The organism is Anabaena sp. AL93 (assembly GCF_001672085.1).
In the GTDB taxonomy this organism is placed as follows: Bacteria; Cyanobacteriota; Cyanobacteriia; order Cyanobacteriales; family Nostocaceae; genus Dolichospermum; species Dolichospermum heterosporum.
The window spans coordinates 1-82328 of sequence record NZ_LJOU01000005.1 but is presented as its reverse complement, the minus strand read 5'-3'; the positions used below and the strand labels follow the sequence as shown (position 1 = coordinate 82328).

At 38.1% G+C, this 82328-nt stretch carries 64 protein-coding genes and 1 rRNA gene; 37 read left to right on the top strand and 28 right to left on the bottom strand.

The window, feature by feature from the left end; all coding sequences use genetic code 11:
* The 3 genes from AN486_RS02510 to AN486_RS02500 form a co-directional block, all read right to left on the bottom strand.
* Nucleotides 1-91, bottom strand: a 16S ribosomal RNA gene (locus AN486_RS02510); the annotation flags it as partial.
* A 280-nt stretch (nt 92-371) separates the two neighbouring features.
* The gene (gene tsaB / locus AN486_RS02505; protein ID WP_053537653.1) at nt 372-1031 is read right to left on the bottom strand and encodes a tRNA (adenosine(37)-N6)-threonylcarbamoyltransferase complex dimerization subunit type 1 TsaB; all 660 of its coding nucleotides are present in this window, start codon (nt 1029-1031) and stop codon (nt 372-374) included.
* A gap of 254 nt (nt 1032-1285) precedes the next feature.
* The gene (locus AN486_RS02500; protein WP_168635168.1) at nt 1286-1534 is read right to left on the bottom strand and encodes a Ycf34 family protein; all 249 of its coding nucleotides are present in this window, start codon (nt 1532-1534) and stop codon (nt 1286-1288) included.
* Between the two features lie 86 nt (nt 1535-1620).
* Here AN486_RS02500 and AN486_RS02495 point away from each other — a divergent pair, with 86 nt between their 5' ends.
* The 3 genes from AN486_RS02495 to AN486_RS02485 all read left to right on the top strand — a co-directional run bounded on the left by AN486_RS02495 (nt 1621) and on the right by AN486_RS02485 (nt 4739).
* Entirely contained in the window at nt 1621-2892 is a 1272-nt protein-coding gene (locus tag AN486_RS02495; protein WP_290599090.1) for a CCA tRNA nucleotidyltransferase, read from the top strand.
* 47 nt (nt 2893-2939) lie between these two features.
* A complete protein-coding gene (locus AN486_RS02490) occupies nt 2940-3743 on the top strand; it encodes a Tab2/Atab2 family RNA-binding protein (protein ID WP_053537655.1) in 804 nt (267 codons plus the stop codon).
* Between the two features lie 234 nt (nt 3744-3977).
* Nucleotides 3978-4739: a metallophosphoesterase family protein gene (locus AN486_RS02485; protein WP_053537656.1), complete on the top strand. Its 762-nt coding sequence runs from the start codon at nt 3978-3980 to the stop codon at nt 4737-4739.
* Here the strand turns inward: AN486_RS02485 and AN486_RS02480 are convergent, their stop codons facing one another.
* The gene (locus AN486_RS02480; RefSeq protein WP_290599078.1) at nt 4740-5603 is read right to left on the bottom strand and encodes a M48 family metallopeptidase; all 864 of its coding nucleotides are present in this window, start codon (nt 5601-5603) and stop codon (nt 4740-4742) included.
* 285 nt (nt 5604-5888) lie between these two features.
* Between AN486_RS02480 and AN486_RS02475 the strand changes: the two genes are divergently transcribed.
* Nucleotides 5889-6422 carry a DUF4330 domain-containing protein gene (locus AN486_RS02475; protein ID WP_290599088.1) on the top strand — a complete coding sequence of 178 codons (534 nt, stop codon included), beginning with the start codon at nt 5889-5891 and terminating at the stop codon, nt 6420-6422.
* A gap of 92 nt (nt 6423-6514) precedes the next feature.
* Nucleotides 6515-7270: an armadillo-type fold-containing protein gene (locus AN486_RS02470; RefSeq protein WP_290599076.1), complete on the top strand. Its 756-nt coding sequence runs from the start codon at nt 6515-6517 to the stop codon at nt 7268-7270.
* Between the two features lie 10 nt (nt 7271-7280).
* Here the strand turns inward: AN486_RS02470 and AN486_RS02465 are convergent, their stop codons facing one another.
* A complete protein-coding gene (locus tag AN486_RS02465; RefSeq protein ID WP_234413382.1) occupies nt 7281-7955 on the bottom strand; it encodes a glycoside hydrolase family protein in 675 nt (224 codons plus the stop codon).
* Between the two features lie 335 nt (nt 7956-8290).
* Between AN486_RS02465 and AN486_RS02460 the strand changes: the two genes are divergently transcribed.
* Entirely contained in the window at nt 8291-8905 is a 615-nt protein-coding gene (locus AN486_RS02460; protein ID WP_053537660.1) for a DUF1997 domain-containing protein, read from the top strand.
* A 484-nt stretch (nt 8906-9389) separates the two neighbouring features.
* On the opposite strand, the gene AN486_RS02455 is transcribed toward AN486_RS02460, so the two are convergent.
* The gene (locus AN486_RS02455; protein WP_256366901.1) at nt 9390-9515 is read right to left on the bottom strand and encodes a hypothetical protein; all 126 of its coding nucleotides are present in this window, start codon (nt 9513-9515) and stop codon (nt 9390-9392) included.
* 28 nt (nt 9516-9543) lie between these two features.
* Between AN486_RS02455 and AN486_RS02450 the strand changes: the two genes are divergently transcribed.
* Nucleotides 9544-10326, top strand: coding sequence for a Uma2 family endonuclease (locus AN486_RS02450; RefSeq protein ID WP_190383986.1), 783 nt, complete (start codon nt 9544-9546; stop codon nt 10324-10326).
* Between the two features lie 148 nt (nt 10327-10474).
* Complete coding sequence (locus tag AN486_RS02445; protein WP_053537662.1) at nt 10475-11290, top strand: Uma2 family endonuclease; 816 nt, start codon at nt 10475-10477, stop codon at nt 11288-11290.
* A gap of 418 nt (nt 11291-11708) precedes the next feature.
* On the opposite strand, the gene AN486_RS02440 is transcribed toward AN486_RS02445, so the two are convergent.
* A complete protein-coding gene (locus AN486_RS02440; RefSeq protein WP_053537663.1) occupies nt 11709-12179 on the bottom strand; it encodes a DUF4079 domain-containing protein in 471 nt (156 codons plus the stop codon).
* Nucleotides 12180-12314: 135 nt separating this feature from the next.
* Between AN486_RS02440 and AN486_RS02435 the strand changes: the two genes are divergently transcribed.
* A complete protein-coding gene (locus AN486_RS02435) occupies nt 12315-13598 on the top strand; it encodes an ankyrin repeat domain-containing protein (RefSeq protein WP_053537664.1) in 1284 nt (427 codons plus the stop codon).
* A 64-nt stretch (nt 13599-13662) separates the two neighbouring features.
* Here the strand turns inward: AN486_RS02435 and queD are convergent, their stop codons facing one another.
* Nucleotides 13663-14094 (bottom strand): 6-carboxytetrahydropterin synthase QueD, encoded by a 432-nt coding sequence (queD, locus tag AN486_RS02430; RefSeq protein WP_053537665.1) that lies wholly within the window; start codon nt 14092-14094, stop codon nt 13663-13665.
* Entirely contained in the window at nt 14091-14717 is a 627-nt protein-coding gene (locus AN486_RS02425; RefSeq protein WP_290599070.1) for a radical SAM protein, read from the bottom strand. Before AN486_RS02425 ends, queD begins: the two co-directional genes overlap by 4 nt.
* A gap of 789 nt (nt 14718-15506) precedes the next feature.
* On the opposite strand from AN486_RS02425, the gene AN486_RS02420 reads away from it, so the two are divergent.
* Both AN486_RS02420 and lysS read left to right on the top strand, forming a co-directional pair.
* Nucleotides 15507-15866, top strand: coding sequence for a VOC family protein (locus tag AN486_RS02420; RefSeq protein ID WP_290599068.1), 360 nt, complete (start codon nt 15507-15509; stop codon nt 15864-15866).
* Nucleotides 15867-15922: 56 nt separating this feature from the next.
* Nucleotides 15923-17509 (top strand): lysine--tRNA ligase, encoded by a 1587-nt coding sequence (gene lysS, locus AN486_RS02415; protein WP_290599066.1) that lies wholly within the window; start codon nt 15923-15925, stop codon nt 17507-17509.
* 148 nt (nt 17510-17657) lie between these two features.
* Here the strand turns inward: lysS and AN486_RS02410 are convergent, their stop codons facing one another.
* Nucleotides 17658-18233: a Uma2 family endonuclease gene (locus AN486_RS02410; protein ID WP_290599064.1), complete on the bottom strand. Its 576-nt coding sequence runs from the start codon at nt 18231-18233 to the stop codon at nt 17658-17660.
* 149 nt (nt 18234-18382) lie between these two features.
* Nucleotides 18383-19645 (bottom strand): FAD-dependent hydroxylase, encoded by a 1263-nt coding sequence (locus AN486_RS02405; protein ID WP_290599062.1) that lies wholly within the window; start codon nt 19643-19645, stop codon nt 18383-18385.
* A 213-nt stretch (nt 19646-19858) separates the two neighbouring features.
* On the opposite strand from AN486_RS02405, the gene AN486_RS02400 reads away from it, so the two are divergent.
* Nucleotides 19859-20497 carry a histidine phosphatase family protein gene (locus AN486_RS02400; RefSeq protein WP_053537671.1) on the top strand — a complete coding sequence of 213 codons (639 nt, stop codon included), beginning with the start codon at nt 19859-19861 and terminating at the stop codon, nt 20495-20497.
* Nucleotides 20498-20877: 380 nt separating this feature from the next.
* On the opposite strand, the gene mrdA is transcribed toward AN486_RS02400, so the two are convergent.
* Nucleotides 20878-22656, bottom strand: a complete 1779-nt coding sequence (gene mrdA / locus AN486_RS02395; protein ID WP_290599060.1) for a penicillin-binding protein 2 — start codon at nt 22654-22656, stop codon at nt 20878-20880.
* A gap of 88 nt (nt 22657-22744) precedes the next feature.
* Here mrdA and AN486_RS02390 point away from each other — a divergent pair, with 88 nt between their 5' ends.
* The 4 genes from AN486_RS02390 to AN486_RS02375 all read left to right on the top strand — a co-directional run bounded on the left by AN486_RS02390 (nt 22745) and on the right by AN486_RS02375 (nt 27630).
* Nucleotides 22745-23881, top strand: a complete 1137-nt coding sequence (locus AN486_RS02390; protein WP_053537673.1) for an ABC transporter ATP-binding protein — start codon at nt 22745-22747, stop codon at nt 23879-23881.
* Nucleotides 23882-24964 (top strand): spermidine/putrescine ABC transporter substrate-binding protein, encoded by a 1083-nt coding sequence (locus tag AN486_RS02385; protein ID WP_053537674.1) that lies wholly within the window; start codon nt 23882-23884, stop codon nt 24962-24964.
* A 426-nt stretch (nt 24965-25390) separates the two neighbouring features.
* Nucleotides 25391-27082: a YARHG domain-containing protein gene (locus AN486_RS02380; RefSeq protein ID WP_290599086.1), complete on the top strand. Its 1692-nt coding sequence runs from the start codon at nt 25391-25393 to the stop codon at nt 27080-27082.
* A gap of 122 nt (nt 27083-27204) precedes the next feature.
* Nucleotides 27205-27630: a hypothetical protein gene (locus tag AN486_RS02375; RefSeq protein WP_168635157.1), complete on the top strand. Its 426-nt coding sequence runs from the start codon at nt 27205-27207 to the stop codon at nt 27628-27630.
* Nucleotides 27631-27753: 123 nt separating this feature from the next.
* Here the strand turns inward: AN486_RS02375 and AN486_RS02370 are convergent, their stop codons facing one another.
* Nucleotides 27754-28221: a hypothetical protein gene (locus tag AN486_RS02370; RefSeq protein ID WP_168635156.1), complete on the bottom strand. Its 468-nt coding sequence runs from the start codon at nt 28219-28221 to the stop codon at nt 27754-27756.
* Between the two features lie 488 nt (nt 28222-28709).
* A complete protein-coding gene (locus tag AN486_RS02365) occupies nt 28710-29114 on the bottom strand; it encodes a hypothetical protein (protein WP_290599057.1) in 405 nt (134 codons plus the stop codon).
* A gap of 547 nt (nt 29115-29661) precedes the next feature.
* Between AN486_RS02365 and AN486_RS02360 the strand changes: the two genes are divergently transcribed.
* From AN486_RS02360 to AN486_RS02345, 4 genes are all read left to right on the top strand, one after another.
* On the top strand, nt 29662-30993 hold the full coding sequence (locus AN486_RS02360; RefSeq protein WP_168635154.1) for an efflux RND transporter periplasmic adaptor subunit: 1332 nt from the start codon (nt 29662-29664) through the stop codon (nt 30991-30993).
* A 118-nt stretch (nt 30994-31111) separates the two neighbouring features.
* Nucleotides 31112-34273 carry an efflux RND transporter permease subunit gene (locus tag AN486_RS02355; RefSeq protein WP_290599054.1) on the top strand — a complete coding sequence of 1054 codons (3162 nt, stop codon included), beginning with the start codon at nt 31112-31114 and terminating at the stop codon, nt 34271-34273.
* A 132-nt stretch (nt 34274-34405) separates the two neighbouring features.
* On the top strand, nt 34406-34561 hold the full coding sequence (locus AN486_RS02350) for a hypothetical protein (RefSeq protein ID WP_290599052.1): 156 nt from the start codon (nt 34406-34408) through the stop codon (nt 34559-34561).
* 304 nt (nt 34562-34865) lie between these two features.
* Nucleotides 34866-35681 (top strand): DUF1838 domain-containing protein, encoded by an 816-nt coding sequence (locus AN486_RS02345; RefSeq protein WP_290599050.1) that lies wholly within the window; start codon nt 34866-34868, stop codon nt 35679-35681.
* Between the two features lie 116 nt (nt 35682-35797).
* Here AN486_RS02345 and AN486_RS02340 read toward each other — a convergent pair whose 3' ends face one another.
* Entirely contained in the window at nt 35798-36166 is a 369-nt protein-coding gene (locus AN486_RS02340; RefSeq protein ID WP_053537681.1) for a pentapeptide repeat-containing protein, read from the bottom strand.
* A gap of 1342 nt (nt 36167-37508) precedes the next feature.
* On the opposite strand from AN486_RS02340, the gene AN486_RS02335 reads away from it, so the two are divergent.
* The 3 genes from AN486_RS02335 to AN486_RS02325 all read left to right on the top strand — a co-directional run bounded on the left by AN486_RS02335 (nt 37509) and on the right by AN486_RS02325 (nt 39194).
* Nucleotides 37509-37847 carry a hypothetical protein gene (locus tag AN486_RS02335; RefSeq protein ID WP_027403615.1) on the top strand — a complete coding sequence of 113 codons (339 nt, stop codon included), beginning with the start codon at nt 37509-37511 and terminating at the stop codon, nt 37845-37847.
* Nucleotides 37848-37922: 75 nt separating this feature from the next.
* Nucleotides 37923-38462, top strand: coding sequence for a hypothetical protein (locus AN486_RS02330; RefSeq protein ID WP_053537682.1), 540 nt, complete (start codon nt 37923-37925; stop codon nt 38460-38462).
* A 51-nt stretch (nt 38463-38513) separates the two neighbouring features.
* Nucleotides 38514-39194 (top strand): SDR family oxidoreductase, encoded by a 681-nt coding sequence (locus tag AN486_RS02325; RefSeq protein WP_168635151.1) that lies wholly within the window; start codon nt 38514-38516, stop codon nt 39192-39194.
* Between the two features lie 44 nt (nt 39195-39238).
* On the opposite strand, the gene AN486_RS02320 is transcribed toward AN486_RS02325, so the two are convergent.
* Nucleotides 39239-41077 carry a bifunctional serine/threonine-protein kinase/formylglycine-generating enzyme family protein gene (locus tag AN486_RS02320; protein ID WP_168635516.1) on the bottom strand — a complete coding sequence of 613 codons (1839 nt, stop codon included), beginning with the start codon at nt 41075-41077 and terminating at the stop codon, nt 39239-39241.
* 693 nt (nt 41078-41770) lie between these two features.
* Here AN486_RS02320 and AN486_RS02315 point away from each other — a divergent pair.
* Nucleotides 41771-42358, top strand: a complete 588-nt coding sequence (locus tag AN486_RS02315) for a hypothetical protein (protein ID WP_168635150.1) — start codon at nt 41771-41773, stop codon at nt 42356-42358.
* Between the two features lie 166 nt (nt 42359-42524).
* On the opposite strand, the gene AN486_RS02310 is transcribed toward AN486_RS02315, so the two are convergent.
* From AN486_RS02310 to AN486_RS02290, 5 genes are all read right to left on the bottom strand, one after another.
* Nucleotides 42525-44168, bottom strand: coding sequence for an acetolactate synthase large subunit (locus AN486_RS02310; protein ID WP_168635149.1), 1644 nt, complete (start codon nt 44166-44168; stop codon nt 42525-42527).
* Nucleotides 44169-44282: 114 nt separating this feature from the next.
* Entirely contained in the window at nt 44283-45650 is a 1368-nt protein-coding gene (locus tag AN486_RS02305; RefSeq protein WP_053541152.1) for an NAD-dependent succinate-semialdehyde dehydrogenase, read from the bottom strand.
* A gap of 259 nt (nt 45651-45909) precedes the next feature.
* Nucleotides 45910-47538, bottom strand: coding sequence for an adenylate/guanylate cyclase domain-containing protein (locus AN486_RS02300; RefSeq protein WP_053537686.1), 1629 nt, complete (start codon nt 47536-47538; stop codon nt 45910-45912).
* 314 nt (nt 47539-47852) lie between these two features.
* Complete coding sequence (gene ylqF / locus AN486_RS02295) at nt 47853-48734, bottom strand: ribosome biogenesis GTPase YlqF (RefSeq protein ID WP_039201498.1); 882 nt, start codon at nt 48732-48734, stop codon at nt 47853-47855.
* 24 nt (nt 48735-48758) lie between these two features.
* Nucleotides 48759-49154, bottom strand: coding sequence for a VOC family protein (locus tag AN486_RS02290; RefSeq protein WP_053537687.1), 396 nt, complete (start codon nt 49152-49154; stop codon nt 48759-48761).
* Between the two features lie 884 nt (nt 49155-50038).
* On the opposite strand from AN486_RS02290, the gene AN486_RS02285 reads away from it, so the two are divergent.
* The 3 genes from AN486_RS02285 to AN486_RS02275 all read left to right on the top strand — a co-directional run bounded on the left by AN486_RS02285 (nt 50039) and on the right by AN486_RS02275 (nt 53900).
* A complete protein-coding gene (locus AN486_RS02285) occupies nt 50039-50908 on the top strand; it encodes a lipid kinase (protein ID WP_053537688.1) in 870 nt (289 codons plus the stop codon).
* Nucleotides 50909-51118: 210 nt separating this feature from the next.
* Nucleotides 51119-51724 (top strand): exopolysaccharide biosynthesis protein, encoded by a 606-nt coding sequence (locus AN486_RS02280; protein WP_053537689.1) that lies wholly within the window; start codon nt 51119-51121, stop codon nt 51722-51724.
* 577 nt (nt 51725-52301) lie between these two features.
* Nucleotides 52302-53900 (top strand): Hsp70 family protein, encoded by a 1599-nt coding sequence (locus tag AN486_RS02275; protein ID WP_290599043.1) that lies wholly within the window; start codon nt 52302-52304, stop codon nt 53898-53900.
* A gap of 75 nt (nt 53901-53975) precedes the next feature.
* On the opposite strand, the gene AN486_RS02270 is transcribed toward AN486_RS02275, so the two are convergent.
* The 3 genes from AN486_RS02270 to AN486_RS02260 all read right to left on the bottom strand — a co-directional run bounded on the left by AN486_RS02270 (nt 53976) and on the right by AN486_RS02260 (nt 55783).
* Nucleotides 53976-54227: a hypothetical protein gene (locus AN486_RS02270; protein WP_027403629.1), complete on the bottom strand. Its 252-nt coding sequence runs from the start codon at nt 54225-54227 to the stop codon at nt 53976-53978.
* 150 nt (nt 54228-54377) lie between these two features.
* A complete protein-coding gene (locus AN486_RS02265) occupies nt 54378-54800 on the bottom strand; it encodes a M48 family metallopeptidase (RefSeq protein WP_027403630.1) in 423 nt (140 codons plus the stop codon).
* Nucleotides 54801-55426: 626 nt separating this feature from the next.
* Entirely contained in the window at nt 55427-55783 is a 357-nt protein-coding gene (locus AN486_RS02260; RefSeq protein WP_027403631.1) for an iron-sulfur cluster assembly accessory protein, read from the bottom strand.
* Nucleotides 55784-55849: 66 nt separating this feature from the next.
* On the opposite strand from AN486_RS02260, the gene AN486_RS02255 reads away from it, so the two are divergent.
* The 5 genes from AN486_RS02255 to AN486_RS02235 all read left to right on the top strand — a co-directional run bounded on the left by AN486_RS02255 (nt 55850) and on the right by AN486_RS02235 (nt 60731).
* Nucleotides 55850-56029, top strand: a complete 180-nt coding sequence (locus tag AN486_RS02255; protein ID WP_168466657.1) for a hypothetical protein — start codon at nt 55850-55852, stop codon at nt 56027-56029.
* Between the two features lie 51 nt (nt 56030-56080).
* Nucleotides 56081-57697, top strand: a complete 1617-nt coding sequence (locus tag AN486_RS02250) for a hypothetical protein (protein WP_053537691.1) — start codon at nt 56081-56083, stop codon at nt 57695-57697.
* 335 nt (nt 57698-58032) lie between these two features.
* A complete protein-coding gene (locus AN486_RS02245; protein ID WP_190384048.1) occupies nt 58033-58203 on the top strand; it encodes a CopG family transcriptional regulator in 171 nt (56 codons plus the stop codon).
* 195 nt (nt 58204-58398) lie between these two features.
* Nucleotides 58399-59853, top strand: a complete 1455-nt coding sequence (gene zds, locus AN486_RS02240) for a 9,9'-di-cis-zeta-carotene desaturase (RefSeq protein ID WP_290599036.1) — start codon at nt 58399-58401, stop codon at nt 59851-59853.
* 434 nt (nt 59854-60287) lie between these two features.
* Complete coding sequence (locus AN486_RS02235) at nt 60288-60731, top strand: SRPBCC family protein (RefSeq protein WP_039201249.1); 444 nt, start codon at nt 60288-60290, stop codon at nt 60729-60731.
* 36 nt (nt 60732-60767) lie between these two features.
* On the opposite strand, the gene pgmB is transcribed toward AN486_RS02235, so the two are convergent.
* The gene (pgmB, locus tag AN486_RS02230; RefSeq protein WP_053537694.1) at nt 60768-63659 is read right to left on the bottom strand and encodes a beta-phosphoglucomutase; all 2892 of its coding nucleotides are present in this window, start codon (nt 63657-63659) and stop codon (nt 60768-60770) included.
* Between the two features lie 240 nt (nt 63660-63899).
* Nucleotides 63900-66317: a sucrose synthase gene (locus AN486_RS02225; protein WP_290599032.1), complete on the bottom strand. Its 2418-nt coding sequence runs from the start codon at nt 66315-66317 to the stop codon at nt 63900-63902.
* Nucleotides 66318-67599: 1282 nt separating this feature from the next.
* Here AN486_RS02225 and AN486_RS02220 point away from each other — a divergent pair.
* From AN486_RS02220 to AN486_RS02205, 4 genes are all read left to right on the top strand, one after another.
* Nucleotides 67600-67836, top strand: coding sequence for a HetP family heterocyst commitment protein (locus AN486_RS02220; protein ID WP_039200363.1), 237 nt, complete (start codon nt 67600-67602; stop codon nt 67834-67836).
* Between the two features lie 704 nt (nt 67837-68540).
* Entirely contained in the window at nt 68541-72134 is a 3594-nt protein-coding gene (gene nifJ, locus AN486_RS02215) for a pyruvate:ferredoxin (flavodoxin) oxidoreductase (protein WP_290599083.1), read from the top strand.
* Between the two features lie 287 nt (nt 72135-72421).
* On the top strand, nt 72422-73441 hold the full coding sequence (locus AN486_RS02210) for a dihydroorotate dehydrogenase-like protein (RefSeq protein WP_290599029.1): 1020 nt from the start codon (nt 72422-72424) through the stop codon (nt 73439-73441).
* Between the two features lie 40 nt (nt 73442-73481).
* Nucleotides 73482-74543 (top strand): ATP-dependent 6-phosphofructokinase, encoded by a 1062-nt coding sequence (locus AN486_RS02205; RefSeq protein WP_053537697.1) that lies wholly within the window; start codon nt 73482-73484, stop codon nt 74541-74543.
* 94 nt (nt 74544-74637) lie between these two features.
* Here the strand turns inward: AN486_RS02205 and AN486_RS02200 are convergent, their stop codons facing one another.
* Nucleotides 74638-74841, bottom strand: coding sequence for a hypothetical protein (locus AN486_RS02200; protein WP_027403642.1), 204 nt, complete (start codon nt 74839-74841; stop codon nt 74638-74640).
* 174 nt (nt 74842-75015) lie between these two features.
* Complete coding sequence (locus AN486_RS02195) at nt 75016-78171, bottom strand: PAS domain S-box protein (protein WP_290599024.1); 3156 nt, start codon at nt 78169-78171, stop codon at nt 75016-75018.
* A 1173-nt stretch (nt 78172-79344) separates the two neighbouring features.
* Between AN486_RS02195 and AN486_RS02190 the strand changes: the two genes are divergently transcribed.
* Nucleotides 79345-81933, top strand: a complete 2589-nt coding sequence (locus AN486_RS02190; RefSeq protein ID WP_168635407.1) for a substrate-binding domain-containing protein — start codon at nt 79345-79347, stop codon at nt 81931-81933.
* Nucleotides 81934-82328: the final 395 nt, after the last annotated feature.

Sequence of the window (82328 nt, the reverse complement as noted above, 5' to 3'; positions counted from 1 at the left end):
TCCGCCACTATCTCCGAAAAGACCGTTCGACTTGCATGTGTTAAGCATACCGCCAGCGTTCATCCTGAGCCAGGATCAAACTCTCCATTTTGTTTCTTTCGAGTTTGTTGGCTCCGAAATTAGTTAAAATCTCGAATCCTCTTTCAATTATCTTGACGACGAGGATTGGTTTAATCTATTCTTTCAAAGTATTATTTTTTCTCGGTTCAGTTGTCCGGGAGTCGTTTCTTTCTCTCGGCACTTATTTAATATAGCAATCCTTCCTTTTTCTGTCAAGGGGTTTGAGAAATATTTTTTAGAGGTGGGTAAAACCAGAGGCTATTTCCAGCTAAGGGCTTTATATGGCAAGGGTTAAACGGATTTCGATAATTTCAAATATCTACTGGGTGTTGCCCATAATAAGGTAGAGCTTCTGACCAATGGGGATTTTTTCCTTGCTGCCAATCTAAATAGGCTAATTCCAAAATGCTGTTGACGGTGGCTGCTAAGTGAGATGTGGCTGATATTAACTGATTGGTATGCCAATTAGTTAGGGTTTCTTGCCATGCAGACGGCGTGAATAATGTATCTGATAATAGGGCTGTAATGCCCGAATTATCAGGGTTGGGTTGATAAATAGCACCAAAAATTTGTCCCCGTTGTGCTGGCATTTCTACGGCAATTATTGGATGTTGGCAATTTCTTTGTAATTTATATTCTTGCCAAGCTACTGCGGCTAGGGTGGAAACTGTAAATGCGGGAATTTTTAGCTGTTGTGCTAGTGTGCGCGCAGTGACAACTCCGATGCGAGTTCCTGTAAAACCACCAGGACCTTTGGCAACGGCGATAAATTCTAGGTCTGCCCAGGTTCGTGGTTTAATTACTTCAACTAGATATTGATGAATGTGACTGGATAGGTCACGTCCTAAGTTCCAAACTTGAGATTGGGGATAGTCGGCAAAGTTGCTAATTGCTAAACCGAGTTCTGGTGTGGTGGTGTGTAATGCTAAAGCGTATTTATTCAGCGGGAGTTGTTTGATTATGGTTGTCAAGGTAAATGCAAATGTATTTTTCTGCTAAATAATACAGCATAATTCAGAAGTTAAAGGTGAAATCACCTTAATTTTGGGCTTTTACTCTTTTTCCGCTGGAAAATACCAATTAAATGTGATTGAACCACGAAGAAGCGAAGGACACGAAGAAAGAAGGAAAGAAAGAGAATAATTGGAAGTTAATGGAGTTTGTAAGAATTTGTGTTGCTGATTTTGGCTGTAAATACTCAGCAACATCTCAGAATTTAGCCTAATTAGGTGGGGACTAATTCACCTGGACGCAATTTAGACCATTTACCTGTTTCTTGTTTGAAGCTGAGACAACCGACAATATCCCATTCCATTTCAATTATTTCGCCTTGTGTGCGAATATTGACGTTGATGGCAGGTTCGTTGGGGTCAAAATCTGGTGTTTCTGTCAGGTGAGGCTGTTGGTGCTGGGTTTCTACGGCGTTGTAGGTGACGCAGCGGTCTACATAGTGGCAATTCACGCAAATACACATAATAGAACCAACTTTGGGAAGCTTTATAGTTAATGTAGCTTAATGCAAAATAATCGGCATTAGTTACTAGGTTGATTTTTATGACAATGGATGAATTAGTTGTTTCTCGTCTCGCTGCCAAAAATTGGCCTTGTAGTCTGGAATATTTGCCACAACCTGTTTATATGGTGGGTGGTGCGGTGCGTGATGCGATTTTGGGTAGGGTTCGGGAATATGTGGATTTAGATTTTATTATCCCAGGGGATGCGGTGAAGGTAGCGAGAAAGATTGCTCAACGTTATCAAGCTGGTTTTGTGTTACTTGATGCTGAAAGAAAAATTGCCCGTGTGGTGTTTCCTCATGCTACGGCTGATTTTGCTCAACAGGAGGGGGAAAGTTTAATTACGGATTTGCATAGAAGGGATTTTACTATTAATGCGATCGCCTATAATCCCCATACTCAAGAAATTATTGATCCTTTGCAAGGCTGTAAGGATATAGAATCTGGACTGTTACGGATGATATCACCTATAAATCTACAAAATGATCCTTTGCGGTTAATGCGGGCTTATCGTCAAGCCGCCCAACTTGGGTTTACTATTGAACCAGCTACTCAAGAGACAATTCGCAGTTTAGCAAAAAGTATTAATCAAGTGGCAGCGGAACGAGTACGGGTAGAAATTGGTTATTTGTTGGCAAATTCTCAAGGGACATTTTGGCTAAATGCTGCTTGGAAAGATGGTGTTTTGACTAGTTTCTTTAAAAACGCGACTGAGGAAAGTTTTATTAAGTTAACTGCTGTTGATCAAGCTTATACTTTAATTAGTGAAAATTGGCAACAACTAGGAGAAGAATTAGCAAATTATGTACGGGAGACTGTGAAAACTTCTTGGTTAGCTACTGCTAAACTTGCTTGTCTGGTTGACTCAAAGCCAGAAATTGCCGAAATCGAATTACAGGAACTTACCTATAGTCGGGCAGAAATTCGGGCTGTGACAACGGGATTAAGACTATTTTCGGAAATAAAAGCGGTAAAGATGCCTTTGCGAAAACAGTATTTTCTGTTTCGGGAAATGGGAATTTTATTTCCGGCTGTGTTGGTATTAGCTTTAGCAAATGATATTGTAGCTAAGGGAATGTTTGAAGAAAGTATGTTTGTTACTTATGAACCTTTAATCAAGCGTTATCTTGACAAAAACGATGTAGTTGCTCATCCTATTCCTTTACTCAATGGTAAAGACATGATGATGGCGTTAAACATTCCCGCTTCACCATTGATAGGTGAATTATTAATGGAGGTTGGTGTTGCTCAAGCTGAGGGGAAAATTTCTACAGTAGAAGCAGCGATAGAATTTGCCAGGAATTTAGTTAAAAAGTAAACTTGCTAAATTTGGTTTTGAGTTATTTAATTTTTATGGAGTAGGGAATGAGTCTGATTTGGCAGGCTGATTTTTATCGTAGTCCGCTACAAAGTGTTGAAGGGCAGACGTTATGGGAACTATTAGTTTGTGATGCAACTCGCAGTTTTGAATTTACAGCCAGTTGTCCCCAATCCCAGGCTAATTCTACTTGGGTTGCCCAACAATTACAATTAGCTGGTCAGGAAAAGTTACCAGATGTAATTCAAGTATTTCGTCCTCAGTCTTTAAGTTTAATCACAACTGCGGGAAATAATTTAGGTATTAAGGTTGAAGCTACTCGGAGAACTTTGGCGTTAAAACAATGGTTAGCAGCAAAACAATATCCTGTAACTGTGGATAAACTACCTCCATTACCATTACCGGAAAATCTCTGGGGGGAAGAATGGCGGTTTGCGACGATTCCATCTGGTGATATTGTGGATGAGTTTACAGAACGACCAATTCCTTTTTTGCAAATACCAGATTTTCTCAAACCAATTAATCTGGGTTTAGCTTCAACAGTACCTATCCCTGGTGTAGTGATTTACGGTGGACGAAAATCTATGCGTTTAGCGCAGTGGTTAAAGGAAAATAATCCTGTATCATTAAACTATATCGCTGGTGCGCCTGATGGGTTGGTATTAGAAGCTGGTTTGGTAGATAGGTGGGTTTTGGCGACTTTTACAGATGAGGAAGTTACTGCTGCGGGGAAGTTATATCAAGAGCGAAAACAGCTAAGTCAGGGATTGCATTTTTTATTGGTGCAACCAGATGATTCGGGAATGACTTATAGTGGTTTATGGTTATTGCAAGATGAAAATAAATACTAATGCTTGTTATATTTTGTTACCGAGAACGAGCCTACTTAAGCATAAAAATTCATGTATGATAGGAGTCTTGGGTGTTAGTAATTATTTATATGGGAACTTGGCAAGTTAACCAAATGTCTACATAATTATTAAAGAAATCATAACTTAGTCAAGTTTTCTTGACCTTTTAAACGAAAATTAGACCAATCAAAGTTTAGTCGAAATATTCAGCTAATTCATTTAAGCTAGAAGCAAATGAGCGAAATTAGTCAACGCAGGGTTGTTATTGGTGATGTGCATGGACACTATGAATGTTTGATGTTGCTGTTGGCAAAAATAGCACCTACATCAGAGGATCAAGTATATTTTTTGGGAGACTTAATTGATCGTGGTCCAAAAAGCGCCCAAGTAGTTGAGTTTGTTAAAGAAAATGATTACCCTTGTTTGCTAGGTAATCATGAGCAGATGTTATTAAATATCATGACTGGTAAGAATACTTCGTCCACAAATATGCAAACGTGGTTATACAGTGGAGGACAGGCTACTATTGCTAGTTACCAATCTGCAACAATTCCTAAACAACATCTGGATTGGTTTGAGAGTTTGCCCACATATTTAGATTTGGGAGATTTTTGGTTAACTCATGCAGGTGTTGATCCAGAAAAGAGTGTCCAAGAACAGACGGCGGAAGAATTATGCTGGATTAGGGATGAGTTTCATCGGATAGAGAAACCATATTTTGCAGATAAGTTGATTATAGTTGGTCATACTATAACTTTTACTTTACCTGGTGTGGCTCCCGGTAATTTGGCACAGGGCCAGGGCTGGTTAGATATTGATACTGGCGCTTATCATCCCCGTAGTGGTTGGTTGACGGGGCTGGATATTACGAATAAGTTGGTTTATCAGGCCAATGTGTTCAGTAGGGTTGTGCGGACTGTGGCTTGGGAAGAGGTGATGACAATTGTTCAGCCACAGGAATTTGCAGGTAGCCGCCGTCATAGAAAACGAGCATAATTATGGCAAAAATGCTCTCATTTTGCTTTGATATACCGGATTATCTAAACCATGATTTTGACTACTTGGTTGACTTTTAATCTGATTTTGCAGGGAGATTACGCGATCGCTTGCCCCTGGATGTGTGCTTAAAAATGTAGGTACGGAGCTACTTCTTTGTAGCTTTTTCATGAAAGAAACCATTGCTGACTGAGCATAACCAGTGCGGGTGATGTTTGCTAATCCTCTTTTATCAGCATCAAATTCGTCCTGGCGACTACGGGGAAGATTCAGGGCGAGTTGCACACCAATTCCTACGGCTTTACTTCTATCTAAACCGGATACTGAAGCTACACCACTGGCTATAGCTCGTTGTCGCATTTGTTTAATTAAATGTTTGCCTTCGATATGTCCCATTTCATGAGCTAATACACTGGCGACTTCGGCTTCATTATCTGCTGTTTTTAACAAACCTGTATTCACATAAATAAAACCACCAGCGGTTGCAAAGGCATTAACAGCAGGATCTTCAACTACTTGAAAAGTATAAGCAATATTTGGACGAGTGCTATTAGCTGCTAAACGTCTACCTATTTGTTCAACATAGCTGTTTAGTTGTGAATTACGAGAAATTCTGACTTCTTGCTGTATTTCTTGATTTATTTGCTGCCCAAGATCAACTTCCTGGCGATCGGATATATTAGATAGGTTAAATATTTGGGTTACTTGTGGGAGTACACGGATCAGATCGCTAAAACCTATAGCTTTACTTGATAGTGGTGTAACTAAGCAAATAGTCACAGCAACGCTTACAGAAATGAACGGATACAAACAGCGCCGCTGCCACAAACGATAATTTGTCCAAATTCCTTGCGAGTTAATCATAATCGAGTTATATGAGATTGGTGTGAGAACTTAAAATTAGAGGACGAATTTTCAGTTTACTAAGTTGCATTTTCAACTCCAGATAGGGCAAATAGTCAATTCAAATAACTTACTGCTACTATGACACTGAATCTCCTGCAATCATGATAAACTGTCGCATAACCATAATGTCTAGTTTCTGTCAATTCTGATGCAGTGATCAAGATTGTGGATAACTGGAAAAAACTTGTCGGTACAATCAATTACTTAGCTGAAAACTTAACTGCAATTTATCCAAACCTGATTATGGCTATTTTAGATTCTAAAGGTCGCTTGTTCGGTAAAATTAACCTATTAGATTTAGGGGCTGCATTAGTAATTTTGCTAGTGATAGTGGGTATCTTTATTTTCCCTGGTACTTCTGGTTCTGTGGCTCAAGTGGGTGCGAAAACAGTACCCATTGAGGTAGATTTACTGGTACGTGGACTCAATGTTCGTAATCCTCAACAGTTAATTAAAGAAGGATTTACAAAAGGTGGTAAAACTAATGTGATTATCCGTAATCAACCTTATGGTCAGATTGGGATTAAATCGGTTGAGCAGTTAGAGAGAACACTGACAATTGGTCAACCAGATGGTTCTGTGAAAGAATTACCAGATCCTAGAAAAATTAACTTTAGTACAGATTTTCTCTTGACTTTAGAAGGACAAGCTACAGTCACTAAGGATGGGCCTGTTCTTGGTAATAGCAAAGTGAAAATTGGAATCCCTTTTGAATTAGAAGGTTTTAACTATAACTTTAATGCGTCTGTAGTTGATATTCGATTACAGGATAAATAGCATTTTGTTTAAGGATGAAATTATCCTGGTTTCATCCTTAAAATTAGTAAAAACTATCTATTTATAATTTTGTAATCAAGTAGGTAAATACTGTGGCACAGGCTTCGTCTTCTTGGCGACAATTGATGAATCAAGTTTCAGAAATTCAGATCAAGATTCCCAAACATCAGGTTTTTAAACATTTTTCTGAACCTGGTATTTTGCTGGGATTACTGACAATTATTGTAGCTATGCTGCTTTGGAGTTGGCAATTGCTGTTAGCTCTGGTGGTGGGTATTGGGATGATGGTATTTACTTACTCAGTGCAAAAATGGAATTGGCAATTGCGCTGGTTAGAAATACGTAAGTTGATGAGTAGCACTAATAGTAGGTTAGCTTATGCGATCGCCAGTGGTGGTATTGCGACTGTGATAACTTACATGGCTTCGGCAATTTGGGTTGATGCTCCTAGTCATTGGTTGGCTGCTGGTGCGATTGTGCAAGGAATGGGAACGCTATTAACTTTAATTTTGCTGGTGTGGCAAATATTCAGTTTTCAAGGAAATCGAGAAGAAGATTATATTGATCAATTGTTAAATAATTTAACGGAAAAGGATTCTTTAAAACGTTTACTTTCCATACGTCAACTCAATAAACTGATTACCCGTCAGCGAGTTGATACGGTAATACAACAAGATATCGGGGAATGTTTACAACTATTACTGAGTCAGGAACAAGAAGTCATGATTCGGGAAGCTGCTTTGGATTGTTTGCAAAATTTAACTGGGTTGCAAGTGCTAAAGCCTATTCAGGCAAAGGTATTTATGCCTATATCAGCCAAAGCGAAAAGCAAAATCCTTGTAGATTGATCTAATTTTCCTATTTTGTACTTTTGATTTCGGGATTTTGCTTTAATTCTTCCTTTAAGATTTGCTGATAAATTTTGGGTAAGGAACTACTAACAGAATTATTTTCTATCCCGTATCCTAAACTTGTCCATGTGGGGGAGAGTTTTCGGAGAACATCATTTAATTTTTCTTGCTGTAATAGCTTAGGAATATTTACACCCCAAACTTTTACATCATTTAACCAACGGTAAACGACGACATCTTGATACTCTGCTTCAAAACTATAATTAGTCCAAAGCATCATTTTGCTGGGTTTTGGATGATAACGAGGAGCAATTTGATCCCACGTAGTATTAATAATTTGATATCTACCTGCGGCTGTGGAACAGTTACCTGTATTCGGTCCTGTGACAATGGTGATACATTTTTGAGGATGATGACTGAGATCATTAACTTGTTCACCACCATACAAGAGAGAGTAGGGACGATTCCCACTGGCTTCACTGGCAGATATAGTTCGCATTAATGCCCGAATATAAGGATCTCCACCTTTCATGACTAGGGGAGGCTGTTTTCTGGTAAATATAGGTTCGGGAGATAATTGTATATCTCCAAAAATATACCACTGAAACAGGTACACAAAGCCCAAAAGTGAGGCTATGGGAGCGATGAGTTTTTCTACACCTTTCAGTTCAAAGTTTTTCAGAATTTAACTCCTTTTAGTTATTTCTTGGGACTAATAAGCAAAAATTAACTTTTTTTTATTTCCGAAGATTACTCGGCTCAGTAATATTGCTATGATGAAGTTATTTTGGTATTTAGCTACAATATCAATTATTGAATGACTGTGAATTGGTTACACCTGAATTTACCATTTTTCTCGTTGTTGACTGACTCTACATAATCAGTTCATGCTGTTTGTGTAAAGTTAATGACAATTTTTTGAAATTTTCGTGAAAATTGGATTTTGATGCGAAAAAACTTCCCTGAAGTGGGAATGATGAATATAGACAACTTTCCAGATATAGAAAAAACAAATTTATGGTTACAAACAATAGTAAATATCAATCATGGGAAGTAGCAGATGAGACTGTATTACAGGAGGCTCATCTAAGCGCAACTAAATTTTATGGTAATTATCAAGATGGGATGGAAATGTATGCTCCTGTGGAGCAGGTAGAGAAGTATTTCAATACTCACTCTTCCTGGTTTGGTCGTTGTGCAGAACCGATGAAGGTAAGCCGGATAGGTGAAAATAGTTATGCTTTGGCGGTAGGTAAATTTGGTGCTTTTGGTTACGATGTAGAACCGAAGATTGGTTTAGAGTTGTTAAAACCTGAAGATAATGAATTCCAAATCCGAACTATTCCTGTACCTGATTATCAGTCACCTGGTTATGAGGTGGATTATAAATCATCAACACGATTGATAGGTGATTTAGATGGGGTTACGCGGGTGGAGTGGGAGTTGGATTTGGTTGTTGAGTTGCAGTTTCCCAGATTTATTCAGCGATTACCCTATTCGTTAATTCAGTCTACTGGCGATCGCATCCTTAATCAAATAGTCCGTAAAGTTTCCCATCGTCTCACACACAAGGTACAAAAAGATTTTCATCAATCTCTAAATATACCTTTTTCGCAAAAGAAACACAAATAATAACGGTCTAAGGCATTGTTATCAGTACGCAACCTCAAATCTATTGCGGGTAATATTCCCGTTGATGTTGAAACAACAATACCATTGCCTTGAGAACCGATACCATAACCTAAATCTACTTGCCATTATTTCCGTAATAGGATGCTTTTCTAGTGGTAGGTAGTTTAAGTCCATTCTTGAATATTTCAGAGTTCCAGAATCCAGGGAATAAATTCCCTGTCTTATAGCTAAAGTCGGTTTAAACCGACTACTTTTATCTCGTTTATCTCGTTCCCAGTCTCTGACTGGGAATGTTATCACAGAGGCTCTGCCTCTGCTAGTATTGAAGGCAGAGCCAAGAACTGCCAGATTGCCATAAATGTTGTTGGTGCTAATAATTGTGTTGTTGGTGCGACCCAGTACCGTTTGGTTAACGTTATTCTCAATTAATTTGAGTACGTTTTAACGTACTTGAGCTATTAGCCCGGAAATTGATTTCCGGGCGCTAACAGATAACATATAGGACTCCTATATTTTCGGTTAAGTTGACACCTATGAGCATTGCTAAACCCCTCCAAAAACGTGGTGCTAAAGAAGAATCTGAGGCGATCGCTAAATGAGTTAATATCATAGAAGCGAAAGTAACAGGCCAAAAAGCTATGGTTACGACATCTTATGAATATCAAAATCTGCCCACAGCAGAAGACTTACCCGACAGCGACGAAACCCCAGTGGATAATGAACTCCAAAATGATATTCCCAATCTATTGTTAAATTTATTGAAATGGATTTGGGGCGATCGCCAAGATTGGTTCTGGGGAGTAGATATGTGCGTTTACTATGAACCAAACACAGAAGAACCGGCAAAATCTAAATCAATTGTTCCCGATGGGTTTTTAGCTTTAGGAGTGGAGAGACTCAAAAATGAAGGGGGTAGATTAAGTTATTTATTATGGGAAGAAAAAGTATTACCAATTTTGGTATTGGAAGTAGTTTCTCACAAATATAATGGCGAATATGATAGCAAGTTGTTAGAGTACCAAGATTTAGGGATTTTATATTATGTGATTTACAATCCCTTGAGTGGAAGAAGAGGATTATATAAAAAACATCAGTCTTTAGAAGTTTATAAATTAGTAGATAGCAAGTATGAATTAGTCCCATCGGTTGCTCTGTTACCAGGAAATGGTAAAGTGTTCTGGATGCCGGAGATAGAGCTAGGAATTGGTTGTGAGCAGGGCAATCAGGGCGGTTGGCAACGGGAGTGGGTTTATTGGTACGATCGCTCTGGGGTGAGGTATCCCACTGCTGAGGAACGGGCAGATCAGATGCGTGCTGCTAAAGAAGAAGCTGAAGCGATCGCTCTTCAAGAACGACAACAAAAGGAAAAACTGGCAGCGTACCTGAAAACCTTGGGTATTAATCCTGACGAAATCCCATAGATGTCTTGAAAAAAAGCGCTCTCTACTTATTCATAAGATGCGATCTACTTGCAGCAGTGCTTACGCGATCGCTTTTTGTCACATCGTATAAATCTGCATTGAGGATCATGTTAAACTAGGAAAAATTAACTAAGGCGATGAAGTTGCTATGGTATTAACAAAACCAATCATTGCACCACCAACTACATCTGAAGACGATCAAATCACACTCCCTGACCATACACAACTGCCAGATTCAGATGGAGAATTTGTGAAAAATTTTCAGGAACTACCCCAAAGTATCATTCTCACAACTTCTATAGAAGCAATTTTACAAAAACTACATCCCGACGGACGTTATTGTATTGGACAAGATAGCGGTATTTATTGGCGAATTACAGAACCACTAGTAAAAGGAGCAGAAGCACCAGATTGGTTTTATGTTCCCCATGTTGCCCCTTTATTAGCAGGAGTATATCGCCGTTCTTATGTCATGTGGAAGGAAATTGTTGCTCCATTAATTGCTATAGAATTTGTCTCTGGTGATGGTTCAGAAGAAAGAGATACTACCTCATTACATGATATTGATGACCAAACTGGAGAACCAAAGAAAGCGGGTAAATTCTGGGTATATGAACAAGCAATTAGGATTCCCTTTTATGCTATTTATGAGGTAGAAAAATCATCGGTTGAGGTCTATCATTTGGTAGATGGCAAGTATGAGAAAATGCCAGCTAATGAACGAGGGCATTTTCCGATTCCACCAATGGGGGTAGAGTTGGGGATTCAACAAGATACGGAAATACCCTGGTTACGTTGGTGGACTGGAGATGGTGAGATGTTGTTAACTGGTAATGAACGAGCAGACCAACAACAACAAAGGGCAGACGAGCAACAGCAAAGGGCAGACCAGGAACGCCAACAAAAAGAAAAATTAGCGGCTTATCTGAAATCTATCGGTGTTAATCCTGATGAAATTCTGTAAAACTATTTAGGGACTTTCAATTAAAGGCGTTGCTGAATTGGCGTATGATTTTTGGAGGTAGAGACGTTCCATGGAACGTCTCTACAAGAGTCTTGAACGTATGCAAAATTATTTTCATCCCTAAAATCAGCAACGCCGAAAAGTATTAGATGAAACCGATAATCTCCAAAAACCTAACCCCCCTGCCCCGCTGCCCTACGTTATACGTTAGCGCAGCGTGCCGAAGGCTGGGAAGGGGGGTTTCAAAGCCTCTCTCCGCTTCGGGGAGAGGTTTGGAGAGGGGTTTGTTTATACATTAAAAACTTTTCAAACATCCTCTTAGGGAATAACTGATGGATTATGGTGCGTCAGATAGAGGAAATCTGTTTTTTACCAAGTTATCGAGTCTGACGCACCCTACAAATTGAGAATTGACAATCTATGCTTTAGTGAGGATTCTTTGGATAATTTCGACACCAGAGAAGGCTTGCCATGCAAAAAGCCCTAAAATAGCAAAATTTAACAATATATGAGTTATCCGCGCCCAATTTGCGCCTTTTTGCATAAAAGGAGATAGAGATGCGGAAAAAGCTATTAAACCTGTCATCCCTAATCCGGCTAATAGATGGGGTCCGACAAATAACTTACCATTATTAATGTAGGTAACAGCCATACCACCAATTGAACCTGCCACCATCAGAGCTAACATAATAGAACCAATTTGGTGATGTTTGATGGTATAACGCCCTTTAACTAGTTCTTTCTTTTCTTCTCCCTGAGCATTTCTGGTACGCTGTACTTGTAATCCTAAATATGCAGCATACAAGGAAAGTGCTAATAGTACCCACATAGTAACTGGGTGAGCAAAGTTCAACCAGAATCTGATTGTTGGAGTTAGTTCAAAAGCCATATTTTTTACTTCCGATTATTAAATCTTCATAAAACTTAGCATACATTTATTTTTCTTACGTAGAAATTTTTCAATCTTGCCAAAGTGTAATCTGGAGTTGGAATCAGTCACATCTACCGAAACAGGATCTAACCAATGATAGAAAATCAAGATAATTCGTTGTTAAAGGCTGTGAAAACTGGGGATATACAGGAAGTATTTACGCTGCTGTCCGACGGTGCTAATGTGGATATTAGCGATATAAATGGAACTACAGCATTGATGTTTGCGGCGAATTTAGGTTATACAGAAATTGTGCGATCGCTCTTGGATGCCGGTGCTAACATTAACTTAACCAGAAAAACCTATAATTTAACAGCACTAATGCTGGCTGCTAGTGCTAATCAAATAGATGTTGTCAAATTATTAGTCTCTAACGAGGCAAATGTCAATGCTACCAACGATGATGGTAGTACCGCATTAATGATAGCAGCACTGAAAGGTCATCTTGAGATTGTACAAATTTTATTAGCCGCCGGTGCTGACATAAGCATTACCGACAAAGATGATGATACCGCGTTCAAACTAGCCATAAAACACAAACATCCAACAGTAGTTAAAGCATTATCACAAAATAACCATATTGTCAATAGTCAAGATCCAGAGGGTGATACAGGATTAATAATTGCCGCAGATTTAGGCTATTTAGAAATAGTCCAAGCATTGTTATCATCTGGTGCTGATGTTAACATCAAAAACGTTGATCATGGAACAGCATTATTAGCAGCCACAGCAACGGGAAATACTGCTATTATCACCGCTTTATTAGATGCAGGTGCGGAAATTAATCATCAAGATAAAGAAGGTGAAACAGCCTTACATCTTGCCGTTGTCGAAGAATATATAGATGTAGTCAAAATATTAATCCAACGGGGCGCAGATGTGCAAATTAGAAACCATTTGGGAGATACACCCTTATTAATAGCCGCATTCCAGGGATATAGCGACATAGTAGCAGTTTTACTAGATGCAGGAGCAGATATGGAAAAGAAAAACTTTGGCGAAGTTGCGCTTACCTTAGCAGTATCCCAAGGACATTTCCCAACTGTCAAACTATTACTTGATTATGGAGCAGATATTAATAAATTAGCAGATGATGGTAAAACCGCTTTAGTCAAAGCCATAGCTGCCAACTATCCCGAAATATTCCAATTACTATTAGAAACAGGAGCAAATGTGAATCTGCAAAACTCCGCTGGCGCAACTGCTTTAATGTTAGCTGTAGCAGAAGGTTATAGTCAAGCAGTGGCAATGCTATTACAAGCTGGGGCAGATGTAAATTTAAAAAATCAAGGGGGTTATACAGCCTTAATGATTGCCGAATTTAATAATTATCGTGGTATTTGTAATATGTTAAGACAAGCTGGAGCGCAGGAGTGATAGACGTTGAATTATGTAAATATGAATTATTTTCACGCCAAGGTAAGAATTTTCAAAATTAAATTCAGGGAAGTAAATTTATGCTTTCACCAGAATTCAACCAGCCAGATATGCGATTTTTAGAATACAAGCAAATAGAAGTGCAAGTTTCATCAATTCTGACTGCTGTTAACCCTGCTAATCCTGCTTGTTCTAATTTATCATAAATCCAAGCAGCGATCGCCTCACTAGTTGGTGATTCTAAACCCAGAGATTCATTTAAATAATAGTGATCTAAATAATTCTCCAGCAAGGGTTGGAGATATTTTTTGATTTCTGAATAGTCCATAACCATACCCTGTTTAGCACCTTCTGTTACTAATCTATCACCAGCTACATAAACAACTCCACGCCAACTATGTCCATGCAGCCGAGAACATTTACCATCATGGTAAGGCAATTTATGTGCTGCTTCAAAGCGGAATTCCTTAGCTAGTAGCCACTGCTGATTAGTCATTGTACTCCGATATACTTGTGTGTTTGTAAAGATAGTCTATAGTCAGGTTTTTGTTGTAATATCTGGAAAATCAGCGGTAGTGATTTCGACGAACTGTTCCACTCAGGTTGTAAGTAGACAAGCAAATTAGGGTGAGTAGATAGATATTTTTCGTAAAAATCAAGTTCTCTACCAGTTTCTATGATTATCTTAACTTCATTAGCTCGACTCCAAAACTGACTTTGCACTGGATATTTAGCGTTAAGATGTTCCTTGGGAGATAGAGTAATCCAGGCTGCGGGGGAAACTTGTTGCCAAAAAGAGCCTGATGTTTCAATGCTAACCAACTTATCTGCAACTAACAAAGCTTGTACTAATTCCGGTAAATGCTTATGAATAAATGGTTCTCCACCAGTTATTACCACTCTGGGAGATTTTATTTCCCCTAGAAGTTCAGCAATAGGACGTTCGATTCGGGGTAAATTTACTCTTGGGTCAGCATAACCCGTATCACACCAAGGACAAGCAACTGGACAACCAGATAAGCGAATAAAGTCTACTAAGCAACCAGTCCAGTACCCTTCTCCCTGAACTGTACTTTGAAAAGTTTCATGAATTGGTAGCTTGATTTCTGAAAACGACATTTTTTAAATCCATAACCTCTTTGACTACCAGCTTGCCATAGAAAAAGTAAAAATCTGTAGGACTTACGCAAGAGTTGTAGGGTGCGTCAGATATCAACAATCTGTTTATTTGCAGAATTTACGCAGTCTGACGCACCCTACCAATGTGCCAATTGCGTAAGTCATGCTCTTTTTATTGTATGGGATTTTTATGTAAAATTTATACTTTACTTAAGTAAATATTGCTGGATTTAAGAATAATTAATCAGATAAGATTTTGATAAAAATCAACAATTTAGAAATTATTAAAAAAGAGAAACATCAAGATGAAATTCTTACACGACAAGGGTAGAAAGAAGTAAATTCATCTTTCACCATTACCTTGTTTCTGCCTTGATGTTTCCTACTGTGCTAGATTTGAACAATATACATTTTTTTATTTGAAGGGGAAGTATTAGAATTATCAATTTTTATGTAATAAAAACTACGTGGATTATAAATCAATCTATCTTAGGTGTGGTTTTCTGAGCATTTGTGGCACTTTCGAGTAATCATAAGGGACTTCCAAATAAAAAAATACTCAACCACCTAACGCAAAAATCTCTCAAACCCTTATTCCTCTGTGTCCTCTGCGCCTCTGTGGTTCGTTAATCAGGATAATTTATTTCTTGGAAGTCCCTAAAGAAAAAATTAATTTTTTTTGAACAATAAATAAATAAGATCCCCGACTTCTCTAAGAAGTCGGGGATCTGAGTTTTGCAATGTTCAAAAATCAAATATGATGACTATATATTTTAACAAAACAAAAAAATGCAAATTATACAGAGTCTTCATACTGCTATTCTAGTCACTGATTTAGAACAGGCTGAATATTTTTATAGTCAGGTATTAGGACTAGAAAAAGTAGAACGCCCTCTAAAATACCCCGGTGTCTGGTATCAAATCGGTAATTATCAACTTCATCTCATAGTTGCGCCTGCTGTACCAACCGATAAGCAACAGGAAAAATGGGGACAGAATCCTCATATTGCTTTTGCTGTGGTTGATTTGCAGGTTGTGAAAGATGAGTTAATCGCTAAAAATTATCCTTTTCAGGCTAGTGCTTCTGGTCGCGCGGCAATTTTTATTAAAGATCCAGATAGAAATATTATTGAACTTAGTCAACAATGAGATTATTCTCCATGACAAAAGTTAAAATGGGTAGATTGTGAAAAGATAAATAGCAAATGTTTTGGGCTGATAAAATCGCTGCTGATGCAGTAGGCTACCAGGTAGTTAATGATTCTAAGACTCCATCAGGACGGGTACACGTTGGGTCTTTGCGGGGTGTGGTTATCCATGATGTGATTTACCGGGCATTGAAACACGCAGGTAAACCTGTCAAGTTCTTGTATGGTGTGGATGACTATGACGCACTGGATACAGTTCCAAAATACTTAGATCAGGAAAAATTTTCTCCTTATTTGGGCTTTCCGCTGTGTAATGTGCCTTCTCCTGGTGATGATGCTAGTGATTATGCTAAATATTTCATTGGTGAATTTTTTGAAGTTTTCGAGTATTTAGGAATTAAACCAGAAACTTATTTTCTCCGCGATTTATATCGTTCTGGAAAACTTAATTCCTATATTGACACTTTCTTAAAAAATGCCCATTTGGTGAGAGAAGCTTATAAGGAAGTAAGCAAAGCTGACCGTCCAAATAACTGGTATCCTTTTCAAGTTATTTGTGAAAATTGCGGTAAGATTGCCACAACTGTCACGACAGATTATAACGGTTCAGAAGTATTTTACACCTGCAAACCTGATGCAACTGACTATGTAAAAGGTTGTGGACATTCTGGTTGGGTTTCTCCTTTTAATGGTAATGGTAAATTACCTTGGAAAGTTGAATGGGTGGCTAAGTGGGATGTGTTGGGTGTAACTATTGAAATGGCTGGAAAGGATCATTCTCAAAAAGGTGGTTCTCGTGATGTTGCTAATGCGATTAGTCGCAAGGTTTTACAAAAGCAACCTCCTTTTCATTCTCCCTATGAATTTATTCTGGTAAATGGGACAAAGATGAGTTCTTCTAAGGGAGTTGGTTCGAGTGCTGAAGAAATTGCGGCTTTACTTCCACCGGAATTACTGCGCTTTTTAATGTTGCGAACTCAGCCAAGAACTGTCATTAATTTTGCGCCAAATTATGAAACTACTACTCGTTTATTTAGAGATTACGATACTTTAATCAACAAGTATTCTAAATCTCCTGAATTAACGGAGGAATTAATGCCGTTATTTTACGCGCAGCTAGGGGATGAAGTTAAAACTTTCCAACCTTTTGATTTTAGTACGTTGATTTCTTTGTTGCAAGTTCCGCGTTTAAATATTCAGGATGAGGTTGTCCAACGTAGTCCACAGCCTTTAACTGAGTATGATCAGGAAATTATTAATCAAAGAATTGCTGCTGCACAATTGTGGTTACAAGATTATGCAGATGAGGAAGAAAAGTTAGTTCTGTATTTGGAACAAGTTCCTGATAAAGCTAATGATTTGAACTCTGAACAGGTTGCTTATTTGCAAAAGTTGATGGAGAATTTGCAGAATATTCCTCATTGGGAAGCTGAGGCATTGCAAACTATAATTTTCTCGACTACTAAGGAGTTAGGGATTCAACAACCAATTGCTTTTAAGGCTTTGTATCTATCTTTTTTAAATAAAGAAAAGGGTCCAAAAGCTGGTGGTTTGTTGTCTTATTTGGAGAAATATTTTGTGATTTCGAGGTTACAAGATGTTGTGGCTTTGAATGCAGGTAAGGAAAAACTAGAAGTTTCTTAATTCCTTGTTCCCTGTCTCTGACAGGGAATACGGTTAATGAGGCTCTGCCTCATATTAATGTTAGCATAAGGCAGAGCCTTTTGATTGCATTCCCAGGTAGAACCTGGGAACGAGGGAACGAGGAATAATATAACAACTATTAAATCCCTCAACGAAATTCTTTGATTGCTTCTAAGGGGGAAGATAACAAAAGACAACGATTCAATAAAGATAAATCTAATTTTGGCAACAATTCACTATTATTAACTTTCTCATATTCTTCTTGTCGCAAACAGTAAATTTCCAGCATTCCATCTTCCCAAAACCAAACTTCGGGAACTTGCATTAATTTATATTTCTTCAGTTTGATAGGACTACCACTAGTAATAACAATTTCAATACATAAATCTGGTCTAGGTTTATCAGTTTGAAAACAATAAGATAAATCGGCTTGATACTCAACTATACCAGGAACAATTTGCGAATAACTACCACTGGGGAAAAATTCAATCTCCTCTATTTTAAAGTGTTTGGTTAGTAGTGCAGCCATTAAACTACTAATTGCTTCATGTGGTTTACTAATACTCACGATTTCTAAAACTCCTTCACAATAAAATAAACGCACTCCTGGGACATTTTCAAATGCTTTTTGAATTGCTTGGAACTTTTCCCAAGTTACTCCACGACGGTAGAATCGTTGTTCTTCTTCTCCTAAATTAAGAGCATTTTCTAAAGTTTGAGTCATGATATCTCTCACTTTCCTTAGTTATTAGGTTGATGTTGTTAACTATTACAAGAAGTACATTTTTAAGGTGCGTCAGATGTCAAAATCTATTTATGGCTGGCTAAGTTATCGAGTCTGACACACCCTACGATATTTTGGTTTTGGTAATTTCACCGTTTAGCTAATTCAGGAGTTTTTCCTTTTAACCCAATCATTAATTTCAGGGCGAATATTTTCACTATGGGAACTCGCTGCATAATCCACAAACCTAAACGGCGAATTATGACTATTGGTAAGAAGTTGTTAGAAAAAACTCGATCTAATAAGTCGGTGAAACCTAAAATTGCGAGGTTTTCTTTTTTTCTCCAGCTTTCATATTTTTTGAGTATGGAAATATTACCAATATCTTGACGCTTTTGATGGGCGGTTTGGATGATTTCGGCTAATGCGGCTGCGTCCCGAATTCCTAAGTTTAAACCTTGTCCACCAACGGGATGACAGTTATGGGCGGCATCACCTATTAATGCTAATCTGGGGAGAACATAGCGATCGCTCTGCATTAACTGTACCTGAAAAATAAATCTCTCTCCCAATAATTCCAATTTCCCCATTTGCTGACCATAGCGTTTAGTTAGTTCCGCTAAAAATTCCTCATCATTCAACGCACACAAAGCTTTTGCTTCTTCATGGGGTGCAGTCCAAACAATGCGACAACGGTTTCCCGGTAAAGGTAAAATGGCAAAGGGACCACTAGACCAAAATTTTTCGTAAGCGGTGTTATTGTGAGATTTTTCTGGTTTCACAAAGGCCACAATACATGATTGCCAATATTTCCAACCTTTGGTTTTAATGCCCGCAGCTTGACGAATGGGAGATTTTGAACCATCAGCAGCGACTAACAATTTACTGCGAATTATCCGATTTTCGTCGCCAATTTTGATATTAATAGTAACTATATCTCTTTCGTTTTGTGTACTTACTACTTCCGCTGGACACAAGATGGTTACATTTGCACAACTTTGAACAAATTCCTGTAAAGGTGCTAATAGCGCATAGTGTTCTGCTACATAACCTAATTCTGGTGTCCCTAAATCATCGGTTTGGAAGTTCACCACATCAGGATAATCAGCATCGGAGAGACGCACTTGGTTATATTTAGCAACATTGGGGAGAATTTTGTTCCATAAACCAATTCCTTGGAAAATTTGGGCAGACAGCAGATGTACAGCATAAGCCTGTCCTTTAGCCACTGCGGCTGATGCAACTCTAGCTTCAATGAGGAGAATCTTTAAACCAGAATCTTTTAAAGCAGCGGCTAGGGTTAAGCCGACAATGCCACCACCGACTATGACCAAATCATAATCATATCCCCAGTAGGTTTCTGTGGGGGTGTGGGGGGATGAAAGGGTAGGAGTAAGCGGGGAGATGGACATTGTGAAGATAAATTACATAGTTTTAATTATTATTGTGACGCGATCGCCACTGATGATCAAGATAAATGGAAAAAACAATCACGGATTACACAGATTACACAGATTGAATGATCATGAAATCCTTAATTAGGTTCTGCTGTGACAGACTCGATAGAGAGATTGATGTTATTTTGTTTTTGCACAAATTCTTTTATCCCCATCGCCATACAAATTATGACACTCAATTTATATTTACTGCGGCATGGCGAAACTACTTTTAGTCAAAGTGGTAATTTCTGTGGTGAAACTGATGCAGATTTGACAAAAGAAGGGATGCAAATGGCATCTAGTTTTGCTGATGTATATCAAAAATTGGACTGGTCAGCGGTTTATGTTAGTCCAATGAAACGCGCTATTTCCACTGCCAAGCCATTTTGTGATGCTACTGGTATGAAGATGCAGGTGCGGGAAGGACTTAGAGAAGGTAGTTATGGACAATGGGAAACTAAGAGTAAATCGTTTGCTCAAGAAAATTACTCAGAAAACTATGTAAAATGGTTGACAGAACCGGCTTGGAATGCACCCATTGGTGGAGAAACTGCGGTAGATATTGCTAACCGTTCTATGCCTGTAATTGCGGAAATTCAAGAAAAACATTCCCAAGGTAATGTTTTAGTCGTTTCCCATAAAGCCACGATTCGGATTATGCTTTGCAGTTTACTGGGGATTGATTTGGGACGGTATCGTTATCGGGTAAATATTTTGGTCGCTTCAGTAAGTATGGTGAAATTTGACGTGAATGGTCCTTTGTTGGAAATATTAGGAGACCGACATCATCTACCTGATCATATTCGCTCTCGTGCCGGAACATAAACATAATATAGCAGGAGTCAGGAGTAGAAACCTGTTTTGGACGGAGTTTCACCTACGGTACGTTAACACGAACAATTCATGTCCTAACTACCTTGACCGTTGCTATAAATCAAAACTTTTTAAATTTTAAACACCTTCTTATTCACCCTTAAGCCAAAATATTTCCATTAACTCTACTTTAGGTAGTAGCAATATTTCTTGAGGCTGAGTAATCTTAAACTTATTAATGCCTGAAAAACGTGTAAGTACCCTGGAGATCATTTCAGGGTCTTTTTTTATGGCAAGCAGGAGGCAGGGGTAGAGAGTAGGGAAAAAGAATTATTCTTATTACCTATTACCCATTACCCATTACCCATTACCCATTACCCATTAACCATTACCTATTTTCGAGCAAAATGTTTTTCCATGATTTCTAAAATCATGGGTGCAGCGACACTACCACCACCACCACCGGAATGTTCAGCAAAGGCAACCACTAAAATTTCTGGCTTATCCGCAGGTGCATAAGCGCCAAACCAAGCGTGATTTTCTTTAACCCCTCCTCTCCAAGCTTCAGCAGTACCACTTTTGCCAGCTACCAGAGGAAGATTGGGGACATTTAGTACCTTACCTGTACCTTCACTAACTACCTTCCGCAATCCTTCCCGGAGAACTTTGACCGTTGTGGGTTTGAGATTTAATGATTCTCTCCAGCTTTTAGCTTCTTCATTATCCTTCAATAAATGGGGTTGGACTAGATAGCCACCATTGGCAGGTACAGCAAACATCACAGCGGTTTGTAAAGGAGTAGCTTGTAAAGCCCCTTGGCCAATGGACATATTTATAGTATCACCCACAGTCCAATCTCTTTTCCATACCTTGTGTTTCCAAGTTTCATCGGGAACTAAACCTTTAGCTTCTTGTGTAGTAAAGTCAAAACCAGTTTTTCGACCAAATCCATATTTACGAGTCCATTCAATCAATGTTGGTCCACCAACTTTCTTAGCAATTTGATAAAAGAAAGTATCGCTACTCCACTGCATCGCCCCGACAAAACCTAAAGGACCAAAACCAGCGTGATTCCATTCACCAAACCTAGTTCCACCAATAGTTAAAGAACCGTAGGTTTGTAATACTGTATCAGGAGAAAATTTACCTGATTCTAGTGCAGCCGTTGTGGTGACAATTTTAAATGTACTGGCTGGAGGAAAGGCGCTAATGGCCCGATTAACTAAAGGATGACCAGAACCTTGAACGGTTTCCCAATCTTTTTGAGAAAGTTTTTGTTTAGAAAAAATATTGGGGTCAAAGGTGGGATGAGACACCATTGCTAAGACAGCCCCATTTTTGGGGTCAATTGCGACTATTGCGCCATTGCGTTTACCTAAAGCTTTTTCTGCGGCAATTTGCATATCTAAATCTATAGTTAAGTGCAAATCATTACCAGCTTTTGCTTGCTTACTTCCCAATACGCGTAAAGGACTACCACTACCATCTACTTCTACCTGCTGACCGCCCCATTCACCTCTTAACAATTTTTCATAAGCTTTTTCTGCCCCCATTTGACCCATAACATCTCCCAATCGGTAGCCTTCAGCTTTCCTTTTTTGCAACTGTTCAGCAGTAACTTCACGGGTATATCCAAGTATGTGAGCCAACTCTTGACCATAAGGGTAATAACGCACAGCTTCCGTATTTATTTTTACTCCGGGTAGTTCATTTTCATACTCCTTTAATGCTGTTACCTGTGCTTCGTTTAAATTTCGAGCAATGCGAATTAGTGATGAAGGATTGACAGCAGATTGTTCAAGTATTTTCTCGATATCTGTTTGGGGAGTGTCGAGAATTTTGGCTAAACGTGGACCAACTACCGACCAAGATGCTTTGGTATGTGCCATTGGCCATAAATACACAGATCGGGGATAACGGGTGCTGGCTAATAATTTACCATTTCTATCAAAAATATTACCTCTTTCTGGTTGTTTGGGAATAATCCGAATGCGGTTGGATTCTGCCCGGATGCGGTGATTTTTTCCTTCGATAATTTGTAAATATATTAATCTAGCGCCAATTCCAGATAACATTAATAATGTGAATAGAATTACAAATGTGGATTGAACACCACGTCCAACTGTGCGTGTATTTTTTGTTATACTAAGTAATGATGGTAAAATAGCCATAGACCAAAATAATTTTTTGGGATAAATAGGTAACAGGTAACAACTGACAACGAACAAGATTAAATATCAGGGTATTCTACTGAAGATTATGGCTCGAACTGCGATGCAGAATCAAAGAGGTTTAAAACCACTACAGCCACTTGATGTTGAATTGCGTAATGTATTCAAGTTTTTCAACCAAGAACCCGCAGTACACGGAGTGGATTTGGATGTTAGACAGGGAGAGTTTTTTAGCATTTTAGGTCCCTCTGGTTGTGGAAAGACAACTACGCTCCGCTTGATTGCTGGATTTGAAAGGGTGGATGCTGGTAAGTTACTCATTCAAGGTCAGTTAATGACTGATGTTCCTCCTTATCGGCGACCTGTGAATACTGTATTTCAAAGTTATGCTTTATTTAACCACTTGAATGTGTGGGAAAATATTGCTTTTGGATTGCGATTGAAAAAAATATCCAAATCGGAAATTGCTAGTCGCGTTACAGATGCTTTAAAGCTAGTAAAAATGGAAAGTTTGCGATCGCGTCTTCCTAGTCAACTCTCCGGTGGTCAACAACAGCGGGTAGCCTTAGCCAGGGCTTTGGTTAATCGTCCCGCAGTTATTCTCCTCGATGAACCTTTGGGAGCATTAGACTTAAAACTTCGCAAGGAGATGCAGGTTGAGTTATCCAATCTTCACAAGGATTTAGGGTTAACTTTTGTGATGGTGACACATGATCAGGAAGAAGCATTATGTTTATCTGATCGCATTGCGGTGATGAATCAAGGCAAAATAGAACAAATTGGTACTCCTAGCGAGATTTACGAACGTCCTCAAACACCTTTTGTGGCTGACTTCATTGGTGATACTAATCTATTTAGCGGTGAAATTGTGGAAGTAGATGCAGAATCTATGAAAATTTCTACTAAAACCGGATTAACGATGATTGTTAGTCGTCACGAACAAACTCCCCTAGAAATAGCTCAAAGTGTTGTTGTTAGTGTCCGTCCTGAAAAAATTCAACTTTCCCTTTATCCCACTAATATACTCACAAATTGTTTTGAGGGACGGCTAATTAATGTCATGTATTTAGGGACTCATGTTAATTATGTTGTGGAATTAATCAATGGTGTTCACCTCAATGTTTTACAACCTAATACTTATGCTAGTTTACCAGATAGGAATACACCCATTTATGCTTGGTGGGAAAAATTTGACTGTTTAGCTATTAGTCAAGATGTAAATTAAATGACTAACAGACGTAATTTTCTCAAAAAAACGGCGGCATTTTCTACCTTATCTTTAGGTAGTTGTGGTTGGCGACTAGCTAATGTGGGGTCAAACTATATTAGCTCTAATCAAAGTGGCAAACTATATATTTATACCTGGACTCAATATACAGATAAAGAATTAATAACTACCTTCACGACCCAAACAGGTGTGAAAGTAATAGCAGATGTATATGAATCCAATGATGTCATGTTAGCTAAGTTGCAAGCCGGAGGTGGTGGTACTTATAGCATTATTTACCCCTCTGACTATATGGTACAAAAGATGGCGGAAAAAGGGTTATTGATGGAAATAGATCATAGCCGTTTAATTGGCTTAGATAATTTATTTCCCCAATTTAATAATCCTACTTATGACCCGAATAATCGTTATAGTCTTCCTTTTAATTGGGGAACAACGGGTTTATTATACAACTCAGAACAACTGGTAAATGCCCCAGAAGATTGGGAGTATCTTTGGCAAAATCAAGATAAACTCAATAAACGATTTACCTTACTCAATGACGTGCGAGAGGTAATGGGTGCAACATTACGGATGTTGGGCTATTCCTATAATTCCCAAAATGAAAATGAGGTTAAACAAGCATATCAGAAATTGCAGATATTAAAACCTGCGATCGCCGCTTTTGATACTGACGCTTGGCAAAATAAGATTCTGGCGGGAGATTTAGCGATAGCTATGTGTTATTCTGCTGATGCCGTCAAAATTTCTCAAGAAAACCCCAAGCTCAAATTTGTAATTCCTCGTAGTGGTTCTTCATTATGGACTGATACCATCGTCATTCCCAAATCTAATCCGAATATAGCTGGTGCTTATGCCTGGATTAACTTAATTTTGCAACCAGAAGTAGCAGCGAAAATTTCCGAACGTTTATATATTTCTACTCCTAATCGGGCAGGATTTGAAAATTTACCAAAAGCAATTCAAGAGAATACTAATTTATTTCCTCCTGAATCACTTTTAGCAAAGTGTGAACGTCTAACTCCTTTAGGAAAATTTGAAGAGATTTATGAACGTTATTGGACTCAATTACTAACTTAAAAAATGATTAAGGAAGTAGGGGCGCAGGGACTGCGCCCATTCAGTAGTCAGAAGAAAAAAGAAGGAGTAAACTATTTTGCCGTATGGCTTTTACCGTAAATCTTAATATCTCATTCAAGTGCATACCGCTATATAATCACTAATTCGCAAATGGAATCTTCTAGCAACATCAAAAAAATCGAGAAATTACAACCTGATTGGAAAAATTGGCTACCGACCTGGGGATTACTAACACCATCTGGTATTTGGTTATTAATGTTGCTAGTTTTGCCAACATTAATAATTTTTGAATTAAGTTTAGTCCCAGATATTCGACCAGGTGATTTAGTAAATCCCAGTGGATTAGGTAACTATATTCGCATTTTTGAATCACTTTATTTAAAAGTAATATTTAATTCACTTTTTTTGGCATTTGGAACTACTATTATGACCTTGATTTTAGGCTTTCCCGTTGCTTATTGGATTGCTTTGACAGCACCAAAACGGTGGCAAAATTTGTTATTATGTTTCCAACGAGAAGCCGCAATTTTAGAAGAACTTGGTTCTATATCTAATCAAATTCCTAGTTTATATGCTTATTTTCAATTTAATGATCAATTTTATTTAGTTCAGGAATTAATTGAGGGTGATACTGTTACAGAAAAAATTCAACAATATGGACTACTTACGGAGATTGCTGTTAGAGAAATATTACTATCTTTGTTACCTGTTTTGGAATATGTTCATTCAAAACGTATTATTCACCGTGATATTAAACCCGATAATATAATTTTGCGTCATCATGATGGGAAACCAGTGCTAATTGATTTTGGTGCTGTACGTGAATCAATGGGGACAGTAGTTAATTTACAAGGAAATCCCACTAGCTCAATTATAATTGGTACACCTGGATTTATGCCGAGTGAACAAGCATCTGGTAGACCAGTTTATTCCAGTGATTTGTATAGTTTAGGATTAACAGCGATTTATTTATTAACAGGCAAAATACCTCAAGAATTACCAACTGAACCAACTATGGGTAACATTTTGTGGCGACATTTTGCACCCCATTTGAATGTTGATTTTGGGGATATTTTAGATAAAGCTATAGCTTATCATCCTAGAGAACGCTTCACTGCTGCTAGAGATATGTTAGAAGCTTTGGAAACGCTCTCAAATCCCGTAGCACCTGCTTTTGTAGCAAAACCTACGGTTATTGCAGCACCATCTCCTTTATTACTTGAAAATACAATTGCAGTAAGTCCAGGTAATGACGTACAAAATTCTCATCAAACTAATCAAAATACCGCTAGAGGTGGAATAATTCTTGCTAGTGTAATTGCCAGTGGTTTAATTGGTGCTTCTATTATTGTTGGGTTTGCTATTAATAAATCACCCTTACCTATTGAATCATCAAATAATAAAAATACATCAGTATCTTCCTCTGCAAGTCAAGAAAATCAGAAAACATTATTATCTAAAAATCCCGAAAGTTCTTTACCTCAATTTTCTGCTAAAACAGAAACTAAAAATCAACAATTATCAGACTCATCTACACTAAATAATTCTATTTATTTTGTTGCTGATTCTGCTTTTCCAGATTTACAAACTGCAACCAAGCAATCTGACAATTTACAAGTAAAGGGTTATTCTCAAGCGGGAATATTCTGGATACCAGATTATCCTAATCTATCAGGTAAACCTTTATATCAAGTATATGCTAATCGGTTTAATGATATCACAAACTGCATCAACTTCTTAAAAACCTATGGGAAAGTTAATTCAGATTCTTATTGTGTACTTGCTAGTAAAGATGCAAATACATCACCTAATCGGGTATTTTTCAAAGAAATTTCTAATGTCTCCATCTCTAATACATCACCGAGAAATACCACGAATACAAATATCAAGAATTATTTTTGGATTTCTCAAAGACGAGTTACCGAAGCAGATTTAGTAGGTAAAGATGGTTATGAATTAGATATTATGCGAAATACAGTTTTTGCTGTTAAGGGTCGCAGGTTTGATACTCCTGGGTTACAAGAATATTTTAATCAACAGCCTTGGTATAATCCCCGATATTCACCAAAACAATTTCCCATTAATTTGCTATCAAAATTCCCATATTATCCTACTTAAGTAAGGTTTTTTGGTTCGATTTTAAATATCTATCTTGCGATAGATGCCAGAATTTTTGTATACTTGATAATGTTTACCCGTTATATACTTACTGGAAATCTCCATATCTAAAGGAAATTAAAATGCTAAAAGTTCTTTGTGTTGCTTTATTTACAAGTGTTTTAACCAGTGCTAACGTATTAATGCTTAGTTCTGTAACAATAAAACCTGCTTATAGTCAAAATAATGCTACTATCAATTACTTCAAACAAGGCTATCAAAGAGCTTATGCTGGCTGGTCAAACTTTAACAGTGAGGAGAGAGCAATGGATAAGAGAATTGAACTTGCTTTGACAAATGCAGGTATGAGAAGCATTCCTGTCACAGACCAAAATCTGATATGGATGATCCAGCAAATAAATGCCAGTCCTGATCTTTATACGGCAGGATTTATAGCAGGTCGGATGAGTGTGTTAGCCCAGGCAACCCAAACATTTGATCAGACAGATAGCTTATTATGTTCTATAGGGAACCAGTTCGGAATATCTGCCGGAAAAGCTTACTGTTAATCAATACCTTCACGAAAACCCTGAAACCCTATTGATGTGGTAACGATTTCATTGGGTTTCAGTCCTATTTTTAGAAAATTGTTATAAGCATTGTTATTGAATGAAATTAATTTCTAGCAATACTTACCCCAAAATCTCAGTTAACTTCTCCAGCAAATCTTCCGCCAAATCTAACAACTCAATCTCATCAATCGTTTCATTACTAGAACTGCGATCGCTCCCTACAACCCCAACACCACCTACTAACAAATCCTTAGCAGCAAAAATTCTCTTATTCTCTGTTAATTGACTCAAACAATATTCTAAACCTTCAATAATTTCTGAAACAGATTTATCCTGTAACTTTTCCCGTACCTTTACCGCAACCGCATCATCACTTTCTAAAAAAGTTGTCATCTTTTCTATATAAGTTGGTTCATCATTATCATCTCCCCAAGTATCTAACCAATCACCCTCAACATCATCACAATACAAATAGGTTGCATCTAGCCCATATTTCATGATATCATTCTCTAATTGACGGGCTGTTTCTATATGTTGTAAAAAATTATCTAATTTCTCTTGACTGTTAATTGGTTCTTGGTTAACCATAATTACTCACTTCATTAAATTTCCTATTGATAAGAATAAACAATATTCATATTCCCCAAAAATAAAATAACAATTGTCAACACTGCAACCAGACTAGCAAAAAACTTAGTTCGTCGATAAGTAGTGAAACAGAATTAATTACACAATTTCATTGCGTAAGCGTTGCGTGGCGTTAGCCATATGGAACGAAGTGAAATGAACCAATTGCAAGGGTTGTGATTGCTTCCCTTCGCTCGCAATGACTGTAAATATTTTGTCCAATTACTTAATAGACATCTCCAAAAAAGATTGTAGAGACGTTCCATGGAACGTCTCTACAGGGTTTTCAGGTCAAGTATCTTTAATTTTTGGAGATGTCTAATAAATACTTTGCAATTGATTGCGTTCATCCTGTTCATCCTTCAATCCTGGACATCCTGATTCTGACAATTACCAGTTGCAGAAAAATCATATTTCCCACAACTGGCATAACTTACCAATCCCTAACCTTATCTATGACTATCAAGTAAACTATGATGGGAAAAAATACCCTTCAATTTCAAATTAGTGAAGACATTTATAGAATTTACTAATTCTCGTTGTTCAGAACTTAAATCTAATGCTGCCAAAGCTTGATCAATATTATCACCATTGTGTAATTCGTGAGCAAGCAAATCACGTTGAGATAAATCTAAAATTGCCGCAATTTCTTTATTTCGACGCTGACGAATCCCTTGTAGTGCTTGATTTTCTTGGGGAGTAAAATCATATTCAGATAATTTGATATTATCGCTAATTTCTCCAGAGTTTGTGAATAAGTGACTAGCACGAGCCAAAGGAACTTCCCAGGAGAAAAAGGTAATGGCAAAAATAAGAGCCAAAGTCAATAACCGTTGTGTTAATTTATTAATCATGTTGATTTTGAGGTTAATAACAGCTTAAGTTAAATTCTAACTAGTAGTTCGTCAAATTTATTTTGACGGGTAATGATCGGAAAAAACTTCTGTTCTTCCCTCCCCCCCCTGCCTCTCTTCTCCCCCTGCTTGCCTTCACCCGTCATTTTCGGGTTGACAGACTACTAGGGAAAGAGTAGCCTAGACAATTTTCCTATTTCCGGGTGCGACTTGCCAAAGAGAAACAAGCATTAATCAGCACTTATTTAATAGAACAAACTTACTAGTCATTAAATGGCATAAATCCTGAGTTCAAGACAGTGACAAAGAAATCAGGCTGTTTCTATATTTAAGGTGAGCTAAAGTAGATAATGTTTTCTCTATGACTCAATTCAGAAATTGATCATCAGGATAATTATTTTGCTAATAGATTGTAAAAAAATGTAAAGCCTGTATATTTAAATTAGATGATACATATTTTTGTCTGTTCATTATAAATTAGAAGTTTCAAAATTAATATCATACACATAGAGTTTTAACTATTCATTCCGTCAACTTGTTATCAGCCATGACACTACCTGAGCCTCAAACCGATATTAAAGACATTTACCCGTCACCTCCCAAGTCAAATCGGTGGCTGCGCTTACTATTAGCTGCATTGTTATTAATTGGGGGTGTCAGCGGGATAGCATGGAAATTGCTACATCCTGAAAAACCAAATCCAGCAGCGGCTAATGCTCCACCTCCGGGGGTTAAGGTTAAACTATCCCCAGTGCAAACAGGTACAGTTGAAGATAGTACGGAATATATAGCCATTCTGGAATCGCGGCGTTCAGTCAACCTCCAACCGAGAATTCAAGGTCAGGTTTCGCAAATATTCGTGAAATCAGGAGATCCAGTTTCCTCCGGGACTGCGATTCTGCAAATAGATTCTCGACAACAACAAGCCGCAGTTAGTAGTTTATCCGCTGCTGGTCAAGGCTCGCAAGCGCAACTAGAAAATGTTCGCGCTACTCTGAAATCTTTGCAAGCAGAACGCCTAGCAAATATTGCTAATATGCGCTTAAGTCAACAAGATTATAAGCGCTATTCTGAATTAGCTGCACAAGGGGCTGTATCTCGTCAGACTCAAGATTTATATGCTAACAAACTAGCGACGGCAAAAGCCCAACTAGGGGCGATAGATTCCCGTATTCAAGCTCAAATAGCTACCATATCCCAGGTAGAAAAATCCTTACAACAATCTGATGCCAATATTAAACAACAACAAGTTCAACTTCAGTATTATAAAATAACTGCTCCTTTTGCGGGAACTGTTGGTGATGTTCCCGTTAAAGTAGGGGATTTTGTGAATACTTCCACACCATTAGCAACTATTACCCAAAACCGACCTTTAGACGTTAAAATTCCGGTGCCATTGGAAAAAGGTACACAATTACGTCCAGGATTGCCAGTGGAATTAATTAACGCCCAAGGTAAAATTATTGGCAATAGTAGTATATTCTTTATTTCTCCCAATATTACTAATAACTCTCAATCAATATTAGTTAAAGCACTTTATAACAATGATAATGGGCAACTACGAGCAGATCAATTAATTCGGGCTAAAGTGATTTGGAATCAACGTTCTGGAGTGCTAATTCCCACAACAGCAATATCTCGAATCGCTGGAGAAACCTTTGTATTTGTAGCCGAAACTGGAAAATCTCCTCAAGATGGTTCTCAATTAATAGCTAAACAAAAACAGGTGAAGTTAGGCAATATTAAAGGGAATGATTATCAAGTAATTGAGGGATTACAACGGGATGAAAAATTGATAATTTCAGGAATACAAAACCTCAGAGATGGACTGCCAATAATTCCTGAAAATGAAGAAACAGGGAATAGTGAAAAGAAGTAATCACCAATTACCAATAGGACTCACGCAAAATATCTCTCAAACCCTCATTTCTCTGTGTCCTCTGTGCCTCTGTGGTTCGTTATTCCGTAAATCTTAATCAATCACCAATTACCAATTTATGTTTGTTAACTTCTTTATTAAACGACCTGTATTTACCAGCGTCTGCGCTATTATTATTTTACTTGTTGGTGCAATCAGTATTCCCACATTGCCTACAGCCCAGTATCCAGAGATTAGTCCTACGCAGATTATCGTCAATTCTAATTATGTTGGCGCTAGTGCGGAAATTGTTGAAAGTACCGTCACGACGATTTTAGAACGGCAAATTAACGGTGTCGAAGGCATTAAATACATGACTTCGAGCAGTAGTAATGATGGTAGTAGTACGATTACTGTCACATTTGATGCTTCACGGGATAAGGATATTGCCGCCGTTGATGTGCAAAACCGCGTCACCTCGGCTGAACCCCAGTTACCAGAAGCGGTGAAGCAAACAGGAGTGACTGTGAGTAAACAGTCTAACAATATTCTGTTAGCGATCGGTTTGTTTAGTGATAATAAAGCCTTAAATAATGTCTTTTTAAGTAATTATGCAGATTTATATTTAGTAGATGCCCTGAAGCGGATTAAAGGTGTCAGTGAGGCGCGGATTTTTGGTGAACGTCGCTATGCAATGCGCCTATGGCTTGACCCGAATAAATTGGCTAGTCGGAATCTAACTACTGATGATGTGATTAATGCCCTGAAGGAACAAAATTTACAGGTAGGTGCGGGACAAATTGGACAACAGCCAGCCGTTGATGGTCAGATGTATCAAATTGACTTGAGGGCAGTTAGTAGGCTGACGGAAGTTGAGGAATTTGACAATGTGGTAATTAAAACTGCTGGTGACGGTAGTTTGATTAAGTTGAAAGATGTGGGAAGGGCGGAATTGGGAGCGCAAAACTATAGCTCATTTCTGCGGTTTAAGGGGAATGAGGGTGTGGGACTGGGGATATTTCCGGCACCGGGAAGTAATGTTTTGGACGTGGCTAATTTAATCAAAAAGGAAATGGCGCGATTGTCGCAAAGCTTTCCGCCGGGGATGAAATATCAAGTGGCATTTGACACCACGACTATTGTAGAAGAATCTTTGGCAGAAGTGATAAAAACTCTTTTAGAGGCGATCGCTCTGGTAATTCTCGTTATCTTTATTTTCCTACAAGATTGGCGCACCACCTTAATTCCTGTGATCACTATTCCCCTATCCTTAGTTGGGACTTTTGCCTTCGTCAAAGCCTTTGGATTTTCCATCAACACCTTAACTATGTTCGGTTTAACCCTCGCAACCGGCATGGTAGTTGATGACGCGATTATTGTCGTGGAAAATATCTCCCGCTTAATTCAAGACCAAGGAATGTCACCCCGTCAAGCGGCTTCAGTCTCCATGCAAGAGCTATTTGGGGCAGTAATTGCTACTTCCCTAGTATTAATGGCGGTATTTGTCCCTGTCGCCTTTTTCCCCGGTGCAACTGGACAAATTTACAAACAATTTGCCCTGACAATTGCCTTTTCTATCGCCATTTCCACATTTTTGGCTCTCACCCTCACGCCTTCTCTTTCTGCCTTGTTGTTGCGGCAAAGACCCGCACCTAGAGGGATTTTGGGTTGGGTATTTGGTAGAATTAATTGGTTTTTAGAAGCCATGGGTTGGGGATACGAGCGCTCTTTAAGATTTTTAACGAGAATAAAAGCGATTATTCTCCTGTTATTTATCGGTTCATTAGGTTTCACCGCTTGGTTGTACATGACTGTACCCACCGCATTTCTCCCCGACGAAGACCAGGGTTATTTCATTACCATTATCCAAGGTCCAGAAGGTTCTTCACTCAAATACACCAGTAAAGTCATGAGTGAGGTAGAAGCAGAAATATTGAAATTACCAGAAGTTACAGGTACTTTTGCGATCGGTGGTTTTGGTTTTAGTGGTAGCACCGCTAACAGTGGCGTAATTTTCACAACCCTCAAATCCTGGGACGAACGTAAACAACCAAATCAATCAGTGCAAGCGATTATTGGTAATTTAAGAAAAAGCTTTTCAGGAATTACCGAAGCTAGAGTTTTCCCGGTTAATCCCCCCGCAATTCGCGGTTTAGGTAGTTTTAGTGGTTTCCAATTTCAGTTACAAGATATAGCGGGAACTAACAGCTTAAATTCCATGCTGCAAACCGTTGGTCAGTTCATGATGCAGGGAAATCAAACCCCCGGATTGCAAGCTGTATTTAGTACCTTTACCGCCAACACACCCCAAATCTTAATTGAAGTTGACCGCAACAAAGCTAAATCTCTACAAGTTTCTATTGACGATATTTTTAAAACCCTGCAAACTTATTTGGGTTCAAGATATGTCAACGATTTTAATTTTCTGTCTCGTACATATCGGGTATACATCCAAGCAGATGCTCAGTTTCGTTCCAATCCTGATGATATTGGTTTATTAAATGTGCGTTCTGCAACTAATCAGATGATTCCTCTGAGTAGTTTGGTCAAATTAACTCCCACAACGGGAGCGCAAACTATTAATCATTACAACTTACTTCGTTCCATTGAAATTAACGGTTCTCCTGCTCCTGGTACTAGTTCTGGACAAGCAACTTTAGCTATGGAACAACTAGCTAAAAAGATATTACCCACAAGCATGGGATATGAATGGTCAGGTATTGCGGCTCAGGAAAAAGAATCCGGTGGACAAGCACCGATAATTTTTGGTTTGGGATTACTTTTCGTCTTTTTAGTCTTAGCTGCTCAATATGAAAATTATGTTGACCCTTTGATTATTATGTTGTCAGTTCCCTTAGCTATTATGGGAGCTTTAGCATCACAATCATTACGAGGTTTAAATAATGATGTATTTTGCCAAGTTGGGTTAGTCATGTTAATAGGTTTAGCCAGTAAAAACGCAATTTTAATTGTCGAATTTGCTAACCAATTACGAGAACAGCAAGGTTTATCAATTACCAAAGCCGCAGTAGAAGCAGCACAAGGTCGTTTACGTCCAATTCTCATGACTGCTTTTTCGACTTTGTTAGGAATTTTTCCCCTAGCAACTGCTACAGGTGCAGGTGCAGCAAGTCGTCAATCTTTAGGTACTGCGGTATTTGGCGGAATGTTTGTGGCGACTTTCTTGAGTTTGTTTATTGTGCCAATTCTCTATATCATCATTGGCACAATTCGCCAACGTTTGCAACCTGTTCATCATTCTCTCCATTTAGAAATGCAAGAAGAAGATCATGTTTCATAAGACTTCGCGGTAAGTGGGAAACTCAGTGTCTTTAGACCTGAGAGGGAAGCGGCGCGAGCGGTTTTAACCGCTGTGGTATTTTCTGTATTATCCGTGATGCGGATATTCAATATATTACTTTAATCAATTATTATGGAGAAGTCAACAAAATTACATCATAAATTGGTGGCAAAAGTTAAGAAGTCAATGGGAGTGCAGCAGGTTTTGTTGTCTCCCAACAATGAAACCAAAGCGATATTAGAATATCTCTGTCAGCAGTCAGGAAAACTCTATAACAGTGGCATTTGAAGTCTAAATCTTGTAGGTTTGTTTAAATAAACGTGAATTCGATGAACCTCACCCCAACCCCTCTCCGACGCGGAGAGGGGCATATTAGTTTGTTTTTAGATAAAATCAGAGTTTTAAGCCTCTCCAGTATTAAATGTTATTCCTTTTCCCTCTCCTCTTAGGAGAGGGTTAGGGAGAGGTGCAAAGGAGAGGCTTGGAGAGGGGTCAAATTATTTTCGTCGAACTCACGTTAAATAAAGTAAATACAACATTAATCAAAAGGGAACATTGAATACAATTGTTTTAGTATTGAAGGAGATATATAATGATAGACCAAACTCAATTAGTAGATGTTAAGCAATGGATTAAAACCCGTGCTTCTCTAGATGCCAAGGAGTCGAATTTTTTGAGTTGGACAGGAAATATTTATAGTTTTATTCCTGGAGAAAAACGACAATTATTATTTAAAATTGTGGGAATGAGTGTGAGTCGGTGTATAACCACAGGTGAAGGTAGTTGGGATTTTACTTCTAGAGAATTAACCTATTACCTCAATCCAGAAACCAAAGAGATTTTACATAAATGGGAGAATCCTTGGACACAGGAAACAGTCACTGTTATGCACGTTGCTAATAGTCCTGTTCAGGGTCAATTTAAAGGTCAATTACCTGTGCAATTAGACGGAGAAAAAACTAATTTTGTATTTGACATCTTTCCTAATTATCCCAATCCTTTAGCTGAAAATCCCGAATTTCCTGATTATTGTCCAGGAGGAATTTATCAAGCAGCAGAATTATTTAAAATCTCTGTTCCCACAGCAGATTTAGAAAATTCACAATTAAATTCGGTTACACAATTAAGCATATCCTGGGATAGAATCGGTCAATGGTTGCCCTGGATGAAAATGGGTGAACATCCTGGTTATTTAATTTACAGTGCTACAGGTAACAAAGTTAGTGGATTAACAGAATTACATCCAATTTTACAACAGGAAATTAACACTCGCGTTCCTTTATATAAAGCAGCACCAAAAAGTTATATTGAGGGAGAAGATATGACCTCTTGGCTTTATTTTCAAAAGCATTTTTCCGCATATTTAGCTGGAGAAATATTCCCCATACCAGCACCAGAAGAAGTTTAATTGACAATTACAGCAGTCTTCATGTATTTAGACCAAACTCTTGATTCCTCTTTGCGCCTCTGCGTCTGGAACGTGAGACAAAAAAATGTGGTTCATTTACCCGAAAATCGCTGTAATTACAGCTTTTGCATATTGTGACTAAGAGGATCAAAATTTCTGGGAAATTTGGTGCTTTCATCATAATATGCACGATTTAAATTCGCGCCATACAACTTAGTATAATGCAGCCTAGCCCCTCGAAGATTTGCTTCAGTAAGATTAACACCGGATAAATTTGCTCTTGTTAAATTTGCCTTGGCTAAATTTGCTCTACTCAAATCTGCTCCCCAAAGTTTAGCTTTAGCTAAGTTAGCTTCACTTAAATCCGCTCCCCATAAATTAATCCCTGGCAAATAAGCATTAATTAGTTTAGCTCTGATTAGTTTCGCAGAAACAAAATATGTTTCGCCCGCAAGATAACGCCGTTTTAGTTCCTCAGCTTCCATATTTAACCTACTTGAGCCACAAAACCTCTATCCTAAGAATACTGCTTAAATTATTTGTTGGTGTTTTCTTTGCACAAAGATTTCTGCTTATACAAAATATAAATAGTATTATCAAGCACTAGTAAATTAATACTATTTGTGGAAGTGCAGCTATTTGACACATAAAAAACGCCTGAGTTTTTAACCCAAGCGTTCCCCGTATAACTTTCTACCAATTCACTACTATTGTAACATTTAAAACCTGCGACTCAAATAACAGAAAGTATAAGCAGCGCGAGGAAAATTGTAACAAATATAAAATGAAGTGGTATCACTCCTTGCATTCACTAAGAATATCTCTTTTAAAATCAAATGGCTAGTGTAGAGAGTGACACTTTCTTAACTGACACTAGTTAAAAATGAAGCATAGTAAATAGGAGTTAATCAAACACGGCTAAATAGTAAATATCGCAGCATTTCTGTATAAAGATGTCAGCGTTACTGTAATTATACTAAACACGGTTCAGACATGGACTTTTACAAAATTACGAAAAACCTCAAGTCGTCTCGTTCCCATACTCTGTATGGGAATGAATTCTAGAAGGCTCTGCCTTCAATGATATTAGAGGCAGAGCCTCATCAACTGCATTCCTAGTCAGAGACTAGGAACGAGATGTGGCAGGGATTTGAGGGAACACCAAAAAATAAATTACCCAATTTTGTGGGATGGGCATCCTGCCTGTCCTTGATGATTAGCGGGCAAGACTTGTACTGAGCTTGTCGATAGCGTAGCGTGGCGTTAGCCATAGTATGCCCGCACCACAAGAAATTTTTGGGTATTTTTTTAATTGGAAGTCCCTGAGCTTAGTTCCCTAACTCAACGGAAAATATGGCTAACGCCACGCTTCGCTATCAGGAATCAAACCGGATTCCTATATTAGGGTGATGTAAGTAGGTTGGCGTTGAAAATTGTCGTTATAGCAAGGCAAGAGGCAAGAGTAAAGAAGTTTTCAGCGATTTTACGTTTCTTTACACAGTTTGGTTTTATTGTGTTCACCTACTTAAATATGGGGGCAAGATTAAGGATAAGTAGTGAGACAGAATTAATTACACAATGTCATTGCGTAAGCGTTGCGTGGCGTTAGCCATATGGAACGAAGTGAAATGAAGCAATTCCAAGGGTTGTGATTGCTTCCCTTCGCTCGCAATGACTGTAAATATTTTTGTCCAATTACTTATTCCTGACGAAACAACAAGATAGAAATATTGATTTTCTTTGGATTTTTTGAGCTAAAATGGGAATACTGGGATTATCTCTGGCAGTAATTTTTCTAAATTATACATCTACACAACTCCAGCGAAAATGTCTCAAGATCCTCAACAATCACCTCAAATCCAAGAAGTAATTGGACTAAAAGCACAACACTTTGCTGATTTAATCAGAACCGCACAATTAGTTTTTGATCCGACTGCGGGAGTTACCGGCAGGAATGTCAAAATTGATTGGGAAGATTTTGGTATGCCTCGGAATATAGAGGATAATCTCAGAATTATTGGTGAAGAGTTTCAATATGCTTCTCCCCATGTTCCTGTTGATGTAATCTGGGGTAAATTAACCACAGAAACTCGAATTTGGTTTCTAGAAAAGAAAGATCAATTGTGGCAATTTGAAGAATTTTTACCTGCACTTGATGAAGATTAACTATTGCCAAAAATACTTTTTTCTAGTAGGATATATACATTTTGTATCCTACTTACTTACTAGAAAATAAAGTTGATGAAAATTATAAATTTCCAGTTTTTATTAGTTTTGATTTCTTTGATATTGCCGATAATAACTCCGGTTTGCCATAAGTCTAACATGGCTTTGGCAGGAAGTATAATAAATTATGATCAACCAATTATTAATCAGCAAATAGTTGTTAATAAGAGTGAATTTGGCGTAAAGATAGTCAACCCAGAAGGGAAAGTTAATTTTTTTCCAACAACTACAGTTCCATTAAAAGAAGGTGATGCTTATGGTTGGAGAATTACACTTAACAACTATCAAGGTAACATCAAAGGTAAAGTTAAATGGCGGGAAGTTTTAACTTTACCACAAGCCCCCGAAACTTGGACAACAGAAAATAATAAAAATTTCTCCATATCGAAAGATGGAAAAACAGCAACTTCCACACGCACAGTAACACCTGTGAATGGTGTAATTGAAAATTTTTGGACTATTGCTGCTGGAGATCCTTTGGGTAAACATCAAATAGAAGTCTATATTGATGAACATTTAATTGGTACTTTTGCCTTTGAAATAGTTCCGTTCTAAAATGACAGTTTTGTGCTAAATGTAAGTATAGCATCTTTTTATAGACTAATTATGTTAATCTCATCTTCCATTTTTCTAGCCGGTGCTAGTCGCGGTGTTGGGCAAGAAATCGCTAAATATTTGATAGCACAACAAATTCAAGTTAAAGCCCTGTTGAGAACAGAAGCCGCTGCTGTGGCAGCAAAAGCAATGGGTGTTTATCCAATTCTAGGAGATGCGTTAAATGTAACTGATATTGAACAGGCAATTTTAGGAAATGAACCTATTCAAGCCGTTATCAGTACATTAGGTGGTTTACCCACAGATAATATCAAACCTGATTATATCGGTAATAAAAACCTCATTGATGCCGCAGTCAAAGCAGGAGTTAAAAAGTTTATTCTCGTAACTTCCATTGGTAGTGGTGATAGTGTGGTGGCTTTACCGCCCCAAGCTTTAGAAGCACTCAAACCAGTTTTAATTGAAAAAGAAAAAGCAGAACAATATTTAATTTCCAGCGGACTTAACTATACAATTATCCGTCCTGGTGGTTTAAAATCAGCACCAGCAACCAACAACGGAATTATCACCGAAAATCCTCAGATTGTGGGTACTATTCATCGTGCAGATGTTGCCCAATTAGTTTGTCGCTGTTTAAATTCTGATCATACTAATAATAAAATTTTCTCAGCCATAGATCGGAACATGATATATCCAGGATTACCGGAATTTGTGGAATTTAATTTAGATTAGTTGTTGTTAACTTTGAGGACTAAAGTCCTCACTACTAATTCAATTTAAACAGAAAATACTACCCGAAACCCACACATTCTTAAACCACCGTCTGCTTCATTCCAACTTCTACTAGCGCTGCGACAAAGTTCTGCACCAAAATTCCATGCACCACCCCTTAAAACCCGACGATGTTTATCACCACCATCTTCCCAGACATTACCATTTGTAGGTGCGCCATGATAGTTATTATGCCAAGAATCTGCACACCATTCCCAGACTAATCCGTGCATATCATATAAACCAAAAGCATTAGCAACTTCAAAATAACCAACATTAGTTGTTTCTTTCCGAAATCTACTTTTTGGTTCTACAGAATAAGTATCGCTACCGCTACAGTTAATTAAATCAGAAGTAATAGTTTCTCCAAAATGGAAAGATGTGGTAGTTCCTGCGCGACAAGCATACTCCCATTCGGCTTCACTAGGTAAACGATATTCTCTCCCAGTTTTAATTGCCAATCTGGCACAAAATTCCACAGCTTCATACCAAGAAACATTTTCGACAGGCAAATTTGCACCTTTAAATTTTGAGGGGTTAGGGGGCAATTCTTGTTGAACTGGAGGTAAAGCTGCTATGGTTCTCCACTGTAATTGGGTAATAGGATATTTTCCCATGAAAAACGCTGGAACTATGACTTGATGTTGAGGACGTTCATCATCATCACCTTCACAACTTAGAGAACCCATGATAAAATTCCCATTGGGAATTGATACCATTTCTAAAGTTGTATTTCTGCCTAATTCTTCTTTAAAATATTTAGTATTTCGTCTATCACGGTTAACTTCTCTCCCCGAAGTATCTACGGTAATTACATAAAAATCAAAGTTGGACAAAGAAGGTAAGGGAACAGTAATTTTTGGGGAAGGTGGAAGTATTAATGGTGGTTTAGGAAAGGAAGAAAATTTAATGACTACGGGAGATTTAGGAAAGTTTAAATCATCCAAAACATCCATTGCTGATTGATATCTATCATGTGCAAAATGTTGGAGTAACTTATCTAGGATTTGCTTTAATTCATCACTAATAGTAATTCCTTTGATTCGTAAACGTTCTGCCCATAACCATTTAGCATTCATGGCATCATAAAGATGATCTTGAAGTTGTCCATAATCATTTTGTAATGGTAGATCTTGAGTTAATAAGCGTACACAAGTGACACCCAAGGCATATAAATCACTTGCTTGACAAGCAAACCCAGCCATTTGTTCAGTTGGGGCATAACCAAGGGTATAAATAGCTGTTGCTTGTCTAGCTATACTGGTTTGAGTAACTTGTTTCGCACCTCCAAAATCAATTAATACGGGTTTTCTATCACTATCTCGACGCACAATGTTTTCTGGTTTGATATCGCGGTGAATTACATTATGTTTGTGAACAAAATCTATAACTGGTAATAAGTCAGCCAAAAGTTGCCGAACTTGGGTTTCATCATAAGCTTGATTTTGCAGTTCTTCGAGAAGAGTTTTCCCAATAATAAATTCCTGTACTAAATACAAACTAGAACCTTGTTCAAAGTAAGCTAAAAGTCGGGGAATTTGGCCATGGTTTTCTCCCAAATCGTAGAGTCTAAAAGCTTCTTCTCTGAAAAATTCCGCTGCTTTGGCACGTTGTCCAGTTCCCTGAACTTGGGGGAAAAATTGCTTAATTACACAGGGTGCATTCAGTCTATCTACATCTTCAGCAGCGTAGGTTCTGCTAAATCCACCTTCACCTAATAACCTCAAAACCCGGTAACGGTTTCGCAGCATTTCCCCAAAATTACTTTCTTGACAACTCAGACAAGATTTAGAGGTTTTCGGGTTGAAGGGGTTGGAACAATTGGGATTTTGACAAATTTGCATAGAAGTTGGGAACATAGCATCCTGTAAAAGTAATCCCCAATTTTATTGATTTGTCAAAATGATTTTGATTGTTGTTAGAGGGTGTTTGAAAAGTTATGGTTGATGTATCAAATATTTTTTACCCCACCCTAACCCTCCCCTTGTAAAGGGGAGGGAACTGGATTTTTATTGTTTCCCCCCTTTACAAGGGGAAAGGGGGGTAGCAATGTGATGAAAATTACGGAATACCACTTTTCAAACATCCTCTTAGAAAAAAATAGTCAAAATATAAATTAGTTTATGGGAGAAGGTGAAAAAATCTAAGTTTTGATTTACTTATAAATAATACTTTCAGCTAGAAAAATCTGTGCTGTTTGTTGCACAGATTCTAATTTTTTTCCCAGTCCATTTCCTGCTTTGTTGGGTTTTATACTTCAACCCAACCTACAAATCTACAAATCAAAGTTTTTTCCAATTTGGACTAGGTATAAAAGCAAAACTTTATAGAAATTTGGTATAGAGTGTCTATTTAATTAAGATCCCTATGGGGAGTACCAGCAGGAGTATTTAAGGGTAGAAAAAATCAAGGTAAAATACATAAATTCTCTTTTATACTATTGAATAATTTGATCATTGCCATTGTAGTAGATTTGACAAGATTTTATGATTCTGGTATATTTATGCAGGTTTTAGAAATGTACTTTAACTTTTTTTATGTCACATTCTCCTACACCAGATAAAGATCCTGATCAAATCCAGAATGCTGATTCTGATAAAAAACAGAATATGAATTCCCAAGTTCATAGCATTTTACTTGCTCTGACTGATTTAATTGAGCAATTATCTAAATTAATAGGGATATTAAAGAATAATCCCATATTAATTAATATTATAGTGGCACTAGGAACGGGATCAATTTCATGGACATTTTATTCGGGTGATTTTCAAAACCAGACGTATCAAGAAGCAAAAATTAATTTGCATGATGTGTGTAAACATGAGACAACTAAAGAAGCATTCAGGGAGAGATATCCAAAAGAGAACGTAGAAAATTATTACGTAGCTATCCCTTCCCACAAGTTAAGCACAGATAAGCCACTGGTTTATCCAGTATTTCGATGGGTATGTCAGTTCAAAAAAAGAGGAATGACTCATGGTACTAATGATTCACAGGATATTAGTCCAGTAGGCCTTAATTTGGATGAATATTGTCGACAAGAATACCAGGCTCAATTACTTTACAAAGCAACTCATCGAAATTACAAAGATCCTAATTCTTTGTATTGTGTTAACCCTAATTGAGAATACACATTTATTAGCATAACAAGTGCTAAAGAACCACAATAAATAAAATCAATAAAGACCTAGATTTGTGGAGATTTAGCACTGCTAAACCGCTCCGTATTCAGGATATCTGAGATTGTGGGATAGGATTTCAAGATTGGGAAAATACCTACCCCACAAGGATTTAAATTTCGCAGCTTAACTCACCGGCTTTTTTGGTAAAACGGCGATTTTCTCGATAATCTACCCGACAATCTATCACCGCTGGTACATTTTGTGCCAAAGCTTCTTTCAGTAAAGGAATAAAATCCGCAACGGATTCGACGCGATAACCCTTTAATCCCATACTTTCGGCAAATTTGACGAAATCAGGATTACCAAAATGGACAAAAGATGAGTTACCTGGACCAAATTGATTTTCTTGCTTCCATTCAATTAAACCATAGCCACCGTCATTAAAAATCAGAGTAACAAATGGTGTTCCGACTCGCAAAGCTGTTTCTAATTCTTGACAATTCATCATAAAACCACCGTCACCAGTGGCAGCGACAACTTTACGATCTGGGTGAACTAATTTTGCGGCTAATGCACCGGGGATGGCAATACCCATAGCGGCAAAACCATTGGAAATAATACAAGTGTTGGGACTATGACAATGATAATGTCTAGCAATCCACATTTTATGTGCGCCAACATCAGAAATTACAATATCATCTGGTCCCATAACTTGCCGCAAGTCATAAATTAATTTTTGCGGTTTAATAGGAAATTCATCATCTTTGGCGTATTCTTCGTAATCAGCGCGAATGTTAGAACGCAAGCTAATAGAATAGGGATTGGGTTTATTGTGTCTGTCTGCTAATTTTAATATTTCATTGAGGGAATCAGAAATATCACCAACTATTTCTACTTGGGGAATATAACTACTATCAATTTCTGAAGAAGTTGCCGCAATATGAATAATAGGAATTGTTCCTTCAGGATTCCATTTTTTGGGGGAAAATTCAATTAAATCATAGCCAATTGCTATGACTAAATCTGTATTATCAAAGCCGCAGATAATGAAATCTCGTTGTTGTAATCCCACAGACCAAAGTGCTAAAGGATGAGTATAGGGAATAACTCCTTTACCCATAAAAGTATTGACGACGGGAATATTCATTTGGGTGGCAAATTGCGTGACTGCATCACTAGCATGGGCGCGAATTGCGCCATTTCCGACTAAAATGATGGGATTAACGGCTTGGGAAATTGCCCCAGCAGCGGCGCGAATACTGGCAAAGGAAGCATAGGTTTTTTCGCTATTATCCTTATTTAAAGGTTTGCCTTCGACAGGCATGGCGGCAATATTTTCTGGTAAATCAATGTGAACAGCACCGGGTTTTTCAGTTTGCGATCGCTTGAAGGCTTTTCTCACAACTTCGGGTGTAATACTCGGTCTGACAATCTGTTTATTCCACTTAGTAACTGGGGCAAACATTGCCACCAAATCTAAATATTGATGGGATTCAATGTGCATTCTATCTGTTCCCACCTGCCCCGTAATTGCCACCAATGGCGCACCATCTAAGTTAGCATCTGCCACCCCAGTCATTAAATTAGTTGCCCCAGGACCAAGGGTAGAAAGACAGACTCCGGCTTTTCCTGTTAACCTACCATAAACGTCAGCCATGAATGCAGCACCCTGTTCATGACGGGTAGTAATAAATTGAATTGATGATGTTTTTAAAGCTTCCAAAACGTGCAAATTCTCTTCTCCAGGGAGTCCAAAAACATATTGAACTCCTTCGTTTTCTAAACACTGTACTAATAATTCTGCGGTATTCATATCATTTCCTCAAAATAAAAAAATATCAAAATCACCAAATCAAGGCATAAATAAAAACCAATTATCTGCCTTTATCTGCGTCCATCTGCGTTCATCTGCGTTTCAAAAAAACAATCATTTCACCCAAACTGTCTTGATATTCACAAATTCATGAATACCTTGAATACTCAATTCTCTACCATAACCAGAACGCTTAATTCCCCCAAAAGGTAAACGAGGATCAGACTTAACCATGCTGTTAATAAATACTGCCCCGGCTTCAATTTCTTGAATTAGGCGATTTTGTTCTTCTGTATTTGTTGTCCATGCACTTGCACCCAAACCAAAGGGACTATCATTAGCTAATTTAATTGCCGCTTCGATATCAGGAACTCGGAATAATAATGCCACAGGTCCAAAAAATTCCTCTTGGGCAATTGGTGTATCTACAGGAATATCTATGATAATTGTGGGCGGATAAAAGTTCCCCGACATTTCTGTTAAAGGATGTCCACCTGTGAGGACTTTACCACCACTTTTTACCGCATTTTTAACTTGTTGGTCTAATTCTTGGAGAATATCGGGAGTTGCCAATGGTCCCAAATCTGTATCTGCTGCCATTGGATTACCAATTTTCAAAGCTTGAAATTTTTCTAACAGCAGTTTTTCAAATTGATCAGCCACAGATTCAGCAATTATAAAGCGTTTCGCAGCAATACAAGATTGTCCATTATTTAACATTCTCGCTGTTACTGCGGTGCTAACTGCTGTTTCTAAATCGGCACTTTCTAAAACAATAAATGGGTCACTACCCCCCAATTCTAAAACAGTTTTTTTGATTTGTTTCCCAGATGCAACGGCGAGGGATACACCGGCTGGTTCACTACCTGTCAAGGTTGCGGCTTTGATGCGATCATCAGCCATCAAATTGGCAACTTGGGCAGCACCAATTAACAATGTTTGAAATACACCTTTGGGAAAGCCGGAACGGTTGATAATATCTTCGATCGCCAGGGCGCACTGTGGCACATTGGAAGCGTGTTTGAGTAGCCCCACATTGCCTGCCATGAGTGCTGGTGCAGCAAACCGGAAAACTTGCCAAAATGGAAAATTCCAAGGCATGACGGCGAGAATTACCCCTAAAGGTTGATATTTTACAAAACTATGACTAGCATCGGTTTTAATGGTGACATCAGCTAGAAAACTAGGGGCATTTTCGGCATAATAACGACAAACCAGGGCGCATTTTTCAACTTCTGCGATCGCCGCTTTTAATGGTTTACCCATCTCCAGGGTCATCAATTTCCCTAAATCTGCCTTTTCTTGGTCTAAAATAGTTGCTACTTGTTCTAACCAGTGCGATCGCTCTACAAAACTCGTCTGACGATATCCTTCAAAAGACTTTCCTGCTAAATCCAACTTGGCAAGAATTTCTGTATCTTTTAGTGGCTCAAAAGTTTTGAGCGTTTCCCCAGTGGTGGGATTAATAGTAGCTATAGCCATAACCTGACCTCCCATTAAAAAATAGTTTGAGGTAGTTTACCAGTCTTACACACATTCACTACAGAAGCTAACACGAAAATTGACTTGGAGGGAAAATAATGAAAATAATTTGTCATTAAATCAATACCTCGCCAATTTGCCAATAGTATGCCAAAAGCCTATAAAATTGTCACAATATCAACAGGATTTTTGGATAATATTGTAAATTACGCTCTATTCCAGATTACCCACTACCCATTACAGCACATCGTCAGCAATATTATAGTTCATACATTTTAGTTTGATATAGCTTAATGGAACGATCAATTCCTTTAAAACGATAAGCTCCGATATCAAAAAAATCAGATTTTTCTGACAACATATTATAAGTAACTTCACTAATTACACATTCACCAGGAGAACAAATAGTCTCCATCCTAGCTGCCAAATTAATTGTCGTTCCTAAAGCAGTATAATCCACCCTCTGAGAACTACCAACATCACCAACTACAGCTTTACCACTGTTAATAGCAATCCGTAATTGTAAAGGTTCTTGCCAAAAATGATTAGCATTGAGATGTTTTAACCGAGTTAGCATTCCCTTCGCTGAGGCAACTGCCCTATCTGCATGACCTGGATCTGGGTCAGGAGCGCCAAAAAATGCCATAATACAGTCACCAATGTATTTATCTAAGGTACCACTATACAAAAATACTTCTTTCAACATTTCTTCAAATAAATTATTTAATAATTGAGCAATTTCTGTAGGTGTCAATCGTTCAGAAATTGCCGTAAAACCGACTAAATCTGCAAATAAAATACTAATTTCATTTTCTCTAGGCGCTAAACGTCCATCAGGAGAACCACCAACAGCTATCAATTGTTGGACAACAGCCGGAGAATGGTATCTTTCTAAACGATGACGAATTACTTCTTCATTTTTGAGTTTGTCTACTAACAACGAACGTTGCACGCTAGAAGCTACAATATTAGCCAAAGCTGAAAAAAAGCTGAGTTCTTCTTCCCCTTCGCTTTCCCAATGAGATGAAGACAGACTAGCATCAGCATAGAGAACTCCAATTACTTTGTGTTCATCCCATAATGGGACAGCCATAGCACTACGAATACCTTTAACTAAAATACTTTTCTCCCTAGAAAAACGTTGATCAGATTGAGTATCGGCACTTTGAATAGCAATTTTTTCTGCAAATACTTTTTGACAAATACTGCGACTAATCCAACTACCATCTGTAGCTAAATGTTCTTGTTCGGAAATATTTCTAGTGGCAGAATTTATTAACTCTAAATTACCATAATCATCGATTTTTACTAATAGGGCTAATCGGTCAATACTATCAAGATAACGAAAAACCACCTGTTGTACTTGGAAGAAAATTTCCTCAATAGATGCAGCAGCACAAAGATTTTTAGCTATATCTACCAAATCTTTAAGACGAGCAATAGTTTCATTTTGATTATTGTTATTGCTATTAATAGTATTAGCACTTATCCATTGTTGTTGTAGTTCCTCAACATTCCGAAAAATTGTTTTTTGTAGTTGAGTATTGACCTTTTCTAAAAATATATTAGTATTACCATTTGTATTTATATTTTTGAATTTTACTAATAATTTAATGTTGCCCAAGGAAATTACATCATTATTAGCTAATTCTTGGATACCCGTAATCAAATACTGATTAACTTGCGTACCATTTTTACTACCTAAATCCTGAATAGTCCACACATGATCAGAACTTTTGACGATTCGCGCATGATTGCGAGAAATTCCTTCAATGGGTAATACCATGTCACATTCTGGCAACCGTCCAATCATAAATACATCTTTATCTACTGGAACTAATGTTTCGGTATGTCCTTCTTGCTGGAAAACGAGGGTAAGTTGATTCATGACTGTTATATCAGGCTCGAAGCTAAGGGCGCAAGTATCAGTGCAATTATACTGTAAACGGTTCATAGTTTAACCAAATATGAAACCCCTCTGGTAAACCTCTCCAGTATTAGGGAACACCAAAAAATAAATTACCCCCTTTAATCTCCCGGATGCTTTGGGAAGGTGGGGGGGTAGGGGAGGTGGGGGGGGTAGGGGAGGTGAGGGGGTAGGGGAGGTGGGGGAGGGGGTTAGGTTTCTGGAGATTATCGGTTTCATCTAATACTTTTCAAACACCCTCTAATGCTAATTTTGAAAATATCACAAATTAGTATTTAAAATGGTGGTAATTCTAAGGAAATATTACCCAAAAGTCCTTTCCGAAAATCGGTGATCATTTGTCTGGCAGCACGTTCTACATCACCTTTATAACGATGTTCTGCTAAGACTTGTAAGTAGTCTTCTCCTGTGTGGATGATGGAATCTATCTCATACCGTGACAGTAATGGATGTGGTGGTAATAAATGAGAATGTGTTTCCTGAAGTTCGTTAAGTATATCTACGAATGCTGCGGCTATGAGTTGATTGTCATAAGCTGCTTCACCAATATCGTCACAAATAGCTAATTTGACGGCTGCGGCTTGGCTGTCCAGTCTGGCAGGAATGACACCAGGGGCATCCAGTAATTGTAATTGATCAGAAATTCTTACCCACCGCAGTTGCCTAGTAACACCGGGACGGGCAGCGCTTTCTACGACTCGTTTTCCTATCAACCTGTTAATTAAGGCTGATTTACCGACATTGGGAAAACCAATGACGACAGCCCGGACGGGACGGGGTAACATTCCTCTGTCTGTGCGGCGTTGGTTAAGTTCAATACCTGCTGCTTGGGCGGCTTTGGCTATGGCGGTGACACCTTGACCATGTTGGGCGTTGGTAAAATATGGAACTTCGCCTTGATTTTTAAACCACTCTATCCAGCGCGATCGCACTTGTGGCAAAATCATATCTACCCGGTTGAGTACCAATATCCTGGCTTTTGTCCCCACCCATTCATTCATTTGGGGGTGATTTGTAGTTATAGGAATACGGGCATCTCTTACTTCTAAAACCACATCAACCCGTTTTAGCTGTTCTTTGAGATTTTTTTCAGCTTTGGCAATGTGTCCGGGATACCATTGAATCAAATTTAATTTGTAATTTTGTGTGATTGACATTTATTGTTTGTTAGTTGTCATTGGTCATTGATCATAATATTTGCCTGGTCCCTGTTGATGAGATTGATGTAAAATTAAACGGTTGCCGTCGGGGTCGTAGGCATAAATTTCTTGTCCGTGAGAAGCTATAGAAATGTCTCTTTGTGAGGTACAGCCTAAATATGTCAGGTGAGATATGGCAGTTTCTAAATTATTCACTTCCAAACATAAACTGAGCGGACTTTGGGAATTAACAACAAATTCTGGCTCATTTGTTGATTTAGGTTTAAAAATACCTAACTTTAAACCAGCAATGTGAAACTCAGCATAGATATGGGGAATAAGTTTCTTTGGTTTTTGTTCTAGTAATTGAGTATAAAAGCTGACTATATTATCAAAATTAACTGTGGCTATAGTAACGATAACACTATTATATTGCATATTTATATTTACCATAGATTTGTCACAAGAGCGCAGTTAATTCACTCTTACAGCAGAATTCACCGAGTCAGGGTTAAATAAGGCACTCTTTTTAGCATACTACTGTTCTCTACTCTTGCACAACTGTGAGCGATCGTTAACTTTTTTCTTAGAAGTCATGATCTTGCGAGTAATATCCTCTAGTTGCTATGTATTCGTTTAAGTAAGTGAACAAAATAAAAATGAGGGGTATTGCGTTTTTTAAAATGGCTGAAACTCAATCAGAATCTCGTATTGAGACAACTTTACATACCGTTATATACCTTTAAATTTTTCTGTTCACCTACTTATGTTCAATAATTATCTAAAAGATTTGGATTTAATGTGGGGGTAGCGCCCCCGTGCCTACCCCGGTATTTGGGGCAACCACGGGGGGTTTGCCCCTACAAAATTATTGGTTTAGAGATTTTTAAAATTTTTAAGGTTTCAATGTCATGAAACCTTAAAATGAGAATTGCTCTAAAATCAAAGATTTGGGCATACAAAGCTCAAAAAGCGATGGGAAGATGTTTTTCAATGTTTTGTAAAATTGTTAATGAACTCATATTTATTTTGGGTTGCAAAACTGCCACTATTCTATATCAATAAAACCAAGTCAAAATATTATTAAATAATAGATATTCTAGATATTTCTTTAGATAGATATAAATAAGTCGGGAATATTTTTATTCAAACTAAATAATGATTACTATAGACAAAACCAAATAATTGATGCTCCGTTATACTAGAACCATATTACTGTATTGTATAATCAGTTAAGTCTCAACCTTTTAATCATCCTGCACTGAGATTTTCAGTAAATTGATGTAAATAATTCCATATACAAACTACAAAAGGCAGCTAAAATGAGTATCCGCGCACTATTGTTAGTAAATAGTAATTCCCGTAAAGGACAAGAACGTTACCAAGAAGCGATAAATTGTTTCAATAAATTGGGTTTAGAGATAATTACAGAATCTACAGAACATCCAAATCAATTAGGTGATTTGATTCGGCATTATCAACAAGAAATAAATTTGGTAATTGTGGGTGGCGGTGATGGTACACTTAATGCTGCTATTGAGGCGATAGTTGAGACTCAATTACCTTTGGGTATTTTACCATTAGGAACTGCTAACGACTTAGCAAGGACTTTAGGAATTCCTAACTCTTTAATAGAAGCGTGTCAAATTATTGCTTCTGGAAAGTTACGGAGGATTGATTTAGGTTCTGTAAATGGCAAATATTTTTTTAATGTGGCTAGTTTGGGGTTAAGTGTAAAAATTACTCAACAATTAACTAAGGAAATTAAACGGCGTTGGGGTATATTTGCTTATGCGGCAATTGCATTCCAAGTAATTTGGAAATCCCGCCCTTTTAGTGCAGAAATTCGCATGAATGATGAATCAATTTATGTTAAAACTGTGCAAATTGCTGTGGGTAATGGTCGCTATTATGGTGGGGGGATGGCTGTAGTTCACGATGCAGCTATAGATGATCAAAGGCTGGATCTTTATAGCTTAGAAATTGATCATTGGTGGCAAATTCTGCCTTTGCTGCCGGCTATGCGTCAAGGACGACATATTCATTCGCCAAATGTTCGCGCCCTGGAAGGTCAGGAAATCACAGTATACACTCGCAGACCCCATTCTATTAATACAGATGGAGAAATCACCACCCATACTCCGGCTGTGTTTCGGGTTGTTCCTCAAGCGATCGCTGTTTTAGCTCCCTAACTATCATCTTAAACTATGATTTACCTGATTCATCTGATTTACTTGATGATATCTTGACTATTATTTATGTAATTAAACAGCAGGTTGCCAGTCAACGAGGTAAAAAATCAACATCAAAACTCCTATCTGTCAACAAGTAAGCATCTAGAGGGGTTCACTCCTCAATTTTGCTGTATTATAAGAATCACAAAAATCATTAAAATCATAGCTATGAATTTACGCTTTTCTCAAGAAATTAAATCTCTTCTAGAACGTTTAAGTGAACAGCCGCTAACTTTAGGTGATATCCTCGCAGAAACTTCTGAACGGGGGTTTAGCTTGGTAATCACATTACTAGTATTACCTTTTTTATTTCCTATGCCTCCAGGCTTGACTAGTCCTTTAGGCGGTGCTTGTTTATTATTATCATTGCAAATGGTTTTAGGAAGAAAAACGCCTTGGCTACCCAAAAAAATTGCTAATTATAAATTTCCCAACGCTTTCGCTAAAATCATCTTACAAAATCTGCGTCGTGTTACCAGGATATTAGAAAAAATTGCCCGTCCCCGATTACAAAAAGTCGCTAATCATGCTTGGATTTGGCGATTTAACGGGCTGTGCATCTCTTGGTTAACAATATTATTAATTTCCCCCATTCCTTTTACCAATCCTATTCCGACTGTGGGGATTTTACTTTTAGCCGTTGCGACCATTGAATCGGATGGTTTACTAATGTGTATTAGCTATATTGCTACTCTTTTAATTACTATACTATTTGGTTTTATTGGTTATGCCCTATGGTTAGCCCCCAATTTACTGCCTGCTATTTTCAAATAAAATTTTTGACATTTCCTATGACAAGTTGCTAAAATAGAAATCCCAAAGCCAAGAAAAACCCCCAACTAAAAGCTGAGGGTAATAGTTTAATTAAGGTGCATCTACTATTTGAGTATCCATTGCCTGTCTTCCTCCATCCGGATAGTTTGGGTGGAACTTTGATTTTTCTATGCTGCTAAACTACCAGATCCCCGACTTCTTTAAGAAGTCGGGGATCTAATATCTTAAATGTAGCACGGCTAACCATGCGGCTGATAGTAACCCAGCAATACTCAAAGTTACGCCACTAAAAGGATTTTTAACAGCCACGTTTTCGGCAAAAGTCCAAGTAAATTGGGTGCTTTTACCGTCAACTTTAATATCATCAGGAGTAATCCCACTGGCAAAATCAGCTTAAAAAAAATAATAATAGTGAACTTTGGAGTAATTGAGTACCAAATTGCAGTAATTCCTGGGGATGTGATGAACTACCCCGTTTATTCTAGTAATAGGTGGTGGGTAATTGGTAATTGGTAATAAGTAATTATCCCCTGTCCCCTTGCATCCTGTTCTCTATTTTCTGAAATAATATTAAGATATGGCGATCGCTATTGATTTTGGCACAAGTAACACAGTTATCACTCGTTGGAATCCTGTCACTCAACAAGCAGAAACCCTGAATTTGCCTGGGTTATCAGCGCAACAATTCCTCAACCCACCACTAATACCCAGCTTAGTTTATGTAGAAAATGCCAGTGCGGAGACAATTATAGCTGGACAACAGGTGTGCGATCGCGGTTTAGATATAAAAACTGATCAAAGATTTTTCCGTAACTTTAAACGCGGAATCGGTGCAGATATTCAGGGTTTTTTACCAGAACTGGATGGTAAAAACATTACCTTTGAACAAGTAGGAAAATGGTTTTTAAGCCAGGTAATTGCCGAATTAGCCATCCTGGAAGGGAACATAGATTCCTTAGTTTTAACTGCACCTGTAGACAGCTTTGAAGCCTATCGTTACTGGTTAGGGAAAGTTTGTCAATCACTACCCGTCGCACAAATACGAATGTTGGATGAACCCACCGCTGCGGCTTTAGGGTATGGTTTAGCAGATCAAGGAACTCTCTTGGTTGTTGACTTTGGTGGAGGAACATTAGATTTGTCTTTGGTAAGCTTAGATCAGGGGAAACAGGCTAAAACCAAACCTTTAGGATTTCTCCTTAAATGGGGTGATAAAACTCTAGGTGAAGATTCTAAACAAAAGCCTAAAACAGCCCGTGTATTAGCTAAAGCAGGGCAAAATCTCGGCGGAACTGATATTGATAATTGGATAGTAGATTATTTTGCAAAAACCCAGGGATTACCAGTTAGTTCTCTCACCGCACGACTCGCAGAACGAGTGAAAATTCAGTTATCTACCCATGATCAAGCTAGTGAAGTTTATTTTAATGATCAAACTTTTGAAAGTTATGAAATGGATCTTGATCGTTACACCTTTGAAAATATTTTGAAAGAAAACGGATTTTTCGATAAGCTGCATGATTCAATGATGACATTACTACAGCAAGCGCGACGCTATGGCATAGAAATTGATGATATTAATGCAGTATTATTAGTTGGTGGAACTGTACAATTACCAGTGGTGCAGACATGGATAGAACAATATTTTGAACCAGAAAAAATCCGTCGTCGTCTGCCTTTTGAAGCGATCGCACATGGTGCATTACAAATCACCCAAGGCATAGAAATCAAAGACTACCTTTATCATAGCTATGGTGTGCGTTATTGGGATCGCCGTAATCAACGTCATAGTTGGCATCCTATCATTAAAACCGGACAACCTTACCCCATGACTCAACCCGTAGAATTAGTTTTAGGTGCTTCCGTAGACAATCAACCCAGCATTGAGTTAATTATCGGGGAATTAGGTGCAGAAAAAGGTGCGACAGAGATATACTTTGATGGCGATCGCTTAATTACTCGTCAGCTTGATACTCGTGTAACTACTGTTAAACCCCTTAATGATAGTGTAAATGCCAGTAAAATCGCCAAACTCAAACCTCCAGGATTTCCCGGCAGAGATCGCATTAAAATCTATTTTCAAGTAGATGAACAAAGGTTTTTAAGAATTACAGTTGAAGACCTATTAACCAACAACACCTTGGTAGAAAATCAACTTGTGGCGCAATTAAGTTGATTATAGCGGTTTTTTTCCATTGCTATGCAATATAGAGTGAAAATTACACGCTTCTGCAAGATTAATGAGTAAAATTTACGATAACTCATTTTTAGTCAGCTTTTTAGATACCCAGCTAATAATACCACTAAGTAACGCACCGCCCATCAATATACCAATAGCGGGGTTAAATACTGGTATCCACAGTTGGTGCCACAAATCTAATCCCAGGTTAATTCCAGAAGCATCACCGATCACGGCTATCACAAGCCACCCAAAACCAAAAATTACGAGGAAAACATCAGCAACTAATATGAAATTAAGCCAGTTTAATAATTTGTCTTTCATTTTGATTAGTTAGTTGTCAGTTGTCAGTTGTCAGTTGTCCATTGTCCGTTGTCCGTTGTCCGTTGTCCGTTGTCCGTTGTCCGTTGTCCGTTGTCATCAGTAAAATTCCGCTCCCCCTACTCCCCCTACTCCCCCTACTCCCCCTACTCCCTATTCTTCAAATAACCATTTTTTAACTTTGGCTAAATTTTTCCAATCAGGTTTTCTGGTTAAACCATCTTCAATGCTATTTTTGACTTCTTCTTGCCATTCTTCATTGACAAATATCAATTGTTGTGCTACGTCAATGTGTTCCCGCAAACCTTTTTGACCTGTTTCTAGCATAGCTAAGGCTAGATTAATTCTGCCTTGTGGGTCTTGGGGATTGAGTTTCACGGCTTTATTAGCAGCGTTAAAAGCTAATTTACCTTTGTTATCAAGAAGATATAACCAAGCTAAACAAATCCAGGCTGAACTGGCTTTAGGAGAGCGATCGCATACCTCTTTAAATACAGGAATCAAGGATTCTACAGATTCTCCAGCTTTATAACGTTCTAAACCTGTATCAAACAGGGAATCAATTGTATTAGTCATTTGTCAGTTGTCAGTTGTTAGTTGTCAATTGTAAATCAGGGGTTTTCGCGTCAAGCTTAATAATTTATGGGAAAGATTGCTTCTCTATATTCCTGGTGCAAACAAATATTCTAACTTCTAACTCAGTGAATCCTCACAATATTATCAGAAATCAGGCTTAAACCCCCGGAATTGACACCTAAAAATCCCAAAAGTTTTTAGGTGTTAATGTCTTTTAAGCCGGGGATGTACGCGAAGCGTTCCCGAAGGGTAAGCCGTGTGAGGGATAAATCTCCCAGCGACTTATGATGTTATAGTATTTTTAACAGGAAAGGTAATCAACCTGTATAAAAACCTAACTGCCCAACGGTAATCTGTACCTTGAGAATTAAATCTATGCGGTTCTACTGCATTGTTCACGTTTTCTCCCTAGCAGTAGGTAAAAGATTTATACAGAGCGTGACGAATCAGAATTTTGAAACAGGAAAGTTTCAAGTTAAACAGGACTTGCAGCAATGCAACTACGGTCGGGCAGACCGAAAGTTAACGCTTGGGGAGAGTCCCATCTCTGAGGTAGATAACGCAAGGAGTCTAGTTTAAGTGGTCTCGTTGAACCAAGAATCCCCGTGTCTTTAGACAGGGGAGTGTCAAACGCCGAAAGACTTACCGCAACCACAAGTTTGGGCAGCATTGGGGTTAGTGAATTGGAAACCACCACCAATCATGGCATCACTATAATCCAGCATTAAGCCGTAAAGGTAAAGTAGACTTTTGCGATCGCTAATAATTTTGAAGCCATCATAATCGAAAACCTCATCATCAGGGGTAATCTTGCTGACATCCTCAAAATCCATCATGTAAGACATTCCCGAACAACCACCTTGTCTAACTCCCACCCGCAAGCATAAATCTTGCCCTTGCTTATCTTGAAGAGACTTCACCTGACGCAATGCCGATTCAGATAACAGAATTCCCCGTTGTTGAGTTTGAGTTGCTTGGGTCATAAATTTTTAACTCCTGAACTAGTTTTATCAATATTCCAGTAGGCATTCTTGTACCTCTGGGTTGCTATGAATGTTTTTGTATTTATTTTAGCGACATTACGACGGCAAAAAAGCATAAGAAGATGGGAAGATGGAAAGATAGGAGAAAATTTTAGAATAATCCCCTCTCTATCAAGTGTTGTTCCTTTGTCAGCAACCTCAGATTTTTATCCTAGAATTGAGGGGTTAGGTGTGTTGAAAGATTAACCATTCCCGAAATTCCCATTCTCAATCGCTTTGTTTTGATTCACTTACTCTATGACAAGTTTTAATCGCTCTACCAGTCGCCGGTTGCAGAAATTAACCCAGATTCCTTCTGTATGGGAGGGCGATCGCCGTCCACTGTCATCACCACACACCCCATTTACAGATCCAGATACCAAAGGAGACTGCATTCTTTGGGTAGATGCCTCAGAAGGCATTGTTAGAGGCATAGACATGATAGATCCCGCCCTGGGTCCAGAAGCCATTGTGCGTACCCTCATGCGGGCAATAGAACATCCCCAAAGCCCAGCCAAACCCGGTAGACCACAAAGAATAGTTGTGCGCGATCGGGAAATTCAATTTTACCTGCGCGGAGTCTTACAGGATTTAGACATTGCCATTGACTACGTACCGGAATTACCCATAATTGACGAGCTATTTCGCTCTTTTGCCGAAGTCATTGATAGCCAAACTCCCGACTTACCACCCAAATACGCGAAACTCCTCCATGATAAAGCCTTAGAAGTCTGGCAAACTGCCCCTTGGAGATTTCTAGAAGAACAGCAAATTTTATCCATAGAAATCAATCAATGGGATGTAGAAAAACTTTATGCCTCCGTCATGGGAATGTTGGGCATTGAATATGGCATTTTGTTTTATCGTTCGGAAGATTCCCTCAAACGGTTTCGGGCTGCTGTTTTAGCTGACGAAGATGAACTAAATCAAGATTTAGAAGAAGCCTTCCTCAAACAAGATTGCCTATTTCTCACATTTGACTCCCTGCATGACAACGAAGATGATGATCCGGGTAATTTGGCACAAATGCCCCTGTCCGAAATTCAACCCACCTTCGGCAATATTCACCCCCTAGAAGGGTTACGTTCCGTTTTGTATGAAGAAGAAGCACTACTCAGTTTTGTTGCCGTAGAAAGTTTATTGCGGTTTCTCCGTGACCACCATCGGCAATTATACGACGAAGATTTTCTTACCCTGAGCCAACGTTATCGAATTTCTCTACCAGAACCCGGCAACAATCGCAAATCCTTAACTGTCACTGTCTCTACCATGCCAGAGTTGACAGCAGAACTAGAGGAAATGGCTGGTTTTGATTTAGATGACGAAGATGAAGACGACGAAGATGATTCCATATTTGAAGCATTAAGAGACGACTTAATCCCAGAAGATGCTTTCATGAGTTTGGGTGTCTTACCCTGGGAAACATTAGATTACCTGCGTCAAGCACCTAATTACCAAGCAGCAGGGGAATTTGAACAAGTCGGTGATGGTTTACCTGTGATTGTCATTCAAACCTCCCGTCCCAAAGCTAAAGGGATTATTGAAAATATTCAAGCCGCTGGAGGATTAAACGCCATCTGCTTTCACACCGTCACAGATCCAGTAGATGATGATCTATACGACTTAGGTTTATTGCAAACGCATAACAGTGAATTATTTTTGTTTGGGCAATTTTTAGATGACGACCCAGTGCATATAGAAGCCAAGCGAAAATGGCATCAGCGGTGTCAAAATACTCAAGGATATTGTGGGTTAATTATTGCCAAAGGATTGACTGGAACTTCTCGTGGTAATCCCCAGTTAAGAGATATGATGGCTTTATTAGAAGCTCATGTACTTTCCTCGGAAGAATTAGGCTTGGAAACGGTTGACTAAATAAATAGATATACCTAGAATTTATAAATTAAATTACAGGATATCTATAACAATCCAATTTTGTTTTTGTAAGATTGTCCTGATCTATTTTCTTCCCTGTTCCCTATTTACACATTGATAGGTCGAATCAATGGCAATCAGGCTCAAATTACCAGGAATTTCCAGTATTCAAGCAAGGTTATCGCCAAATTTATTTGGGTAAGTAGTTGACAAACTGAAAATTTTAAATAAGATTAGTGTTTTTGTTACATTTTTAATTCAGACTAACTTTCATAGTCTCATTTTTGCTTTGAGTGACCAGACTCTCTAAATCAAGTTAATATACAGCAAAGTGCATGATAATGACAAACAAGAAATGGGCGGTTAAACGCATAACAGTGAATCTAGCTACACAAGAAGCGGAAAAACTAGAAAAATATTGTCAACAGACAGGTAGACCAGCAACAGATGTGATTCGAGAACTGATTAGAAGTCTCCCTCAAGGGGAAGATGTGACAGGAGGGTGATAGACGACAGGGAGTAGGGAGTTGGGGGAGTGGGGGGAGTGGGGGGAGTAGGGGAGTAGGGGGAGTAGGGGAGTTGGGGAGTTGGGGAGTTGGGGAGTTGGGGAGAGGAATTTTACTGATGACAACTGACAACTGACTAATGACAACTGACTAATTCAGTTACAATTTGTAAAGAAACTGAACAAGGAAGAGGGAATGCGCGTTGCAATTGTGGGTGCGGGATTAGCAGGGTTAGCAACTGCTGTAGATTTAGTAGATGCTGGCTGTGAAGTAGAAATTTTCGAGTCTCGTCCGTTTGTGGGGGGTAAAGTTAGCAGTTGGGTAGATGGTGACGGTAACCATATTGAAATGGGGCTGCACGTCTTTTTTGGCTGCTACTACAATTTGTTTGAGTTGATGGAGAAAGTGGGGGCTGGTGATAATTTACGCTTGAAGGAACATAGTCATACTTTTATCAATAAAGGTGGACAAACTGGGGCATTAGATTTTCGCTTTTTCACGGGTGCGCCTTTTAATGGATTAAAGGCGTTTTTTACCACTTCTCAACTTTCGTTACGGGATAAATTCCAAAATGCGATCGCCCTGGGGACTAGCCCAATAGTTCAAGGTTTGGTAGACTTTGATGGGGCAATGAAAACTATTCGCAAATTAGATAAAATCAGTTTTTCCGACTGGTTCTACAGTCACGGAGGCAGTAAAGGCAGCATCAAACGTCTCTGGAATCCTATTGCTTACGCCTTGGGATTTATAGATTGTGATCATATTTCCGCCCGGTGTATGTTGACAATTTTCCAGTTTTTTGCTGTCCGAACAGAAGCTTCAATTCTGCGAATGCTCGAAGGTTCACCTCATGAATATTTACACAAACCTATTGTTAAGTATTTAGAAGAAAAAGGCACAAAAATATACACCCGTCGTCAAGTCAGAGAAATTCAATTTGCTGAGTCTGGAGAACAAACCCAAGTTACAGGGATATTAGTTGCCCAAGGTGATACAGAAGAAGTGATCACTGCTGACGCTTATCTATGTGCTTGTGATGTTCCGGGAATTCAACGAGTTTTACCCCAACCTTGGCGGAAATGGCCAGAATTTGATAACATTTATAAGCTAGATGCTGTCCCCGTCGCTACAGTACAGCTACGTTTTGATGGTTGGGTGACAGAACTACAAGATGAGGAAAAACGGGGTAAAGGCGGAGTGACACCACCCTTACAGGCAGCAGGTATAGATAACTTATTGTATACCGCTGATGCTGATTTTTCCTGTTTTGCTGATTTGGCTTTAACTAGTCCCGCCGATTATTATCGTCCTGGAGAGGGTTCATTGTTACAACTGGTATTGACACCGGGAGATCCTTTCATTAAACAAAGTAATGAAGCGATCGCTAATCACGTCCTCAAACAAGTGCATGAACTATTTCCCTCTTCAAGAGACTTAAACATGACTTGGTACAGTGTCGTCAAACTAGCTCAGTCTTTGTACAGAGAAGCACCAGGAATGGATGTCTATCGTCCTGATCAAAAAACACCTGTTCCTAACTTTTTCCTAGCTGGAAGTTACACACAACAAGATTATATTGACAGTATGGAAGGAGCAACAGTTTCTGGAAAACGTGCGGCTAAAGTAATCCTTGAAAGTGGGAAGAAATAGGGGTAGGGAGTAGGGGGAGTAGGGGGAGTAGGGGGAGTAGGGGAGTAGGGGGAGTAGGGGGAGTAGGGGGAGTAGGGGGAGTAGGGGGAGTAGGGAGAGCAGGGAACAGTTTAATCACCCAATGACCAATTACCAATTACCAATGACCAATGACCAATTACCAATTACCAATTACCAATTACCAATTACCAATTACCAATTACCAATGACCAATGACCAATGACCAATGACCAATTACCAATTACCAATTACCAATTACCAATTACCAATTACCAATTACCAATGACCAATGACCAATGACCAATTACCAATTACCAATTACCAATTACCAATTACCAATTACCAATGACCAATGACCAATGACCAATTACCAATTACCAATTACCAATGACCAATTACCCATTACCAATCTAAAATCTAAAATCTAAAATCCTATGAGTGAATTGTTAGAACACAGCGTCCAAGTAGAAGTAGAAATTCCCATAGAACTAGCATGGGAATTGTGGTCTGACTTAGAGCAAATGCCTAAATGGATGAAATGGATTGATTCGGTGACAATTTCTCCAGATAACCCAGAAATTTCCCTGTGGAAACTAAGTACAGGAGGGTTAGAATTTGCTTGGAAATCCCGAATTACTAAAATGATTCCTAATCAAATTATTCAATGGGAATCGGTTGATGGTTTACCAAATCAAGGGGCTATTCGGTTTTATGATCGTCATGAGATGAGTGTTGTGAAAATGACAGTTTCCTATGCTATTCCTGGATTAATTGGTAAACTTATGGATAACTTATTTTTAGGAAAAGTGGTAGAATCCACAATCCAGGCAGATTTGGAAAGGTTTAAAGAATATGCCTTGAATGTGAAAACCAATTAAGTGTAAAATTGAACGTCAAAAAAATTCATTCTCCCATTACTCTCTGCGCCTCTGCGCCTCTGCGTGAAACAAATTCTTAATCAGTTCATCCCATTTGACTCCTGCTAAACTAGGCAAAACCACATCAGCATCCCCTACCCTCTCCTCTGGTCCCAAGCCTACTACCCACATATTTGCTGCTTTAGCGGCTGTAATACCTACGGCTGCATCTTCAAAAACCACACATTCATCTGGGGGAATTCCTAACTGGTTGGCGGCATTAAGAAATAAATCTGGTGCTGGTTTGGCAGCTTGGACAGTATCACCATCAGTAACAACATCTACCCTATCACCAATTCCCAATTTTTCAATCACCATGCGGGCATTTTTACTAGCAGAACCAATGGCGATTTTGATCCCAGCTTCATGCAATTCAGCCAACAAAGCCACAGCCCCCGGTAATAAATCTGCGGGTGTAATATTATGAATTAGTTCTACATAATAATTATTTTTCCGAGCCATCATTTCCTGAATTTGCACTTCTGAATATTCTCTATTACCAATAATCAACATCAGAGAAGCGTGACGAGATACACCCCGCAAGGATTCATTAATTTCTCGATTAAAAAATAAACCTTCCTCATTAGCTAACTTTTGCCAAGCTTGGTAATGATATTCTGCGGTATCAGTCAACACGCCATCTAAATCAAAAATCACGCCCCGGATGTTAGTTTTTCCTGCCTTTGGTAATTCCTGACGCAAATCAAACTCGTGCCATTTACCATGCCACTGTAACTTAAATTTCAGCCTTGTCCAAGTTGGGGGTAAGTGAGGATGGGCGACTGGGACATTTTCCCGAAATTGAATACCACCGAAACCGAATACTACAGCTTGCCAAATGCCTCCAGCACTAGCGCCATGTATCCCATCTTGGGTATTTCCGCGTTTATCTTCTAAATCTACCATTGCCGCTTGCATAAAGCATTCGTAAGCCTCCTGTGATTTGCCCAAATCTGCGGCTAAAATGGCGTGAATGGCAGGTCCCAAGGAAGAACCATAACTAATATCTGTGCGGGGAGCGTAATAGTCCCAATTTATCTGTAATGCTGACTGATTGTAGGGAAAATCACCAGATTCTCGCATCAAATACAGAAGCATTAATACATCTGGTTGTTTAATTACTTGTCCTTGATTGGTTTTTTCCATCCCCAAAATAGTTTGGATGGATTTTTCTCGCGGTTCACAAGCGGCTAAGTTAATATCATCTAGTTGAAAAAATCCCTCACATTGCTCAATTAGTAAGGTTTCTGGGTTGTGAATAATGAGAATTTTAGCGATCATTCCTCGCCAATGTGTGAGGACTTCGGAGGTGATTTGTAATTTTTGCTCAAGTTTTATAGCTACTTCTGGGAAAGTGGAATGCAACCAATTATAGATGAATAAAGATTTTTCTAAATGCCATTGAACCATCCGATTTGTAAAACAATTGTTATGAACTGATTCGTGATATTCATCTGCACCAATAACTCCACGAATTTCATAACATTCTAATTGGGGATTAAATTCAACTCGACTACTCCAGAAAATGGCGGTATCTAAAATAATTTCCGCACCATAATCTCGCATCCACTCATTATCTTCTGTCACTTGCCAATAATACCAAATGGCGTAAGCAATATCCGCACTAATATGAATTTCTCGATCACGACACCATATACGGATATCTTCGGCATAAAAGTCACTTCGTAGTGACCAGCGCGGTGTGGCTTCATCTCCAGTTACCGCACTTTCCCAAGCAAACATCGCCCCCTGATACCCATAATGGGCGGCTTTACGTCGCGCTCCTGGTAAAGTATGATAACGGTAACTGAGTAAATTACGGGCTAAATTTGGTTGGGTAAAGGTAAAAAATGGCAGAATAAAAATCTCTGTATCCCAAAAGATATGACCGTGATAACCAAAGCCGGATAGGGTTTTTGCTGGTATACTAACTTGATGATTATTTCTAGGTGCAGCAATTAGTAACTGAAACAGATTGTAACGCACTGCAAAAGCCGCTGTAATATCCCCTTCAATAATAATATCACTTTGTTGCCAAACTGTGTCCCAGGCTTGGGCATTGGCATCAATTAAGGTTATGTAATCTGGTAAACTTACGAGTTTTTCTTTAGCGGCTGCAACTGGTTCTGCAACTTCATTAGATGTGAAAATACTCACAATCTTTACTATAGTAATCGTCTGTTGAAATTGACTTATCACCGTTGCATTCAGGCTAGGATAACCAGGAGTGGTATTAATTTGGAAGTCTGTGTTATTTCCCGAAATATTTATTTTTGCCGCTATACCGAAATCTATGCGGCTATTACGAGTGCGACTATGCAACCAGAATCCTTGTGTAGTTTTACCTTGATCTAATCCTTCCCAGTGATTGAATCCTTGATTTTCTGAATAGCTGTTTACACTTGCTTGAATTTCAATTAAACCATCAAAATTTACTGGTGTTAGTTGGCAACTTTGTCCTACTATATGTTGATCAGCTAAACTAGCAAAGCGTTCAAAATGGATATCTATAACTTTGCCATTGGGACTACACCAACGTAAGCAACGACTGAGAATGCCATGATGTAAGTCTAGTTTACGGTGATATTTTAAGGTTTTACCTTGATCAAGGCGAAAGCGTTCTCCCTCAATTATAACTGTTAATGGTAGCCAATCTGGACAGTTAACGAGTTCGGTGTAAACTACGGGAACATCATCGTAAACACCGTTAATAAATGTCGCTGATAATGCACGGGGATAGCCTTCTTCAAATGTTCCTCTTGTGCCTAAATAGCCATTACCTATGGTGAAAATGGTTTCTCGGCTGTGCAAATATTCGGGATTAAACTGGGTTTCAGTTAATACCCAGTCTGTATAGCTAAGGTTACGAAACTGGTCTTTTTTATCCATGATTTTGGATTAGTTATTTTTGTTTTTTTAATATTTAAAATTTACGTAGGTTGGGTTGAGGCACGAAACCCAACAAACTCCTGTAAATTAAACCCAACAAACTCCTGTAAATTAAATCCAACAAACTTCTGTAAATTAAATCCAACAAACTTCTGTAAATTAAATCCAACAAACTTCTGTAAATGTTGGGTTTCACTTCGTTCTACCCAACCTACAATTTTCTACAATTCTCTACAATTTTTATTTTTGCTGATGAATGTGTTCTGATAAAATATTGTCGGCGATAGGTTTATAAAGGAGATGAAATAAACTTTCCATGTAACGATCTCTAGCTTCGTTATCTTCGGGATAAACGAAGTTCCAAAAACTAAACATTTTGGCTAATAACAACAGTTGATTTGTGTGGGAATTCCAGTTATATTTATGGCGAATGCGCTCAATCATCCATTGAGAATTTTCTAGCCAATATTCTGGATAATTATGGCATTTTTCTAAGAAATTAGTAATTGTTTTGGCTGTTCCTTCTAGGTCTGTGGGATTGAGATTAAATCCTTTATTGTGATTTTCAATAATTTCTAATGAACCACCAAATTGAGTTGTAAAAGTTGGTAATCCAGAAATCATTGCTTCTAAAACACTTCTGCTAAAGGATTCATAAAGGGCAAAGTGAATATAAATTCCTTGAAAATCGGCAATTACACGATAGGTTTCCGCGATATCGCTTAAAGGAAGACGCATTCCTAACCAGCGAATTTTATGGTGAAGATGATATTGATGAATAATCGCGTGAATTTTTTCTATTTCTTGAACTTCTTCTGGGTTTGTTCCTGAATCTGGATGCAGTTTACTGGTTAATAAAATTAGGTTACATTGTTCTTGTAATTCTTGACTTTTACCGAAACATTCAATTAAACCTGTGAGATTTTTGATTGAGGTAATAGGACTAACAGAAAATATCGGTTTTTTATGAGGATGTTCTAATTTACCGAGAATTTGTGGGTGTTCTGTCTGAAAAATCAGATTTTGGATATGTTGACGACGGTGGGATTCTCTATTGGTTGTTTCGTTGTAGGGAAAAAATATATTTTCACTAACTCCTGGGGGAACCATGTTGAATTTAGGACTAAATAAATCAATGCCATCAATTACATGATATAAGTTGGGCATGGTGAAACATTTATAAGATTCATATTGTCCCATTGTATCTGGTGTACCGACAATCTCCTGATAGGACGATGTGATGATAAAGTCTGCGGCATTCATGCTGATTAAATCAGCGGTAAATTGGGCAGAAAAATGATATTGTGATTCTAAATCTTGCCAATATAAGTTACTAAATAGAAACTTAGGTTTCTCTAGGGAATGGGCAATATTACATTGGGTAACTTTCATTTTTCGGGAGAGAATAAAAGCGACTAAGTTACCATCACTGTAATTACCAATAATTAGATTTGGCTTGCATTGAAATTGTTTTAGAAGTTCTGTTTCGGCAGCCAGGGCAAATTTTTCTAAGTAAGGCCAAATTTCAAATTTAGAAATCCAGTTGTTGGTAATTTCTGGTTGAGATTCTACAAAAGGAACGCGCAAAATCCAAGCATTTTCTGTACCATCAACTTTTTCTAATGGTAAGTTACAAAATGTGCCTTCGCAATTGGGAATCAGTCGGGTTAATATAATGATATGGGGTTTAATTCCTAATGTATCTAAACCTGCAAGTTCAATTTCTGCTCGCATTTTGTTTTCTAAACTGCGGGCTTGTTCTAAAACATAAATAACCTGTCCTAATGTTTCATCTCTTCCTAAAACATCTTCTTGTGCAACCCAACCATGGATGGAAATGAGGACGACGCGGAAAACTGCACAAATGCGAGAAACAAAGGTTTCTAAAATAGCAGCTTCGGGATTATCCATGAGTTTTTCGAGAAGTTCTAAGGTTTCTCTAACTCTGGCTGCATTGTTACCCCAACCTGGTTCTAAGCCGAGTGATTGGAGATGAAAACCAAATTTTATGTATGGTGTATCGGGGGATAAGTGACTAACAAATTCTAAAGCTAGTTTGATTTGTTTGGTTAGTTGTAATCCTGAATGAATGTGATTACTAATTAATAGGCTGATGCCATTATATTCTAATCTTTGTAGTGATTGAAATAATGCGTCAATCCAATATTCAGGATCTGTCAATGATTGATTACAAAAATAATGATTGAGAACGGTTAAACCTTGTCCGATATTTCGAGAATCACTAATTTTTGGTGCTGCTGGGTAAAAGGGATGAAGATCAATTTCTAAAATGTGGGGTTGGTAACGGTTGACTAAGCGATCGCTCACATCTAATAATGCTTTGGGTGTCATTAAGTCAAACTTGGTCAAATCAGCGGTTAATAACCATACTTCTTGACTCGCAATTTTTGGTCTAAGGACAAACCAAGTATTTTCACTATCCAGAATTATTTCATGGGTGTACTGAATAAATGTTCCTAGTGAGGAAGAGTGATAAAAATAAGCAGGTTTTTGGAATTGGTGACAATAATCTGCAAAGGCTTGTAAAATCTCGTTTCTTAGAAAGTAACGTTTATGATTATTACCCAATCCTAAGATAAACTCACCTAAAGCATTTTTTTCATCACTGTTAACAATAGTTTGCGCTAATTTATACATTTTATATTACCAAACTCTAGCGAAAGTCAGAATTATTGATATGCTGTGCCAAGTTAATCGTAAATAAGTTACTCAATCATTTACTTCTAACTAAAGGATGAACCCTAAAATCATCTTATAGATAGAGAAATATCTATTCGCTACAGCATAGTTCTGAAGTATATTAATTACCATTTTGTAAATCTTACTTGTGACACTTCTTTAAGAGTCCATTAAAATAAGAATTAAATATTACATATACAAATATTACTCAATTCAGCAAAACATGAATACTCATATCCTCAACGAATTTTGTAGGTTGAGTATGTCGTGATGAGGTGTAACTAATCTAGCCAAAAAATTGAAAATGAATTTGTGACCTTATGCCAGATTTAATTTTGTAAATATCCCTTGTGCCACTATTTGAATAGTCATACACGCTAAATCAATTTTGATTTAATGCTTTGTAAACACTGCTTGTGACAGTATTCAGATAGTCATGCAACACTGAAGTACATTTTACCTACAGTTTTGTAAATACCCCTTGTGACAGTATTTAAATAGTCATTTAATTCGTAATTTGTAACCGATATTTTCTGTAGTATTTATATAAACAAAGTGCCAATTTGGCTCACTAGTTACGGGAAACATAGTATTCTGCATATAATAGTGTCACAAGGAGTATTTACAAAACCATAGACAGGAAATATCTCAATGTTGTATGACTATTTAAATAGTGTCATAATACGAATATCTGTATTTCCTATTTTTTACCAAATAACCAACCTGGGCATACAATGCTAGAAATTTACCTGTATTTTTACTAACACAAGGGTAATGTGTTCAGTGATTTTTTCAATTTATACACTCAAAAATTACAGGATTTAATCTATTTAGATTACAAATTGCCAATGAGATATCACTAATTGAATGGATAGCACTGCTCACTAAACCTCACAGAAAATTAATAAAATTCTCCTATAACCACAAATAACATTGATATTTAATCGGTAAGTTATCGCTATACTCGAATTTAGATATCGAAGTTATTCACCAAGAGAATTAAATCCTGTGCATATCATCTGTATATATTGCTGTGATTGCCCAAATATCCCCTTGATTTCTCCCTATTATTCGGAATTTAGGAGATCAAAAGTCAGGACTTAAAAGGCTTGTCAAATCAGGAGTAGAACTCCTAAACTTGACTATAAAAGTCTGATTAGTTTGGACTAAAAAGATTGTCTGTTCTGAATATTTACGAATTATTAACTTTCAATCCTACAAGATTAGATCAGGGTTAGTTATGAACTATCAAGCTTCTTCTGCTCAGAACGATTTTCATAGTGCCATCACTCCCGAACAGTTCAATCATATCATTGAAGCTATTGCTGATGGACGGTATTCTTGGGCTTGTGTGCTGATTTTACGTTGTATTGATTACAATCCAATTCACTATATCCCTCAACGGACTTACAGCCGATTAATTAAAGAAAACCGTCAAGGTTCTGGAACAGCTAGTAAACCAAAAGCAGATATTTGAGTCTTTTGTGAATAGTCATATTTACAAAGATTCATGTCAATTACTAAGAGGATGTTTGAAAAGTATCAGAATTAATCGAGATCCCCCCAACCCCCCTTACAAAGGGGGGCTAAATTCCTCAAAGTCCCCCTTTTTAAGGGGGATTTAGGGGGATCTGCGGGTGTCAGATCCCACACGAAAAAGTTTTCAAACAACCTCTAAGCCAAAAGGTAGAGTAACTCAGCAGAAAGTTATTCCCTAAAACTAATAAGAGACTTCCAAGAAATAAATTATCCTAAGAAACGAACCACAGAGGCACAGAGTACACAGAGAGAGAATTTCTGCATCAGTTTTGGGACATTTTTTTATTTGGAAGTCTCTAATTTGGGATTTTGTTCCTATCTAGCCCCATGCTACATTTAGTATGGGGAGATTTTTCAAGAACTATCCTATAATTATTGGGGTTGCTGAATTGAGGTATGAAATTCCCAAATTGAACCTTTAAAACTCTTACGTTTGCCTTTGCGTGAGACTAAAATTCATACCCTTAATCAGCAACGCCTAATTATTGAATGATCTACAGCAGATTACAGATTAATGAGGTAGAGGATTTAAGTTCAAAGCCAGACAGCAAGCTAGTTTTACTCCTGAATCCTGACTGGGCGCAGGGCCTGCGCCCCTACCTCCTGACTGTATGTTTTGGTAGTTATTTAAGGTTAAGGAATATAAAAATGAAAACCTTTGCAACTATAGATGGTAATGAAGCTGTGGCTAAAGTCGTTTACCAATTAAACGAAGTTATTGCCATTTACCCGATTACACCATCTTCACCGATGGCGGAATGGTCTGATACTTGGATGAGTGAGGGAAAACCGAACATCTGGGGAACTGTTCCTGCGGTGGTACAGTTGCAGAGTGAAGGGGGGGTTGCGGGTGCTGTACATGGGGCTTTACAAACGGGTTCACTGACAACCACATTTACAGCATCTCAGGGGTTAATGTTGATGCTACCAAATATGTACAAAATTGCCGGTGAACTTACACCTACAGTATTTCATATTGCGGCGCGATCGCTTGCAGCCCAGGCTTTATCCATTTTTGGAGATCATAGTGATGTCATGGCCGCAAGAACTACTGGTTTTGCCATGTTGTGTGCTGCTTCTGTGCAAGAAGCCCATGATTTTGCCCTAATTTCCACAAAAGCAACTTTATTATCTCGTATTCCTTACTTACACTTTTTTGATGGGTTTCGCACTTCCCACGAAGTCAATAAAATAGAAATATTAACAACTGAAGACTTACAAAAATTTATTCCTTTAGACTTAGTAATTGCCCATCGTTCACGGGCTTTAACACCTGATAACCCGGTATTACGAGGAACGGCGCAAAACCCTGATGTTTATTTTCAAGCTAGAGAAACAGTAAACTCTTTTTATCTCGCTTGTCCAGATATTACTCAACAGGTAATGGATGAATTTGCCGCAATGACGGGGAGACAATATCAACTATTTGATTATCATGGACATTTAGAAGCAGAAAAAATAATTATTCTCATGGGTTCTGGTTGCGAAACAGTTCATGAAACCGTAGATTATCTCAATCAACAAGGTGAAAAAGTGGGAATTATCAAAGTTAGATTATATCGTCCCTTTGACACCCAAAGATTTATTAATTCTCTGCCCAAAACAACCCGAATAATTGCCGTTTTAGATAGAACAAAAGAACCAGGGGCAATTGGTGAACCTTTATATATAGATGTAGTTACAGCTTTGGCAGAAAACCAACTTCACAAAATTAAAGTTGTGGGAGGTAGATATGGTTTATCATCTAAAGAATTTACACCAGCAATGGTAAAAGCGGTATTTGATAATTTAGATGTGGAGAAACCAAAAAATCATTTTACTGTGGGGATTAATGATGATGTTACTCATAACAGTTTAACATATAATCCCGAATTTAATATAGAAGCCGACAATATAGTTAGGGCAATTTTCTACGGTTTGGGTGCAGATGGTACAGTGGGGGCAAATAAAAACTCAATTAAAATTATTGGGGAAGAAACAGATAATTATGCCCAAGGTTATTTTGTTTACGATTCTAAAAAGTCTGGTTCTGTGACAGTCTCTCATTTGCGCTTTGGTTCTGAACCAATTCATTCTACTTATTTAATTACTAAAGCTAATTTTGTCGCTTGTCACCAATGGGACTTTGTAGAACAATTCTCGATATTAAAAGATATTATTCCTGGTGGGACATTCTTATTAAATTCACATTATCACAAAGATGAAGTTTGGGATAAATTACCTTTGACAATGCAAACAGAGATAATTAACAAAAATCTCAAATTCTATGTCATTAATGCCTATAAAGTCGCCCGTGAAGCGGGAATGGGTGGACATATTAACACAGTTATGCAGGTTTGTTTCTTTGCTGTTTCTGGTGTTTTACCAAGGGAAGAAGCTATAGATCAAATTAAAAAATCTATCTGTAAAGCCTACAGTAAAAAAGGCGAAGAAATCGTACAAATGAATATTCAAGCCGTTGATAAAACCTTGGAAAATCTCTATGAAATTACAGCTAAAGAACTGTCACCTGTCACCTGTCACCTGTCACCTATTCTCAATAATGCACCTGCATTTGTCCGCGATGTATTAGGGAAAATGATAGTCCGTGAAGGTGATGATTTACCTGTGAGTGCATTACCTGTAGATGGTACATATCCCACAGGAACATCTAAATGGGAAAAACGCAATATTGCTGAAGAAATTCCGGTTTGGGATGCTGACGTTTGTATTCAATGTGGTAAATGTGTGATGGTGTGTCCCCATAGTGTCATTCGCGCTAAAGTATATGCACCAGAAGAATTAGAAAATGCCCCAACAACTTTTAAAAGTGTCAATGCAAAAGAACATGATTGGCATGATTTAAAATTTACCATTCAAGTAGCAGCAGAAGATTGTACAGGTTGCGGTATTTGTGTTGATGTTTGTCCCGCCAAAAATAAAGCCGAACCGCGCAAAAAAGCCATTAATATGGCAGCACAAAAACCATTGCGAGAACAAGAACGAGAAAACTGGGATTTCTTCTTAAATCTTCCTAACCCAGATAGACGGAATTTAAAGTTAAATCATATTAATCAACAACAGATGCAAGAACCATTATTTGAGTTTTCTGGTGCTTGTGCTGGATGTGGAGAAACACCTTATATTAAACTTGTAACACAATTATTTGGCGATCGCATGATCGTTGCCAACGCCACCGGTTGTTCCTCTATCTATGGTGGTAACTTACCCACCACACCTTGGACAAAAAACGCCGCAGGTAGGGGTCCAGCATGGTCTAACAGTCTATTTGAAGATAACGCCGAATTTGGCTTAGGTTTCCGCGTTTCCATAGATAAACAAGCCGAATTTGCCGCTTATTTACTCCAACAACTTGCACCCCACATAGGTGAAACCTTAGTCTCAGAAATCCTCAACGCTGAACAAAAAGACGAATCCGATATTTACTCTCAACGAGAACGAATTGCTATTCTCAAAGGAAAATTAAAAGAAATTATCACCGCAGATGAACACAGATTAACGCAGATGAAAGAGGATTCTATCAGCGTTTATCTGCGTTTATCTGCGTTCAAAAATCTTCAATCCCTCGTTGATTATTTAGTGAAAAAAAGCGTTTGGATCATTGGTGGTGATGGTTGGGCTTATGATATTGGTTATGGTGGATTAGATCATGTAATCGCTAGTGGACGCAACATTAATATTCTCGTCTTAGACACAGAAGTTTACTCTAATACTGGCGGTCAAATGTCCAAATCTACCCCTAAAGGTGCAGTGGCAAAATTCGCAGCAGGTGGTAAACCTACAACCAAGAAAGACTTAGGTTTAATCGCTATGACCTACGGTAATGTTTATGTTGCTAGTGTAGCAATGGGCGCAAAAGATGAACAAACCCTGAAAACTTTCTTAGAAGCCGAAGCTTACGAAGGTCCATCATTAATTATTGCCTACAGTCATTGTATTGCTCACGGTATCAACATGAGTACAGCCATGCAAAATCAAAAAGCTGCTGTAGACTCTGGACGCTGGTTATTATATCGCTATCACCCCGACCGCATTAAACAGGGAGAAAACCCCTTACAACTCGATTCTCGCACCCCTCACATACCAATAGAAAATTCCATGTACATGGAAAACCGTTTCAAAATGTTAACCAAAATTAACTCAGAAACAGCAAAAGAACTCCTCAAAGAAGCCCAACTCGATGTTAACACCCGTTGGCAAATGTACCAATATTTAGCCGCCAGGAAATTACAATAAAGCTAAATTACGAGTCATACCGTTTCTTTGTGAAAATGCGCCAAATTTTTTGAGATTTTCTGTCTCTGTGTCCTCTGTGCCTCTGTGGTTCATTTAAGTAGGTGAACACAATAAAACCAAACTGTGTAAAGAAACGTAAAATCGCCCAAACCCTCTTCACTCTTGCCTCTTGCCTCTTGCCTTTTGCCTTGCCATAACGACAATTTTCAACGCCAACCTACTTATCTTAATTGAATTAATATCAGGAGTCAGGAGACAGAAAGAAAAAATTACCCATTACCAAATTTATGAACTTAACTACCACATATTTAGGTTTAGAATTAAAATCTCCCCTAATTCCCTCCGCGTCTCCACTTTCCGAAGACATTGATAATATTAAATTAATGGAAGATGCAGGTGCAGGTGCTGTTGTTATGCACTCGCTATTTGAAGAACAATTAACTTTAGAAGAATCCGCACTTTATCATCATTTAAGCCATGGTACAGAAAGTTTTGCAGAAGCTTTAACCTATTTCCCAAATATTGCTAAATTCCGAGTCGGAGCAGAAGAATATTTAGACCATATTCGCAAAGCTAAGGAAAAAGTGGATATTCCTATTATTGCTAGTTTGAATGGTTGTTCCGTCGGTGGTTGGACTAAATATGGTAAACTCATGCAAGAAGCAGGAGCATCAGCACTAGAATTAAATATTTACTATGTTCCCACTAACCCAGATTTAAGTAGTCATGATATCGAGCAAAATTATCTTGATATTCTCACATCTGTTAAAGCCGCCGTTACTATTCCTGTAGCCGTAAAACTCAGTCCTTACTTTACTAATACTGCAAATATCGCTAAACGTTTAGATCATGCCGGGGCTGATGGATTAGTATTATTTAATCGGTTTTATCAACCAGATATTAATTTAGAAAATTTAGAAGTCGAACCTCATGTACTTTTAAGTACCCCCCAAGCCATGCGTTTACCCCTGCGCTGGATAGCCATTCTCTATGGTCATATTCAGGGTAGTTTGGCTGCAACTAGCGGTATTCATAATGCCTATGATGTGATCAAAATGTTAATGGTGGGAGCAAATATAACTATGTTGTGTTCTGTATTATTACGAGAGGGAATTAACCATATTCAGTGTTTAGAAAAAGACCTACGGGAATGGATGAAAATACATGAATATGAATCTGTCAAGCAAATGCAAGGTACTATGAGCCAGTTAAAATGTCCTAATCCTAGTGCTTTTGAACGCGCTCAATATATGAAAGCTTTGCAAACCTATAACCCGGATTCGGGTAGAGTTTATACACCATCTTAGTCCTGACTCCTGACTGGGCGCAGACCCTGCGCCCCTACTTATGAAAAAACGTATCGGTATTCTTACCAGTGGTGGTGATTGTCCTGGGCTAAATTGTGTGATTCGCGCGGCTGTGAGTCATGCCACACGGACTTATGATTGGCAGGTAGTGGGTATCCCTTACGCCACCCAAGGGTTGCTAGAACGGAAAACAGTGCCGTTAAGTATACATGGTTGGGATTTACGCGGCATTGACCCTTTGCTAAATATGGGGGGAACGGTTTTAGGTAGTATTAATAAAGGAGATACTTTAGCTCATGCTGATGAAATATTAGCCGGCTATGAAGCGATCGCTTTAGATGCTTTAATTATTGTCGGTGGAGATGGTAGTTTAGATATTATTCATCAACTATCAGTTTTAGGTAATTGGAATTTAATTGCTATCCCCAAAACCATTGATCATGATGTCGCCTTTACAGAACGTGCAATCGGCTTTGATACGGCAGTTAATACCATTGTTGATGCCATTAACCGACTCATATTTACCGCTGCTAGTCATGACCGGGTAATGATTATCGAAGTTATGGGACGCAACGCTGGACACTTGGCTTTACACTCAGGAATTGCCGGCGGCGCTGATGTGATTTTAATTCCCGAAGTCCCCTATACTATTCAAGGAATATGTAATCATCTGACCGAATTACGCGAACAGTGGCAAAAAAAATTCGCCATTATAGTTGTTGCTGAAGGTATATCTGTTTGTACAGAAGATGCCAATAATCCTTCTACTTGCACAACTGCTAAATGTGGTCAAGGTCAATATATTGCCGAAAAAATTGCCAATTGTAGTCATCACCTGATTGATACCAGAGTTTCTGTATTAGGACATATTCAGCGCGGCGGTATCCCCTCAGCTTTAGACCGTCTCACAGCTACCATGTTTGGTAAAGTTGCCATTGATTTAATTGCCCAAAATCAATATGATCAAATGTTAGCTTGGCAAAATGGAAAGGTTGTCACTTTCCCCATTCAAGCCGTGATAGATAATAATCCCTCTCTTGTTAATCCTCAAGGTGATTTAGTCCAAACCGCTCGGTCTTTAGGTATATATATTGGTGAATAAGGTGACAGGTAATGGGTAATGGGTAATGGGTAATGGGTAATAGAAAGATAAATAATCTCCCCAACTCCCCCAACTCCCCCCACTCCCTTACGTATTACTCAACTTCAGCGAGCGCTTCTAAATGAAAAGCCACATTTTTCAGTGCCATTTCAATTTCGTTACTATAAGAAAGACTTCTCCATCTTGGTGTTGTGGCATAGTCTAAGGCATTTGTATCCAAGTATTCTGCAAAAATTACCAGTTTTTCGGGGTCTGTTGGGGCTGTTGCCAACTTTGCTAAAAATTCTTGAGGTGTCATAGATTTGCCAGGAAAGAATAAAAGTCTCATGAATCGGTCAATTCTATGAGCATAAGTGCTACTATCCCTAAAAATCTGTTCAAAATACTCAAATATTGGTAATTGGTAATTTTTTTTCATTTCTCCTGACTGGGCTGACTGGGCGCAGTCCCTGCGCCCCTACCTCCTGACTCCTCACTTCAGTACATAACTCAATGTTTCCAGTAATTCTTGATTAGTGTAGGGTTTTAATAAAATCGCAGGAACTTGATTTTCATTACTTGGTTCCAGCATATTTTGGATATTACGTCCACTACAAGCAATTATTTTGACTTGAGGATTGATTTTTTTCAAATTGGAGATAGCAGAACTTCCATCCATTTCTGGCATCATCATATCCATCAACACTGCTCTAATTTGCTGTTTGTACCGTGCATAAATAGCGATCGCCTCCATCCCATTTTTAGCAGTAATAGTTTGATAATTGTAACTTTCTAAAATATTTTTCGTAACTTCCAGCACTTGGGGTTCATCATCTACCACCAAAATTAACTCTCCCCGTCCTGGATACATTTCCCCATAATCCGGTTCTAAAGCGATAACTTCCTGATTTACCGATGGTAAAAATACTTTAAATTTACTGCCTTTCCCCACTTCACTATCAACATTAATAAAACCCTTGTGACTTTTAATCGTTCCTAGCACTGTTGATAGTCCTAATCCTGTTCCCTTGCCAATATCCTTAGTAGTAAAAAATGGCTCAAATATTCTTTCTAATATTTCCGGTGGCATCCCCGTCCCCGTATCTTCCACGGTAATCACAATATAATTTCCCACACCAGCATAATGATTTATCCGTCTCATCTCTTCACTAATATACAAATTTTCCGCAGAAATAGACAGATTGCCACCATTAGGCATAGCATGACCAGCATTAACCATTAAGTTAATTAATACCTGTTCCAGTTCATTCTTATCCCCAGATACCGTCCATAATTTTGGCGGGAGATCGGTGAAAAATATGATAGATTGAGGAAAAGAAAATGTTTCCTTAGCCATCTGAATAGTATCCCTAATCAAATCACTAATCTGAATAATTGTATATTGAATCTCTACTCCCTTAGCAAAAGATAAAAGTTGTCTTACCAAAGCTGCCCCTTTTTTAGCATTATTCTCAATAGTTGTTAGCATTGGCAAACAATTATCTTTATCTAACAAAGGTTTACTTCTAAGCAATTGAGCATATCCTAAAATCGGTGTTAAATGATTATTGATATTGTGAGCAATCCCACCAGCTAAAGTCCCAATACTTTCCATTCTTTTAGCATGAATTTCCATCTGTTGAGCGCGGGAAAACTGCTCTTCTAGTCTTTTCTTTTCAGTAATATCAGTATCTACCGTGAGAATAGATTTAGGTTGTCCATCACCATCTAACATCAATGTCCAACGGCTTTGAACAATAATTAGTTGATTCGATTGTGTACGTTTGCGTAATTCACCCTGCCAACTTCCCAATCTCACTACAGTTTGCAGAGGAATTATCTCTTGCTCATGGGAAGTTGAATCATAAAAAATATCCTTGGGATTCTTGTCTAAAACCTCCTGACTTTTCCACCCATATATCTTCTCTGCACCCTGATTCCAAAAAAGAATCTGGGCTTGAAAATCACGGACAAAAATTCCATCAGTTGCAATATCTAAAAGGGCAGCTTGTTCAGAGATTTGCTGTTCAGTTGCCTTCCGTTCAGAAATATCTCTAGTAGTACCAATCATCCGCATCGGTTCACCATTTTCATTACAGTAAACTTTTCCCCTAGAAATCAACCAATTTAGACTACTATCACCACCAACTATCCGATACTCACAGACAAAATCAACTTTTTTCTCAATAGAGGTACTCACACATTTTTGAAACCGCTCACGGTCTTCAGGATAGACTAACTTGAGAAAGTCTTCACAATTAGGAGATAGAGTATCAATAGGTAAACCATACATTAAACCCAAATTAGGAGACCAGAGAGTTTTATTGGTTTGGATATGCCAATCCCAGATTCCAATTTTACCTGCTTCCAGTGCCAATGTGAGTCGGGCTTCACTTTCTTGTAAGGAATCTTGAATCTCTTCTCGTTCCACGATTTCCTGTTGCAATCGCTCATTAGCAATCACTAATTCTGCCGTGCGTTCTTTTACCCTGGTTTCCAAAACATCGCTATTTTGACGGAGCGCTGCTTCTAATTTTTGGCGTTCACGCAGTGCAGCTTGCTGTTCGCTAATATCAGTTATTGACCACAATAACCCGGTTCTTTTACCTTCACTATCAGATATAGGATTTACTCTGACACTAGCAGAAAATAGCGAACCTTTGCGAGACTGGAAATCTATTTCCCATTCCTGTATATGCTGTATTTTTTTTAACTGGGCTACGAACTGAAAGCGGTGTTTTGCAACAATAAACACCACTAATGGCTTGCCAATCAGATAATTTTGACGTACAGATAATAGGGATGCTGCTCCATAATTAGCTTGCTGAATTATACCTAAACTATCAGTTACTAAATAACCATTAGGTGCAAATTCAAATAGATTTTGATAACGCTGCCGTTCTGCTTCAGTAATTTCACGAGAATAGATCAATTGTTCATTTTGTTGCCGCAGTTCTTCTTCTGCAATTTGCAGTTCTTCTAAGGTTTCCTGAAGTTGCAGATTAATTTCTACACTATCAGCAACCTCTTCTTTCACCCATTGTTGTAAATAATTATAAGTTTGCCAGCGAATTACTTCTAATTCTTGATTAATTGCTGTGTGTTTTGTATTAGAATCTCCGAGATTTTCCTGTAATGCCTCAATCACACCCACTATTTTTTCTATATTTAAGCTTTGTAATAAGTCTTTTTCATGGACAATACCAATTAAGTTGTCTTCGTCATCTACTATAGGTAAATGTTGAATATCATGCTGATTTAAAAGTGCCAACACGGTTAAAATATGCTCAGAATCTGATTTTTTGAGGGTAATTGGTGGCTGATTCATCACATCCGCCATTTTCACTGCTGATAGGTTAGTATTTGAGGCAACTACCCTTAGTACATCCTTAATCGTCAAAATTCCTTGTAATTTCTTGCCCTCTACCACCAAAACATAGTCTTTTGCCTCTTGGGTTAAATGACTAACTGCAACCTGATTCATCAATTTAATAGCATCCATTACATAACTATCATGACCAATAGTTACAGGAGAATAATCAATAATTTGATGTAAACTAGGTAAATCAATTAACTTCTCATTCAGTCCATCAACTAATGGGTTTAATGGTTTTGTCTGATCAATAGATACTTCTGCAACTAATTTCATATCAGTAAAACTATGGTAATAAGGGGTTAATTTATACATTAAAGACTTTTCAAACAACCTTTAAGGGACTTCCAGGAAATAAATTATCCCAATAAATAAATGAACAAACGAACCACAGAGGCACAGAGAACACAGAGAGAGAAGAAATAGGGAGGGTTTTTGCGTTAGTTTTGGGACATTTTTTTATTTGGAAGTCTCTAAGAGTAAGCCACAAAATTATGTTCACCTACTTAAGTTGTCTGTGAAGGCAGGGAACAGGGAACAGTTTTAGCTATTTCACAAAACGAAATATATTTTAATTTTTCTCCACCCACTTAATAGGGATAAGTAGGTGAACACAATAAAACCAAACTGTGTAAAGAAATGTAAAATCGCCCAAACCCTCTTCACTCTTGCCTCTTGCCTCTTGCCTTTTGCCTTGCCATAACGACAATTTTCAACGCTCACCTACTTATTGTTTAAATCTTAATCGTATGATCAAATTGTATACTTGAAAATTTATATATAACCAATAAGTCGTGAGACAGAATTAATTACACAATGTCATTGCGTAAGCGTTGCGTGGCGTTAGCCATATGGGACGAAGTGAAATGAAGCAATTCCAAGGGTTGTGATTGCTTCCCTTCGCTCGCAATGACTGTAACCCTACAAATCAAGGCTTTTTCTAATTTGGACAAGGTATTGAGACATATTTTGGAAAATTGGCATTTCTTTTTGTGGAGTTCCTTTGGGGTTATAGCACATCTTTGACTTAGTAGTGATTAGTTACAATAAAACTTTAGTTAAATGTAAAGCGCAATTATAAATACTGTATTCATTGCACCTTCGTCTAGGAGTTTAGATTGAGAATTGCTAAATCCCTGCTGATTCCTCCTGATTACTCCTAATTCCTGTTTTAATTTAATCACTTGTGTTATTACAGATAAAAATAACTCACGCTGTATAATTAACCCATCTTCTCAATCAATACCTTAGCCATTTTCTGTAGGTTGGGTTAAGCCAAAGCGTAACTTAACGCATTTTTTAAGTTTCATGCTATGGCTGGGCAACGCTAAGGCGAACAATTTAACCTACAAATCAAGGCTTTTTCCAATTTGGACAAAGCATTACTCAATCAAATAATATTTTGATTATTGGCGAGTAGTTCATTTATATTAGCTAAATCAGAGATATATGTGGCAACAACAACAAAAAAATCCTGTAATTATCAAACTGGCCTTAGTAATGGCTATAGTTACCAGTCCAATGGTAGCAAATTTCTTAATTTCCCTACCCATCCAAGCAGAATCCAAGAATGAGACTCCAGATTTTCCCCTACCAGAAAAAGTAGAAAATGGGACTGTAGTTAAAGTTGATAGTTCTCGTAACTCCCTACTTGTCAACCAACGCTTAAAAGAAAACTTTGAAACCCAGTTTTCGGGAACTAAAGTAGAAATTGCAATTAACGGCAATGAAGATGCTGTAAAAGCGGTTTTAGATGGTAAAGCTGATCTAGCATCCCTTGGTCGCAAACTCACTCCAGAAGAAAAAGCACAAGGTCTAAAAGAGGTGCTAGTGCGTCAAGAAAAAATTGCCATCATTGTTGGTATGAATAATCCCTTCTATGATGGTTTGACTACTGAGCAATTTGCTAAGATTTTTCGAGGAGAAATTACAGATTGGTCAGAATTGGGAAATGCCAAAGGTAAAATTAGATTTATAGATCGTCCCTTCGATAGTGATACTCGTAATTCCTTTAGTGAGTATTCAGTATTCAAGTCTAGACAAGTATTGACAGGTACTAATGCGGTGCAACTGGTGAAAGACGACACACCTAACATTGTTAAAGAATTAAGTAATGACGGCATTAGCTATGTGTTAGCAAGTCAAATTTCTAAACTACCGGATGTGCGGGTATTAAAAGTACAAGATTTTTTGCCAGATAATTCTAAATATCCTTTTTTCCAGTCTTTTGTTTACGTTTATAAAGAAAATCCCAGTCCTAAAGTTAGAGATTTTCTAGGTTTTGTTTTAGCTAAACCAGGAGAAGAGTCTATAAAAGCGGCTAAAGAAGCAGAAGCAATTGCTATTGCAGCCATATCCATACAAACTATGTCTCTGCCTGTGGCTAATATCTCTACCACCACCCCTTCAGAAATTCCTTTAACAACTCCTTCAGAAATACCTACAGCCACCCCCACAGTAACTCCTTCCGTTTCTCAAAGTCCATCTTTAGTAACACCAACGCCTGAAAAATTAGTTATACCCGAACCTCAAGACGCTAGAAGGGAAATACAGTTGATAAACCTCTTTGATAATCCCTCCATGATTACCAAAAATATGAGGTTTTTATTACTAATGCCTTTATTACTAATTGCGGGATTCAGTAGCTTTTTGCCATTGTGGTTGAGAAGAAGAAAGCGAACAGTTACCAGCAGCGCTTCGCTACCGATTGAAAAAGCACAGACATCCTCAAATCAAGAAAGTGATTCTCTTCCAGAGACAATGTTTACTCGGTCAGATTCAGAAGCATTTGCATCAATATTAAATAGTAATGGGAATAGTAATGGTAATGGACTTAATGGTGCAAATTACCACAAAGATGATGATAACCAGGAAATAACGTCAGTGAGTAATATAGCCATTATAGATGTACCACAGACAACTTACCCCAATAATCAAATTCAGGAAATGTCTGAAATTAATCTTGATCTCAACTATGATGAAGTTGCTTGGGAGACAGAAGACCCTGTTATTGTCGTCAATAGTTACTTTCCACAAATCCCGAATATTCACCACCAGCCAATTAATGCAGATATTTCCAGCAATGAAGTCAGTAATATTCCATTAGAAGCACCAGAAACGCCTGTAATTAAATCTAATCAAAAGATTACATCCTTATCAGAATTACTTGGTATTACCTCCACACCAGTTAAGTCAGATAACAGCATAACAGAAGTTCTCAACCTAACCCAAGCACCTCAACCAGTCAGCCAATCACCACAAACTCAAGATTTATTATCTGATTTATCATCTGACTTGCCATTCGAGTTAGGGGAGGCTTTAAACGCCATTACTAGTGAAATTACCTTCAATACCGCGGAAATAGAAGAAGAGATATATCCTACTCCCTTGCCTCTTCCAGCTACAAATGAAGCTATAGCAATGGAATTAGATGCTGAGATAGAAGCCTGGACTAATATTAATCCCATCAATGCGACTGGAAATACTAGAATTATTTTCACACCCCGCACTCCCAAATGGGCTTACCTATCTTGGTATATTTCTGAAGATCATCAACAAGCATTACACAATCAAGGATTTACCATGTTGGCTATCCGCGTCTATGATGTTACCAATCTTGATCTGAGCTATCAGCGTCCTCAGTTCGATGCACAATACGAATGTGAAACCGCAATCAATGATCGTTATGTACCTATTTCCAAAGGTGAACGGGACTACATGACAGAAATCGGTTATGTGAATCGTGATAATCAGTGGTTGTGTTTAGCGCGTTCTGGAACAGTTCGTATTTTTAGTCGTCCCAGTACAGATTTCTGGGTTATCGTTGATACAGAATTGGTTCTTCATGGTGCTACAGAAGCAGGTGCAAATGTCACTATTGATGGTCAAAAAGTCAAGGTCAATCCTGATGGTACATTTAAGTTAACTGTCCCCTTTGTGGATAATTCAGTTGACTATCATATAATGGCTACTTCTGCTAATAGAGAATATAGGAAAACTATTGATCAGAAGTTTTTCCAAGAACAAAAAGAGGGTTAGAATGTAGGTTGGGTTAAGCGACAGCGCAACCCAACGCATTTGTTGGGTTTCATGCTTCAACCCAACCCTGTATCTTAGAGGTATGTTAGAGGAAGTGGGTGCGATTCGTTGTTAGCTGAATCACGGTAATCAGTCCGTACATAAGCCAACCAACCTAATCCAATCATGGAAAGAGGTTGAACTCTCGGTCGGATATGGGTGTAAGTCCCATCTACCAGACTCAGGTATGACTCCCTATCTGCCCACGATGACCCGACTCGGTATCGGGAGGTCGAAGCTGGAAGACGCAATCAGACATCAGTTGTGGGGTGACACTTGGCGTTAACGGGGAGTTCCTACGGTGAAACAGAGCCTAGAAAAGCAACCTACTCTAAAGCAGGACACAACTCAAAATC

Excerpts from the sequence above, each read along its gene's own strand:
- AN486_RS02405 (WP_290599062.1), bottom strand. The coding sequence starts at position 19,645 with ATGTCCATCTCCCCGCTTACTCCTACCCTTTCATCCCCCCACACCCCC.
- AN486_RS02475 (WP_290599088.1), top strand. The coding sequence starts at position 5,889 with ATGGCTATTTTAGATTCTAAAGGTCGCTTGTTCGGTAAAATTAACCTA.
- AN486_RS02325 (WP_168635151.1), top strand. The coding sequence starts at position 38,514 with ATGTTAATCTCATCTTCCATTTTTCTAGCCGGTGCTAGTCGCGGTGTT.
- pgmB (WP_053537694.1), bottom strand. The coding sequence starts at position 63,659 with ATGGATAAAAAAGACCAGTTTCGTAACCTTAGCTATACAGACTGGGTA.
- AN486_RS02330 (WP_053537682.1), top strand. The coding sequence starts at position 37,923 with ATGAAAATTATAAATTTCCAGTTTTTATTAGTTTTGATTTCTTTGATA.
- AN486_RS02290 (WP_053537687.1), bottom strand. The coding sequence starts at position 49,154 with ATGCAATATAATAGTGTTATCGTTACTATAGCCACAGTTAATTTTGAT.
- zds (WP_290599036.1), top strand. The coding sequence starts at position 58,399 with ATGCGCGTTGCAATTGTGGGTGCGGGATTAGCAGGGTTAGCAACTGCT.
- AN486_RS02360 (WP_168635154.1), top strand. The coding sequence starts at position 29,662 with ATGACACTACCTGAGCCTCAAACCGATATTAAAGACATTTACCCGTCA.
- AN486_RS02375 (WP_168635157.1), top strand. The coding sequence starts at position 27,205 with ATGCTAAAAGTTCTTTGTGTTGCTTTATTTACAAGTGTTTTAACCAGT.
- AN486_RS02455 (WP_256366901.1), bottom strand. The coding sequence starts at position 9,515 with ATGATATTAACTCATTTAGCGATCGCCTCAGATTCTTCTTTAGCACCA.
- AN486_RS02350 (WP_290599052.1), top strand. The coding sequence starts at position 34,406 with ATGGAGAAGTCAACAAAATTACATCATAAATTGGTGGCAAAAGTTAAG.
- AN486_RS02210 (WP_290599029.1), top strand. The coding sequence starts at position 72,422 with ATGAACTTAACTACCACATATTTAGGTTTAGAATTAAAATCTCCCCTA.
- lysS (WP_290599066.1), top strand. The coding sequence starts at position 15,923 with ATGTTTTGGGCTGATAAAATCGCTGCTGATGCAGTAGGCTACCAGGTA.
- AN486_RS02260 (WP_027403631.1), bottom strand. The coding sequence starts at position 55,783 with ATGACCCAAGCAACTCAAACTCAACAACGGGGAATTCTGTTATCTGAA.
- AN486_RS02380 (WP_290599086.1), top strand. The coding sequence starts at position 25,391 with ATGACCTTGATTTTAGGCTTTCCCGTTGCTTATTGGATTGCTTTGACA.
- AN486_RS02450 (WP_190383986.1), top strand. The coding sequence starts at position 9,544 with ATGGTTACGACATCTTATGAATATCAAAATCTGCCCACAGCAGAAGAC.
- AN486_RS02365 (WP_290599057.1), bottom strand. The coding sequence starts at position 29,114 with ATGATTAATAAATTAACACAACGGTTATTGACTTTGGCTCTTATTTTT.
- AN486_RS02195 (WP_290599024.1), bottom strand. The coding sequence starts at position 78,171 with ATGAAATTAGTTGCAGAAGTATCTATTGATCAGACAAAACCATTAAAC.
- AN486_RS02460 (WP_053537660.1), top strand. The coding sequence starts at position 8,291 with ATGGTTACAAACAATAGTAAATATCAATCATGGGAAGTAGCAGATGAG.
- AN486_RS02340 (WP_053537681.1), bottom strand. The coding sequence starts at position 36,166 with ATGGAAGCTGAGGAACTAAAACGGCGTTATCTTGCGGGCGAAACATAT.
- AN486_RS02285 (WP_053537688.1), top strand. The coding sequence starts at position 50,039 with ATGAGTATCCGCGCACTATTGTTAGTAAATAGTAATTCCCGTAAAGGA.
- AN486_RS02495 (WP_290599090.1), top strand. The coding sequence starts at position 1,621 with ATGGATGAATTAGTTGTTTCTCGTCTCGCTGCCAAAAATTGGCCTTGT.
- AN486_RS02420 (WP_290599068.1), top strand. The coding sequence starts at position 15,507 with ATGCAAATTATACAGAGTCTTCATACTGCTATTCTAGTCACTGATTTA.
- queD (WP_053537665.1), bottom strand. The coding sequence starts at position 14,094 with ATGACTAATCAGCAGTGGCTACTAGCTAAGGAATTCCGCTTTGAAGCA.
- AN486_RS02190 (WP_168635407.1), top strand. The coding sequence starts at position 79,345 with ATGTGGCAACAACAACAAAAAAATCCTGTAATTATCAAACTGGCCTTA.
- AN486_RS02485 (WP_053537656.1), top strand. The coding sequence starts at position 3,978 with ATGAGCGAAATTAGTCAACGCAGGGTTGTTATTGGTGATGTGCATGGA.
- ylqF (WP_039201498.1), bottom strand. The coding sequence starts at position 48,734 with ATGTCAATCACACAAAATTACAAATTAAATTTGATTCAATGGTATCCC.
- AN486_RS02310 (WP_168635149.1), bottom strand. The coding sequence starts at position 44,168 with ATGAATACCGCAGAATTATTAGTACAGTGTTTAGAAAACGAAGGAGTT.
- AN486_RS02300 (WP_053537686.1), bottom strand. The coding sequence starts at position 47,538 with ATGAATCAACTTACCCTCGTTTTCCAGCAAGAAGGACATACCGAAACA.
- AN486_RS02490 (WP_053537655.1), top strand. The coding sequence starts at position 2,940 with ATGAGTCTGATTTGGCAGGCTGATTTTTATCGTAGTCCGCTACAAAGT.
- AN486_RS02220 (WP_039200363.1), top strand. The coding sequence starts at position 67,600 with ATGAACTATCAAGCTTCTTCTGCTCAGAACGATTTTCATAGTGCCATC.
- AN486_RS02410 (WP_290599064.1), bottom strand. The coding sequence starts at position 18,233 with ATGACTCAAACTTTAGAAAATGCTCTTAATTTAGGAGAAGAAGAACAA.
- AN486_RS02255 (WP_168466657.1), top strand. The coding sequence starts at position 55,850 with ATGAATGTTTTTGTATTTATTTTAGCGACATTACGACGGCAAAAAAGC.
- AN486_RS02245 (WP_190384048.1), top strand. The coding sequence starts at position 58,033 with ATGATAATGACAAACAAGAAATGGGCGGTTAAACGCATAACAGTGAAT.
- AN486_RS02345 (WP_290599050.1), top strand. The coding sequence starts at position 34,866 with ATGATAGACCAAACTCAATTAGTAGATGTTAAGCAATGGATTAAAACC.
- AN486_RS02480 (WP_290599078.1), bottom strand. The coding sequence starts at position 5,603 with ATGATTAACTCGCAAGGAATTTGGACAAATTATCGTTTGTGGCAGCGG.
- AN486_RS02275 (WP_290599043.1), top strand. The coding sequence starts at position 52,302 with ATGGCGATCGCTATTGATTTTGGCACAAGTAACACAGTTATCACTCGT.
- AN486_RS02305 (WP_053541152.1), bottom strand. The coding sequence starts at position 45,650 with ATGGCTATAGCTACTATTAATCCCACCACTGGGGAAACGCTCAAAACT.
- AN486_RS02200 (WP_027403642.1), bottom strand. The coding sequence starts at position 74,841 with ATGACACCTCAAGAATTTTTAGCAAAGTTGGCAACAGCCCCAACAGAC.
- AN486_RS02320 (WP_168635516.1), bottom strand. The coding sequence starts at position 41,077 with ATGCAAATTTGTCAAAATCCCAATTGTTCCAACCCCTTCAACCCGAAA.
- AN486_RS02390 (WP_053537673.1), top strand. The coding sequence starts at position 22,745 with ATGGCTCGAACTGCGATGCAGAATCAAAGAGGTTTAAAACCACTACAG.
- AN486_RS02355 (WP_290599054.1), top strand. The coding sequence starts at position 31,112 with ATGTTTGTTAACTTCTTTATTAAACGACCTGTATTTACCAGCGTCTGC.
- AN486_RS02280 (WP_053537689.1), top strand. The coding sequence starts at position 51,119 with ATGAATTTACGCTTTTCTCAAGAAATTAAATCTCTTCTAGAACGTTTA.
- AN486_RS02270 (WP_027403629.1), bottom strand. The coding sequence starts at position 54,227 with ATGAAAGACAAATTATTAAACTGGCTTAATTTCATATTAGTTGCTGAT.
- mrdA (WP_290599060.1), bottom strand. The coding sequence starts at position 22,656 with ATGGCTATTTTACCATCATTACTTAGTATAACAAAAAATACACGCACA.
- AN486_RS02265 (WP_027403630.1), bottom strand. The coding sequence starts at position 54,800 with ATGACTAATACAATTGATTCCCTGTTTGATACAGGTTTAGAACGTTAT.
- AN486_RS02370 (WP_168635156.1), bottom strand. The coding sequence starts at position 28,221 with ATGGTTAACCAAGAACCAATTAACAGTCAAGAGAAATTAGATAATTTT.
- AN486_RS02335 (WP_027403615.1), top strand. The coding sequence starts at position 37,509 with ATGTCTCAAGATCCTCAACAATCACCTCAAATCCAAGAAGTAATTGGA.
- AN486_RS02385 (WP_053537674.1), top strand. The coding sequence starts at position 23,882 with ATGACTAACAGACGTAATTTTCTCAAAAAAACGGCGGCATTTTCTACC.
- AN486_RS02440 (WP_053537663.1), bottom strand. The coding sequence starts at position 12,179 with ATGGCTTTTGAACTAACTCCAACAATCAGATTCTGGTTGAACTTTGCT.
- AN486_RS02250 (WP_053537691.1), top strand. The coding sequence starts at position 56,081 with ATGACAAGTTTTAATCGCTCTACCAGTCGCCGGTTGCAGAAATTAACC.
- AN486_RS02435 (WP_053537664.1), top strand. The coding sequence starts at position 12,315 with ATGATAGAAAATCAAGATAATTCGTTGTTAAAGGCTGTGAAAACTGGG.
- AN486_RS02315 (WP_168635150.1), top strand. The coding sequence starts at position 41,771 with ATGTCACATTCTCCTACACCAGATAAAGATCCTGATCAAATCCAGAAT.
- AN486_RS02425 (WP_290599070.1), bottom strand. The coding sequence starts at position 14,717 with ATGTCGTTTTCAGAAATCAAGCTACCAATTCATGAAACTTTTCAAAGT.
- AN486_RS02235 (WP_039201249.1), top strand. The coding sequence starts at position 60,288 with ATGAGTGAATTGTTAGAACACAGCGTCCAAGTAGAAGTAGAAATTCCC.
- AN486_RS02400 (WP_053537671.1), top strand. The coding sequence starts at position 19,859 with ATGACACTCAATTTATATTTACTGCGGCATGGCGAAACTACTTTTAGT.
- AN486_RS02225 (WP_290599032.1), bottom strand. The coding sequence starts at position 66,317 with ATGTATAAATTAGCGCAAACTATTGTTAACAGTGATGAAAAAAATGCT.
- AN486_RS02500 (WP_168635168.1), bottom strand. The coding sequence starts at position 1,534 with ATGTGTATTTGCGTGAATTGCCACTATGTAGACCGCTGCGTCACCTAC.
- AN486_RS02445 (WP_053537662.1), top strand. The coding sequence starts at position 10,475 with ATGGTATTAACAAAACCAATCATTGCACCACCAACTACATCTGAAGAC.
- AN486_RS02205 (WP_053537697.1), top strand. The coding sequence starts at position 73,482 with ATGAAAAAACGTATCGGTATTCTTACCAGTGGTGGTGATTGTCCTGGG.